The 115,343-nt window shown below is 71.1% G+C and carries 95 protein-coding genes and 1 pseudogene (2 of these 96 cut by a window edge); 42 read left to right on the forward strand and 54 right to left on the reverse strand.

Features of this window, described 5'->3' with window-relative positions; genetic code table 11:
* Positions 1–1,156: the 5' portion of an MFS transporter gene (locus LWP59_RS32845; protein WP_144637979.1), read on the reverse strand. Its footprint begins 170 nt before the window's first position; 1,156 of the gene's 1,326 nt are visible here — the first part of the coding sequence; it begins with the start codon at positions 1,154–1,156; its stop codon lies off the left edge, out of view.
* A 38-nt stretch (positions 1,157–1,194) separates the two neighbouring features.
* Positions 1,195–2,265, reverse strand: a complete 1,071-nt coding sequence (locus tag LWP59_RS32850; protein WP_144637977.1) for an isocitrate/isopropylmalate dehydrogenase family protein — start codon at positions 2,263–2,265, stop codon at positions 1,195–1,197.
* A gap of 175 nt (positions 2,266–2,440) precedes the next feature.
* On the opposite strand from LWP59_RS32850, the gene LWP59_RS32855 reads away from it, so the two are divergent.
* The gene (locus tag LWP59_RS32855) at positions 2,441–3,601 is read left to right on the forward strand and encodes a citrate/2-methylcitrate synthase (RefSeq protein WP_186383220.1); all 1,161 of its coding nucleotides are present in this window, start codon (positions 2,441–2,443) and stop codon (positions 3,599–3,601) included.
* A 41-nt stretch (positions 3,602–3,642) separates the two neighbouring features.
* On the opposite strand, the gene LWP59_RS32860 is transcribed toward LWP59_RS32855, so the two are convergent.
* A complete protein-coding gene (locus LWP59_RS32860; protein ID WP_144637973.1) occupies positions 3,643–4,617 on the reverse strand; it encodes an aldo/keto reductase in 975 nt (324 codons plus the stop codon).
* 110 nt (positions 4,618–4,727) lie between these two features.
* On the opposite strand from LWP59_RS32860, the gene LWP59_RS32865 reads away from it, so the two are divergent.
* Together LWP59_RS32865 and LWP59_RS32870 are read left to right on the forward strand one after the other, a co-directional pair.
* Entirely contained in the window at positions 4,728–5,237 is a 510-nt protein-coding gene (locus LWP59_RS32865; protein ID WP_144637971.1) for an ArsR/SmtB family transcription factor, read from the forward strand.
* The gene (locus tag LWP59_RS32870; RefSeq protein ID WP_144637969.1) at positions 5,234–6,436 is read left to right on the forward strand and encodes an MFS transporter; all 1,203 of its coding nucleotides are present in this window, start codon (positions 5,234–5,236) and stop codon (positions 6,434–6,436) included. The genes LWP59_RS32865 and LWP59_RS32870 overlap by 4 nt, the downstream gene beginning before the upstream one ends.
* On the opposite strand, the gene LWP59_RS32875 is transcribed toward LWP59_RS32870, so the two are convergent.
* From LWP59_RS32875 to LWP59_RS32885, 3 genes are read right to left on the reverse strand one after another with little or no spacing between them, the layout of a single operon-like run.
* On the reverse strand, positions 6,433–6,762 hold the full coding sequence (locus tag LWP59_RS32875) for a type II toxin-antitoxin system death-on-curing family toxin (protein WP_144637967.1): 330 nt from the start codon (positions 6,760–6,762) through the stop codon (positions 6,433–6,435). The genes LWP59_RS32870 and LWP59_RS32875 overlap by 4 nt on opposite strands.
* A gap of 13 nt (positions 6,763–6,775) precedes the next feature.
* Complete coding sequence (locus LWP59_RS32880) at positions 6,776–8,176, reverse strand: amidase (RefSeq protein WP_144637965.1); 1,401 nt, start codon at positions 8,174–8,176, stop codon at positions 6,776–6,778.
* 5 nt (positions 8,177–8,181) lie between these two features.
* Positions 8,182–9,159, reverse strand: coding sequence for a D-2-hydroxyacid dehydrogenase (locus LWP59_RS32885; protein ID WP_144637963.1), 978 nt, complete (start codon positions 9,157–9,159; stop codon positions 8,182–8,184).
* Positions 9,160–9,253: 94 nt separating this feature from the next.
* Here LWP59_RS32885 and LWP59_RS32890 point away from each other — a divergent pair, with 94 nt between their 5' ends.
* The 4 genes from LWP59_RS32890 (at position 9,254) to LWP59_RS32905 (ending at position 12,121) form a co-directional block, all read left to right on the forward strand.
* Positions 9,254–9,994 (forward strand): maleate cis-trans isomerase family protein, encoded by a 741-nt coding sequence (locus LWP59_RS32890; protein WP_144637961.1) that lies wholly within the window; start codon positions 9,254–9,256, stop codon positions 9,992–9,994.
* A 35-nt stretch (positions 9,995–10,029) separates the two neighbouring features.
* A complete protein-coding gene (locus tag LWP59_RS32895; protein ID WP_144637959.1) occupies positions 10,030–10,743 on the forward strand; it encodes a maleate cis-trans isomerase family protein in 714 nt (237 codons plus the stop codon).
* Positions 10,734–11,408 carry a GntR family transcriptional regulator gene (locus tag LWP59_RS32900; RefSeq protein WP_144637957.1) on the forward strand — a complete coding sequence of 225 codons (675 nt, stop codon included), beginning with the start codon at positions 10,734–10,736 and terminating at the stop codon, positions 11,406–11,408. Before LWP59_RS32895 ends, LWP59_RS32900 begins: the two co-directional genes overlap by 10 nt.
* A 362-nt stretch (positions 11,409–11,770) precedes the next feature.
* A complete protein-coding gene (locus tag LWP59_RS32905) occupies positions 11,771–12,121 on the forward strand; it encodes a hypothetical protein (RefSeq protein ID WP_144637955.1) in 351 nt (116 codons plus the stop codon).
* Here LWP59_RS32905 and LWP59_RS32910 read toward each other — a convergent pair.
* The 3 genes from LWP59_RS32910 to LWP59_RS32920 are packed head-to-tail and all read right to left on the reverse strand — an operon-like array spanning position 12,118 to position 18,984.
* Complete coding sequence (locus tag LWP59_RS32910; RefSeq protein WP_144637953.1) at positions 12,118–16,404, reverse strand: cation-translocating P-type ATPase; 4,287 nt, start codon at positions 16,402–16,404, stop codon at positions 12,118–12,120. The two genes, LWP59_RS32905 and LWP59_RS32910, sit on opposite strands and share 4 nt — an antisense overlap.
* Before the next feature lie 52 nt (positions 16,405–16,456).
* Positions 16,457–17,512, reverse strand: a complete 1,056-nt coding sequence (locus LWP59_RS32915) for a tartrate dehydrogenase (RefSeq protein WP_144637951.1) — start codon at positions 17,510–17,512, stop codon at positions 16,457–16,459.
* Positions 17,509–18,984 carry an NAD-dependent succinate-semialdehyde dehydrogenase gene (locus tag LWP59_RS32920; protein ID WP_144637949.1) on the reverse strand — a complete coding sequence of 492 codons (1,476 nt, stop codon included), beginning with the start codon at positions 18,982–18,984 and terminating at the stop codon, positions 17,509–17,511. The genes LWP59_RS32915 and LWP59_RS32920 overlap by 4 nt, the downstream gene beginning before the upstream one ends.
* Before the next feature lie 66 nt (positions 18,985–19,050).
* Between LWP59_RS32920 and LWP59_RS32925 the strand changes: the two genes are divergently transcribed.
* The 5 genes from LWP59_RS32925 (at position 19,051) to LWP59_RS32945 (ending at position 25,995) form a co-directional block, all read left to right on the forward strand.
* Positions 19,051–20,304: an aspartate aminotransferase family protein gene (locus LWP59_RS32925; protein WP_144637947.1), complete on the forward strand. Its 1,254-nt coding sequence runs from the start codon at positions 19,051–19,053 to the stop codon at positions 20,302–20,304.
* An 8-nt stretch (positions 20,305–20,312) separates the two neighbouring features.
* Entirely contained in the window at positions 20,313–20,813 is a 501-nt protein-coding gene (locus LWP59_RS32930) for a DUF3830 family protein (RefSeq protein ID WP_144637946.1), read from the forward strand.
* Between the two features lie 577 nt (positions 20,814–21,390).
* On the forward strand, positions 21,391–23,001 hold the full coding sequence (locus LWP59_RS32935; protein ID WP_144637944.1) for an FAD-binding dehydrogenase: 1,611 nt from the start codon (positions 21,391–21,393) through the stop codon (positions 22,999–23,001).
* Between the two features lie 59 nt (positions 23,002–23,060).
* On the forward strand, positions 23,061–24,434 hold the full coding sequence (locus tag LWP59_RS32940) for an FAD-binding oxidoreductase (protein WP_144637941.1): 1,374 nt from the start codon (positions 23,061–23,063) through the stop codon (positions 24,432–24,434).
* Positions 24,435–24,441: 7 nt separating this feature from the next.
* Positions 24,442–25,995 (forward strand): acetolactate synthase large subunit, encoded by a 1,554-nt coding sequence (locus LWP59_RS32945; RefSeq protein WP_144637939.1) that lies wholly within the window; start codon positions 24,442–24,444, stop codon positions 25,993–25,995.
* Positions 25,996–26,280: 285 nt separating this feature from the next.
* Here the strand turns inward: LWP59_RS32945 and LWP59_RS32950 are convergent, their stop codons facing one another.
* Complete coding sequence (locus LWP59_RS32950) at positions 26,281–28,446, reverse strand: 3-hydroxyacyl-CoA dehydrogenase NAD-binding domain-containing protein (RefSeq protein WP_144637936.1); 2,166 nt, start codon at positions 28,444–28,446, stop codon at positions 26,281–26,283.
* Positions 28,443–29,654 carry an acetyl-CoA C-acetyltransferase gene (locus LWP59_RS32955; RefSeq protein WP_144637935.1) on the reverse strand — a complete coding sequence of 404 codons (1,212 nt, stop codon included), beginning with the start codon at positions 29,652–29,654 and terminating at the stop codon, positions 28,443–28,445. Before LWP59_RS32955 ends, LWP59_RS32950 begins: the two co-directional genes overlap by 4 nt.
* Before the next feature lie 109 nt (positions 29,655–29,763).
* On the opposite strand from LWP59_RS32955, the gene LWP59_RS32960 reads away from it, so the two are divergent.
* From LWP59_RS32960 to LWP59_RS32970, 3 genes are all read left to right on the forward strand, one after another.
* Entirely contained in the window at positions 29,764–30,948 is a 1,185-nt protein-coding gene (locus tag LWP59_RS32960; RefSeq protein WP_144637933.1) for a TetR/AcrR family transcriptional regulator, read from the forward strand.
* 276 nt (positions 30,949–31,224) lie between these two features.
* A complete protein-coding gene (locus tag LWP59_RS32965; RefSeq protein ID WP_144638075.1) occupies positions 31,225–32,514 on the forward strand; it encodes an acyl-CoA dehydrogenase family protein in 1,290 nt (429 codons plus the stop codon).
* 30 nt (positions 32,515–32,544) lie between these two features.
* Positions 32,545–33,756, forward strand: coding sequence for an acyl-CoA dehydrogenase family protein (locus tag LWP59_RS32970; RefSeq protein WP_144637931.1), 1,212 nt, complete (start codon positions 32,545–32,547; stop codon positions 33,754–33,756).
* An 81-nt stretch (positions 33,757–33,837) separates the two neighbouring features.
* Here LWP59_RS32970 and LWP59_RS32975 read toward each other — a convergent pair whose 3' ends face one another.
* The 4 genes from LWP59_RS32975 to map form a co-directional block, all read right to left on the reverse strand.
* Positions 33,838–34,875 carry an alpha/beta fold hydrolase gene (locus LWP59_RS32975; RefSeq protein WP_373299549.1) on the reverse strand — a complete coding sequence of 346 codons (1,038 nt, stop codon included), beginning with the start codon at positions 34,873–34,875 and terminating at the stop codon, positions 33,838–33,840.
* On the reverse strand, positions 34,872–35,708 hold the full coding sequence (locus tag LWP59_RS32980) for an SDR family oxidoreductase (RefSeq protein ID WP_144637929.1): 837 nt from the start codon (positions 35,706–35,708) through the stop codon (positions 34,872–34,874). Before LWP59_RS32980 ends, LWP59_RS32975 begins: the two co-directional genes overlap by 4 nt.
* A 33-nt stretch (positions 35,709–35,741) precedes the next feature.
* The gene (locus LWP59_RS40495; RefSeq protein WP_267903762.1) at positions 35,742–35,864 is read right to left on the reverse strand and encodes a hypothetical protein; all 123 of its coding nucleotides are present in this window, start codon (positions 35,862–35,864) and stop codon (positions 35,742–35,744) included.
* A gap of 129 nt (positions 35,865–35,993) precedes the next feature.
* Complete coding sequence (gene map / locus LWP59_RS32985; protein ID WP_144637927.1) at positions 35,994–36,761, reverse strand: type I methionyl aminopeptidase; 768 nt, start codon at positions 36,759–36,761, stop codon at positions 35,994–35,996.
* A 119-nt stretch (positions 36,762–36,880) separates the two neighbouring features.
* Between map and LWP59_RS32990 the strand changes: the two genes are divergently transcribed.
* Entirely contained in the window at positions 36,881–39,733 is a 2,853-nt protein-coding gene (locus tag LWP59_RS32990) for an AfsR/SARP family transcriptional regulator (protein WP_186383218.1), read from the forward strand.
* A 150-nt stretch (positions 39,734–39,883) separates the two neighbouring features.
* Here the strand turns inward: LWP59_RS32990 and LWP59_RS32995 are convergent, their stop codons facing one another.
* From LWP59_RS32995 to LWP59_RS33010, 4 genes are all read right to left on the reverse strand, one after another.
* Entirely contained in the window at positions 39,884–41,038 is a 1,155-nt protein-coding gene (locus LWP59_RS32995) for an acyl-CoA dehydrogenase family protein (protein ID WP_144637923.1), read from the reverse strand.
* Entirely contained in the window at positions 41,035–42,984 is a 1,950-nt protein-coding gene (locus LWP59_RS33000; protein WP_144637921.1) for an acetyl/propionyl/methylcrotonyl-CoA carboxylase subunit alpha, read from the reverse strand. Before LWP59_RS33000 ends, LWP59_RS32995 begins: the two co-directional genes overlap by 4 nt.
* A 19-nt stretch (positions 42,985–43,003) precedes the next feature.
* Positions 43,004–44,587, reverse strand: coding sequence for a carboxyl transferase domain-containing protein (locus tag LWP59_RS33005; RefSeq protein WP_144637919.1), 1,584 nt, complete (start codon positions 44,585–44,587; stop codon positions 43,004–43,006).
* Positions 44,588–44,656: 69 nt separating this feature from the next.
* Positions 44,657–45,445 carry an SGNH/GDSL hydrolase family protein gene (locus tag LWP59_RS33010; RefSeq protein ID WP_144637917.1) on the reverse strand — a complete coding sequence of 263 codons (789 nt, stop codon included), beginning with the start codon at positions 45,443–45,445 and terminating at the stop codon, positions 44,657–44,659.
* 138 nt (positions 45,446–45,583) lie between these two features.
* On the opposite strand from LWP59_RS33010, the gene LWP59_RS33015 reads away from it, so the two are divergent.
* Positions 45,584–46,171 (forward strand): SACE_7040 family transcriptional regulator, encoded by a 588-nt coding sequence (locus tag LWP59_RS33015; protein ID WP_144637915.1) that lies wholly within the window; start codon positions 45,584–45,586, stop codon positions 46,169–46,171.
* Positions 46,172–46,278: 107 nt separating this feature from the next.
* The gene (locus tag LWP59_RS33020) at positions 46,279–46,710 is read left to right on the forward strand and encodes a hypothetical protein (protein WP_229857692.1); all 432 of its coding nucleotides are present in this window, start codon (positions 46,279–46,281) and stop codon (positions 46,708–46,710) included.
* Here LWP59_RS33020 and metX read toward each other — a convergent pair.
* Complete coding sequence (gene metX, locus LWP59_RS33025; protein WP_144637911.1) at positions 46,707–47,831, reverse strand: homoserine O-acetyltransferase MetX; 1,125 nt, start codon at positions 47,829–47,831, stop codon at positions 46,707–46,709. The two genes, LWP59_RS33020 and metX, sit on opposite strands and share 4 nt — an antisense overlap.
* The gene (locus tag LWP59_RS33030; RefSeq protein ID WP_144637909.1) at positions 47,828–49,132 is read right to left on the reverse strand and encodes a bifunctional o-acetylhomoserine/o-acetylserine sulfhydrylase; all 1,305 of its coding nucleotides are present in this window, start codon (positions 49,130–49,132) and stop codon (positions 47,828–47,830) included. Before LWP59_RS33030 ends, metX begins: the two co-directional genes overlap by 4 nt.
* A gap of 126 nt (positions 49,133–49,258) precedes the next feature.
* On the opposite strand from LWP59_RS33030, the gene rdmE reads away from it, so the two are divergent.
* The 3 genes from rdmE to LWP59_RS33045 are packed head-to-tail and all read left to right on the forward strand — an operon-like array spanning position 49,259 to position 53,149.
* Complete coding sequence (gene rdmE / locus LWP59_RS33035) at positions 49,259–50,836, forward strand: aklavinone 12-hydroxylase RdmE (RefSeq protein ID WP_144637907.1); 1,578 nt, start codon at positions 49,259–49,261, stop codon at positions 50,834–50,836.
* Positions 50,837–50,860: 24 nt separating this feature from the next.
* Complete coding sequence (locus tag LWP59_RS33040) at positions 50,861–52,393, forward strand: PucR family transcriptional regulator (RefSeq protein WP_144637905.1); 1,533 nt, start codon at positions 50,861–50,863, stop codon at positions 52,391–52,393.
* A 39-nt stretch (positions 52,394–52,432) separates the two neighbouring features.
* Positions 52,433–53,149, forward strand: coding sequence for an MOSC domain-containing protein (locus tag LWP59_RS33045; RefSeq protein ID WP_144637903.1), 717 nt, complete (start codon positions 52,433–52,435; stop codon positions 53,147–53,149).
* On the opposite strand, the gene LWP59_RS33050 is transcribed toward LWP59_RS33045, so the two are convergent.
* The gene (locus LWP59_RS33050) at positions 53,144–54,079 is read right to left on the reverse strand and encodes a zinc-binding dehydrogenase (protein WP_144638071.1); all 936 of its coding nucleotides are present in this window, start codon (positions 54,077–54,079) and stop codon (positions 53,144–53,146) included. The two genes, LWP59_RS33045 and LWP59_RS33050, sit on opposite strands and share 6 nt — an antisense overlap.
* Before the next feature lie 156 nt (positions 54,080–54,235).
* Between LWP59_RS33050 and ald the strand changes: the two genes are divergently transcribed.
* The 4 genes from ald to LWP59_RS33070 all read left to right on the forward strand — a co-directional run bounded on the left by ald (position 54,236) and on the right by LWP59_RS33070 (position 61,520).
* The gene (gene ald, locus LWP59_RS33055; protein WP_191334825.1) at positions 54,236–55,351 is read left to right on the forward strand and encodes an alanine dehydrogenase; all 1,116 of its coding nucleotides are present in this window, start codon (positions 54,236–54,238) and stop codon (positions 55,349–55,351) included.
* A 425-nt stretch (positions 55,352–55,776) separates the two neighbouring features.
* Positions 55,777–56,865 (forward strand): ABC transporter ATP-binding protein, encoded by a 1,089-nt coding sequence (locus tag LWP59_RS33060; protein ID WP_144643069.1) that lies wholly within the window; start codon positions 55,777–55,779, stop codon positions 56,863–56,865.
* Complete coding sequence (locus tag LWP59_RS33065) at positions 56,865–57,749, forward strand: ABC-2 transporter permease (protein ID WP_144643068.1); 885 nt, start codon at positions 56,865–56,867, stop codon at positions 57,747–57,749. Before LWP59_RS33060 ends, LWP59_RS33065 begins: the two co-directional genes overlap by 1 nt.
* Positions 57,750–57,773: 24 nt before the next feature.
* Positions 57,774–61,520, forward strand: a complete 3,747-nt coding sequence (locus LWP59_RS33070; protein ID WP_229857667.1) for an ABC transporter ATP-binding protein — start codon at positions 57,774–57,776, stop codon at positions 61,518–61,520.
* A 3-nt stretch (positions 61,521–61,523) separates the two neighbouring features.
* Here LWP59_RS33070 and LWP59_RS33075 read toward each other — a convergent pair whose 3' ends face one another.
* The gene (locus LWP59_RS33075; RefSeq protein ID WP_186383446.1) at positions 61,524–63,797 is read right to left on the reverse strand and encodes a hypothetical protein; all 2,274 of its coding nucleotides are present in this window, start codon (positions 63,795–63,797) and stop codon (positions 61,524–61,526) included.
* 64 nt (positions 63,798–63,861) lie between these two features.
* Entirely contained in the window at positions 63,862–65,232 is a 1,371-nt protein-coding gene (locus LWP59_RS33080; RefSeq protein ID WP_144643065.1) for an FAD-binding oxidoreductase, read from the reverse strand.
* Positions 65,233–65,835: 603 nt separating this feature from the next.
* On the opposite strand from LWP59_RS33080, the gene LWP59_RS33085 reads away from it, so the two are divergent.
* Positions 65,836–69,504, forward strand: coding sequence for a multifunctional oxoglutarate decarboxylase/oxoglutarate dehydrogenase thiamine pyrophosphate-binding subunit/dihydrolipoyllysine-residue succinyltransferase subunit (locus LWP59_RS33085; protein ID WP_144643064.1), 3,669 nt, complete (start codon positions 65,836–65,838; stop codon positions 69,502–69,504).
* Positions 69,505–69,873: 369 nt separating this feature from the next.
* Here the strand turns inward: LWP59_RS33085 and LWP59_RS33090 are convergent.
* The 3 genes and pseudogenes from LWP59_RS33090 to LWP59_RS33100 form a co-directional block, all read right to left on the reverse strand.
* Positions 69,874–71,064: pseudogene (locus tag LWP59_RS33090) on the reverse strand (S8 family serine peptidase); the annotation flags it as partial.
* 236 nt (positions 71,065–71,300) lie between these two features.
* On the reverse strand, positions 71,301–72,380 hold the full coding sequence (locus LWP59_RS33095) for an ABC transporter ATP-binding protein (RefSeq protein ID WP_144643062.1): 1,080 nt from the start codon (positions 72,378–72,380) through the stop codon (positions 71,301–71,303).
* Between the two features lie 72 nt (positions 72,381–72,452).
* Positions 72,453–73,628, reverse strand: a complete 1,176-nt coding sequence (locus LWP59_RS33100) for an NAD(P)-dependent malic enzyme (protein ID WP_144643061.1) — start codon at positions 73,626–73,628, stop codon at positions 72,453–72,455.
* Between the two features lie 404 nt (positions 73,629–74,032).
* Here LWP59_RS33100 and LWP59_RS33105 point away from each other — a divergent pair, with 404 nt between their 5' ends.
* Entirely contained in the window at positions 74,033–74,632 is a 600-nt protein-coding gene (locus LWP59_RS33105) for a dTDP-4-dehydrorhamnose 3,5-epimerase family protein (protein ID WP_144643060.1), read from the forward strand.
* Between the two features lie 52 nt (positions 74,633–74,684).
* Entirely contained in the window at positions 74,685–75,308 is a 624-nt protein-coding gene (locus tag LWP59_RS33110) for a hypothetical protein (protein ID WP_144643059.1), read from the forward strand.
* Here LWP59_RS33110 and LWP59_RS33115 read toward each other — a convergent pair.
* Complete coding sequence (locus LWP59_RS33115) at positions 75,302–75,772, reverse strand: hotdog fold domain-containing protein (RefSeq protein ID WP_144643058.1); 471 nt, start codon at positions 75,770–75,772, stop codon at positions 75,302–75,304. The two genes, LWP59_RS33110 and LWP59_RS33115, sit on opposite strands and share 7 nt — an antisense overlap.
* A 57-nt stretch (positions 75,773–75,829) precedes the next feature.
* Here LWP59_RS33115 and LWP59_RS33120 point away from each other — a divergent pair, with 57 nt between their 5' ends.
* The 3 genes from LWP59_RS33120 to LWP59_RS33130 are packed head-to-tail and all read left to right on the forward strand — an operon-like array spanning position 75,830 to position 78,037.
* A complete protein-coding gene (locus LWP59_RS33120) occupies positions 75,830–76,411 on the forward strand; it encodes an acid phosphatase (RefSeq protein ID WP_144643057.1) in 582 nt (193 codons plus the stop codon).
* Positions 76,412–76,422: 11 nt separating this feature from the next.
* On the forward strand, positions 76,423–76,905 hold the full coding sequence (locus LWP59_RS33125) for a GNAT family N-acetyltransferase (RefSeq protein ID WP_144643056.1): 483 nt from the start codon (positions 76,423–76,425) through the stop codon (positions 76,903–76,905).
* Positions 76,906–76,939: 34 nt separating this feature from the next.
* Positions 76,940–78,037: a DUF2332 domain-containing protein gene (locus tag LWP59_RS33130; protein ID WP_144643055.1), complete on the forward strand. Its 1,098-nt coding sequence runs from the start codon at positions 76,940–76,942 to the stop codon at positions 78,035–78,037.
* 23 nt (positions 78,038–78,060) lie between these two features.
* Here LWP59_RS33130 and LWP59_RS33135 read toward each other — a convergent pair whose 3' ends face one another.
* Complete coding sequence (locus LWP59_RS33135; protein WP_144643054.1) at positions 78,061–78,540, reverse strand: hypothetical protein; 480 nt, start codon at positions 78,538–78,540, stop codon at positions 78,061–78,063.
* Between the two features lie 263 nt (positions 78,541–78,803).
* On the opposite strand from LWP59_RS33135, the gene LWP59_RS33140 reads away from it, so the two are divergent.
* Positions 78,804–79,718: a diacylglycerol/lipid kinase family protein gene (locus tag LWP59_RS33140; protein WP_144643071.1), complete on the forward strand. Its 915-nt coding sequence runs from the start codon at positions 78,804–78,806 to the stop codon at positions 79,716–79,718.
* A 284-nt stretch (positions 79,719–80,002) separates the two neighbouring features.
* A complete protein-coding gene (locus LWP59_RS33145; protein WP_091513803.1) occupies positions 80,003–80,257 on the forward strand; it encodes a WhiB family transcriptional regulator in 255 nt (84 codons plus the stop codon).
* 249 nt (positions 80,258–80,506) lie between these two features.
* On the opposite strand, the gene LWP59_RS33150 is transcribed toward LWP59_RS33145, so the two are convergent.
* Positions 80,507–82,012: a sensor histidine kinase gene (locus LWP59_RS33150; protein WP_144643053.1), complete on the reverse strand. Its 1,506-nt coding sequence runs from the start codon at positions 82,010–82,012 to the stop codon at positions 80,507–80,509.
* A gap of 234 nt (positions 82,013–82,246) precedes the next feature.
* On the opposite strand from LWP59_RS33150, the gene LWP59_RS41260 reads away from it, so the two are divergent.
* Complete coding sequence (locus tag LWP59_RS41260) at positions 82,247–82,321, forward strand: 50S ribosomal protein bL37 (protein WP_098515123.1); 75 nt, start codon at positions 82,247–82,249, stop codon at positions 82,319–82,321.
* A gap of 57 nt (positions 82,322–82,378) precedes the next feature.
* Here the strand turns inward: LWP59_RS41260 and rsrA are convergent, their stop codons facing one another.
* Positions 82,379–82,699, reverse strand: coding sequence for a mycothiol system anti-sigma-R factor (rsrA, locus tag LWP59_RS33155; protein ID WP_144643051.1), 321 nt, complete (start codon positions 82,697–82,699; stop codon positions 82,379–82,381).
* A complete protein-coding gene (locus LWP59_RS33160) occupies positions 82,696–83,334 on the reverse strand; it encodes a sigma-70 family RNA polymerase sigma factor (RefSeq protein WP_186383448.1) in 639 nt (212 codons plus the stop codon). The genes rsrA and LWP59_RS33160 overlap by 4 nt, the downstream gene beginning before the upstream one ends.
* A 205-nt stretch (positions 83,335–83,539) precedes the next feature.
* Between LWP59_RS33160 and ybaK the strand changes: the two genes are divergently transcribed.
* The gene (ybaK, locus tag LWP59_RS33165) at positions 83,540–84,016 is read left to right on the forward strand and encodes a Cys-tRNA(Pro) deacylase (RefSeq protein ID WP_144643050.1); all 477 of its coding nucleotides are present in this window, start codon (positions 83,540–83,542) and stop codon (positions 84,014–84,016) included.
* Here ybaK and LWP59_RS33170 read toward each other — a convergent pair.
* Both LWP59_RS33170 and LWP59_RS33175 read right to left on the reverse strand, forming a co-directional pair.
* Positions 84,013–84,621 carry an alpha/beta hydrolase family protein gene (locus LWP59_RS33170; protein ID WP_144643049.1) on the reverse strand — a complete coding sequence of 203 codons (609 nt, stop codon included), beginning with the start codon at positions 84,619–84,621 and terminating at the stop codon, positions 84,013–84,015. The genes ybaK and LWP59_RS33170 overlap by 4 nt on opposite strands.
* Positions 84,618–85,373, reverse strand: coding sequence for an SOS response-associated peptidase (locus tag LWP59_RS33175; RefSeq protein ID WP_144643048.1), 756 nt, complete (start codon positions 85,371–85,373; stop codon positions 84,618–84,620). The genes LWP59_RS33170 and LWP59_RS33175 overlap by 4 nt, the downstream gene beginning before the upstream one ends.
* A gap of 94 nt (positions 85,374–85,467) precedes the next feature.
* On the opposite strand from LWP59_RS33175, the gene rsgA reads away from it, so the two are divergent.
* A complete protein-coding gene (gene rsgA / locus LWP59_RS33180) occupies positions 85,468–86,457 on the forward strand; it encodes a ribosome small subunit-dependent GTPase A (protein ID WP_144643047.1) in 990 nt (329 codons plus the stop codon).
* 299 nt (positions 86,458–86,756) lie between these two features.
* On the opposite strand, the gene pruA is transcribed toward rsgA, so the two are convergent.
* From pruA to LWP59_RS33195, 3 genes are read right to left on the reverse strand one after another with little or no spacing between them, the layout of a single operon-like run.
* The gene (pruA, locus tag LWP59_RS33185) at positions 86,757–88,385 is read right to left on the reverse strand and encodes an L-glutamate gamma-semialdehyde dehydrogenase (protein WP_144643046.1); all 1,629 of its coding nucleotides are present in this window, start codon (positions 88,383–88,385) and stop codon (positions 86,757–86,759) included.
* Positions 88,386–88,421: 36 nt separating this feature from the next.
* Positions 88,422–88,913: a DUF6912 family protein gene (locus LWP59_RS33190; RefSeq protein WP_144643045.1), complete on the reverse strand. Its 492-nt coding sequence runs from the start codon at positions 88,911–88,913 to the stop codon at positions 88,422–88,424.
* On the reverse strand, positions 88,910–90,316 hold the full coding sequence (locus LWP59_RS33195) for a WS/DGAT/MGAT family O-acyltransferase (protein ID WP_144643044.1): 1,407 nt from the start codon (positions 90,314–90,316) through the stop codon (positions 88,910–88,912). The genes LWP59_RS33190 and LWP59_RS33195 overlap by 4 nt, the downstream gene beginning before the upstream one ends.
* A gap of 35 nt (positions 90,317–90,351) precedes the next feature.
* Between LWP59_RS33195 and LWP59_RS33200 the strand changes: the two genes are divergently transcribed.
* The gene (locus tag LWP59_RS33200) at positions 90,352–91,110 is read left to right on the forward strand and encodes a TrmH family RNA methyltransferase (RefSeq protein WP_144643043.1); all 759 of its coding nucleotides are present in this window, start codon (positions 90,352–90,354) and stop codon (positions 91,108–91,110) included.
* On the opposite strand, the gene LWP59_RS33205 is transcribed toward LWP59_RS33200, so the two are convergent.
* Complete coding sequence (locus LWP59_RS33205) at positions 91,088–91,471, reverse strand: HAD-IA family hydrolase (protein WP_144643042.1); 384 nt, start codon at positions 91,469–91,471, stop codon at positions 91,088–91,090. The genes LWP59_RS33200 and LWP59_RS33205 overlap by 23 nt on opposite strands.
* Before the next feature lie 100 nt (positions 91,472–91,571).
* Here LWP59_RS33205 and LWP59_RS33210 point away from each other — a divergent pair, with 100 nt between their 5' ends.
* Entirely contained in the window at positions 91,572–92,030 is a 459-nt protein-coding gene (locus tag LWP59_RS33210; RefSeq protein ID WP_186383445.1) for an Rv3235 family protein, read from the forward strand.
* A 67-nt stretch (positions 92,031–92,097) separates the two neighbouring features.
* Here the strand turns inward: LWP59_RS33210 and secA are convergent, their stop codons facing one another.
* Together secA and hpf are read right to left on the reverse strand one after the other, a co-directional pair.
* Positions 92,098–94,941 carry a preprotein translocase subunit SecA gene (gene secA, locus LWP59_RS33215; protein ID WP_144643040.1) on the reverse strand — a complete coding sequence of 948 codons (2,844 nt, stop codon included), beginning with the start codon at positions 94,939–94,941 and terminating at the stop codon, positions 92,098–92,100.
* Between the two features lie 185 nt (positions 94,942–95,126).
* The gene (gene hpf / locus LWP59_RS33220) at positions 95,127–95,801 is read right to left on the reverse strand and encodes a ribosome hibernation-promoting factor, HPF/YfiA family (RefSeq protein ID WP_144643039.1); all 675 of its coding nucleotides are present in this window, start codon (positions 95,799–95,801) and stop codon (positions 95,127–95,129) included.
* A 544-nt stretch (positions 95,802–96,345) separates the two neighbouring features.
* Between hpf and LWP59_RS33225 the strand changes: the two genes are divergently transcribed.
* Positions 96,346–96,993: a ComF family protein gene (locus tag LWP59_RS33225; RefSeq protein WP_229857694.1), complete on the forward strand. Its 648-nt coding sequence runs from the start codon at positions 96,346–96,348 to the stop codon at positions 96,991–96,993.
* 590 nt (positions 96,994–97,583) lie between these two features.
* On the opposite strand, the gene LWP59_RS33230 is transcribed toward LWP59_RS33225, so the two are convergent.
* The 7 genes from LWP59_RS33230 to ahcY all read right to left on the reverse strand — a co-directional run bounded on the left by LWP59_RS33230 (position 97,584) and on the right by ahcY (position 104,704).
* Entirely contained in the window at positions 97,584–99,326 is a 1,743-nt protein-coding gene (locus LWP59_RS33230) for an LpqB family beta-propeller domain-containing protein (protein WP_144644331.1), read from the reverse strand.
* Complete coding sequence (mtrB, locus tag LWP59_RS33235; protein WP_144644329.1) at positions 99,323–101,017, reverse strand: MtrAB system histidine kinase MtrB; 1,695 nt, start codon at positions 101,015–101,017, stop codon at positions 99,323–99,325. Before mtrB ends, LWP59_RS33230 begins: the two co-directional genes overlap by 4 nt.
* 7 nt (positions 101,018–101,024) lie before the next feature.
* Entirely contained in the window at positions 101,025–101,702 is a 678-nt protein-coding gene (gene mtrA / locus LWP59_RS33240) for an MtrAB system response regulator MtrA (RefSeq protein WP_144644326.1), read from the reverse strand.
* 71 nt (positions 101,703–101,773) lie between these two features.
* Positions 101,774–102,421, reverse strand: a complete 648-nt coding sequence (locus tag LWP59_RS33245; RefSeq protein ID WP_144644323.1) for a dTMP kinase — start codon at positions 102,419–102,421, stop codon at positions 101,774–101,776.
* Positions 102,422–102,444: 23 nt separating this feature from the next.
* Positions 102,445–102,888, reverse strand: coding sequence for a type II toxin-antitoxin system VapC family toxin (locus tag LWP59_RS33250; RefSeq protein ID WP_229857668.1), 444 nt, complete (start codon positions 102,886–102,888; stop codon positions 102,445–102,447).
* Entirely contained in the window at positions 102,885–103,175 is a 291-nt protein-coding gene (locus LWP59_RS33255; protein ID WP_144644317.1) for a toxin-antitoxin system HicB family antitoxin, read from the reverse strand. The genes LWP59_RS33250 and LWP59_RS33255 overlap by 4 nt, the downstream gene beginning before the upstream one ends.
* Positions 103,176–103,231: 56 nt before the next feature.
* Positions 103,232–104,704: an adenosylhomocysteinase gene (gene ahcY, locus LWP59_RS33260; RefSeq protein ID WP_144644313.1), complete on the reverse strand. Its 1,473-nt coding sequence runs from the start codon at positions 104,702–104,704 to the stop codon at positions 103,232–103,234.
* 91 nt (positions 104,705–104,795) lie between these two features.
* Here ahcY and LWP59_RS33265 point away from each other — a divergent pair, with 91 nt between their 5' ends.
* Positions 104,796–107,099 carry a hypothetical protein gene (locus LWP59_RS33265; RefSeq protein ID WP_144644340.1) on the forward strand — a complete coding sequence of 768 codons (2,304 nt, stop codon included), beginning with the start codon at positions 104,796–104,798 and terminating at the stop codon, positions 107,097–107,099.
* Positions 107,100–107,113: 14 nt separating this feature from the next.
* On the forward strand, positions 107,114–107,983 hold the full coding sequence (locus LWP59_RS33270; protein WP_144644311.1) for an LLM class flavin-dependent oxidoreductase: 870 nt from the start codon (positions 107,114–107,116) through the stop codon (positions 107,981–107,983).
* On the opposite strand, the gene LWP59_RS33275 is transcribed toward LWP59_RS33270, so the two are convergent.
* From LWP59_RS33275 to LWP59_RS33305, 7 genes are all read right to left on the reverse strand, one after another.
* On the reverse strand, positions 107,963–109,468 hold the full coding sequence (locus LWP59_RS33275; RefSeq protein ID WP_144644308.1) for an amino acid permease: 1,506 nt from the start codon (positions 109,466–109,468) through the stop codon (positions 107,963–107,965). The two genes, LWP59_RS33270 and LWP59_RS33275, sit on opposite strands and share 21 nt — an antisense overlap.
* Positions 109,469–109,555: 87 nt before the next feature.
* Complete coding sequence (locus LWP59_RS33280; RefSeq protein ID WP_144644305.1) at positions 109,556–110,470, reverse strand: cation diffusion facilitator family transporter; 915 nt, start codon at positions 110,468–110,470, stop codon at positions 109,556–109,558.
* Between the two features lie 94 nt (positions 110,471–110,564).
* Positions 110,565–111,785 (reverse strand): mannose-6-phosphate isomerase, class I, encoded by a 1,221-nt coding sequence (gene manA / locus LWP59_RS33285; protein WP_144644302.1) that lies wholly within the window; start codon positions 111,783–111,785, stop codon positions 110,565–110,567.
* Between the two features lie 52 nt (positions 111,786–111,837).
* The gene (locus tag LWP59_RS33290) at positions 111,838–112,932 is read right to left on the reverse strand and encodes a hypothetical protein (RefSeq protein ID WP_144644299.1); all 1,095 of its coding nucleotides are present in this window, start codon (positions 112,930–112,932) and stop codon (positions 111,838–111,840) included.
* Positions 112,916–113,143 (reverse strand): Trm112 family protein, encoded by a 228-nt coding sequence (locus LWP59_RS33295; protein WP_144644296.1) that lies wholly within the window; start codon positions 113,141–113,143, stop codon positions 112,916–112,918. The genes LWP59_RS33290 and LWP59_RS33295 overlap by 17 nt, the downstream gene beginning before the upstream one ends.
* A gap of 28 nt (positions 113,144–113,171) precedes the next feature.
* Complete coding sequence (locus LWP59_RS33300) at positions 113,172–114,527, reverse strand: phosphomannomutase/phosphoglucomutase (RefSeq protein WP_144644294.1); 1,356 nt, start codon at positions 114,525–114,527, stop codon at positions 113,172–113,174.
* Positions 114,528–114,582: 55 nt separating this feature from the next.
* The gene (locus LWP59_RS33305) at positions 114,583–114,939 is read right to left on the reverse strand and encodes a DUF3499 domain-containing protein (RefSeq protein ID WP_144644292.1); all 357 of its coding nucleotides are present in this window, start codon (positions 114,937–114,939) and stop codon (positions 114,583–114,585) included.
* A 50-nt stretch (positions 114,940–114,989) separates the two neighbouring features.
* Here LWP59_RS33305 and LWP59_RS33310 point away from each other — a divergent pair, with 50 nt between their 5' ends.
* Positions 114,990–115,343, forward strand: the 5' portion of a protein-coding gene (locus tag LWP59_RS33310) for a metallopeptidase family protein (RefSeq protein WP_373299553.1). 138 nt of this gene lie beyond the right edge of the window; only the first 354 of its 492 coding nucleotides appear in the window; the start codon lies at positions 114,990–114,992; the stop codon falls past the right edge of the window.

Raw genomic sequence — 115,343 nt, forward strand, 5'->3', positions numbered from 1 at the left:
CGGTGCCGCCGAAGAGGGCCTGCGCGATGTTGTACGCCAGCGCACCCGCCGTGACGCGCACGGACGTCGGGAAGATCTGGCTGATCGCGAGCAGTGCGGGCAGTGCCAGCACGCCCTTGCAGGCGCCGATCAGCGCGCCGCCGGTGAAGGCGCCGAACCCGCCACCCGCCGCGAGCGCGAGCGAGGGCACCGCGAGGATCGCGACCACCAGCCCGGTCATGCTGAGTGCGCGCCGCAGGCCGAGCCGGTCGGCGACCGGCCCCATCACCAGCGTGCCGGCGATGACGAGCACGTTGCTGACGATGGTCGCGTTGTACGCCTCGTTGCTGTCGAGCTTGCCGACGCTGGTGAGGAACGTCGTGAGGTACGAGGTGATGGTGGTGCTCAGCAGTGCGTAGCTCGCGGTGCAGATGATGAACACCACGATGGGAACCCAGTGCAGGCGCAACGCGTCCCGCAGCGGCGTGGCCGTCGTCTTCGCCTTCTCGCGGGCCGCGGCCAGCTGCTCGAACTCCGGGCTCTCCTCGACCTTCGAGCGCAGGTACACCCCGAAGACGGCGAGCGGAAGCCCGACGAGGAACAGGATCCGCCAGCCGTAGGTGTTGTACTCGTCCTTCGACAGCACGCTCGAGCACACGCGGGCCAGCAGCGAACCGCACAGGATCCCGATGAACGTGGTGGCCACCAGCGAGCTGACGTTGCGAGCGCGGCGGGCGACGGGGCTGTGCTCGAACACGAAGCTGATCGCGCTCGCGTACTCGCCGCCCGCGCCCATCGACTGCGCGAGCCGGCACACCAGCAGCAGGACCGGCGCGAAGATGCCGATCTGGGCGTAGGTGGGCAGCACGCCCATCAGCGCGGTGCCCAGACAGGTGAACAGGATCGAGATGGACAGCGCGCGGCGGCGGCCGTACCGGTCGCCGATCCAGCCGAACAGGATGCCGCCGATGGGGCGCGCGATGTACCCGAGCGCGAAGACGGCGTAGGTGTTGAGCAGCGCGACGGCGGGATCGTGGCCGGGGAAGAACTTCGCCGCGATGATCGTGGCGACCACCCCGTAGACGCCCCAGTCGTACCATTCGGCGAAGTTGCCGGCCGAGGCGGCGATGATGATCCGCCTGCGGCGGGCGCCGGTGAACTCGAGCTCGGTGCTCATAGCGGGTCTTTCCGTTCTCTGCAACGAGGAAACAGGGGTCAGGCGACGCGGTCCGCGACGGCTTTCGCGACCGCACCGGGGCCGCCGGCCGCGGAGCCGTCCTGGGCGAGCCGGATTTCGCCCGCTTCGAGCGCTGCCGCGACGGCGGCGCGGACGAGCGCGGCGGTGTCCGGGTGACCGAGGTGGTCGAGCATCATCGCGGCGGCGAGGATCTGGCCGATCGGGTTGGCCAGGCCCTTGCCGGCGATCGAGGGCGCGCTGCCGTGGATGGGTTCGAAGTAGGCGCTGCTGTCGCCGATGTTGCCCGACCCGCACAGCGAAATCCCGCCGACGGTCGCGCCGCCCAGGTCGCTCAGCACGTCACCGAGGAAGTTCTCCATGACCAGCACGTCGAAGTCGCCGGGCCGCAGCACCAGCGCCTGCGCGGCGGCGTCGGCGTAGAGGGTCTCGGCCTCGATGTCCGGGAACTCCGCGGCGACCTCGAAGAAGACCTCGCGGAACAGCGCATGGCTGCGCAGCACGTTGCTCTTGTCCACGCAGGTCACCCGGTGCCTGCCGTCGCCAGGGGCACCGCGGCGGGCCGCCGCCAGCTCGAAGGCGCGGCGGCAGATCCGCAGGGTGCCTTCCCGGGTGGTCATCAGCGTGTCCGACACGGCCCATCGGTTACCCACGCCCTTGCCGCGGGACGCGTACAGGCCCTCGGTGTTCTCCCGGACGATGACGTAGTCGATGCCGCCGGGCCGGATGCCGCCGAGGGCCGAGCCGACGCCGGGCAGCAGCAGCGCCGGGCGGACGTTGGCGTAGGCGTCGAGGCCGATCCGCAGGATGCCGCCAAGCAGGCCGGCCTCGGTTCCGTCGGGGAACCGGACGTCCGGCAGCCCGACCGGGCCCTTGAGCGTCGCGGCGACGCCGGTGCGCAGGTACTCGAGGTCTTCCGGCGAGCAGGCCGTGCCGGTGCGGCGGTAGGTGTCCGCGCCGGCGTCGACCTCGGTGTAGCGGAGTTCGAACCCGCCCTTCGCGCTCGCCGCCCCCAGCACGGCGAGCGCCGCGTCCACCAGCTCGGGGCCGATCCCGTCCCCGCGGATGACTGCGATGTCATGAACCTGCACTAGCGCTCCAACCGAAAATCAATACAATCAACATTGAACATCAACATTGACCAGAATGACGCGACCGTAGCCAGGTGGCCGTTTCTTTGTCAACCCTGAATTTCCGAGTCGTAACAAGGATGCGGATCAGTAGACTCGGGCAGAATCAACATTGACGCCGGGAGGATCAACACTCGTGAGCAGCGACACGGAGGTGCTGTCGATCGCCGAGGCGGCCGACGTCCTCGGGGTCAAGCAGAGCACGGTGTACGCCTACATCAGCCGGGGCCTGCTCAAACGCCACCGGCTGCCGCGCGACCGGCGGAGCTGGCTCTCGCGCAGCGACGTCGAGGGTTTCGGGCAGCGCAAGGGCACGCGCACCTTGCTGCGCGAAGAGGAGCCGGCGACCACCGAAGTGGGCCGCATCGACGAGGACAGGCTGCTCTACCGCGAGCACGACGCGGTCGAGCTGGCCAGGACGGCGTCGTACGAGCAGGTCGCCGAACTCCTGTGGGGGCAGGCGGGCGCGGCCTTCGCACGCGAGCTCGAACCGGAGCTGGTGGCCGCGATCCACCGGCTGCAGGACACGATGCCCGCCGGCAGCCTGCCGCTCGACCGCCTGAAGGTGACCGCGACACTTCTCGGCGCGCGAGACTCGTTCCGCTACGACTTGTCCGTGCAGTCGGTGCTCTCGGCAGCGCGCACCCTGGCGCCGGCGTTCGTCGAGTCCTTGCCACGGCCGGGCGAGTCGTGCGAGCCCGACAGGTCGATCGCGGAACGGCTGTGGGGCAGGCTCACGGCGGAGCCCGCGACGCCGGATCGCATCGCGGTGCTCTCGGCCGCACTGGTGCTGCTGGCCGACCACGGGCTGGGGCCCTCGACCCGCGCGGTGCGGGAGGCCGCCGCCACGGCGGCCGACCCGTACTCGGCCGTGCTCGCCGGCATGAGTGTCGCAAGTGGACTGTTACTGGGCGGCGGCTCGTCGCTCGCCGTCCAGGCCTGGCTGGGCGACATCGGTACACCGGACGCGGTGTCCCGGGTGCTCGAACAGCGCCTGCTGCGGGGCGACCGGCTCTCCGGCTTCGGGCAGCCGCGCTACCGCAGGGCCGACCCGCGTGCCGCCACACTGCTCGAGATGCTCGCCGCGACGCCGGCGGACCCCGAGCGGCTGGCCATCGTCGAGGCGGCCACGGACCTCGTCCGCCGCCGCCGGAGCCTGGAGCCGAACGTCGAGTTCGCCCTGGGCGCCCTGTGTTTCGTGCACGGCATGACCGAGGGCGCGGGCGAAGCCGTGTTCGTGATCGCCCGGACCGCGGGCTGGGTCGCGCACGCGCTGGAGACCTACAGCGTGCAGTGACGGCGCTGGTGAGCCGCGCCGGCGGCGCGGCTCACCAGGGATCAGGCGACGCCCTCCGGGCTCGCGCCGTCGACCTGCACGCCGCGGGCGGTGATGCGCTCGATCTCGGCCAGGTCCGCCGGGGTGAGGTCGAGGTCCGCCGCACCGAGGCTGTCCTCGATGTTCTTCGCCCGCCGCGCGCCCACGATCGCCACATGCACGCCGGGCTGGTGCAGCGTCCACGCGATCGCGAGCTGACTCACGGTCGCGCCCTTCGTCGCCGCGAACTGCTTCAGTTCGTCGACCACCTCCAGGTTGCGCCGCAGGTTCTCGCCCTGGAACGCGGTGGCCCTGGACCGCCAGTCGCTGTCCTCGAAGGTCGCGTCCGGGGTCAGGGCACCGGTCAGCAGCCCGCTGCCGAGCGGGCTGTAGACCAGCACGCCGACGTTGTGCTCACGGCAGTACGGCAGCGGGTCCTGCTCGATCGCCCGCCGGAAGAGGTGGTACGGCGGCTGCAGCGTCTCCACCGGCCGGGTCCGGTCGAAGGCGGCCAGCTGCGCGGTGTCGTAGTTGGACACCCCGACGTGCCGGATCTTGCCCTCGTCCACCAGCTCCTGCAGTGCGCTCGCGGTCTCCTCGGCCGGGGTGCCGGAGTCGGGCCAGTGCACCTGGTACAGGTCGATGTGCTCCAGCTCGAGGTAGCGCAGGCTCTCCTCGACGCCCTGGCGCAGCCAGCCGCGGCGCGCGTCGCGCGGCCGGTCGCTGCCCGGGTTGATGCCGCCCTTGGTCGCGATGACCAGGTTGTCGCGGTCCCGCTTCAGCTCCTCGCGCAGGGCACGGCCCAGCAGCGCTTCCGACTTGCCGAAACCGTAGGCCTGCGCGGTGTCGAAGAAGTTCACGCCGAGCTCGCGGGCGTGCTGGATCGCCTGCACCGCCGCGTCTTCGTCGAAGGAACCCCAGTCCCCGCCGAGCTGCCAGGTACCGAAGGCAATCCGGGAGACTTCCAGTCCACTTCGGCCCAAAATCGTCGTACGCATGGTTTCAGCACAGCACAGCGTTCGCGCGGATGCATCGTGGACCAACTCCAGCCGACGACCCCCAAATAACTCTTTGAGAGTCTTCCGGCCACCCCGGCACACTGCTTCGGGTGTCCCTCGACAGCCTTCGTGTGCTCGCGCATCCCTTGCGGATGCGGATTTTGTCGCTGCTGACCGGCGCTTCGCTGAGCGCGGCGGAGGCCGCCCGCGAGCTCGGCGAGACACAGGCGAATGTGAGCTATCACCTACGCCGGCTGCACGAGGCCGGGCTGGTCGAGGTCGCCGAGGAGGTCAGCATCCGGGGCGGGAAGGCGCGGCGATACCGGCACGACCCGGACAGCGGGCGGCGTTTCACCCATCAGCGCCCGGAGGAGGAGCAACTGCTGGCGATCGCACTCGCCGAGGAACTGCGCCGCCGCACGGAACTGCGCCGGGCGGACCCGCGGTCGTCGATGACCGATGCGGAGCTGTGGGTGGACGAGGCGACCTGGGGCCGGATCGTCGAGCAGGTCCGCGAGCTGAGCGCGTTGCTGCACAAGGCCGCCGTGCCGCCGCGCACCCCCGGCACGCTTCGCGTGAGCGCCACGATCTCGCTGTTCGTCATGGACCAGGACCGGTGAACCCCTTACGCGTGCCCGACTTCCGCCGGCTGCTCATCGGTCGCACGTTCGGCGAGCTCGGCAACGCCGTCGCACCGGTGGCGCTGGCGTTCGCGGTGCTCGACCGCACCGGCTCGATCGCCGAACTGGGGATCGTCGTGGGCGCCCGGTCGGTGGCGAGCGTACTGCTGGTGTTGTTCGGCGGCATGCTCGCCGACCGGTTGCCCCGCTCGGTCATCCTGCAGGGCACGGAGGCCGCCGCCGCCCTCACCCAGGGGACCATCGCGGCGAGCGTCCTTTGTGGATTCGCATCCCTCCCGTTGCTGACGGGGTTGAGCATGGCGAACGGTGCCGTCGCGGCCATCTCGCTGCCGGCCGCGTCCTCGCTGACCCCGCAGACGGTGCCGGAAACCCAGCTGGGGCAAGCGAATGCGTACGTCCGGATCGGCGCGAACGTCGGCCGCTTCACCGGCGCCGCGCTCGGCGGCGTGCTCGTCGCGGCGGTCGGGAGCGGCTGGGCCATCGCGGCGAACGCGTCGCTGTTCCTGTGCGCCGCGCTGAGCTACCGCCGGATCCGCCGCCGGTTGCGGGCGGCCGCGACGGCGCGGCCGCTCACCGAGCTGGCCGAGGGCTGGCGGGAGTTCGCGTCGCGTACCTGGATCTGGGCCGTCGTCGTGCAGTTCTGTGTCGTCAACGCGGTCAACGCCGGGGCGATGCAGGTGCTCGGCCCCCGGGTCGCGGACGACACGATCGGCCGGTCCGCTTGGGGTTTCGTGCTGGCGGCGCAGACGATCGGCTCGCTGGCGGGTGGCGTGCTCGCGGCACGCTGGCAGCCTCGGCGGGCGTTGCTGATCGGCGTCGCGGTCACGCTGATCGACGCGGCGCCGCTGGCGTTGCTGGCCGAGGCGCCGCTGGTGGTCCCGTTGCTGGCGGCGGCCTTCGTCAACGGGGTCGCGATCGAGCTGTTCACCGTGGCGTGGGACGTGTCGCTGCAGGAGAACGTCCCGCCCGACCGGCTCGCCCGCGTCTACTCCTACGACATCCTCGGCTCGATCTTGGCCCTGCCACTCGGCGCCGTCGCGGCGGGCCCGCTGGCCAGCCACTTCGGCCTCGAAGCGACCCTCCTGTGCGGCGCGGGTTCGATCACCGCCGCGACAGTGGGAGCGTTGTGCAGCCGGGAGATCCGTGGTCTACGACGGAAGGAAGTCGTCGTGGGTTAGGCGACGAAGGCACGCAGGCCGGCTGCGAGCTCCGGCACCTCGATCTCACCCCTGGCCGCCGCGAGCACGAGCCTCTGCGCCGTGTCGACATCGAGCGGCTCACCCAGCCGCTCGCCGTTGACTTCGAGGAAGGCCCGGGCACCCGCCCATGCGGCACGCTTGTTCCCATCGACCAAGGCGTCGTTGCGCACCAGGGAATGCAGCAGCGCGGCAGCCTTGGTGAACAGATCCGGATAGCCGTCCTGCCCGAAGACCGTTGCCGAAGGCCTGGCCACCGCCTTGAGCGACTTGCCCTCACGCTCGGCGGTCGCCCGGAGATCGGCCATCTCCTCGTCGGCCCTATCCGCCCGAGGCCAGGCGGCTCACCCGGATCGGACGGATCTCCTCGACCAGTTTCGCCACCGCCAGGACCAGGTCGTCCGAGTGCCGCGGGCCCACGATCTGCAGCCCCACCGGCCTGCCGTCCGCGGTGAGGCCCGCCGGGACGCTGATCGCCGGCTGCTGGGTCATGTTGAACGGGTACGTGAACGGCGTCCACTCCGGCCAGCTCGACAGGCCGCTGCCCGGCGGCACCTCGTGCCCGGCCTCGAACGGCGGGATGCCGACGGTCGGCGTGATGAGCACGTCGAACCGGGTGTGGAACTCGCCCATCAGGATGCCCAGCGCGGCCCGCTCGGCGCTGGCGTCCAGGTAGTCCGCGGCGGAGAACGTGGTGCCCTGCTCCCAGACCCGCCGCAGCCCGGGGTCGACCTTCTCCGCCGACCCCGCCGGGAACGTGTTGAGCCACTGCGCCGCACCGGTCGACCACAGCACGTCGAACGCGTCCTTCGGGTCGCTGAAGCCCGGGTCGCTCTCCTCGATCCGCAGACCCGCGTCGCCCAGCGCGTTCACCGCCGAGCGGACGATCTGCGCGACCTCCGGATCCACCTGCGCGAAGCCCAGTGTCGGCGAGTACGCCGCGATCAGCCCGCGCACGTCACGACGCACCGCCTCGCGGTAGGCGCTGATCGGCGGCGGCATCGCGGCCGGGTCCCGGTGGTCGGGCAGGGCCAGCACGTCCAGCATCAGCGCGATGTCGTCCACCGACCGCGCCATGGGCCCCGCGTGCGACAGCGCGCCGAACGGGCTCGCCGGGTACAGCGGAATACGGCCGTGGGTCGGCTTGAGGCCGACGATGCCGCAGAACGCGGCCGGGATCCGCACCGAGCCACCGCCGTCGGTGCCGACCGACAGCTCGCCCATCCCCGCGGCGACCGCCGCCGCGCTGCCGCCGCTGGACCCGCCCGCGGTCAGCGAGGTGTCCCACGGGTTGCGCGTGACGCCGGTGAGCTTGCTGTCGGTGACGCCCTTCCACGCCAGCTCGGGCGTGGTGGTCTTGCCCAGCAGCACCAGGCCGTTCTCCCGCAGCCGCGCGGTGACCGGGCTGTCGACGTCCCACGGCTGGTTCGGGTCGATGCAGGTCGAGCCCCGCAGCGTCGGCCAGCCCTGGGTGAGGAACATGTCCTTGATCGAGGTCGGCACCCCGTCCAGCCAGCCGATCGGGTTGCCCTCGCGCCACCGGGTCTCCGACGCCTTGGCGCCCTCGAGCGCGACCTCCCTGTCGACCAGGCAGTAGGCGTTGACCTCGCCGTCCCGCTCCTCGATCGCGCGCAGGGCTGCCTCGGTGGCCTCGACCGGCGAGATCTCACCGGTCGAGTAGGCGGCGACGAGCTCACTCGCCGTCAACAGGGTGGTCATCATGCTCCTCAGTGCCCCGACGGCACGTAGCCCAACTGTTTGTCCACGACATTACGAAGCGGCCGGCCAGTGTGCCAGCGTTCGAAGTTGTCCGCGAACACCTCCACCAGCGTGTTGCGCCAGCCGACGAAGTCACCCGACATGTGCGGGGAGACCAGCACGCCGTCCAGTGTCCACAGTGGATGATCTGACGGCAGCGGCTCGGTTTCGAAGACGTCGAGCGCCGCGCCCGCGATCCGGCCCTCCCGAAGGGCGGTGACCAGGTCACTCGTCACGACCAGCTCCCCGCGCCCGACGTTGACGAACCGCGCGACCGGCTTCATCGCGGCGAAGGCGGTGGCGTCGAACATGCCCTTGGTCTGCTCGGTCAGCGGCGCGACGGCGATCACGTAGTCGAACTCGGGCAGGTGGCGGACGAGGTCGGCGGAAGGGTGCACGGTGCCGAAGTCCGGGTCGTCCTCGCGGGCCCGGCGGCCCATTCCGGACACCTTCAGCCCGGCGGCCCGCAGCAGCCGGGCGATCGCACGGCCGATCGGGCCGGTGCCGACCACCAGCGCACGGCGGCCGCCCACGCGCTCGCTCTCCCGGTGCTGCCAGCGGGACTGGCGCTGCAGGTCGAGCGAACCGGGCAGGTCCTTGGCGAACGCGATCACGACCCCGAGCACGTACTCGGCGATCGAGTCGTCGAAGACGCCACGCGAATTGGTCAGGACCACGTCGCTCGCCCGCAGCTCGGGGAACATCACCGGGTCGACCCCGGCGCTCGCGATGTGCACCCACCGGAGCTTGTCGGCGGCGTGCCACGCGGCGGGCACGGCCGTGGACAGGAAGTCGTAGACGAACAGCGCGTCGGCCCCGCGCAGGGCGTCGGCCAGCCCTTCCTCGCCGCTGTAACGAACTTCCGCCACGGACTCGATGGTCTTCATGTCCGGGGGGTGCTGATCACCGCATAGCACCGCCAGCACCGGTGTCTTCGGCCCGATCATCGTTGACACGGTATGAGGCGGTCGTATGATTGTCAACAATCCGAGGAGCCACCCCGGAGGCCTTCTTCCAGAGCGTTACCTTCGGAGCCGAGCCTTGGATTTGAACTTCCCTGCCTTCGAGGGCCCACTGGCCCAACGGGGCATCGGCGTCATCGCGCCCTTCGACCTGGCGCTGGAGCGTGAGCTCTGGCGCTGGGTGCCGATGGAGGTGTCCCTGCACCTCGCCCGCACCCCGTACGAACCGGTGCCGGTCTCGATGGAGATGGCGCAGCTGGTCAGCAACAGCGCGCACCTCGCCGCCGCGACGCGCGACGTCCTGCACGTCGAGCCCGAGGTGGTCGCCTACCTGTGCACCTCGGGCAGCTTCGTCAACGGCATCGACTACGAACGCTCGCTGACCAAGGCGATCTGCGACGCCGGCGCTCCCGACGCGGTCACCACGTCGGGCGCGCTGGCCGAGGTGCTGGACCAGCTGGACGTGCACCGCGTCTCGGTGATCACCCCCTACGACGAGGATCTGACCGGCAAGCTGCACGACTTCCTGGCCGAGATGAACGTCGAGACGCTCTCCAGCGAGCACCTCGGCCTGGGCGGGGGCATCTGGAAGGTCAGCTACCGGACCATCGCGGAGCGGATCTTCAGCGCCGACCACCCCGACGCCGAGGCGATCTTCGTCAGCTGCACGAACCTGCCGACCTACGACCTGATCGAGCCGCTGGAAGCCGCCCTCGGCAAACCGGTGCTGACCGCGAACCAGCTGACGATGTGGGCCTGCCTCAAACGCATGGAGCTGCCGATCGTCGGGCCCGGGAAGTGGCTCAAGGACGTATCGTAGGATTGTCGACAACTCTACCGGAGGTGCCGCCCACCATGCCGACCGTCGGTTTCATCTACCCGGATCACGCCGCCGAAGACGACTACCCGTTCGCCGAGCGGCTGCTGGGCTACCGGTTCTCGCTGCCGGTCGAGCACATCTACGGCACCGACCTGCACGCCGTGCCCGAGCTGCTCGACCTGGGCAGCGAGAAGCGGCTGGCCGAGGGCGCCACGCTGCTGGCGAAGCACGAGCCCGACGCGGTGGTGTGGGCCTGCACCAGCGGCAGCTTCGTCTACCGGTGGGACGGCGCGCACGAGCAGGTCGCGAAGCTGGCGGCCGCCGCGGGCAAGCCGGCGTCGAGCACGTCGTTCGCCTTCGTGCGGGCGGCGCAGAAGCTCGGGCTCGAGCGGGTCGCGGTCGCGGCGAGCTACCCGGACGACGTGGCGAAGCTGTTCGTCGAGTTCCTGGGCAACGGCGGCATCGAGATCGTCGCGATGTCGAGCGAGGGAATCGACACCGCCGCCGAGGTCGGCAGGCTCTCGCCGGAGGCCGTCGTCGAGCTCGCGGTGGGCCACGACCACCCGTACGCGGACGCGGTGCTCATCCCGGACACGGCGATGCGCACACTGGGCGTGATCAACACGATCGAGGAGCGGCTCGGCAAGCCGGTGCTGACGGCCAACCAGGTGACCATCTGGGAGGGCCTGCGGCTCGTGGGCGAACTGCCCGAGTCCGACGAACTGGGGGCGTTGTTCCGATGCCATTAGCCGAGATAGAACCGGTCAGCCGGGAGTCGACCGCCGCGATCATCGCGCGGCAGCTGCGCGAGGCGATCATGAACGGGTCGCTGCCGCCGGGCGCGCAGCTGGGCGAGACCGAGCTGGCCGGGCAGTTCCAGGTGTCACGCGGGCCGCTGCGCGAGGCGATGCAGCGGCTGGTGTCGGAGGGGTTGCTGCGCAGCGAGCGGCACCGCGGGCTGTTCGTGATCGACCTCGAGCCCGAGGACATCCACGACATCTACTCGGCACGGCTGGCCATCGAGCGCGCGGCGGTGATCCGGATCGTGCACGGCCCGTCCCGCGACGAGGCGGCGGACCTGCTGGCGAAGGCGGTGCGCGAGATGGCGGCGGCGACTTCGACCGAGGACTGGGCCGCGGTGTCGGAGGCGGACACGCGGTTCCACGAGGTGCTGGTGTCGGCGTCGGGGAGCAAGCGGCTGGTGCGGATGTCGCGGACGCTGCTGATCGAGACGCGCATGTGCCTCTCCGCCCTGCGGCTGACCTACGCGAGCGACGAGGAGCGCGTGACCGAGCACGAGCACATCACGGCCGCCCTCCGCGACGGCGACCAGGACACGGCGCTGTCGCTGCTGGAGGCCCACATGGAGGACGCCGTCCAGCGGCTGGCCCCGGGGACGAGCCTGTTCGCGTAACGCGAGGAGGGCAGTTGTCGATCTTGGATCGTGCGCGAACTGTGGTTTCTCGTGGTCGTCGGCGTGCTGGCCGGCTGTTCCGGCGCGCCTGCCGCGCAGGCTCCGGCACCCGCCCCGGCTCCCGTCACGTCGTCGGCCGCGCAGGTGACCGACCAGCAGCGGGTCCTGCAGGCGATGCTCACGTCGGACGAAGCGGACAAGTACGATCTCGACTCCGCCGGGGGCACGACCCGATCCTCAAGACCGAAACCACGTCGGTCTCGCTGGGCCGCCCATGCGAACGACACCTGGCTTCGGACGCCGCGATCTCCGCCGCCGCGCACGTCAAGTGGGACACCAGTGACCGCGATCCGTATCTGGTAGTGGACCAGGTGCTGGCCCACTACCACGGCACGACCGGAGCAGCCGTCGTGCAGGAGGCGGAGCAGGCTCTCCCCTGCCGGGACGAGGTGTACAAGGGCTCACCGCTCATGCGTTTCACCGGGCAGGTCCAGCTGCCCCAGGCACCCGGTGTCGAACGCCAGATCGCCTACTGCGAGGACGATCTCCAGCTCCGGATCCGCGACTGCTACCTCTTCGCCGGACGCGGAGAGTTCGCCATGCAGGTCGACTTCAACGTCGTCGCATCGAGCTTCGACGACGCCGCGGACCTTCTGTCCCAGCGGCTGCCCACCTTGGTGCCCGCGCTGGAGACCGTCCTGACGCGCGCCTAATCCTCCGGTGTGGTGTGGCGGTCGAACAGGGTGCCCAGCACCGTGGCCGAAGTCGCCGAGCCGAGGGCGATCGTCCAGCCCACCGGGCCCAGGGGGGTGCAGCCGAAGAACCGCGACACCCCCGGCGTCTGGATCACCAGCGCCAGTGCGGCGGCCGAACCCAGCGAAGCGGCCAGAGTGGACCGGTCGACGCCGCCCGTGACGAGGGTCTGGCCCAGCTGCGTGCCGACCAGGCTCGCCAGCGCCACGGTGCTCGCCCGCCGCCCGCGGCCGGTGAAGCGCGCCAGCGTCCACGCCGTCGTCGCGCCGAGGGTGGTCACCCCGGCGCGCACCCCGATGTCACGCTGCAATGCCTTCCCCAGCGAGCTTTCCGGCCCCTCGCTCAGCAGGTCCGCGTCACCCTCGGGTGGCCGGCGCAACGCGATCGCCAACGCCGGCGCCAGATCCGTGAGCAGGTTGACCAGCAACAGCTGCCGCGCGGTCAACGGCGAGCGCCCCGTCAGCACCGCACCCAGCACGCTGAACGCGATCTCCCCAAGGTTGCCGCCGAGCAGGATCGCCAGCGCTTCCCGCACCGACGCCCACATCGCCCGTCCCTCGACGAGCGCGGCGATGATCGTCTCCAGCCGGTCGTCGGTGACCACCAGGTCCGCGGCGGCCTTCGCGGCGGGCGTGCCGTGTTCGCCGAGCGCGATGCCGACGTCGGCGAGCCGGATCGCCGGTGCGTCGTTCGCTCCGTCCCCGGTCATCGCCACGGTGCGCCCGAGCCGCTGGTACGCCTTGATGATCCGCACCTTCTGCACCGGGCTGCACCGGGCGATCACGTCGACCGAGCGCAGTGTCTCCGCCAGCTGGTCCTCGTCCAGCTCGTCGATCTGCGCCCCGGTCACGACGTGCAGGTCGGCACCGTCCTCGGCGACCTCGCTCGCGATGGCCTCACCGGTGTCGGGGTGGTCGCCGGTGATCATCACGATCTGCACGCCCGCCGCCCGCAGCTGCGCCGCCGCGGGCGCCGCGCTGCCACGCACGGGATCCGCGATCGCGACGAAGCCACAGAACTCGAGGTCGCTCACCGCGTCCTCGTCTATTGTGGACTGATCCACGGCGCGCTCGGCCACGGCGAGCACCCGCTGTCCCGCCTGGGCCAGCTTCTTCATCCGCCCGAGCATCTTATTGCGCGCCGCCTTGTCCAGCGAGCACTTCGGCAGCACCGACTCCGGCGCTCCCTTCACGCACAGCACCACGCCGCCGTCCGACCGCCCGAGCACCGCGTGATACCCGCGCGACGGCTCGAACGGCACCGAGTCCAGCGGCTCCCACGGACCCGGGTCCGCGTGTGCGGCGCCCGCGAGCACGGCACGATCGGTCGCATGGGCCAGCTCCGCGGGGTCGTCCGCGTGCGGCGTCGCGCGGACCGCCACCGCGAGCACCTTCCGCAGCGCCGGCGTCAGCTCGTGCACGCGGCGCCGGGTGCGCCCGTTGTCGATCTCGTTGACCGTCAGCTTTCCTTCGGTGAGCGTGCCGGTCTTGTCGAAGCACAGCACGTCCACCCGGCCCAGCGCCTCGATGCTGCGCGGGTTCCGCACGAGCGCGTTGTGCTCGGCCAGCCGGCGCGCGGCCGCCAGCTGGGCCGCGTTCACCAGGAACGGCAGGCCCTCCGGCACCGAGGCGACGGCGAGGTTCACCGCCGCGGACATGCTCTCCCGCAACGGGATCCCGCGCACCAGACCCGCGCCGGCCACCGCGACCGCCGAGCCGAGCGCCGCCGGCATGCTCTTGCGGGTCAGCTCCGCGAGCCGGGTCTCCACCCCCGTCGTCGGCGCGTTCTCGCGGGCCAGGGCCATGCTGCGTCCGGCTTCGGTGTCCGACCCGGTCGCCACGACGACGGCCGTCGCCTGCCCGGCCGCGACCGTCGTGCCCTCGTAGAGCATCGACGTGCGATCGGCGACGTCCGCGGCGACCACGGGCGTCGGGGTTTTGGCCACGGGTAAGGATTCCCCGGTCAAGGACGACTCGTCCATCTCCAGTCCGTCGGCGGCGAGCAGGCGGCAGTCGGCCGGCACGACGTCACCGGAGTCGAGCACGACGACGTCGCCGCGCACCAGTTCGTCGGCGCTCAGCGTGCGTTCCTCGCCGTCCCGCAGCACGGTCGCCGTGGTCGCCGAGCGGCTGAGCAGCTCGGCCAGCTGCCGTTCGGTACGCACCTGCTGGATGCTGCCCACGAGCGCGGAAAGCGCTGTCACGCCGCCGACCAGCACGGCGTCGGACGGCGACCCGACCGACGCCGAAAGCGCCGCACCGCCCAGCAGCACCGGCGTCAGCGGGTTCGACAGCTCGGCGAGGAAAGCGCTCGCCAGGCTCGTACCGCCTTCCGCCGCAACGCCTTCCGCCCGGCTCCGAGCCTCCGAAGTGGACAGTCCCCCGTTGTCACTTGCCAACCGCTCCAGAACGACGTCCACCGGCATCAGGTGCCACGGCGCCAGCGCGGAGGTCAGGGACGGCGGGTGCAACCGCCGCGCCCGCCGGTGCGCGTTCGCCAGCGCGATCGCGGCGCCCGCGTTCACCGCCCGCAGGCTTCGCGTGGCCGGGCTGGTGCGGCCCGTCTGCAGCGCGCTCACCGCGGCCACCCCGGTGGCGCCGCCGGCGAGCCGGATGCTGTCGCGGTTGATCTCACGGGCGGCGGACACGGCCTCGATCAGCAGGCCCGCGACGGAGAGGTCCTCGCCGACGAGCAGATGCGCGCCCCACGGCGGCGCCTCGCCGGACTGGTGCACACCGACGCCGCAGTCGGCGGCACCGAGCGCGTGGCGGTCACCCGACACCAGCAGCACGACATGCCCTTCGGCCTGCAGGTCCCGCACCGACGCGACGAGCCGCGTGCCCCCGGGAACAGCGCGGTCGGCGTCGAAGGACGGCTCGTCGCCGTTCGCGCTGATCACCGGCAGGTTCGCCCGCCGGGCGGCGGCGACGAGCGTGCCGATGCCGGGCGGCGTCTCCCGTCGCAGCCCGAGGACGGCCTGCGGCTCGTCGTCACGCAGGAGGCCCAGCACGGTGCTCGCGCCCCGGCGCAGCAGTTCCTCGCTCTCCGGGATGGGCTTCTCCAGCGGGCCGAGCCGCCAGCCGTCGCCCTGCTGGACCTCGTGCGGCCGCTTGGGGTCGAACAGCCGCCACACCCGGTCCACGACCTCTTCGGAGTCGCTGCCGGACAGCGGGATCAGTTCGTTCGGCGTCATGTGACCGGTGTCCAGCGCGCCTTCGTCGACCACGACCGCGTCGATCGCGTCCAGGCGCCGCAACACAGACCGGTCCATCACGAGGGCGCCGTGGCGCGCCAGCACCCGCCCGAGGTGCGCGCCGAAGGCCGCACGCCCCGCCTCCGCCGCCTTGGGCAGCGACGCGAGCCCGATGCCCGCGGCCCGGCGCGGTCCGAACGGCAGCATCACGGCCGCCGCCGCGGCGCCCGCGGCGAGCACCTTGCGCTCGTAGCTCTCCACCGGACCGTCCGGCACCGGCCGCGGCCGCTCGACGACGACCGGGTCGGCGGCGGCGTCCGCCGGCCCCTTGATCAGCTTGTCCTCGGCCGCGCACCAGGCCTTCGAATACGCACGCGCTTCGCGCCACTGCTCGACGCGCTGAGCGGCGTCCAGCAGCGTGCCCTCGCCACCGGCCGCGAGCCCGTGGCCGAGCGCGGCCGCGATCGAGGTCGCGGAGTCCGCGCGCTCCGCGCTGCCCGCCCGCCGGGCGGCCAGTTCGCGTAGCTTCGGGTGCAGGTCGATGATGCCGGGAAGCGCTGCCAGCTCGGTCGGCAGCGGCGCCCACGGGGCGAGCCTGGTGATCGCGGACAGCCCGAGTCCGACGGCGTTCACCGCCAGGGTGGGCAGAAGCCGCGTGCCGCGCACACCGTCGGCCGGGTGGTGCAGCTCGTCCTCGGCGGCCTGTTCTTCCTCCGTGCCCGGCTCGGCCTCGGCCCGCTCGACGATGCGCACCAACTCGTCCGTGCGGGGCGCCGGATCGTCCACGCCGATGATCACCCGCGAGGACGGCGCGTTCACCCGGGCCCAGCGCACGCCCTGGTGCTTCTCGAGCTCATGCTCGATGCGGCGGGCGACGCGTTCGCCGCCCGCCCCGTGCACCCCGTGTGCTTCGATGTGCAGCCGTCCCGGGCAGGACCAGACCTGTCGCCGCTGCCGTCCCGCCAGGATCCCGGTGAGACCGCGGACGGTGCCCGCGATCGCACCGGCGGTGGACAGTGGCCCCGGCACGCGGACGCCGAGCAGCTGCATGTAGACCTCCCTCTCCGAGGGAGAAGGTGCCCACTTTCGGCCGGAAGTATGCCTACAGCGCGTCCGCGACCGCGGTGCCCAGCTCCGCCGTCGTCGCCTTGCCGCCGAGGTCGGGAGTCGCCACCTCGCCGGCGGCGAGCACGGTTTCGACCGCCGCGTACACCGCTCGCGCGGCCTCCGCCTCGCCGAGGTGCTCCAACATCATCGTGCCCGCGAGGATCTGTGCCACCGGGTTCGCGATGCCCTGGCCCGCGATGTCGGGTGCGCTGCCGTGCACCGCCTCGAACATCGACGGGTGCTCGCGCTCGGGGTTGATGTTGCCCGAGGGCGCCATGCCCAGCCCGCCGGTGACGGCCGCGGCGAGGTCGCTGAGGATGTCGCCGAACAGGTTCGACGCCACCACGACGTCGATCCGCTCCGGCTGCTGCACCATCCGGGCGGCCAGCGCGTCGATGTGGCACTGTTCACTGTGGACGGTGGGGAACCGCTCGGCGACCTCCGCGAAGATCTCGTCCCAGAACGGCATCGTGTGGATGATCCCGTTGGACTTCGTCGCCGAGACCACCCGCCCGGTGCGGGTCTGCGCCAGCTCGAAGGCGTACCGGATGATCCGCTCCACCCCGACCCGGGTGAACACCGACTCCTGCAGCGCGAACTCGCCGGGCATCCCGCGGTTCTGCCGCCCGCCCAGCTCGGAGTACTCGCCCTCGGAGTTCTCCCGGACGATCACCATCTCCAGCTCGTCGGCCGTGCGGTCGGCGAGCACCGAGGTGGTGCCCGGCAGCAGCCGCACCGGCCGCAGGTTGACGTACTGGGAGAACGCGCGGCGCACCGGGATCAGCAGACCCCACAGCGACACGTGGTCGGGCACGCCGGGGAACCCGACGGCTCCGAGCAGGATCTGGTCGAACTCCGCCAGCTGCTCGATCCCGTCGTCCGGCATCATCTTGCCGGTCTCGGCGTAGCGCTCGCAGCTCCAGTCGAACTCGGTCCAGCTCAGCCCGAAGCCGAACCGTTGGGCGGCCCTGTCGAGCACCTTGCGCGCCTCGATCTGGACGTCGACGCCGATCCCGTCGCCGGGGATGCTCGCGATCCGGTAGTCGTTCACAGGGCGACCGCCACGTACTTGACCTCCAGGAACTCGTCGATGCCCACACTGCCGCCTTCGCGGCCGAGGCCCGACTGCTTCACCCCGCCGAACGGCGCGGCCGGGTTGGAGACTATCCCCTGGTTGAGCCCGATCATCCCGGCGTCGAGGTTCTCCGACACCCGCAGGGCGCGCTTGAGGTCGTTCGTGAACACGTAGCTGACCAGGCCGTACTCGGTGTCGTTCGCCGCGGCGACCGCCTCCTCCTCGGTGTCGAACACCGAGATCGGCGCCACCGGCCCGAAGATCTCCTCGGTCGCCATCCGCGCGTCGCGCGGCACGTCGACGAGCACCGTGGCCTGGTAGAAGTTGCCCGGCCCGTCCACCGTCGCACCACCGGTGAGCACCTTCGCGCCCCGGTCGGCCGCGTCGCGCACCAGCTCGGTCACCTTGGCCACCGCGTCGGTGTCGATCAGCGGGCCGACCACGACGCCGGGCTCGGTGCCGCGGCCCATGGGCAGCGCGGACATCCGCTCGGTCAGCCGCCGGGCGAACTCGTCCGCGACGCCGCGCTGCACGTAGAAGCGGTTGGCCGCGGTGCACGCCTCGCCGATGTTGCGCATCTTCGCCTGCATCGCGCCCTCGATCGCCGCGTCGAGGTCGGCGTCGTCGAACACCAGGAACGGCGCGTTGCCGCCGAGCTCCATCGACGTCCGCAGCACCTTGTCCGCGCACTGTTCCAGCAGCTTGCGGCCGACCGCGGTGGAGCCGGTGAACGACAGCTTGCGTGCGCGACCGTCCTTGATCAGCGGTTCCATCACGCCGCCGGGGTCGGTGGTGGTGACGACGTTGAGCACCCCGGCGGGCAGCCCGGCCTCGGTGAGGATCGCGGCGAGCGCCAGCATCGAGAGCGGGGTCTGCTCGGCGGGCTTGATCACCATCGTGCAGCCGGCGGCGATCGCCGGGCCGATCTTGCGCCCGCCCATGGCCATCGGGAAGTTCCACGGCGTGATCAGCAGGGTCGGGCCGACCGGCTGCTTGGTGACCAGGAACCGGCCGGCGCCGTTGGGCGCGACCTGGTAGCCGCCGTCGATGCGCACGGCCTCCTCGGAGAACCAGCGGAAGAACTCGGCGGCGTAGGCGATCTCGCCCTTCGCCTCGGCGAGCGGCTTGCCCATCTCGAGCGTCATCAGGAGACCGAGCTCCTCGGTGCGCGCGTTGAGCAGTTCGTAGGCGCGGCGCAGGATCTCGCTGCGCTCACGTGGCGCGGTGCGGGCCCACTCGGCCTGCGCGGCGACGGCGGCGTCGAGCGCGGCCTTGCCGTCCTCGGGCGTCGCGTCGGCGACCTCGCACAGCTTCTCGCCGGTGGCCGGATCCTCGACGGCGAAGGTGCGCCCGCCGGCGGCCGGCACCCACTTGCCACCGATGAACAGCTCCTTGGCCACGGCCTCGACCACACCGGTCTCGCTCACATCCGCCTCCGTGTCTCTCATTGCACCACTTCACCGGTCATGCTATGCATATTGTCAACAATCTACAACCGCGCTAGGAGTAGCTTCATGGCCCAGCTGTCCCCCTTGCTCAAGCAAGCCACTCCCGTCGTCGTCGACCACGGCGAAGGCGCGTACCTCTACGACGTCGAGGGCAACCGCCACCTGGACTTCACCGCCGGCATCGGCGTCACCAGTACTGGACACTGCCACCCGAAGGTGGTCGCCGCCGCGCAGGAGCAGATCGGCAAGCTGATCCACGGCCAGTACACGACCGTGATGCACCAGCCGCTGCTCAAGCTCGTCGAGCGCCTCGGCGACGTGCTGCCGACCGGGCTCGACTCGCTGTTCTTCGCCAACTCCGGCAGTGAGGCCGTCGAGGCCGCGCTGCGGCTCTCGCGACAGGCCACCGGCCGCCCGAACGTGATCGTGTTCCAGGGCGGGTTCCACGGCCGGACCGTCGCGACCGCGACCATGACGACCTCGGGCACCCGGTTCAGCGCCGGCATCTCGCCGCTGATGGGCGGAGTGCACGTGGCGCCGTTCCCGTACGCCTACCGCTACGGCTGGGACGAGCAGACCGCCACGAAGTTCTGCCTGCGCGAGCTGGACTACCTGTTCGCGACCGTCAGCGCGCCCAACGAGACCGCCGCGTTCTTCGTCGAGCCGGTCCTGGGCGAGGGCGGGTACGTGCCCGCCAACGCCGAGTTCCTGCGCGGCCTGCGCGAGCGCGCCGACGAGCACGGCATCCTGCTCGTGTTCGACGAGATCCAGACCGGCTTCGGCCGCACCGGCAAGTTCTGGGGCCACGACCACTTCGGCGTCCGGCCCGACGTGGTGACCATCGCGAAGGGCCTGGCGAGCGGCTTCCCGCTGTCCGGCATCGCGGCGTCGAAGGAGCTGATGGCCAAGGCGTTCCCCGGTTCGCAGGGCGGCACCTACGGCGGCAACGCGGTCTCCTGCGCGGCGGCGCTGGCCACCCTGGACGTCATCGAGGAGGAGGGCCTCGTCGAGAACGCGGCGGCCCGCGGCCGGCAGCTGCTCGAAGGCGCCCGGCTGGTCGGCGACAAGACCCCGGAGATCGGCGATGTGCGCGGCCTCGGGCTGCTCGTCGGCTCGGAGTTCACCACCGCCGACGGCAAGCCCGACAACGCGACCGCGCAGGCGGCCCAGCAGGAGGCCGCCCGGCGCGGGCTGCTGATGTTGACCTGCGGGGCGCACATGAACGTCGTCCGGATGATCCCGCCGCTGGTGGTGACCGCCGAGCAGATCGACGAGGCGCTCGCCATCTGGAGCGAGACCGTCTCGGCCGTGACCAAGTAAGGAGAACAGTGTCCCGCTACATCACGATCAGCCTCGACAAGCGCGGGGTGTCCTGCCGGGCGGTGCTGCTGGACCGCGAAGCGCCGCGCACCTGCGAAGCGGTGTGGAACGCCCTGCCCCAAAGTGGTTCGGCATATCACGCGAAATACGCGCGGAACGAGGTGTACACACTGGTCTCGCCGTTCGCGGAACCGAAACCAGGCCGGGAGAACCCGACGATCACGCCCATTCCCGGCGATGTCGTGTATTTCGGTTTCGAGGCGTGGGAAATCGGTAATCCCGCCTACGGCTACGAGGATTCCAGCGAGGCGCACGGCGACCGGGGCGCGACCGACCTGGCCATCTTCTACGGCCGCAACAACCTGCTGATCAACGGCGACGCCGGCTGGGTGCCCGGCAACGTTTTCGCGACGATCGTCGAAGGACTGCCCGAAATGGCGGAGGCCGCACAAGACCTGTGGCTCCGCGGGGTCGAGGGCGAGACGCTCTCGTACGCCAGGGCGGAGTGACGACGACACGGGGGGTGAGGGGCGCCGGGCACCGGTGCCCCTCACCCTTTCGCGTGAACTAACCCGGATCACCGAATGTGCCACCACTTTCACCCGATCGGGAGGGCGTGGCGCCTGGATGCCGCATCAAGATCGCCATCACCCCATGTCACCATTTTGGGTTGAACCACCGGCAGTGGATCAACACGACCGGGTAGCCCCCTCGGCAAAACACGAAAGTGTTACATGTTTAAGCTGAAGGGCTACCAGCGTTCAGCGGTAGTCCTTTCCCGGCGCGCCGGGGCTCGTTGACAGCCGCTCGGCATCGGTGGAAATCTCCTCATCGCTTTCGAAAGCAAGGGCACATTCGCAAGTTTCGAATCCGTTAAGGAGCAATACCCATGCACTTCTACTACTGCCACGACATCCTGACCCACGGCGTGGCTGCGCTGGCCCACTTCCTCGGCTGGCTCGTCTGATCCGCGAATAGCCTGAAGAAATGAATGCGGGGCCGGGACGAATTGGCGCGGACCGGCCCCGCGCCTTTACCGGCGCTAGACTCCGGAACGTCGTGGAACCGACGTGAGCGGAGCATCCGATGGACGCGGACGTGATCGTGGTGGGCGCCGGGCTGGCCGGGCTCGTCGCGGCGAGCGAGCTGACCGCCGCCGGCAAGCGGGTGCTCGTCGTCGAGCAGGAACCCGAGGCTTCCCTTGGCGGGCAAGCGTTCTGGTCCTTCGGCGGGCTCTTCCTCGTGAACACCCCGGAGCAACGCCGGCTCGGTATCCGCGATTCGGTGGAACTCGCCTGGCGCGACTGGGAGACCAACGCCGCCTTCGACCGGCCCGAGGACCATTGGCCGCGGAAGTGGGCGCGCGCGTACGTCGAGTTCGCGGCCGGCGAGAAGCGGTCGTGGCTACGTTCACTCGGTCTGCGTTTCTTCCCCATCGTCAACTGGGCCGAACGCGGCGGCAACACCGTGCCGCGGTTCCACCTCACCTGGGGCACCGGGCCCGCCGTCGTCGAGCCGTTCGCCCGCAGGGCGCGTGACACGGCCGAGTTCCGGTTCCGGCACCGGGTCGACGCCCTCACCACCACCGCCGGCGTGATCGACGGCGTCAGCGGCACGATCCTCGAACCCAGTCCCGCGTCCCGTGGCCGGGCGAGTTCCCGGGTTCCCGTCGGCGAGTTCTGCCTGAAGGCGCAGGCGGTGCTCGTCTGTTCCGGCGGCATCGGCGGCAACCACGATCTCGTCCGGCAGAACTGGCCCGAGCGGCTCGGCCCGCCACCGCACACCATGCTCACCGGCGTACCGTCGCATGTGGACGGACGGATGCTCGGCATCAGCGAGGCCGCCGGCGGCCACCTCATCGGCCGCGACCGGATGTGGCACTACGTCGAGGGCGTCACCGACCACACGCCCGTGTGGCCCGGCCACGGCATCCGCATCCTGCCCGGCCCCTCGCCGCTGTGGCTGGACGCGCTCGGGCGGCGGCTGCCCGCACCGCTCTACCCGGGCTTCGACACCCTCGGCACGCTGGCCCATCTGCGCACCACCGGGCACGACCACTCGTGGTTCGTCCTCACCACGAAGACGATCGCACGCGAGTTCGCGCTCTCCGGTTCCGAGCAGAACCCCGACCTGACGGGCAAGAGCGTCCTGCGAACGCTGGGCCGCGCGTTCGGCATCCCCGGCCCGGTGAAGGCGTTCCTGGCGCACGGCGCGGACTTCGTCCAGGCACGCGAGCCGGACGAGCTGGTCAGGCGGATGAACGCGCTCACCGGCGAACCCCTGCTCGACCCCGCGGCCGTGCGCGGCGAGGTGCTGGCCCACGACGAGGCCGTGGCGCAGTGGATCTCGACCCGCGACCTGCAGGTCAACGCGGTGCGGGTGGCCCGGCGGTACCTCGGCGACCGGCTCGTCCGGGTGGCGCCCCCGCACCGCCTGCTCGACCCGAAGGCCGGTCCGCTGATCGCCGTCCGGCTCAGCGTGCTGAGCCGCAAGACCCTCGGGGGGCTCGAGACCGACCTGTCCGGGCAGGTGCTGCGGGCCGGCGGCGCAGCACTGCCCGGCCTCTACGCCGCCGGCGAGGCGGCCGGCTTCGGTGGTGGCGGCCTGCACGGCTACCGGGCGCTGGAGGGCGGTTTCCTCGGCGGCTGCCTGTTCTCGGGCCGGCAGGCGGGCCGCGCCATCGCCGCCTCGCTCTGAGCCGGGTCGTACTACGCTGCGATCAACAGCAGCGCGGTTCGGGAGGGCGGGTGCACGTCATGGCAGACGTCGCGGCACGGTTCGCCGGCATCGTCGGGGTGGGCAACCTGCTCAGCGGGAACGAGGTCGGCGAGGACTACGCGCACGACGAGTCGCTCACCTGCGAGCCGCACAAACCGGCCTACGTGGCGAAGCCGGGCTCGGCGGAGGAGGTCGCGGCGCTGCTCGTCGCCGCCGCGGAGCACGCCGTGCCCGTCACCGCCCGCGGGTCGGGCAGCGGCCTGTCCGGCGCGGCGAGGCCACGCGAGGACGGGCTGCTGATCTCGTTCGAGCGGATGAACGCCGTGCTCGAGATCGACACCGCCAACCAGGTCGCCGTCGTGCAGCCCGGGGTCACGCTCGCCCAGCTGGACGCCGAGACGGCCGTGGCGGGGCTGGCCTACACGGTCTACCCGGGCGAGCTGAGCGCGAGCGTGGGCGGCACCGTCGGCACGAACGCGGGCGGGATGCGCGCGGTGAAGTACGGCGTCACGCGCAACAACGTCGTTGGCCTGCAAGCGGTTCTGCCCACCGGCGAGATCATCCGCACCGGCGGCAGGACGTCGAAGGTGGCCACCGGCTACGACCTCACCCAGCTGATCATCGGCTCGGAGGGCACGCTGGCGCTCGCGACCGAGGTCATCGTGAAGCTGTACCCGCGGCTGCCCTACGGCGCCACGCTGCTCGCCCCGTTCGGCGACCTCGACCAGGTGATGCAGGCGGTGCCGCCGATCCTCGCGAGCGGGCTGGCGCCGAACATCCTCGAGTACGTCGACAACCTCACGATGGCCGCGATCAGCTACAACGAGAAGCTTTCCCTCGGGGTGCCGGACGAGGTCCGCGACGCGACGCAGGCGTACCTGGTGGTGGGCCTGGAGAACCGGGACAGCGACCGGCTGGACGGCGACGTCGAACGGGCCGGCGAGCTGCTGTCCGAACTCGGCGCCACCGACGTGTACGTGCTCGACGGCGGCTCGGCCCGCAAACTCATCGAGGCACGGGAAAAGGCTTTCTGGACAGCCAAGTCCGTGGGCGCGGACGACGTGATCGACGTCGTCGTGCCGCGCTCGGAGATGCCCGCCTTCCTCGCCCGCGTGCGGGAGCTCGCCACCGCCGCCGAGGCCGGCGCGCTCGGCTGCGGCCACGCCGGGGACGGCAACGTGCACCTGGGCATCTTCTGCAAGGACCCGGAGAAGAGGTACCGGCTCCTGCGCGACATCTTCGCCGACGGGATGGCTCGCGGCGGGGCGATCTCGGGCGAGCACGGCATCGGGCAGAGCAGGAAGCAGCACTTCCTCGAACTCGAGGATCCCGCGAAGGTGGCGTTGATGCGCCGCGTCAAGCAGGCCTTCGATCCCACGGACATCCTGAACCCCGGCGTCCTTTTCGGTTAGGAGCAAGATGAACGGCGCGCAGTCCCTGATCCGCACGCTCGTCGACGCGGGTGTCGACGTGTGCTTCTCCAACCCCGGCACGTCGGAGATGCACTTCGTCGCCGCGCTGGATTCGGTGCCCGAAATGCGCGGTGTGCTCGGCCTGTTCGAAGGCGTGGTCACCGGCGCGGCCGACGGGTACGCCCGGATCGCGGGCAAGCCCGCGGCGACGCTGCTGCACCTGGGTCCCGGGCTCGGCAACGGCCTGGCGAACCTGCACAACGCACGCCGCGCGCACACCCCGATCGTCAACGTGGTCGGGGATCACGCGACGTACCACAAGAAGTACGACGCCCCGCTGGAGTCGGACATCCCCGCGGTCGCCGGTTCGCTGCAGGGCTGGGTGCGGGAGTCCGACAGCACCGCGGATGTCGGCGCCGACGCGGCCGCCGCCGTGGCCGCGGCGATGGACCCGCCGGGCCGGGTGGCCACGCTGATCCTGCCCGCCGACATCTCGTGGGGCGACGGCGGTGTCGCGGTCGCCCCGATCCCGCCGCGCAGGCCGCATGCGGTGGCGGACACCGTCGTGAAGTCGGTCGCGGAGGTGTTGCGCTCCGGTGAGCCGGTCGCGCTGCTGGTCGGCGGCCCGGCCTGCCGCGAGGCCGGACTGCGCGCGGTCAGCCGGATCGCGGCGGCCACGGGCGCGAAGGCCTTCATCGAAACCTTCCCGGCACGCCTGGAGCGTGGCGCGGGCCTGCCGACGATCGAGCGGCTCGGGTACCTCGCCGAGCAGGCGTCCTACCAGCTCGGCGACACCAGGCACCTCGTCGTGGTGGGCGCGAAGTCGCCGGTGTCGTTCTTCGCCTATCCCGGCAAGCCCAGCGACCTGGTGCCCGAAGGCGCCCAGGTGCACACGCTCGCCGAGCTGGACCACGATGTGGTCGGCGCCCTCGAAGCCCTCGCCGACGAGGTCGCGGCGGGCGTCGAGCCGGTGCTGCAGGAGCCGGCGCGCCCGGCGCTGCCGAGTGGTGCGCTGACGACGCAGAACTGGGTCGAGGTGATCGGCGCGCTGCTGCCGGAGAACGCGATCATCTCCGACGAGGCCAACACTTCCGGTCTGCTCCTCCCGGCCGCCACGGCGGGCGCCCCGCGGCACGACGTGCTCACCCTGACCGGCGGGGCGATCGGCCAGGGCCTGCCGGTGGCGACGGGTGCCGCTGTCGCCGCCCCGGACCGCCCGGTGATCGCCCTGCAGTCCGACGGCAGTGCGCTGTACACGATCTCGGCGCTGTGGACGCAGGCACGGGAGAACCTGAACGTCACGACGGTGGTGCTGAACAACCGCGCGTACGCCATCCTGCGCATGGAGCTGCAGCGTGTGGGCGCGGAAGGCAACGGCCCCAAGGCGAACGACCTGCTGGACCTGTCGCGGCCGGACATGGACTTCGCGAAGATCGCCGAAGGCATGGGCGTCCCCGCGACCCGCGCCACGACGGCGGAGGAGCTGGCGGAGCAGTTCCAGCGGGCACTCGCGGAGCCGGGCCCACATCTGATCGATGCCGCGATCCCGCCGCTGCTGTGAGGCGGCGCGGGTAGGGGCTTTTCCTGGCTCATCTTTGAGCCTGCCCGTCCGGCGAGGTGGGCTGCCCCACCCCGATCTTTCATCGTTCAACGGGCGCCACACCGGGTCAAGGCGGGAAAGATGCCTTGACCCGGTGCGTCGACCGCTGAAGGACGCGGGGATCGGGGTAAGGGGGCGGCTGGGCGCGGCCAATCCCTGCTGCCGTTGCCGGGTCGCCATCGGAGGGCGGTTGGGCAAAGAAAAGTGCCCTCCCACCCGCCGGTGGAAGGGCACTTTTCCTTACCCCTACTCGAAGATCTCGCCCGACTCGGCCTTCTTCACCAGGCTCTCCGGCGGCAGGAAGTGGTCACCGTAGCGCTCGGCCAGCTCTCGGGCCCTCGCGACGAAGCCTGCGAGGCCGCCCTCGTACTGGTTGATGTACTGGATGACCCCACCGGTCCACGCCGGGAACCCGATCCCGAAGATCGAGCCGATGTTGGCGTCCTGCACTGTCGTGAGCACGCCCTCGTCGAAGCATTTCACCGTCTCCAGCGCCTCGGCGAACAGCATCCGCTCCTGCAGGTCCTTGAACGGCACCTGCGCGCTGCCCGACTTGAACGCCTCCCGCAGCCCCGGCCACAGCCCGGCCCGCTTGCCGTCCGCGTACTCGTAGAAACCCGCGCCCGACGAACGGCCCTTGCGGTCGAACTCGTCGATCATCCGGTCGATGACGGCCTCGGACGCGTGCTCCTGCCAGGTCCCGCCCGCGGCCTCGACCGCGGCGCGTGTCTCCTGGCGGATCTTGCGCGGCAGGGTCAGCGTCAGCTCGTCCATCAGCTGCAGCGGCGGCGCCGGGTACCCGGCCTGCGAACCGGCCTGCTCGATCGACGACGGCTCGACGCCCTCGCCCACCGCGGCGACCGCCTCGTTGATGAACGTGCCGATCACCCGCGAGGTGAAGAAGCCGCGGCTGTCGTTCACCACGATCGGCGTCTTCTTGATCTGCAGCGTGTAGTCGAACGCCTTGGCCAGCGTGGCGTCCGAGGTCTTCTCCCCGCGGATGATCTCCACGAGCGGCATCTTGTCCACGGGCGAGAAGAAGTGGATACCGATGAAGTCCTCCTGCCGCTGCACGCCCTGCGCCAGGCCGGTGATCGGCAGCGTCGAGGTGTTGGAGCCCAGCACCGCGTCCGGGTTCACCACGCTCTCGATCTCGCCGAACACCTTGTGCTTGAGCTCCTGGCTCTCGAACACGGCCTCGATCACGAAGTCCACGCCCGCGAAGTCCGCCGGGTCGGCCGTCGGCTTGATGCGGGCCAGCAGCTCGTCCGACTTCTCCTTCGTGGTCTTGCCACGGGAGAGCGCTTTCTCCTCCAGCTTGACCGCGTAGCCCTTGCCCTTTTCGGCGGCCTCCTGCGAGACGTCCTTGAGTACCACGTCGATCCCGGCCTTCGCCGACACGTACGCGATCGCCGCGCCCATCATCCCGGCGCCGAGCACGCCGACCTTCTTGGCCGTGTACTTCTCGAAACCGTCCGGCCGGGAGCCACCGGAGTTGATGTGCTGCAGGTCGAAGAAGAACGCCTTGGTCATGTTCTTCGCGACCTGACCGGTCACGAGGCTCACGAAGTACCGCGTCTCGATCTGCGTCGCGGTGTCGATGTCCACCTGCGCGCCCTCGACCGCGGCGCACAGGATGGCCCGCGGCGCGGGCATCGGCGCGCCCTTGATCTGCTTGCGCAGGTTCGCCGGGAACGCGGGCAGGTTCGCCGCGAGCTGCGGGCTCGCCGGGGTGCCGCCGGGCATCTTGTAGCCCTTGACGTCCCACGGCTGCGCGGCCTCCGGGTTGGCCTTGATCCACTCCTTGGCCTTCGGCAGCAGCTCGTCCACAGTAGACACGACCTCGTGCACCAGGCCGAGCTCCAGCGCCTTGGCCGGCTTGTGCCGCTGGCCCTGCACGAGCACGTTCAGCACCGCGCTCTGGATGCCCAGCAGCCGCACCGTGCGCACCACGCCGCCACCGCCGGGCAGCAGGCCCAGCGTGACCTCGGGCAGGCCGATGACGGTGCCCTTCACGTCGGCGACGATGCGGTGGTGGGTGGCCAGCGCGATCTCCAGGCCGCCACCGAGCGCGGCCCCGTTGATCGCGGCGACGACCGGCTTGCCCAGCGTCTCCAGCCGGCGCAGCTGCGCCTTCAGCTCGTTGGTGCTGGCGGTGATCTCAGCGGCGTGCTCCGGCGTCGCCTGGATCAGGTCGTTGAGGTCGCCACCGGCGAAGAACGTCTTCTTCGCGGACGTGACGACCACGCCCGTGATCAAGTCCTTTTCGGACTCGAGCCGGTCCACGATCTGCGCGAAGGACTCGCGGAAGTCGGCGTTCATCGTGTTCGCCGACTGCTTCGGGTCGTCCAGGGTCAGCACGACGATGCCGTCGGAGTCCTGGTCCCACTTGATGGTCTTGGTCATGTTCACACCCGCTCGATGATCGTGCCGATACCCATGCCGCCGCCGACGCACAGCGACAGCAGTGCGCGCCGTTCCTGGCGCCGCTCCAGCTCGTCGACCATGGTGCCCAGGATCATCGCCCCGGTCGCGCCCAGCGGGTGGCCCATCGCGATGGCGCCGCCGTTGACGTTGACCTTCTCCTCCGGCAGCTTCAGGTCCTTCATCCACTTCAGCACGACGGACGCGAACGCCTCGTTCAGTTCGAACAGGTCGATGTCGTCGGTGGTCAGGCCCGCGTTGGCCAGCACCTTCTGGGTGGCGGGTGTCGGCCCGGTGAGCATGATCGTGGGGTCGGAGCCGGTGATGGCCGCGGAGACGATGCGCGCCCGCGGGGTCAGCCCCAGGTCCTTGCCGACCTGCTCGTCGCCGATGAGCACCAGCGCTGCGCCGTCGACGATGCCCGAGGAGTTGCCGCCCGTGTGCACGTGGTCGATCTTCTCGACCCAGTGGTACTTCTGCAGCGCCACCGCGTCGAAGCCGCCGAACTCGCCGATCGTCTCGAAGGCCGGCTTGAGCTTGCCCAGGCTCTCCAGCGTGGTGCCGGGGCGGCGGTGCTCGTCGTGGTCGAGGATCGTGACGCCGTTGACGTCCTTCACCGGCACCACGGACTTGGCGAAGTAGCCGCCGGACCAGGCCGCCTCGGCCTTCTCCTGCGAGCGGACCGCGAACCGGTCGACGTCCTCGCGCGAGAAGCCCTCGATGGTGGCGATCAGGTCGGCGCCGATGCCCTGGGGGGCGAAATAGGTGTCGTAGGTGGTGGCCGGGTCGGTGAACATCGGGCCGCCGTCGGAGCCCATCGGCACCCGCGACATCGACTCGACGCCGCCGGCCAGGATCAGGCTCTCCCAGCCCGAGCGCACCCGCGCGGCCGCCTGGTTCACCGCTTCGAGTCCCGAGGAGCAGAACCGGTTGAGCTGCACCCCCGCGACCGTGTCGGGCAGGCCGGAGGCCATGGCCGCGGCCCGCGCGATGTCGGCGCCCTGGTCGCCCACCGGGGACACGACGCCCAGGACGATGTCCTCGATCTTGGCCGGGTCCAGACCGGGATGGCGCGCCTTGAGCTCGTCGACCAGACCGACCACCAGGTCGATCGGCTTGGTCCCGTGCAGGGACCCGCCCTTGTTCTTCCCACGAGGCGTGCGGATCGCCTCGTAGATGTATGCCTCGTTGCTCACCCGTGCGGCCTTTCCTCGGTTGAAGCTAATCCTCACTAACATAGTCCGCGCATTTCCCCAGGTGTCAACTGGTTGCACTGTGATCCGTTCGAGCTAGAGTGGTCTCACCATGCAGGAGCCCCGCACCCGCCGCACCGGCGACCGGAAGAACCAGCTGGCCACTATCGCGGCCGAGCTGTTCCGCGCCCGCGGCTACCACGGGGTGGGCATCAACGACATCGCCGCGGCGGCCGGCATCACCGGCCCGGCGCTGTACCGGCACTTCGCGGACAAGCAGGCCGTACTCGCGTACGTGCTGCTGTCGGGCGTACGCGACATGGAGACCGAGACCACAGCCGCGCTCAGCACGATGGGCCGGCCGAGCGGCGAGCAGGTCGACCAGCTGCTCGCCGCGATCGCGTCGGCCTCGGTCGAGCGCCGAGAGGTCGCGGCGCTGTGGCGCTGGGAGGGCAAGCACCTCTCACCGGCGGACCAGCGCGAGATCGGCAGGCGGTCCTCGGCGATCCTCACCGCCTGGGCGAAGGTGTTGCTGGAGGTGCGCCCCGAACTCGCCGCCGCCGACGCCGAGCTGCTGTGCTGGGCGGCGCTGAGCGTGTTCGGCAGCGTGTCGGTGCACCACACGACGGTCGCCAAGCGCCGCTTCGTGCAGTTGCTGAGCGCGCTCGCCAAACGTGTCCTGAGCACGGACCTGCCACCCGCCGCGGCGGCGCCGGTCCCGGCTCCCGCGGCGGGCATCGGCACGCCGTCACGACGGGAGCAGCTGCTGTCCGCCGCCACCGAGCTGTTCCGGCAGCGCGGCTTCCACGACGTCTCCATGGAGGACATCGGCGCGGCCGCGGGCATCGCGGGTCCCAGCGTCTACCGGCACTTCCCGAGCAAGACGAGCCTGATCCACGCCATCGCCCGCCGCACCGCCGACCGGCTCGCGCTCGCCGTCGAGGAGGTGCTGCGCAACAGTGCGGACGAGCTGGAAGCATTGCGGTGCCTGGTGTCCTCCTACGTCCAGGTGCTCACGGGGTCCGCCGAGCTGGCCGTGACGTTCACCATCGACGGGGTCAACCTGGCCGAGCGGGACCGGGCCGAGCTGCTGCGCATCCAGCGGGACTACGTCGCCCAGTGGGTCAGCCTGCTCTGCACCGTGCACCCCGGCCTGAACGCACGGGAAGCCAAGATCACGGTGCACGCGGCGCTGACGATCGCGAACGACCTCGCCCGCACCCGGCGGATCAACGCCCGCCCGAACCTCCCTGGCGAGCTCGAAACGTTGTTACAGGCTGTGCTGGACCTCCGCTGAGCGGCACGTGGTCACCTACTTCCAGGTGCCACGCACGGAAGCCGCGTTGCGCGGCCCACCTCGCCCACGCCCTCCGCGGAACGGTTCGGGCTCATCGTGATCGAGGCGTTCGCGTGTCCATCGCGGCGACCGGCATCGGGATCGGGCACCTGGCGGCGTCGGGTGCACAGCGCGCAGTCCTGACCCGTGGTAACCTACTCGTCAGTAGGTAGTGGTTCTGATGAGGAGTGCGACGTGGCAGCGGTCAACGGAACACCCCGGCGCAAGCGAGACGTGATGGGCGCCGGTCTCGCCGCCCTGACCAAGCTCGCCGGCAGCAGGACGCTCGAGCGGGCCGGCCTGCGCTTGCCGGTGCAGAACCTGGTCGGCGCCGCGACGCGGAACGGCTTCCGCGCGGCGGGCGCGGCCTCCCGCGTGTTCTCGGCCGGCCGCGCGTCCGGCAAACCGACGCGGCCGGCGGCCCCGCAGGACAAGGGCCTGTTCGACCTCACGCCGAGCGAAGACCAGCAGATGATCGTCGAGACGGTCGCCGACTTCGCCGCCGAGCAGCTGCGCCCGGCCGCCGCGGAGGCCGACGCGAAGCTGGCGCCCCCGGACGGCTTGCTCATGCGCGCGTCCGAGCTGGGCGTCACGCTCATCGGCATCCCCGAGGAGCTGGGCGGCGCCGGTGCGGAGCGGTCGGTCGTCACGAGCGCGCTGATCGCGGAGGCGCTGGCGCACGGCGACCTCGGCCTCGCGGTGGCGGTGCTGGCGCCCTCGGCCGTCAGCACCGCGTTGGTGCTGTGGGGCGACGCGCAGCAGCAGGCCGACTACCTGCCGGCGTTCGTCGGCGAGAACGTGCCCGCCGCCGCGCTCGCACTGCAGGAGGCACGGCCTCTGTTCGACCCGTTCAAGCCCGCCGTCCGCGCCCGGCGCACGCCGTCGGGTTACCAGCTGGACGGCGTGAAGTCGCTGGTGCCGCGGGCCGCGCAGGCGGAGTTGTTCGTCGTCTCGGCCGACCTCGAGGGGCGCGGCCCGGCACTGTTCCTGGTCGAGTCGGCCACCTCCGGGCTGACCGTCGAGGCCGAGCCCGCGATGGGGCTGCGTGGTGCGGCGACCGGGAAGCTGTTCCTGGACAAGGTGAAAGTCCCCGCGGGCGCGCTGCTCGGCTCCCCGGAGATCTTCCCCGACGTCGTGCGGTTGTCGCGGCTGGGCTGGGCGGCGCTCGCGACGGGCACCGCGAAGGCCGTACTGGACTACGTGATCCCGTACGTCAACGACCGCACGGCCTTCGGCGAGCCGATCAGCCACCGGCAGGCCGTGGCGTTCTCGGTCGCCGACATCGCGATCGAGCTGGAGGGCATGCGGCTGGTGACGCTGCGCGCGGCGGCGCGGGCCGAGCAGGGCAAGCCGTACGCACGTGAGGCCGCGCTGGCCAGGAAGCTGGCCACGGACAAGGGAATGCGGATCGGCAGCGCCGGGGTGCAGCTGCTCGGCGGGCACGGGTTCACCAAGGAGCACCCGGTGGAGCGGTGGTACCGCGACCTGCGTGTGATCGGCATCGCCGAAGGCACCGTGTTGCTCTAGCCCTCCTCCGGTCTCCAGAAAGGCTTTGCTGTGATCAACCTCGAACCTCCGAAGAAGGCCGGCGCCCTGATCAACCAGGCGTACCAGGCCGCGTCGCAGGTGCTGCGCCCGATCTCGCGCAAGTACGACCGCGCGGAGCACGCGTATCCGAAAGAGCTGGACATGTTCGCCGCGGTGCTCGACGGGCTGAACTCGTCGGGCGAAGGCGGCGCGGGCGCGGCCGGTGTCCGGCGAGAATCTTCCGCGAAAGATTCTTCCGGCAATCGCAATGGCGGAAACCTGAGCACCGTGCTCGGCACGATCGAGATGTGCTGGGGTGACGTGGCGTTGCTGCTGTCGATGCCGCGCCAGGGCCTCGGCAACGCGGCGATCGCGTCGGTCGCGAACGAGGACCAGCTGGCGCGGTTCGGCAAGCTGTGGGCGGCGATGGCGATCACCGAGCCGGACTGCGGTTCGGACTCGGCGGCCATCACGACGACGGCGGTCGAGGACGGCGACTCCTACGTGCTGAACGGTGAGAAGATCTTCGTGACTTCGGGCCAGCGCGCGGACGCCGTGGTCGTCTGGGCCACCTTGGACAAGTCGGCCGGGCGGGCCGCCATCAAGTCGTTCGTGGTGGAGAAGGGCACGCCGGGCTTCGAGGTCGTGCGCCTGGAGCACAAGCTGGGGATCCGCGCGTCGGACACGGCGGTGCTGCGGTTCGACAACTGCCGGGTGCCGAAGGAGAACCTGCTGGGCTCGCCGGAGGTGGACACCAAGAAGGGGTTCGCGGGGGTCATGCAGACCTTCGACAACACCCGTCCCCTGGTGGCCGCCATGGCGATCGGCGTGGCGCGCGCGGCACTGGAGGAGACGTCGCGGATCCTGGCGGACGCGGGTGTCGAAGTGGACTACGACAGGCCCGCGAACACCCAGCACGCCGCGGCGGCGGCCTATCTGGAGCTGGAAGCGGACTACGAAGCCGCGTACCTGCTGACGCTGCAGTCGGCCTGGATGGCGGACAACCGCAAGCCGAACTCGTTGCAGGCCTCGATGGCGAAGGCCAAGGCGGGACGGTCCGTTGTGGACATCACGCTGAAGTGCGTGGAGTTGGCGGGGGCGTTCGGTTATACGGAGGAATCCCTGCTGGAGAAGTGGGCCCGCGACTCGAAGATCCTGGACATCTTCGAGGGGACACAACAGATCCAGCAGCTGATCGTGGCCCGGCGGGTGCTCGGGAAGACCAGCGCCGAGCTGAAATAGCACGGCGCCGCAAGGAGAAACCGCCCGGCCAGTGGGGTACCCCCTGCCCCCGAAAGGCCGGGCGGTTTCGATTTCCGTCGATCAGCTCAGGAAAGCGTCGATGTGCGCCCAGGTCGTCCCGCGGGCGCGGCGACCCGTGAGCACACCCAGGTGTCCGCCCGGGGCGACTTCGAAGTCCACCGAAGGCGCGGACGGCAGCAACTGGGTCAACCGCTCGACCGCCCGGCGCGGGGCGATGGTGTCGTTCTCGCCGGCGATGACCAGCACCGGGACGCGCACGCCGGACAGCGAGATGATCCGGCCCGCAAGGTCGACCTCGCCGTCCGCGAGGTCGTTCGCCCGGAAGAACCGATGGTACAACTGCCCGAACGTCCGGCCGGGATAGGCGATCATGTTGTCCATGAAATGGTCCACGGCCTCGATCTGCGCCAGGAAGTCCCGGTCGTCGAGGTTGCGCAGGATCGCCAGCGGCTTCGTGATCTCCTTGTTGATCCCCGTCGCCCAGAAGACCCGGCCGACCACATAGGACGGTGCGCCGCCCAGCAGGCGGTAGAACGGGGTGAGCAGGTGCCCGCCGGTCGCCGCGACGAGCGGACGGAACGGGGCGATCAGCGGGATCGCCGTGAAGTCCACCGGCGACGCCACCGTGACGATCGACGAGATCGGCAGCTGCGGCCGGTCGGCCGCGGTCAGCAGCGAGAACAACCCGCCAAGGCACCACCCGACCACCTGCACGTCCTGCCCGCCCGAGTCATCGCTCACCTTCCGGACCGCCCGCGGCAGCACCTCGTCGATCCAGTGCTCGACGCCGAGCCGCCGGTCGGAGAACGCGACCGTGCCGTAGTCCACCAGATACGTCCGCCGCCCCTGCTCGACCAGGTGCTCGGCCAGGCTGCAGCCCCGCCGCAGGTCGAAGCACAGCGCCGGCGCGGCCAGTGGCGGCACCAGCAGGACCGGCGGTCCCGAGGACTCGCCGTGCAACCGGTACAGCGACCGGTTCGGCCCCTGGTCGACGAGCGTGCGCGGCATCGGCCGCAGGTCCGCCACCCCGCCCCGCACCTTGCCGACGACGTTCGCCGCCGCGGCCGCCAGGCTGACCGGGGACAACGAAACGCTCAAGACCGCCGCACCTTCGCCTCGTACTCGGCGCGCGCGCCGGAATGCGCCCGCGCGAACACCTTATCCGCTCCGACCGCCCGGATGAACCACTCCGACACCGCGCGCGGCACGAGCCGCCCGATCCGTCCCGTGAAGTCCAGCGATTTCGGCACGAACACGTCGAACTTCGGCTCCCGCAGCACTTCCACGATCGCCCGCGCGACATCCTCCGGACGCAGCGACTTGAACATCTTCGTCTCCGGCAGCCCGTCGGCGAGATGGGTGCGCACCACCGCGGGCATCACGCAGGAAATGTCCACACCGGACCCGCGCAGCTCCAGCCGCACCGCCTCGCTCAACCCGACCACGGCGTGCTTGGTCGCGCAATACGTTGCGGCACCGGGGAAACCGGCCTTGCCCGCCATCGACGCGACGTTCACGATGTGCCCGGCCGCACGCGGCCGCATGCGCTTGATCGCCTCGCGGGTGCCGTGGATCACCGCGTGCAGGTTGATCTCCAGCTGCCGCGTGGTCGCCGCGTCGTCCTCCTCCTCCAGCGGCGCGAGCAGCATGACCCCGGCGTTGTTGATCAACACGTCGATCGGCCCGAGCCTGCGTTCCACCTCGTCGAGGAACTCGGCGAACGCACGGGCGTCGGTGACGTCGAGCGGCAGTGCGATCGCGTCCCCGCCCAGCTCACCGGCGGTCTTCTCCGCCTGCGCGTGGTCGATGTCGCCGATCGCGATCCGGGCACCGAGGGGGGCCAGCGCCGCCGCCGTGGTGGCGCCGATCCCCTGCGCCCCGCCCGTGATCACGATGACCTTGCCCCGCAGCTCCGTTGCCATGGCGCTCATCCTGCCGGGCGCGGGACGGATTTTCCAGCAGTGTCACAGCCGGCGTTCGAACACCTGCACCATGGTGTCGCGCACCGGCACCTCGACGGCCGGCGTGAACCCCTGGCCGCGGTAGTACTCGACGAGCTTCCCGTCGCCGCCTGACCAGCAGCCCACCCGCACCAGCGACAGGCCCGCCGCCGTGCCTCGGCAAGCGTGAACTCGATGAGCCGCGCACCGATCCCGGCGCCCTGGGGCGCCCGGGAGGTCAGCAGCAGCACCAGGTACAGCTCCCCGGTCGGATCCTCAAAGAGCGGTGAGGATACGGGGACCGTCCTCGGTGACGGCCACCGTGTGCTCGACGTGCGCTGCGCGGCTGCCGTCGGAGGTGAGGAGCGTCCAGCCGTCGGCGGCGGTTCGGTAGTCGTCACGCCCGCCCGCGAGGAACATCGGCTCGATCGCGATGACCAGGCCGGGCCGCAGCCGCATGCCCTTGCCCGCGGGCCCCTCGTTCGGCAGGTGCGGCGCCTCGTGCATGGCCCGGCCGACGCCGTGGCCGCCGTAGTCGGCGAGCAGTCCGTAACCAGCCCGGCGCCCGATCACCCCGATGGGGTGCGAGACGTCACCCAGCCGGTTGCCCGGGCGCATCTGCTCGATGCCGGCCGCGAGAGCCCGCTCGGTGGTCGCGATGAGCTCCAGGTCCGCGGGGTCGGCCTCGCCGACGACGAAGCTGATCGCCGCGTCCCCGTGCCAGCCGTCCAGTCCCGCCCCGAAGTCGGCGCTGAGCAGGTCACCGTCGGCCAGCCGGTAGTCCGTCGGGATGCCGTGGACCACGGCGTCGTTGACGCTCGTGCACAGCACGGCCGGATACGGCGTGGTCGCGAAACCCGGTTGGTAGTGCAGGAACGGCGACTTCGCCCCGGCCGCGGACAGCATGTCCGCCGCGAGCTCGTCGAGCTCCAGCAAACTCGTGCCGACCCGCGCCTGCGCCCGGACGGCCTGCAGTACCTTCGCGACGACCCGGCCCGCCTCCCGGAGCACGGCTAGTTCGCCCTCGGTCTTCAACTCGATCACTGGCCACCTTCATTGGTATAATTATAACGGTATTTCTATCACAGAGTACCGGGGACGGCAAAGCCAGAGATCGACTTCCGTATGGTCTGCGTGAACAGCATTCAATGGAGATCACGCCCGTGTCCAAGCCAGTCGAGCCGCCCGGTCAGGCGATCTGGCGCTTCCGTCTGCTCGGCCGGTTCTCCGTCGAGAAGGACGGCGAGGCGGTGAGCATCCGGTCGCGGCTGCACCAGAGCCTGCTCGCCACCCTGCTCGCCCATCCCAACCAGGTGGTACCCGCAGACGACCTCGTCGACGCTATCTGGCAGCGCCGGCCGAAGAACGCCAGCAACAGCCTGCACGTGCTGGTCAAACGCCTGCGGGCGGCACTCGGCGACGCCGAACGCGTCCGCGCCGAGCCCGGCGGCTACCGCGTCGTGGTCGCCGAGCGCGAGCTGGACCTGCTGGAGTTCACGAGCCTGCTCACGGCGGCGAAGGGCGCCGAGGACCAGGTCGCGGAGCGTAACTACCTGTCAGCCGCGCTCACGCTGTGGAGTGACGGGCTCGCCCCGTCACCGCTGGGCGAGCGCGACCACAGCGAGCTGGAGGAGCTGCGCCTCACGGCGTTGAGCCGCCGGATCGCGCTGGACCTGGAGACCGGGCGCGAGGCCGAGGCGATCCCGGAGCTGCGGCGGCTGACCCAACGCCATCCCCTGCGGGAGGGCTTCTGGGCCCAGTTGATGCGTGCGCTGTACCAGGCCGGTTCGCAGGCGGAAGCGCTTGCGGTCTACGCCGACGCCCGCGCTGTCCTGGCCGACGAGCTGGGCGTGGAGCCGGGCGCGGAGCTGCGGGAGCTGTACGCCGCGGCGCTGTCGGCCGACGGTTCGGGGGCCTGGCAGCCGGTCTGCCAGCTGCCGTCCGGGATCGACGACTTCGTCGGCCGCGACGACATCCTGGCGCGGCTCGAACAGTTGCTGGAGCCGGGCGAGGCGACCCGGGTGGTCGTCGTGTGGGGCCAGCCCGGGGTCGGCAAGAGCACCCTCGCCGTCCAGGCGGCGCACCGGCTGCGGGAGCGTTACCCGGACGGCCAGTGGTTCGCCGCCCTGTACGACCGGCACGCCGGGCGTACCTCGGCGCACGAGCTGCTCGAACAGTTGTTGCTGGCCGGCGGACTGCCCGCCGGGCAGATCCCGGCGCAGACCGGCGCCCGCTCGGCCGCGTTGCGGGCCCGCCTCGCCGACCGCCGGGTGCTGCTCGTCCTGGACGACGCGAGCGAAGCCGCGCAGGTGGTGCCCGCGTTGCCGGGCACCGGGGGTTGCGCCGTGCTCGTCACGTCGCGCCGGTCGTTGCTCGACCTGCCGAGCGCTCGCCGCACGCGGATCGAGCCCCTGCGTGGCGACAGCGGCATCCAGCTGCTCAGCCAGATGATCGGCGCGGACCGCGTCGCGGCGGAACACGTCCACGCCGAGGAGCTGGTGCGGCTGTGCGGGGCGCTGCCGCTGGCGTTGCGCATCGCGGGTGCGCGGCTGTCGCTGCGGCCCGAGGCATTGCTGAGCTCACTGGTGCAGCGACTGCGTGACGAGCGGACGCGGCTCGACGAGCTCGCCGTGGAGGGCATGGAGGTTCGCGCGAGCCTGACGCTGACCTATCGGGGGCTCAGCCCGCCCGCGCAGCAGGCGCTTCGCCGGACGGCGGTGCTGCCGCGGACCGGCTTCCCGGCGTGGGCGCTGGGCGCGGTCGCCGACGGCGGCGACGGCGAGCGGCTGATCGAGGCGCTGACGGCGTCCGCGTTGCTGGAGCCGTGCGGGGTCGACGAGATCGGGCAGACCCGCTACCGCACCCACGACCTGGTCGCGTTGTACGCGCAGGATCTCGCCAGCGAGGAGGACCGGGTGCCGTCGTTGCGGCGGCTGCTCGACGTTCTGCTCGCCCGCGGCAAGGAGGTCTACCGCGAGGCCGCGCGCTGGACCGAGGAGCTGCAGCCGTACCAGCCTCCGGGCGCCGCACCGTCCGAAGTGGACCTCGTTCCGCTGGAATGCCCTGCGGCGTGGGCGAGGGCGGAGCGGAACCTGCTGCTGGCGGTGGTCGACCAGGCCTGCTCGGCCGGCTGGCACGCCGACGCGGCACGGCTCGCGGACCTGGTCATCCCGGCGCTGCATCTCGGCGGCGGCTTCGACCAGCTGGCCGCCACGCGGCAGCGGATCGCCGACGCGGCGCGGGCGGCAGGCGACGAGCTGGTCGCCTGGCGTGCCGACTACGGCCGCGCGGAGGCCTCGCTGGCCGAGGACGTCGCGGAGTCGGAGCGGACGTTCGTCGCCTGCGCGGCGGCCTTCGAACGGCTGGGTGCGACGACGGAACTGGCGTTCAGCCTGACCGGGGTGGCGTTCTGCCGGATGATGCGCAACCAGCCGGACCTGGAGACGGCGGAGCGCGCGGTACGGATCGCCGAGACCGGCGAGGACCGGATCGCGTACTGCACGGCCAGCCGGACGCTCGCGCAGACGTTGCAGCAGCTGGACCGCACCCGGGAAGCGGTGTCGATCCTGAAGAAGACGAGCCAGGAGGCCGCGGAACTCAACGTCGAGTCGCTGACCGCGGGGCTGTTCCGCGAGCTGGCGCGTGCGGCGTTGCTCCTGGGTGACGTCGACACCGCGGCGGCCGCCTGCGCGGACGCGGCGCCGTTGCTGACCGGCAACCCCCACGACGAGGGCTGGCTGCTGCAGCTGCGCAGCCGGGTCGAGACGGCGCAGAACCGGTTCGCCGACGCGGCCGCCACGGCCCGCCGCTCGCACGAGATCTTCACCGACCTCGGCGACCGGCGCGCGGCGGCGAGTTCGCTGATCTGGCTGGCGGACGCCCTGTGGCGCGGCGGCGACCACACCGAGGCGGCGGCGCTGGCCCGGCAGGCACGGGAGGCGCTGGCCGCGATGGGGTCGACGATCCTTGCCCCGGAAGCGGAACGCATCCTCACGCAAGCCACCCGCAGCGTCTGACCGCCGCCCGGCGTGGCCGGTCCCGCGACTTGTCAGCGACGTGTCAGCGACGTCCTGTCATCATCCTCAGCGGGGCTGGACCGCGCATGGGGGTCGGCCCAGCGACGTTGCAGTCGGGCGGCGCCAGCGTCGTCGCCGCCGGACTCAACCTCAGTGCAGGCCCAGCTCCCGTGCGATGACCATCCGCTGGATCTCGCTCGTTCCCTCGCCGATCTCCAGGATCTTCGCGTCGCGGTAGAACCGGCCGACCGCGAACTCGTTCATGAACCCGTACCCGCCGAAGATCTGCGTGGCGTCGCGGGCGTTGTCCATCGCGGCGTTCGACGAGACCAGCTTCGCGATCGAGGCCTCCCTCTTGAACGGCTCCCCACGCAGCATCTTCGCCGCGGCCTCGTAGTACGCCAGCCGCGCGGTGTGCGCCCGCATCTCCATGTCCGCGATCTTGAACTGGATCGCCTGGTAGCTCCCGATCTGCGTGCCGAACGCCTCGCGCTCCCGCGCGTACCGCAGGCATTCGTCGACGCAACCCTGCGCCAGCCCGACGCTGAGCGCGGCGATCGCGACCCGGCCCTCGTCGAGGATCGACAGGAACTGCGCGTACCCGCGCCCGCGCTCGCCGAGCAGGTTCTCCGCGGGCACCCGGCAGTCCGAAAAGGACAGCCCGTGGGTGTCCGACGCGTTCCAGCCCACCTTCGAGTACTTCGGCTCGACGGTGAACCCCGGCGTCCCCGACGGCACGATGACCGCCGAGATCTCCTTGCCACCGTCGGCCTTTCGCCCGGTCACGGCGGTGACCGTGACCAGCCGGGTGATGTCCGTGCCGGAGTTGGTGATGAACGACTTGCTGCCGTTGACGACCCACTCGTCGCCGTCGAGCTTCGCCGTCGTGCGGGTCGCGCCCGCGTCGGAGCCGCCGCCCGGCTCGGTCAGGCCGAACCCTCCCAGCGCCTCGCCCGAGCACAACGCCGGCAGCCAGCGTTCCCGCTGCTCCCGGCTGCCGAACCGGAAGATCGGCATCGCACCGAGTGACACCCCGGCTTCCAGCGTCACGGCGACCGACGAGTCGACCCGGCCCAGCTCCTCCAGCGCGAGACACAGGGCGAAGTAGTCGCCGCCCATGCCGCCGAACTCCTCCGGGAACGGCAGCCCGAACAACCCCATCCGGCCCATCTGCGCGACCAGGTCGTACGGGAACTCCCCGCGCTCGTAGAAGCCGCCGATCACCGGCGCCACCTCGTTCTGCGCGAAGTCGTGCACCGTCTTTCTCAGTGCCTCGTACTCTTCGTCTAGCCTGAAGTCGATCATTTCTCCGCCTCCGGGGTCACCACGGCCAGTGTTTCGTCCAGCGCGACCTGTTGGCCTGCCTGGACACGCAGTTCGCGCACCACACCGTCGACGGGTGCGACCACGGTGTGCTCCATCTTCATCGCCTCGACCACGGCCAGCGGCGTGCCCGCCGCGACCACCTCGCCGGGCGACACCTTCACCACCAGCACGGTGCCGGGCATCGGGCTCACGACGGGACCGCCCTCGGTCGTTTCGCCGTGTGACGCCAGCAGGTTGGGCCGCTCGCGGACGGCCACGGCATGCCCGTCGCGCGCGAGCCAGTCCCCGCTGCGCAGGTACCGGCGGAACTCGCCGTCGTAGTGCACGTCGAGCCGATTTCCCTGCCGTTGTGCGGAAACCGGCACCGGGGCGCCGTCGTCCACGGTGACCGAGGCGGCGTCGGGCAACCCCTCGACCCGTACCAGGGCCTCGGTGTCCCCCGCCTTGAGCCGCATCGTCACGCCGCCGACGGCACCGAGCCGCCAGCCGCTCGGCACCTCCCACGGATCCACCACGCCACCCTCGGGCACCAGGCCGATCAACCGGTCCAGCGCCGCGGCGACGAAGAACTCCGAAGGCACCTCGCCGGACACCAGCTCGTCCAGCCGCCGCTCCACCAGCTCGGTGTCCAACTGTCCGCTTTGCACATCCGGGTCGGCCAGCAGTGCCCGCAGGAACGAGACGTTCGTGGTCAGGCCGAGCACGGCCGTGCCGGCCAGCGCCCGGTCGAGCCGGTGCAGGGCCGCCGCGCGGTCCGGGCCCCAGGCGATCACCTTGGCCAGCATCGGGTCGTAGTCCGAGCCGACGACGGCACCGGGGCGCAGCCACGAGTCGACGCGGACCCCGGCCGGCTCGCCGAGCTCCAGCACTGTGCCGCCGGTGGGGACGAAGCCGCGCGCCGGGTCCTCCGCGTACACACGGGCCTCGACCGCGTGCCCGTTGAGCCGGATGTCCTCCTGCGCGAACGGAAGCGGCTCGCCCGCGGCGACGCGAAGCTGCCAGTCGACGAGGTCCAGACCTGTCACCAGCTCGGTCACCGGATGCTCGACCTGCAGGCGGGTGTTCATCTCCATGAAGAAGAACTCGTCCGGCGCCTTGGCCGACACGATGAACTCGACGGTGCCCGCGCCCGTGTAGCCGACCGACCGCGCGGCCTCGGCGGCCGCCGCGCCCATGCGTTCGCGAGTGGCCGCGTCGAGCAGCACCGACGGCGCCTCTTCGATGATCTTCTGGTGCCGCCGCTGCAGGCTGCATTCGCGCTCGCCCAGGTGCAGCACCGTGCCGTGCGCGTCCGCGAGCACCTGGATCTCGATGTGCCTGGGCGTCGTGACGAAGCGCTCCAGCAACAGCCTGTCGTCACCGAAGGCCGACTTCGCCTCGCGCTGCGCCGACTCGACCGCGGCGGAGAGGTCCGCCGGGTCGGTCACCAGCCGCATGCCCTTGCCGCCACCGCCCGCGGACGGCTTGAGCAGCAGCGGGTAACCGACCTCGGCGGCGGCCGCCGAAATACCGGTGGGGTCGTCCGTTCTGCCTTCCCAGGACAGACCGGGTACCACCGGTACCCCCGCGGCCGAGACAGTGGCCTTCGCGTGGATCTTGTCGCCCATCGCCTCGATGGCCTCGGCGGGCGGGCCGATGAACACCACCCCCGCGTCGGCGCAGGCACGCGCGAAGCGGGCGTTCTCCGAGAGGAAGCCGTACCCCGGATGCACCGCCTGCGCACCGGTTTCCAGCGCCGCCTCCAGGATGTCCGTGATGGACAGGTAGTTCGAGATCCGGACCGCGGTGTCGGCGTCGTGCACGTGCCGGGCGTCGGCGTCCGCGGCGGTGTACACCGCGATCGAGCGGATGCCCGTCTCCCGCAGCGTCCGCATCACCCGGACGGCGATCTCGCCCCGGTTGGCGACCAGAACAGCGTCGAACATGAGGGTCGAACCAGCCTCTCTACATCCTGAAGACGCCGTAGCCGACGGGTTCCAGTGGCGCGTTCGCCGCGACGGACAACGCCAGGCCGAGCACCGTGCGGGTGTCCGCGGGGTCGATCACGCCGTCGTCCCACAGCCGCGCGGTCGAGTAGTAGGGATTGCCCTGCTCCTCGTACTGCGCGCGGATCCGGTCCTTGAAGGCCTCCTCGCCCTCGGCGTCCCGGCGGACGGCCGAGAGCACCGACGCCGCCTGCTCGCCGCCCATCACGGAGATCCGGGCGTTGGGCCACATCCACAGGAAGCGGGGCGAATACGCACGGCCGCACATGGAGTAGTTGCCGGCGCCGAACGAACCTCCGATGATCACCGTGAACTTCGGCACCCGCGCACACGCGACGGCGGTGACCATCTTCGCGCCGTGCTTGGCGATCCCGCCCGCCTCGTACGCCTTGCCGACCATGAACCCGCTGATGTTCTGCAGGAACACCAAGGGGATCGAGCGCTTGTCGCACAGCTCGATGAAGTGCGCGCCCTTCATCGCCGACTCGGCGAACAACACGCCGTTGTTGGCGATGACGCCGACCGGGTGCCCGTGGATCCGGGCGAAGCCGGTGACCAGCGTGGTGCCGTACTCCTTCTTGAACTCCGCGAACCTGCTGCCGTCGACGACGCGCGCGATGACCTCGCGGACGTCGTAGGGGGTCCGGGAATCCGTCGGGACCACGCCGTAGAGCTGGTGCGGGTCGACCGCGGGCTCCTCCGTCGGCAACACGTCCCACGGCCGCGGCGTGCGCGGCCCGAGCGTCGACACGATCGACCGGACGATCTGCAGGGCGTGCGCGTCGTCGTTCGCGAGGTGGTCGGTGACCCCGGACTGGCGGGCGTGCACGTCGCCGCCGCCCAGCTCCTCGGCCGTGACGACCTCCCCCGTCGCCGCCTTCACCAGCGGCGGGCCACCCAGGAAGATGGTGCCCTGGTTGCGCACGATCACGGCCTCGTCGCTCATCGCCGGCACGTACGCGCCGCCCGCGGTGCACGAGCCGAGCACCGCGGCGATCTGCGGGATGCCGCGGGCGGACATGGTGGCCTGGTTGTAGAAGATGCGGCCGAAGTGCTCCCGGTCGGGGAACACGTCGTCCTGCCGGGGCAGGAACGCGCCGCCGGAGTCGACCAGGTAGACGCACGGCAGGTTGTTGTGCAGCGCGACTTCCTGTGCGCGCAGGTGCTTCTTGACGGTCATCGGGTAGTACGTGCCGCCCTTGACCGTGGCGTCGTTCGCGACGATCACGCACTCACGGCCGGACACCCGGCCGATGCCGGTGATGATCCCCGCCGCCGGGGCGTCGTCGTCGTAGAGGCCGTTCGCGGCCAGCGGGGACAGCTCGAGGAAGGGCGAACCGGCGTCGAGCAGGGCGTCCACCCGGTCGCGCGGCAGCAGCTTGCCGCGTTCCACGTGCCGGGCGCGGGACTTCTCCGGCCCGCCGAGCCGCGCGGCCGCGAGCCGTTTGCGCAGGTCCTCGACGAGCTCCGCGTGCGAGGTGGCGTTGCGCGCGTAACTCTCGCTCCGCGGGTCCGCGGTGGTGGTGAGCGTCGGTGTGTCCATGCCAGCCCAGGTTAGTCGCCGTTAACTACGCCCTCGATGTTAACGACGACTAACCGGGCTGTCCAGAGGTCAGAGCGCGGCTTTGAAGGTGGGGTAGTAACCGCTCGCCTGACCGGTCGCGGTCGGGTGATAGGACTCGTCCACCGGCCACGTCACACTGTTGAGCCACGGCGAGCCCGAGCAGATCTCGTGCCCGGTGAAGGCCGGGCGCACGTCCGCGAACGTGAAGCCGGCGTTCGCGGCCGCCTTGTTGATGACCGTGTCGAGGGCGTCCGCGCCGCCGTTGACGTACCCGCGGGACGTGTCGGACAGCCCCACCGAGCAGGAGCCGCCGATCTTGTAGAAGTGCGGGTAGCCGAGCACGACGACCTCCGCGTTCGGCGCCTTGCTCCGGATCGTGCGGTAGACGTTGTCGAGCAGGCCCGGCAGCGTCGTGTTCACGTAGTTCGTCGCGTTCGTCACCGCGGTCTTGCAGCCCGAGTCACCACCGATGATGCAGTCCTCCATCACGCTGCTGAACCCTGCGTCGTTGCCGCCGACGCTGATCGACACGAGCGTCGTCGACGAGCTCAACGCCCCGGCCTGGTTGTTGAGCACGTCCGAGGTCTTGGCGCCGGAGCAGGCCTGGAAGCTCAGCGACGCCCCGCTGGAGTTCGCGTACAGCTCCGGGTAGGCCTTGGCGCTGCGCTTGCAGCTACTGGAGTCGAGGTAGGACCCGGCACCGACGCCGGAGGAGTAGGAGTCGCCGAGGGCGACGTAGTTGACGGCCGCGGCGTCGGCGACCCCGGTCAGTCCCAGCGTTGCCAGCAAAGCGGCGACGGCGACGGTAAGCGTTCTCAAGGCTGCGGGGACGGTCATGGCAGGCCCTTCTTCGAGTGACAGACCACACATAGGTGTAGCAGGGTTGTTGCTCACAAGGACCCGCAATTAGTCGGTAAGTGGTAACGAGATGGCGAACGTTAGTCGTCGCTAACCTGCACCCGTTAGCATGACGGGATGCCGAGCCCTACCCCGCTGGTCAACGGTGAGAAGGCGAGCCGCCGCGAGCAGATCCTGACCGCGGCGGCCGAGCTGTTCGCGCGCCACGGGTTCCACGGAGTGGGCATCGACGACATCGGCGCGGCCGTCGGCATCTCCGGGCCTGCACTGTACCGCCACTTCCGCAGCAAGGACGCGATGCTCGGCGAGATGCTGAGCTCGATCAGCCACTTCCTGCTCGACGGCGGGAGCGCCCGCGCAGAGGCGACGGCGGACCCGGAGCGGGTGCTGGCGGAGCTGGTGGACTTCCACGTGAACTTCGCGCTCACCCAGCCGTCGCTGATCACGGTGCAGGAGCGCAACCTCGCCAACCTCACCGACGCCGACCGCAAGCAGGTCCGCGCGCTCCAGCGCCGCTACGTCGAGGTGTGGGTGCGGGCGATCCACGACGCGGTGCCGGGGGTGAGCGAGCGCCAGGCGCGGTCGGCGGCACACGCCGTGTTCGGCCTGATCAACTCGACCCCGTACAACCGCTATCTGGATGACAGCGAGCTGGCCGATCTGCTGCGGCGGCTGGCACTCGGTGCGTTGCGCTCGCTCGCCTGAGTCACCCGTTCTTCCTACTAGCGCAAACCCACTGTTCCTGGTGTTTGATAGGACGGGTGGGCAACGAGCAGAACCTCGTGGGGAAGGCGCAGCGCGCCCTCGTCGCGATGCGGCTCGGCCGGGACGACGAAGCACTCGGCCAGGTGACACCCTCCGCCGAGGACGAACCCGGCCGCACGGCCGAGATGCGTGAGCTGATGCTGCTGCTGTTCGGCGAGTGCAGCACGATGGTCTCGGTGCTCGGGGACGGCGGCAGCGCGCCCGTCAAGGTCCAGGTGTTCGACGAGGCCGGCGAAGAGGTGCCGATCGACGAGGCCGACCCGCCGGTGCGCACGGCCGTGCGGACGCTGCTCGCCGAGGTGCACGGCAACACCGAAGCCGCCGAGGAGCAGGTGGAGATCGCGCTCGCGAGCGCGGCGCCCGACGAGGTCGACAGTCTCCTGCTGCAGGCCCTGCGCTGGACGATCCGGCTGTCCACCGAATGCCTCGACCGCGACCTGCCCGTCACGGACTGGGTGCACGACGCGGTGGCGGACTAGTTCAGCAGCGACTTCACCAGCGCCGCGATCTGGGGCGTCTCGATCAGGAACGAGTCGTGGCCGTAGGGCGAGGAGATCACCGCGGCCTCGCCCGCACCCGGGATGCCGGCCGCCAGATCCGCTGACTGATACAGCGGATACAACCGGTCACTGTCCACGCCTGCCACGAGCGTCCTGGCCGTGACGCGCGAGAGCGCCTCGCCGACTCCGCCGCGGTCACGGCCGACGTCGTGGTCGTTCATGGACTCGGTCAGCAGCAGGTAGCTGTTGGCGTCGAACCGCCGGACCAGCTTGTCCGCGTGATGGTCCAAATAGGACTCGATCGCGTAGCGGTCGTCGCCGGGGGCCTGACGGCGGCGGTCGAACCGTTGCGACAGCTCGGGTTCGCTGCGGTAGGTGACGTGCGCGATCCGCCGGGCGACCCCCAGCCCGCGGTGCGGGCCGTCACCCGGGGCCGCGTCGTAGTAGTCGCCGCCGCGCCAGCGCAGGTCGGACCGGATGGCGTGCAGCTGCGGTGCGGCCCAGGCGATCTGCTCGGCCGAGGCGGCCGCCGGTGCCGCCAGCACGAGCAGCGACTCCACCCGGCCCGGCAGGGTCACGGCCCATTCGAGCGCACGCATACCGCCCATCGAGCCGCCGAGCACCATGGCCCACCGCTCGATGCCCAGCGCGTCGGCCAATACCGCCTCGGTGCACACCTGGTCCCGCACCGTCACCCGGGGAAACCTGCTGCCCCAAGGGGTTCCGTCCGGATCCGGCGAGGCAGGGCCGGTCGTGCCCTGGCAGCCGCCGAGGATGTTGGGCACCACGACGAACAGCTCGCCGGTGTCGAGCGCGCGGCCGGGCCCGATCAGCCCGTCCCACCAGCCGGGCGTGGGATGGCCGGGCCCGGCCTCGCCGGCCGCGTGCGAGTCGCCGGTGAGCGCGTGCTCGATCAGCACGGCGTTCGACGCGTCGGAGTTGAGTGTGCCCCAGGTCTCGTACGCGATCGTGTAGCCGGGCAGCGTGCCGCCCGCCTCCAGCCGTACCGCCCGATCCACCGGCAGCCACTGCCGGCGTCCCGGCGGATCTCCCGCCCGCCACGCGCCGGTGGCGGGCGGGAGGTCCGGTGCTGGGGTCACAGAGCCGCCTTCGCGGCGCGGAAACCGGCCTCGAGGTCGGCCTTGAGGTCCTCCAGCCCCTCGAGTCCGACGGCGAGCCGGACCAGGCCCGGGGTGACGCCGCTGCCCAGCTGCTCCTCGGGGGACAGCTGGCTGTGGGTGGTGCTGGCGGGGTGGACGATCAGGCTGCGCACGTCACCGATGTTAACCAGCTGGCTGTGCAGCTCGGTGCCGTCCACGAACTTCCGGCCCGCCTCGACGCCGCCGCGCAGGTCGAACGACAGCACCGCGCCCGCGCCCTGGGGCAGGTACTTCTGCGCCAGCGCGTGGTACGGGCTGGACGGCAGGCTGGCGTAGTAGACCTTCTCGACCTCGTCGCGCCGCTCGAGCCATTCGGCCAGCGCCTTGGCGTTCGACACGTGCCGCTCGACCCGCAGCGAGAGCGTCTCGATGCCCTGGATGATCAGGAAGCTGTTGAGCGGCGAGATGGCCCCGCCGGTGTCGCGCAGCAGCTGCACGCGGGCCTTCGCGGCGTACGCGCCGGGGCCGAGGGCCTCCCAGTACTTCAGGCCGTGGTAGCTCGGGTCGGGCTCGTTGAAGCCGGGGAAGCGCTCCGGGTACGCGCCGAAGTCGAACGTGCCGGCGTCCACCAGCACGCCGGCGACGGTGGTGCCGTGCCCGCCGAGGTACTTGGTCGCGGAGTGGATCACCACGTCCGCGCCGAACTCGATGGGACGCAGCAGGTACGGGGTGGGGATGGTGTTGTCGACGAGCAGCGGGATGCCGGCCTCGTGCGCCACGCCCGCGACCCCCTCGATGTCGAGCACGTTGCTGCCCGGGTTGGCCAGCGTCTCGCCGAAGAAGAACTTGGTGTTCGGGCGGATGGCGGCCCGCCACTGGTCCAGGTCGTCCTGGTCCTCGATGAACGTGACCTCGATGCCGAGCTTCGGCAGCGTGTAGTGGAACAGGTTGTACGTGCCGCCGTAGAGCTTGGTACTGGACACGAAGTGGTCGCCGGCGCCGGCGATGTTCAGCACCGCCGCCGTGGTGGCGGCCGAGCCGGAGGCGAAGGCGAGCCCGGCCACGCCGCCCTCGAGCGCGGCGACGCGCTGTTCGAGCACGTCCTGCGTCGGGTTCATGATCCGGGTGTAGATGTTGCCCGGCTCGGCGAGGCTGAACAGGTCCGCGCCGTGCTGGCTGTCGCGGAAGACATACGAGGTGGTCTGGTAGATCGGCGTCGCGCGGGCGCCCGTGGCGGTGTCCGGGTTCGCGCCGGAGTGGATCTGTTTGGTCTCGAAGGACCAGGCGTCGTTGCTCGTCATGGACTCCGACGCTAGTCACGTCCGCCGTTCAGCCCAACTCCTCTCACCCGATGATACCCCTTGTTTTCTAAAACTCTTAGCAACTAAGATGCTTTCTAGGGAGAACCACAGGCGAAGGGGAAGATCATGCGGGAAGAACAGGTGGACGTTCTGGTCACCGGGGCCGGGCTGGCCGGATTGACGACAGCGATGTTCCTTGCCCGGCAAGGGGTTTCGACGCTCGTCGTGGAACGGCACCCGGGCACGTCACCGCATCCGCGGGCGGCCGGGCAGTCGCCCAGGACCATGGAGCTGTACCGGTGGGCCGGCGTCGACGCGGAGGTGCTGGGGGTCAGCAAGCGCGCGTCGCAGGGGTTGCGCATCACGATCGCGTCGAGCCTCGGCGGCCAGGTGTTCCACCAGCTGCTGGAGGACATGTCGGAGATCGACCTGAGCGCCGCGGCCGGGCTGCCGTGGGGCATGGCCGGGCAGGACGTCGTCGAGCCGATCCTGCTGGCCCGCGCCGAGAAGTCCGGCGCGCAGGTCAGGTTCGCGACCAGGCTGGTGTCGTTCGAGCAGGACGAGGCCGGGGTCACCGCGGAGCTGGACGACGGCGAGCCGTACCGGGTGTGGGCGCGGTACCTGGTCGCCGCGGACGGCGGCCGCAGCGGGATCCGGGAACGGCTGGGCATCCCGGTCGACGGGATCGGCCCGATCGGCCACTCGATCGGCGTGGTCTTCGACGGCGACCTGGGCGACCGGATGACCCCCGACGTCACGGACCTCTACTACCTGCAGAACCCGCGGTTCACCGGCGCGCTGGTCAACACCGACGTGCCGGGCCGGTACGTCTTCGGCACCGACTACCACCCCGAGCGCGGGGAGGCGATCGACGACTTCACCCCCGGACGGCTGGCCGAGCTGATCCGGCTGGCGACCGACCTGCCCGGCCTTGAGCCTGAGATCCGCTGGGTCGGGGCGTGGGAGATGGCGGCGCGGGTCGCGCGGCGGTTCCGGTCAGGGCGGGTGTTCCTCGCCGGCGACGCGGCCAAGGTGACGCCGCCGACCGGCGGCATGGGCGGCAACACCGCGGTCGGCGACGGGCACGACCTGGCGTGGAAGCTCGCCGCGGTGGTGCGCGGGGAAGCCGGCCCCGGCCTGCTCGACAGCTACGAGGCCGAGCGCCGCCCGATCGCGGAGATGGTCGTGCGCACCTCGCTGCACAACGCGAAGCAGCGGATGGCACCCGAGCTGGACCTGACCGGGGTCGGCGAACCGGTGGACCAGACGGAGATCGCGCTGGGCTTCCGGTACCGCTCCGGCGCCGTGCTGATCGAGGACGACGACCCCAGCCCGACCGAGAACCCGAACCGGCCCAGCGGTCGCGCCGGTTTCCGCGCCTCGCACGTGCCGGTCGTGGTCGACGGCGTGCCGAGGCCGATGGCGGACCTGCTCGGGCACGGCTGGGTGCTGCTCGCGAACGGTCCGCAGTGGGCCGCGGCGGCGCGGGAGGTGTCCGCGGAGGCCGGGGTTCCGCTGGCCTGTTTCGAGGCCGGTGTCGACTTCGGCGATCCTGAGGAGTTGTTCGCCGCCCGGTACGGCCTCGAGCCCGGCGGGATGAGCCTCGTCCGCCCGGACGGGGTCGTCGCCTGGCGGTCGGCGGTCGCGGTCGAAGATCCCGCGGGCAGGCTTCGGGACGTGCTGGGCAACCTGCTCAGCAGGTAGCTGACCACGTCGTATGCTGCGGAAATGGTGTCCGTCCGCAGTGTGGTCGATCGCGTCGGCCCGACACTGCTGCACGCGGTGTCGGTGCCCGGCGCGTGCCCGGCGGTCGCCGACGTGGTCATCGCCGAGCCCGGGGTGAGCACGTCCGTTTCGGCGGGCGACCTCGTGCTCGGCGTGGCGACCGCGGACGTGGCGGACGCGGTGGCGCTGGTGGCGCACAGCGCGGAGCGCAAGGCGGCCGCGGTCCTGCTGAAGCCGCCGCTGGCGACGAAACCGCCGGTGCGCCGTGCCGCGAAGGCGGCGGAGATCGCCCTGGTCGAGGTCCGCGCGGCGACGGCGTGGGCGCAGCTGGTCTGGCTGCTGCGCACGGTCCTGGACGCCGACGACCCGGTGGAGGAGGGCGACCCCGGTTCGGGAGACCTGTTCCGCCTGGCCGATGTCGTGGCGTCGGTGGTCGACGCGCCGGTGACGATCGAGGACACGAACTCCCGGGTGCTCGCGTACTCCGCGCGCCAGGACCTCACCGACCCGGCGCGGGTGTCGACGATCATGGGCCGGCGCATCCCGGACGACGTGCTCGCCCGGTTCCGCTCGCGCGGGGTGTTCCGCGAGCTGTCCCGCGGCAGGCAGACGGTTTTCGTGCCCGCGCAACGGGACGGCACGCTGCCGCGGCTGATCGTGCCGATCCGGATGGGCGGTGAGCTGCTCGGCTCGATGTGGGCCGTGGTGACCGGCCCGGTGCCGGAGGAGCGGGCGGCGGCGTTCGCGGACACCGCGCCGGTGGTCGCCCTGCACCTGCTGCGGTGGCGGGCGCACGCGGACACCCGGCGGCGCGCCTCGGCCGAGCTGCTGCGCGGCCTGCTCGACGGGAAAGTGGGGCCGCGCAAGGCGATCGCGGAGCTGGAGCTGTCCGACGAGCCGCACCGGGTGGTCGTCGTCGACACCCCCGGCGGCGACAGCACCGACGGCGAGGGCCTGCGGCTGGCCCTGCTGGAGCGGATCTCGCAGGGCATCGGGCGGCGGCCGGTCGCGACCGAGCTGGGCGGGCTGCTGTACGCGGTCGTGCCCGACGGCGAGGGGCCCGGCAGCTGGTCGGAGCTGCGGACGGCACTGGCGGGGCTGACCGCGCGGGTCGGGGCGGGCAGCCCGGTGCCGATCGCGGACCTGACCCGCTCGCGCACCGAGGCCGAGGAGACGCTGGGGCTGGTGCGAGCCGGGTTGCTGGAGGGCAACGTCGGCAGCTACGACGGCGTGTGGACCGCGCTGGTCCTGCACCGCGCGGCGACGGCGGCGGCCGGGGCGCGGATCGCGGAGCTGGGCCCGCTCGAAGTACTGCGCGCCCACGACCTGGCCAACCGCACGGAGTACCTCGACACGCTGTACGAGTGGCTGCGCTTCCCCGGCGACCCCCGCGCGGCGGCCAAGGCGCTGCGCATCCACCCGAACACGTTCCGCTACCGCATCCGGCGGCTGCTGGAGCTCGTCCCGCTGGACCTGGAGGACCCGGACGTGCGGCTGGCGCTGATCACGCAGCTGGTGGCGCTGCGCTGGTCCTGAGCGCCGACTCGCGCCCGCCGTCCCGATTACGATGGGCCGATGTTCTCCGGATCCGTGGTGCAGCTGCATCGCTGGCCGGTCAAGTCGTTGCGGGGCGAGCGGGTCGAGGCCGCGCGGTTCGACGACCGGGGCATGGCGGGCGACCGCGCGCACGCGTTGATCGACCTGCGCCCGAAGCGCACCGGCAAGGTGCTCACGATCCGTCAGAACCCCGGACTCCTGTCGTGGCACAGCGCCTACCGCGGACCGGCCGAGGAGCCGCCCACCCTGCGTGCCCCGGACGGCACCGACTGGTCGTGGATCGACCCGCGGCTGCCCGCCGCCCTCAGCGAATCCCTTGGCGTGCCACTGGAACTTCGCAACGCGGACGGGATGCAGGACCGCGGCCCCACCGTCCTCGTCACCATCGAAGCCTCCCGCGCCGCGCTCGCGGACGAGCTGGGCGCGGCCGTCGACCTCGCCCGGTTCCGCCCGAACCTGCACCTGACCCTGGACGCCCCGGCCTTCGCGGAGGAGAGCTGGGGCGAGGGCACCACGCTCACCGTCGGCGACGTCATTCTCGAGGCCGTCGGCGAGGACGCCGGCCCGTGCATCCGTTGCGTGGTCCCGAGCTGGGACCCGGCGGGCCGCGACCGGTGGCCCAAGCTGCAGACCTGGCTGATCGAGCAACACGAGAACAAGTTCGGCCTGATCATGCGGGTCACCCGCCCCGGCACCGTCCGCGCCGGCGACGAGGTCTGGGCCCAGCCGCTATAGCACCAGCAGCGTTTTCCCGATCGTGGCGCGGCTTTCGGTGGCCCGGTGCGCGTCGGCGGCCCGGTCGAGCGGGAACCGCTGCCCGATCACCGGCCGCAGGTGCCCGGCGGCCCCGTCCTCCAGCGCGCTCTCGGTGAAGGCACGCAAGTCCCCCGACGTGCCCCGCCGGACCGTGACGCCACGGGCGGCCGCAGCACGGTCCGAGACAGGCGTCCACGCACCGCTCGCCAGGCCGTACACCATCATCCGGCCGCCGCGGTCGAGCAACGAGAACGCGGCCGCGCCGACCTCGCCTCCAACCCCGTCGAAGACGACGTCGACGCGTCCCGCCTCCTGCGCCCACCCCGGGGCCGAGTAGTCGACGACCCGGTCCGCGCCCAGCTCCGCGGCGAGCTCCAGCTTCCGCGCGCCCCCCGCTGCGGCGATCACCACCGCCCCGGCCTGGTGCGCCAGCTGCACGAGCAGGCTGCCGACCCCACCCGCCGCGGCCTCGACGAGCACCCGGTCCCCCGCGCCGACCCCGACCGTCGCCAGCATCGCCTTGGCTGTCCGCCCATCGGCCAGAAGTGCGACAGCGGCGTCCAGCGAGAGCCCCTCGGGTACGGCGAACGGCGCCGCGGCGGGCACCACCACCCGCTCGGCGTACCCGCCCGACCCACCGGTGCCGGTCACGACCTGACGGCCCACGAGGTCGTGGTCGACCCCCTTGCCGACGGAGATCACCACGCCGCCCACCCCGTTGCCGGGGATGACGGGCGGGCGCAGCTGGAGCGGGTTCGTCCCGCCGGCGCGGAACTGCGTCTCGACGAAGGTGATGTTGGCGAACGTCACGGCGATCAGCGCCTCACCAGGGCCGGGCGCCGGATCTGGCGCCGTCCCGGGCTGCAGCACCTCGGGCCCGCCGAACTCCTTCAACCACACCGCTCTCATGCGGATCACCGTGCATCCTCCAGTTAGGTGGAAGTCAATGGGCTGTGGTGTGAGAACCATCCGGACGCGCGAGGATTGTCGTGGGCGGACGATGACACCGCCATCCGGGTGCATCACCGTGGTCAGTACGACGCCCATGAGCGACCAGGAGGACCCGTGCGTATCGCCGTCCCGCGTGAGATCAAGAAGCACGAATACCGGGTGGCACTGACTCCGGCCGGCGTGCACGAGCTGACCCGGCACGGCCACGAGGTGTTCATCGAGTCCCAGGCCGGCACCGGTTCGGCCATCAGCGACGACGACTACAGCGCGGCCGGCGCGAAGATCCTCGCCACGGCGGCCGAGGTGTGGGCCGAGGGCGAGCTGGTGCTGAAGGTCAAGGAGCCCATCGCCGAGGAGTACCCGCGACTGCGCTCCGGGCAGGTGTTGTTCACCTACCTGCACCTGGCGGCGGACCGGGCGCTGACCCAGGCGCTGCTCGACGCGGGCACCACGGCGATCGCCTACGAGACGGTGCAGAACGCGAACGGCTCGCTCCCGCTGCTCGCGCCGATGTCCGAGGTCGCGGGCCGGCTGGCTCCGCAGGTCGGCGCCTACTCGCTGATGAAGCCGTCCGGCGGACGTGGCGTGCTGCCCGGCGGTATCCCGGGGGTGCATCCGGCGCGGGTGGTGGTGATCGGCGGCGGCGTCGCGGGGCTGAACGCGGCGCGGGTCGCGCTGGGGCTGGGGTCCGATGTGGAGATCCTGGACACCAATGTGGACCGTCTACGGCAGATCGACCAGGAGTTCGGCGGCCGGATCCGCACGGTGGCTTCGACGGCCTTCGCGATCGAGCAGGCTGTCGTGGCGGCGGATCTGGTGATCGGCGCGGTGCTGATCCCGGGTGCGAAGGCACCGAAGCTGGTGTCGAACGATCTGGTGTCGCGGATGAAGCCGGGCAGCGTGCTGGTGGACATCGCGATCGACCAGGGCGGCTGCTTCGCGGACTCGCGCCCGACGACGCATGACGACCCGACGTACCGGGTGCACGACTCGATCTTCTACTGCGTGGCGAACATGCCGGGCGCGGTGCCCACCACGTCGACGCAGGGTTTGACGAACGTCACCCTCCCGCACACGGTCGCCCTGGCCGACCACGGCTGGCAGCAGGCGCTGAAGAACAGCCCGGCGCTGGCCCACGGCTTGAACACGCACCAAGGCGCCCTGACCAACGCCCCCGTCGCCACCGCCCACACCCTCCCCCACACTCCCCCCGACACCTTCCTCCACTGACCCCCCACACGGGCTCCCTTTCCCTTACCCCCCACCGAAGCCTTCCTCACCACCCGAAGCCGACCAGCACGATGGGGGTCCAGGGGGCGAAGCCCCTTGGCGGGGGTTTGGGGGTCCGACCCCCAAAAAAGACGCGAAGTCGAGCAAAGAGGGAAGCCGGCGAAGCCCGGCAAACAGGGGCGGCCCGCTCGACCAGCCTGGGGGTCACTGGGAGCGGGCCGCCACAACCAGCTTAGGTGGTCCCATCCGAGTTCGCTGCATGGGGTTCGGGTTTTACTCGAAATACTTCTTCACCGGCCGCGATGTGACGTCGTGATTCACCGACCAAGCGGGAGTTTCCCCCTCCACGCCCCGTGCGGCCCGCGGATGAGGCAGGATGTCGGCTGCGCCGAGGTTCACCCATTCGCCGGATCTAGGGGGACGTGATGCAGAACAACGGTAGCGGCCGGATTGTCGTGCAGAATCTCAGTAAGACCTTCGGCCCGGTCTCGGCTGTGCAGAACCTGAGCTTCGTGGTGGAACCGGGGTCGGTGACGGGGTTCCTCGGCCCGAACGGCGCGGGGAAGACGACGACCCTGCGCATGATCCTCGGCCTGGTCACCCCGACGGCGGGGGTCGCGACGGTGAGCGGTTTGCCGTACGACCAGCTGGGCAACCCGGCGCGGATCGTGGGCGCGGTACTGGAGAACGAGGGCTTCCATCCGAAACGGACCGCCCGCAACCACCTGCGGGTGTACGCGTCGGCGATCGGGGTGCCGGATCAGCGCGCGGACGAGGTGCTGGGACTGGTGGGGCTTTCGGCCGCCGCGGAGCGCAAGCCGGGCGGGTTCTCGCTCGGGATGCGGCAGCGGCTGGCACTGGCGACGGCGTTGCTGGGCAACCCGCAGGTGCTGGTGCTCGACGAGCCTGCGAACGGTCTGGACCCCGAGGGGATCCTTTGGCTGCGCAACTTCTTGCGTGCCTACGCACGTGAAGGCCGCACGGTACTGGTGTCGAGCCACCTGCTGTCCGAAGTGGAGCAGACGATCGACCAGGTGGTGATCATCAGCCACGGCGTGACGCGCTACTACGGTTCGCTCGAGCAGCTGCGCGGCAGCCAGCAGTCGCGGGTGCTGGTGCAGGCGGCCGATCCGAACGCGCTGGTGAAAGCGTTGCAGGAGGGCGGCTTCGGCCAGATCGAGCCGACCCCGGACGGCCGGGTGGCGGTGCTGGGCGCGACGCGGCAGCAGATCGGCGACCTGGTCGCGAAGTCGGGCCTCGCGGTGTACGGCATCGAAGAGGACCGGGCGGACCTGGAGAAGCTGTTCTTCCAGCTGACCAACGGTCAGTACGCCGGCGCGCCGTACCAGCAGCCGCAGTACCAGCAGCAGTATCCGCCGCAGCAGGGCGGCGGCTGGGGGCCGCCACCGCCGGGCTATCCGCCACAGCAACCACCGCAGCAGCAGCCGTATCAGACACCACCGGGCGGCTACCAGCAGCCGGGCCCGCACCAGGGTTGGGGAGGACAGCGCTGATGGGCCGCTTGCTCGTCGCGGAGTTCCGCAAGACGCTCACCACGAAGAGCTGGTGGGGGCTGATGATCCCGGCCGTCGTGCTGGCCTTCGGGTTCGCGCTCGGCTGGGGCGCGTTCGCCAACGAGGTCGGCGACGTGCTCTCCAGCAGCGAGACGCAGATCATCGCGCAGGCGCTGGGCATCGAGACCGGCCACCTGCCGATGGGCCTGCTGGCCATCGGGCACGGGATCAACATCGGGCTGACGTTCCCGGTGATCTTCGGTGTGTTCGCGCTCGCCGGTGAGTACAGCAAGAAGACGATCACGACGACGTTCCTCACGGCCCCGAACCGGGTTTCCGTGCTGACCGCGAAGATGATCACCTACAGCGTCTGGGGCGCGGTCTACGGCCTCGTGGTCGCCGCCGCGGCGAGCCTGGGCATCGCGCTCACGGTCGACGGCTCGCGGCTGCCGACGGGCGGCCAGTGGCTGGCCGTCGTCGGCGCGAGCGTGCTCGCCGGGGTCCTCGCGACGCTGTTCGGCATCGGCGTCGGCGCGGTCTGGAACAGCGTCGTCGGCAGCGTGGTCACCCTGGTCATCTACCTGCTGGTGATCGAGAACGTGCTGGTCCTGATCTTCTACGGGCTGTGGCGGGTGGACTGGCTGGGCGGGGTGCTGCCCAACGGCACGATGAACGGCATCGTGGGCGCGATCGGGGCGCAGGCCTTCGGCGCGGCCGGGGTGAAGGTGCCCGGGCTGGACGCGGAGGCGCAGTGGACGCTGCAGTACGTCGCGGGCGCGCCCGGCGCGTTCTCGTGGTGGGCCTCGGCGCTGGTGTTCTTCGCCTGGACCATGGTGTTCTTCGCCGGCGGATGGGTCGCGAACCAGCGGCGCGACATCACCTGAGCCGGCGCGCATAACCTGGAGCGTGTGACCGCTGCTGCTCCCACCACAACTGAACCGAAGACCGGCTGGATCCGCAGACTGGGCGCCGCCTGCTGGCGGCATCCCTGGCTCGTCGTCCTCTCGCTCGCCGCGGCCGTCGTCAGCGTCGGCTTCCAGGCCGTCGGCCCGCTGCTGGTGAAGGTCGCGGTCGACGACGCCGTCGGCGGCCGGACCTCGCAGCTGGGGCTGCTGGCCGCCGGGCTGGTCGGGGTGCAGGTGCTGATGTTCGCCACCGCGTTCGTCCGCCGTTACGTGGGCGGCCGGCTGGCCTTGGACGTGCAGCACGACCTGCGGCGGGCGGTGTTCGGCGCGGTGTCGCGTTTGGACGGCGGCAAGCAGGACACGCTGCGCACCGGCCAGGTCGTGTCCCGGGCGATCACCGACCTGCAGCTGGTCGTCTCGCTGCTGATGGTGACACCCGTTTCGGCCGGTTCGGTCATCTTCGCCCTGTTCTCGCTCGGGGCGATGCTGTGGATGTCACCGGCGTTGACGCTGATCGCGCTGGTCGTGGTGCCCGCGGTCGCGATCGTCGCGGGCGCCTCCCGCAAGCGGTTGTTCCCGGCCACCTGGTCGGCGCAGCAGCGGGCCGCGGACGTGGCGCAGCACGTCGAGGAGACCGTGACGGGCGTGCGCGTGGTCAAGGGCTTCGGCCAGGAGGCGCGGGAGGTCTCCCGGCTGGAGAACACGGCGAAGAAGCTGTTCGCGGAGCGGCTGCGGGCGGCCCGGCTGTCGGCCGTGCCGACGGCGACGACCTCCGCGCTGCCCGCGGCCGGACAGGTCGCCGTTCTCGCCTTCGGTGGCATCCTCGCGCTTCGCGGCGAAGTGAGCCTCGGCACCTTCCTCGCCTTCGCCAGCTACGTGTCCGGCCTGATCGGCCCGGCCCGGATGCTCTCGGCGATGGTGGTGCAGGCGCAGCTGACGCGCGCGGGCGCGGACCGGGTGTACGAGCTGATCGACGCCCAGCCCGAGGTCCGCGACAAGCCGGACGCCCGCCCGCTGCCCGAGGGGCCGCTCGGCATCCGGCTCGACGACGTGAAGTTCGGCTACACGCGGTCCGAACCAGTGCTCGACAGGATGTCGGTGGAGGCCGAGCCGGGCGAGACGCTCGCACTGGTCGGCACCGCGGGCTCGGGGAAGTCGACGATTTCGTTGCTGCTGCCCCGGTTCTACGACGTGCACGCGGGCTCGGTCCGGCTCGGCGGCTGCGACGTGCGGGACGTGCGCCTCGCCGACCTGCGCAAGGCGATCGGCGTGGTGTTCGAGGAAGCGTTCCTGTTCTCCAGCTCGGTGCGCGACAACATCGCCTACGGCAGGCCGGACGCGAGCGACGAGGAGGTCCACGCGGCCGCCAAGGCCGCGGAGGCGCACGAGTTCATCATGCAGCTGCCCCTGGGCTACGACACGCTCGTCGGCGAACGGGGGCTGATGCTCTCGGGTGGTCAGCGGCAACGGCTCGGGCTGGCCAGGGCGCTGCTCACCGACCCGCGCGTGCTGATCCTCGACGACGCGACCTCGGCCGTGGACACGGTCACCGAGGCCGCGATCCATGACACCCTGCGCGCGGTCACCGCCACCCGTACGACGCTGCTCATCGCACACCGCAAGTCGACGCTGGCGCTCGCCGACCGGATCGCCGTGCTGGACGCGGGCCGGGTCGTCGACGTGGGCACGGCCAAGGAGCTCGAGGAACGCTGCGAGCTGTACCGGGAACTGGTCTCCGGTCCCGGTGAGGGCGTCGAGGAGAAGCACCGGCGCGAATGCGTGGTGCGCCCGGAAAGCGGCGTCACACCGGAGCTGTGGCCGGCGCCGGTCGACCAGGACGACGCCGGACAGCTCGCGGACGCCGCGCAGCAGCGCAGCGCCACCCCGGCCGCCGCCGGCGGCGGGATGGGCGGGATGCGCGGCGCGTTCGACGTGCCGCCGACCCCGGAGCTCATCGAGGGCGTGCGCAGGCTGCCGCCCGCCACGGACGTCCCGGCGCTGGTGCCGGAGAACGTCACCGGACCGGACCCCCGGTTCCGCCTCGGGCGGCTGCTCCGGCCGGTGCGCACCCTGCTGACGGCGGTGATCGTGCTGGTCGGGCTGGACGCGGGGGCGTCGATCGCGCTGCCCGCGCTCTACCAGCTCGGCGTGGACCACGGTGTCCGGCCCGGCGTCGAGTCGGTCGTCTGGATCACCGCCGCGATCGGCGCGGTGATCATCGCGCTGGACTGGGTGGTGATCCGCGCGCAGACCCGGATCACCGCGCGCGCCGGGGAGACGGTGCTCTACTCGCTGCGCGTGCGCAGCTACGCGCATCTGCAGCGGCTCGGCCTCGACTACTACGAGCGCGAGCTGTCCGGCAAGATCATGACGCGGATGACCACGGACGTCGACGCGCTCTCGACGTTCCTGCAGACCGGCGTCGCGCAGGCCGTGATCAGCGCGCTCACCCTCCTCGGCATCTCGGCCGCGCTGCTGATCACCGACGTCTCCCTTGCCCTGTACGCGCTTTCCGTGCTGCCGATCCTGATCGTCGCCACGGTGGTCTTCCGCAGGCTCGCCACCGCCGCCTACAACGAGGCGCGGGAACGGGTGAGCGTCGTCAACGCCGACATGCAGGAGAACGTCAGCGGCCTGCGGGTCGCGCAGGCCTACAGCCGCGAGGAGCGCTCGGCCGAGGACTTCGCATCCCGCAGCGACGCCTACCGCCGCTCCCGGCTACGCGCCCAACGCTATGTCGCGACCTACTTCCCTTTCGTCACCCTGCTTTCCGGGGTCGCCGAGGCGATCGTGCTGGTGGCGGGGTCGAGCCGGGTCGCGGGCGGCACGCTGCCGGTCGGCGTGCTGCTCGGGTTCCTGCTGTACCTGAACCTGTTCTTCTCCCCGATCCAGCAGCTGTCCTCGGTGTTCGACGGCTACCAGCAAGCGAAGGTCGGCCTGCGCCGGATCAGCGACCTGCTGCGCACGCCGACGTCGGTACCGCGGGCGGCGAACCCGCTCCCGGTGCCGGACCGGTTGTCCGGCGAGGTCACCTTCGACGCCGTCGACTTCTCCTACCCCGGCACGGATGCGCTGGCGCTGGCGGACATCTCGCTCAAGGTCGTGCCGGGCGAGACGGTCGCGCTGGTGGGCGCGACGGGCGCGGGCAAGTCGACGGCGGTGAAGCTGGTCGCCCGGTTCTACGACGCGACCGGCGGCAAGGTCGGCATCGACGGCGTGGACGTGAAGGACTACGACCTGCCCGGGCTGCGGCACCGGATGGGCGTGGTGCCGCAGGAGGCGCACCTGTTCTCGGGCACGGTCGCGGAGAACGTGCGCTACGGACGGCCGGACGCGAGCGACGCCGACGTGGAGGCCGCCGTCCGCGCCGTCGGCGCGCTCGACGGGGTGGCGGCGTTGCCCGCGGGGTTCCGGCAGCCGGTCGGCGAGCGCGGCAGGTCGCTCTCGGCCGGGCAGCGGCAGCTGATCGCGCTGGCGCGTGCCGAGCTGGTCGACCCGGACGTGCTGCTGCTCGACGAGGCGACGGCGGCGCTGGACCCGTCGACCGAGGCCGCGGTGCTGCAGGCGACCGAGAACCTGGCGCGCCGACGGACGACCTTCGTGGTCGCCCACCGGCTCGCGACGGCCGCCCGCGCGGACCGGATCGTCGTGCTCGCCCACGGTCGCGTCGTCGAGCAGGGCACGCACGCCCAGCTCCTCGCCGCGAACGGGCAGTACGCCGAGCTGTGGCGGACGGGCAACCACGAGTGAGCCTCACCGGTCGACAACGGCGAGGCCCCACGCCGCCCGGAACTGCTCGACGAGCAGCCACGCCTGCATCATGTTGTCGCCGAAGGCCTGCCGGGCCCTGGCGAGGGTTTCGAACGAGCCCGGCCCGGCGGCCGCGGAGGCCTTGACGATCTGGTCCTTCGTCAGCTCGTCGTCGAAGACCTCGCGCAGGGTCAGCGCGAAGTAGAGGAAGGTCGCCAGCTCCAGCCGCACGGCACCGGCCTGCACGGCGGCTTCGGTGGGTGTCGCGGCCAGCCTCCCCACCGTGCTGAACAGCTCGCCGGTGCCCTGCGCGGCCAGCCACGGCCCGTCGGCCAGCCGGATCAGCTCGACGGCGGCGGGGACGTGGCCCAGCGGCCGCAGCTCCCGCTGCGCCAGCCGCGCCGCCTGCTCGATCGCGGTGCCGGTCAACGCCGAGCACACCTGCGCGAGCGTCGGCGCCGGTGCCGCGTGCGCGAGGTCCATCATCGCCCTGGCGACGCGGATCAGGTCGCGCGGCAGGCCGCCGGAGAAGCTGTGACAGAAGCACACGAAGGGCTCGGCGAGCCCGATCAGCCTGCTGCTGAGCAGTTTCCGGCTCTCCGGCAGGGTCAGCTGGTCCACCCGGATGATCTCGTCGAAGGCACTGTCGAACGCGTCGCGCACCGCGAACCCGCGTCGCTCGAACGAGACCAGCGCGTCCTCCGACACCGAGAGCACGAAGTGGCAGCCGGGCACCCCGAACAACGCCTTGAGCTCGTTGACGAACCGGTGCGCGTGCTCGGGCGAGGCGATCTTGTCCAGCTCGTCGATCGCCACCACCAGCGGGGTCGTCGCGGCACTCGCGTGCACGGCGGCGAGCACTTCGGCGACCACCGCGAGGAACTCCCGCAGCTCGGTGATGATCTCGGGGTAGGTCAGCGGCTGCCGGGCCTTGGCCGTCGAGCGGGTCGCGGAGGCGTCGGCGGAGACGACCGGCAGCGTCAGCTTCCCCGACCAGCCGGTGGTGCGGGTCTGCAGGTAGCGGATGTTCTCCAGCCGGTTCGCCGCGCTCCCGACGAGCCAGAGCCAGAGCTTCTCGTCCCTGCTGCGGCGGCCGAAGATCCGCTGCTTGACCGAGCGCGAGGTGCTCTTGTACCCGATGACGGCCTGGCAGGCGGCGGCGTAGACGTGCAATGCGAAGTCGCGGCCCTCGTAACCGATCGGGGCGTCGACCCGGATCAGCAGGTGCTCGCGCCCGGCCGGCAGCAGCCGCCCTTCGCGATGCGCCTCGAGCAGGGTCGTCTTGCCGACCCCGCGGGGCCCGGCGACCCCGATCGCCCCGGCCCGCAGCCCGCCGAGCACCCGGCGGAAGCGGTCGGTGGCCACCGTCTCGACGGCCAGGTCGGTGCTGGCCATCGTGGCAAGGCCGGAGTCGTCGCGGACGGTCAGGACCACGTCGTAGGACGGCGCCGCGAGGCGGCTGATGAGCCTGCCGACCGCGGGTTCGACGGCCAACCGCGCCGCCTTGCGCCATTGGGCGAGTGCTGCCGCCGCGTCGGCCCGCAGCCGCGCCTGTACCGCCCGGACGGTGCGGGTGGTGGACTTGCTCGCGGCAGTGGCGTCGTCGGCGCACACGAACGCCGCGATGCACAGGCCGACGAAGGCGAGCACGGCGGCGGCGACCGCGCCCGGCAGGCTCACGAACCGGGCGAAGGACGGCCACACCACGACCACCACCCCGACCGCGACGACGAACGCCAGCCAGCGCGCCGCCCTGCGCGCTTTGGCGGTGCCCCACGGCCCGGGCCGGGCCGGAATCGTGCTGTTGTCGAGCACGAGCATGCCGCCGATGAGGAGTCCGAAATAGACCAGCAGCGCGCCGAACACGATGGCCGGGGTCAGCACGATCTTGACGAGCAGGGAACCGCCGCCGCCGTAGGTGTGCGCGAGCAGGGCGGCGGCGCCGAGCACGGTGGCCGGGGCGACCAGCAGCAGGACGAACTCGAACAGTGCCCTGGAGTCGCTCACCCAGGTCCGCTCGGTGCCCGGGGTGCTCGCGTCCACCGCGCCGAGCGCGCGCCCGGCGTCCCGGTAGGCGGAGATCTCGGCGTTGGTCGGGCTGAGCAGGACGTCGGGTTCGGCGAGCAGGCGGGCCCGGAGGTCGGCGGGGTCGAGCTTGAGCTCCTCGCAGGAGCGGAGGATCTTCGGCTGGGCCAGCACCTCGTCGACGATGGCCGGCAACTCGGCCGACACGAGCCGGCGCATGACACCGTCGTCCGCCGGCGCACTCTCGGCCACAGCTGTCGTCTGGTCCGTCACGCCCCTTATGACGGCTTTCCCGCGCCCCCGGTTGCTGCTCTGGTCAGGTGAAGATCTTGCCCGGGTTGAGGATGTTCAGCGGGTCGAGCGCCGTCTTGACCGCGCGGTGCAGGTCGAGCACGGCCGGGCTCACCTCGCGGCGGAGCCCGCCGCGCTTGAGCAGGCCCACGCCGTGCTCGCCGGTCACCGTGCCGCCCAGCTCGATCGCGTCCGCGATGATGTCCTCGAACGCCGCCTGCGCGCGGCGCTTCGCGTCCTCGTCGCCGATCGGGGTGATCAGCAGCGGGTGCAGGTTGCCGTCCCCGGCGTGTGCGATGTTGGCGATCAGGGTGTCGTGCGCGGCCGCGGCCTTCTCGATGCGCGCCAGCATCTCCGGCACCAGCGCCCTCGGCACGCAGACGTCCTCGGTCAGCACCGGCCCCAGCCGCTCCAGCGCGGGATAGGCCAGCCGCCGCGCGTCGAACAGCGCCTCGGCCTCCTGCTCGTCGGACGACACCGCCGCCCACGTGGCGCCCGCCTCCTCGAAGCACCGCAGGACCGTCCGGGCCTCGTCCTCCCCGGCCTGCCCGGGGGTGTCGACCCGGCCGAGCAGCACGACGTCGGCCTCGGTGGACAGGCCCATGTTCTTCCACGCGTCCACGGCCTGCAGGCAGTGCTTGTCGACCAGTTCCAGCGCGGACGGGACGACCCCGGACGCGGACACCGCGCTGACCGCCTCACCGGCGGCCACGACGGAGTCGAAGTACCCGGCGATCGTGCGCTCGGCGAGCCGCTTCGGCCGCAGCCGGACGGTGATCTCGGTGATCACGCCCAGCGTGCCCTCGGAGCCGACCATCAGGCCGCACAGGTCGTACCCCGCGACGCCCTTGGCGGTGCGCCGCCCGAGCCGGACCACGTCACCGCGCCCGGTCACGACCTCCAGCGCCAGCACGTAGTCACGCGTGACGCCGTACTTGACGCAGCACAGGCCACCCGCGTTGGTGGCGACGTTGCCGCCGATGGTCGACCAGGGCGCGCTCGCCGGGTCCGGCGGGTACCACAGGCCCTCCGCCGCGCAGGCCGCGCGCAGGTCGTCGTTCACCACGCCCGGCTGCACGACGGCGAGCCGCTCGGCGTGGTCGATCTCGAGGACCTGGTTCATCGCCTCCAACGCCAGCACGATGCAGCCTTCGACGGCGTTGGCGCCGCCGGAGAGGCCGGTGCCCGCGCCGCGCGGCACGACGGGTACGCCATGCTCGGCTGCCAGCCGGACGACCGCCTGCACCTCGGCGGTGCCGCGCGGCCGGACCACCGCGGCGGCCTGCGCGTACTCGGCCCATTCCGCGTGGTCCTGCAGATAGCCCTCGACCACGTCCGGGTCGTCGAGCACCCGTTCCGCGGGGACCACCCCACGCAGTTCGGACACCAGATCCATGGGACACCTCCGACCCTTGAGGCTACGCGGGGCAGTCCGTTCGCCGGCCCCGGCGACCGGCAGGTGAGACGCCGCTCATGGCGGGCGTCGGTACTCCGCGCGCGGCCCGGCAGCCGCCTTCGCGTCCGCACCCCATCACTGGTCTGGTCCTGACCGGCATAGGTCTGGACCGCGTGGGGCCCCGTGGCGGGAGGTTTTCCACCGCGGCGGCCACGATGTGACGGCTCGTGTCGTCGTCCTCGCCGTTTCCGAGACAATTTCCTGCATTCGCCGGGGGCACTTCGACTGCGCCTTCCGCATCGCGGTGATGAGCACAACCGACGCGGTCGAACCACGTCGGCCCAGGTCAGCCGTGGTGCGGCGCCCCTTCCCCTCCTCCGCTGACGACCGAGTGGACTGTCCGGTCCCCCTCGGTTCGGCCACGCCCGCCGCACCGCCCTGTAGCAACTCCATCGGGTCCTGCATCGATCAAGTGAGGAATCCCAAACCGACTTGCAACGGAGATGCACCACTTCGATCACATCCGAAAAGGCCGTGGGGTTAGCCTGGTAGGCGCATCAAGCGGACAACCAAGATCGAGATGGATAGAGGCGAGTCCCTGCCGTGTCCAGCAGCAGCCCTGCGTCACAGTTCGGCCCCAACGAATGGCTCGTCGAGGAGATGTACGACCAGTTCCTCGCCGACCCTTCCTCAGTAGATGCCGCCTGGCATGACTTCTTCTCCGACTTCAAGCCGACGCAGACGCCGGAGACCAAGCCGGACACCGCGGGCAGCAGCGCCCCCGCCGCGCAGACCCCGCCGCCGAAGCCGTCGACGAACGGCAAGGCCACCACGGCGAAGACCGCCGCACAGTCCGCTCCCGCCGCCAAGCCGCAGCCCGCCACCGCGAAGCCGCAGGCGGCCGCCGCGAAGCCGGCCACGGACGAGGAGACCAAGCAGCTGCGTGGCGCCGCCGCCGCGATCGCGAAGAACATGGACGCCTCGCTGAGCGTCCCGACCGCGACCAGCGTGCGTGCCGTGCCCGCCAAGCTGATGGCCGACAACCGCATCGTCATCAACAACCACCTCAAGCGCACCCGCGGCGGGAAGATCTCCTTCACCCACCTCATCGGGTACGCGATGGTCCGCGCGCTGCACGACTACCCGAACATGAACCGGCACTACCAGCTGGCGGACGGGAAGCCGTTCGCGGTCACGCCGGAGCACGTCAACCTCGGCCTCGCCATCGACATGAAGGGCAAGGACGGCAGCCGCACCCTCGTGGTCGCCTCCATCAAGAACACGGAGAACATGTCGTTCCTCCAGTTCTGGCAGGCCTACGAGGACATCGTCAAGAAGGCGCGCAACAACAAGCTCACCGCGGACGACTTCGCGGGCACCACCATCTCGCTGACCAACCCGGGCGGCATCGGCACGAACCACTCGGTGCCGCGGCTGCAGGCGGGTCAGGGCGCGATCATCGGCGTCGGTGCCATGCAGTACCCGGCGCACTTCGAGGGCACCAGCGAGAAGACGCTGATCGACCTGGGCATCAGCAAGATCATGACGCTGACCTCGACCTACGACCACCGCATCATCCAGGGCGCGGAGTCCGGCGAGTTCCTCAAGCGCATCCATGAGCTGCTGCTCGGCGAGGACGGCTTCTACGACGACATCTTCACGTCGCTGCGGCTGCCCTACGAGCCGATCCGCTGGGTCGCGGACATCCCGGCAGGGGCGGTGGACAAGACCGCCCGGGTGCTCGAGCTGATCGACGCCTACCGGATGCGCGGCCACCTGATGGCCGACACCGACCCGCTGAACTACCGCCAGCGCCGCCACGAGGACCTCGACGTCCTCTCGCACGGCCTGACGCTGTGGGACCTCGACCGCGAGTTCGCCGTCGGCGGGTTCGCCGGCCAGGAGCGGATGAAGCTGCGCGACATCCTCGGCGTCCTGCGCGACTCCTACTGCCGCACGGTCGGCATCGAGTACACCCACATCCTGGACCCGGAGGAGCGCCGCTGGATCCAGGAGCGGGTCGAGGTGCCGCACGCGAAGCCGGACCCCGCCGTGCAGAAGTACGTGCTGTCCAAGCTGAACGCGGCGGAGGCCTTCGAGACCTTCCTGCAGACCAAGTACGTCGGCCAGAAGCGGTTCTCGCTCGAAGGCGGCGAGACGGTGATCCCGCTGCTGGACACCGTGCTGGACAAGGCCGCCGAGCACGAGCTCGACGAGGTCGTCATCGGCATGCCGCACCGCGGCAGGCTCAACGTGCTGGCCAACATCGTCGGCAAGCCGATCTCGCAGATCTTCCGCGAGTTCGAGGGCAACCTCGACCCGGGCCAGGCGCACGGCTCCGGCGACGTGAAGTACCACCTGGGCGCGGAGGGCAAGTACTTCCGCATGTTCGGCGACGGCGAGACCAAGGTCTCGCTGGCGTCCAACCCGTCGCACCTGGAGACCGTCGACCCGGTGCTCGAAGGCATCGTCCGCGCCAAGCAGGACATCCTCGACAAGGGCGACCAGGACGGCCAGGGCTTCACCGTGCTGCCGGTGCTGATGCACGGCGACGCGGCGTTCGCCGGCCAGGGTGTGGTCGCCGAGACGCTGAACCTGGCGCTGCTGCGCGGGTACCGCACCGGCGGCAGCGTGCACCTCATCATCAACAACCAGGTCGGCTTCACCACCGCGCCGGAGCACGCGCGCTCCTCGCAGTACGCCACGGACGTCGCGAAGATGATCGGCGCGCCGATCTTCCACGTGAACGGTGACGACCCGGAGGCCGCGCACTGGGTGGCCAAGCTGGCGGTGGACTACCGGCAGGCGTTCAACAAGGACGTCGTGATCGACATGATCTGCTACCGCCGCCGCGGCCACAACGAGGGCGACGACCCTTCGATGACCCAGCCGGCGATGTACGACATCATCGACACGAAGCGGTCGGTCCGCAAGACCTACACCGAGGCCCTGATCGGCCGCGGCGACATCTCCGTGGACGAGGCCGAGGCCGCGCTGCGCGACTTCTCCAGCCAGCTCGAGCACGTGTTCAACGAGGTGCGCGAGCTGGAGAAGCACCCGGCGAAGGCCAGCCCCTCGGTGGAGGAGGAGCAGCAGGTGCCGGCCAAGGTGCCGACCGCGGTGGCCCGCGAGGTCATCGAACGCATCGGCGACGCGTTCCTGAACGTGCCGGAAGGCTTCAGCCCGCACCCGCGCGTCAAGCCGGTGCTGGAGCGCCGCGCGAAGATGTCGCGCGAGGGCGGGATCGACTGGGCGTTCGGCGAGCTGCTCGCGTTCGGTTCGCTGGCGATGGAAGGCCGGCTGGTCCGGCTGTCGGGCCAGGACTCGCGGCGCGGCACCTTCACCCAGCGGCACTCGGTGCTGATCGACCGCAAGTCCGGTCAGGAGTACGCGCCGCTGCAGAGCCTGACCGACGACCAGGCCCGCGTGATGATCTACGACTCGGCGCTGTCCGAGTACGCGGCCGTCGGCTTCGAGTACGGCTACTCGGTGGCCAACTCCGAGGCGCTGGTGCTGTGGGAAGCGCAGTTCGGTGACTTCGTCAACGGCGCGCAGACCGTCATCGACGAGTACATCTCGTCCGGTGAAGCGAAGTGGGGCCAGCTCTCGGACGTCGTGCTGCTGCTGCCGCACGGGCACGAGGGTCAGGGCCCGGACCACACGTCGGGCCGCATCGAGCGGTTCCTGCAGCTGTGCGCCGAGGGCTCGATGACCGTCGCGGTGCCCTCGACCCCGGCGAACTACTTCCACCTGTTGCGCCGGCACGCCCTCGACGGCATCCGGCGGCCGATGATCGTCTTCACGCCGAAGTCGATGCTGCGCAACAAGGCGGCGACCTCCGCGGTCGAGGACTTCGTGGGCCAGTCGAAGTTCATGTCGGTCATCGACGACAAGGAAGTGGACCCCGCCAAGGTACGGAAGGTGCTGCTCACCTCGGGCAAGCTGTACTGGGAGCTGGTCGCCGAGCGCACCAAGCGCGAGGCGAACGACGTTGCCATCGTCCGGATCGAGCAGTACTACCCGCTGCCGACGAAGAAGCTGCGTGCGGCGCTGGAGCGCTACACGGCTGCTTCGAAGGTCAGCTGGGTCCAGGAGGAGCCGGAGAACCAGGGCGGGTGGCCGTTCTTCGGCCTGCACCTGCCGCGCAAGCTGCCGGAGCTGCTGTCGGGCCTGGACGTCGTGTCCCGCCGCCCGATGGCCGCCCCCTCGGCGGGCTCGTCGAAGGTGCACGAGGTCGAGCAGAAGGCCCTGATCGCGAAGGCCTTCGAGTAAGCCGAAGCTGTAAGCAAGGTGCCCTTCCGCCGCAAGGCGGAAGGGCGCTTTTCTTTGGGCAACCACCCACCCGACAACTCCCAGCCACCCCCCAACGGCGAACCCGGCAACGGCAGCCGAGAGGAGCCGAGCCCGGCCGTCCCCTTGACCCCGATACCCAGCCTCTTCAGCGGTCGGCCCGCCGGCCGTTGAACGATCAAAAATCGGGGTGGGTTGGCTCAACTTACTGGCCCGCATGCCGGGCGAAGCGCGGGACCAAAGATCAAGAGGCCCTCGCCTGACGGGTCGGCTCCACCCAACTCCGCGGCACCGCAAGGCGATGCCCCCGCCCGCCGCGCGGACGAGGGCATCTGCCACCCGACCCTACGGGCCGGTGTAGAGCAGGACGTTCGGCGAGCCGCTGCCCGCGCTGGTCACCTTGCCCGTCGTGGCCGCCGTCACCAGGGCGTTGCGCACCGTCGCCGGGGAGGCGGTGGTGTGCGTCGCCAGGTAGAGCGCCGCCGCGCCGGTCACGTGTGGCGTCGCCATCGAGGTGCCGCTGATGGTGTTCGTCGCCGTGGTGCTGCCGATCCAGTCGGACTTGATGCTGCTGCCCGGCGCGAAGACGTCCAGGCAGCTGCCGTAGTTGGAGTAGCTCGCCCTGGCATCCGTCGACGTCGTCGCGCCGACCGTGATCGCCTCGGCCGTGCGGGCCGGGGACGTGCTGCAGGCGTCCGCACTGTCGTTGCCCGCCGCCACCGCGAACGTGACCCCCGCGGAGATCGCGTTCCGGACCGCGTTGTCGATCGAGCTGGACGCGCCGCCGCCGAGGCTCATGTTCGCCACGGCCGGTTTGACCGCGTTCTGCGCGACCCAGTTGATACCGGCGATGACACCGGTCAGCGAACCCGAACCCGAGCAGTCGAGCACCCGGACCGCGGTCAGCTGCACGCCCTTCGCCAGGCCGTAAGCACTACCGCCGACCGTGCCGGCCACATGCGTACCGTGGCCGTTGCAGTCGGTGGCGTTGCTGTCGTTGTCCACGTAGTCGTAACCCGACTTCGCCCGCCCGCCGAAGTCGCTGTGGGTGAGGTTGATCCCGGTGTCGATGATGTACGCGTGCACGTTCGACGCGGTCGTCGCGTACGTGTACTTGCTGTTCAGCGGCAGCGAGCGCTGGTCGACCCGGTCCAGGCCCCACGACGGCGGGTTCAGCTGGTCCGTCGCGACGTGCACGACGCGGTCCTGCTCGACGTACGCGACGGCGGGGTCCGCCGCGACGCGCCTGGCCTGGCCCTCGCTCATGGTGGCCGAGTAGCCCTTCAGCGCCGCCGAGAACTTCTGGTGCACGACACCGCCGAGCTTGCCGGCCAGCGCGTCGACGGGGGACGCGGTGTCCTTGAGCACGACCAGGTAGCTGTCCTTGATCGCATCGGCACCGCCGGTGCCGACGACGGAACTTTCCTTGGCCATCGCGGGGGCGCTGGTGGCGACCGCCGCGATCGTCGCCACGGCGGCGGCAAGACCGAGGGCGGCGAGGGATCTGCGCTTCTTTCCGGTGGGGGTGCGCACGGCAGGCATTCCTCCTTGGCAGGGCCGGTCCGGCAACGAGTCACCGGACCGCAAGGGGTGGAACGCATTCACTTCGCGAATGCATCGCTGAGCGTAAAACGGACATTCCCGGTGCCGGAAGAGTCGGCACTCGAACAGCTCCAGCCGAAAGTAGGAGCGACTTCCACCAGGTCGACGAGCAGTCACACCAGCCACAATGGACCGGCGTAGCGCGAACGGCCGAACGGCCGCGGCCGAAAGTAGCGTCAGCCCTGGTGCTCGAGGACGTCGAGGATCTGCCGCGCGGTGACCACCCCGGCCACCCGGCCGTCGTCGTCGACCACGACACCGAGGCCTGCCGGCGAGGACAGGGCGGCGTCGAGCGCACCCCGGACCGCCGTCCCCTGCTGGTACAGCGACCCGCCTGCCACGAGGTCCGCCTCCGCCAGCGCGCCGTCCACAGTGGAGTCCGGCGCGAGCCAGCCGCGGGGTTTGCGCTCGGCGTTCACCGCCAGCCGCCAGTCGCCGACCGGGCCGGCCAACGACTCGCCCAGCTCGATCGTGGCCACGTCCTTGACCTCCACCCCCGCGGAATCCACAAAGGACAGACCACGGTAACCGCGGTCACGGCCCACGAACGAGGCCACGAAGTCGTCCACCGGATGACGCAGCACGTCGGCCGGAGTGCCGTACTGCGCGAGCTTTCCGCCCACCCGCATCACGGCCACCTTGTCGCCGAGGCGCACGGCCTCGTCGATGTCGTGCGTGACGAACACGATCGTCTTGCCCAGCCGCGACTGCAGCCGCAGCAGCTCGTCCTGCAGCCCTTCCCGAACGATCGGGTCGACGGCCGAGAACGGCTCGTCCATGAGCAGCACGGGCGAGTCGCCCGCGAGGGCGCGCGCGACCCCCACACGCTGCTGCTGGCCACCGGAAAGCTGTGCGGGATACCGCTTGCCGAGCTCCGCGGGCAGGCCGACGGTCTCCAGCAGCTCGGCCGCGCGCTCGCGTGCCTTGCGCTTCCCCCAGCCCGAGAGCAGCGGCACCGTCGCGACGTTGTCCAGCACCGTGCGATGCGGGAACAGGCCCGCGTTCTGGATGACGTACCCGATTCCGCGCCGCAGCACCGGCGGGTCCGACTCGCGCACGTCCTTGCCGTCGAGCAGCACGGCACCCGACGTGGGCTCGACCATCCGGTTGATCATGCGCAGCGAGGTGGTCTTGCCGCAGCCCGAAGGGCCGACGAGCACGGTGATCGTGCCGTCCTCGACGGTCAGGTCGAGGTCGTCGACCGCGACCGTGCCACCCGGATATTGCTTGGTGACACCCCGGAACTCGATCCCCACGTGCGCCTCCTTCGACGAACGGCCGGCCTCCCGAGCGGGAGACCGGCCGTTCCGCACAGCCTGCGCGACAGCCTATCCCGTGACGCCGTCTGCCACCGCCGCCTTCGCGACCGCAGCGGCGACCTCGGGGGCGACCCGCGGGTCGAGCGGGCTCGGCACGATGCGGTCCGGGCCCAGGTCGTCCTGCGCGACGGCGACGATCGCGTCCGCCGCGGCGAGCTTCATGTTCTCCGTGATCGCCCGCGCACCCGCGTCCAGGGCACCGCGGAAGACACCCGGGAAGGCCAGCACGTTGTTGATCTGGTTCGGGAAGTCACTGCGCCCGGTCGCGACGATCGCCGCGTACTTCGCCGCGACGGCCGGGTGCACCTCCGGGTCCGGGTTGGACAGCGCGAACACGATCGACTCGTCGGCCATGCTGCCCAGCAGCGACTCGTCGATGGTCGAGCCGGACAGCCCGAGGAACACGTCGGCGCCCCGCAGCGCTTCGGCAAGGCCGCCGCGCAGCCCGGCCGCGTTCGTCGCCGCGGCGAGCTTCTCCTTGATCGGGTTCAGCCCGTCCCGCCCGGTGTGGATGATGCCCTTCGAGTCCAGCACCGTGACGTCGGCGACCCCGGCCTCCTGCAGGATCTTCGCGCACGCGACACCCGCCGCGCCGGCGCCGGAGATCACCACGCGCTGCTGCGCGATGTCCCGGCCGAGCACCAGGTTCGCCCCGCGCAGCGCGGCGAGCGTGACGATCGCCGTGCCGTGCTGGTCGTCGTGCATGACCGGGCAGTCCAGCGCCTCCTTGAGCTTGTCCTCCAGCTCGAAGCACCGCGGCGCGGCGACGTCCTCGAGGTTGACCGCGCCGAACGACGGGCGCAGCCGGACCAGCGTCTCGACGATCTCGTCGACGTCCGTGGTGTCGAGCACCAGCGGGATCGAGTCGAGCCCGCCGAACGTCTTGAACAGCACCGACTTGCCCTCCATGACCGGCAGCGACGCGCTCGCGCCGATGTCGCCGAGGCCCAGCACCGCGGTGCCGTCGCTGACCACGACGACCAGCCGGTCGGCCCAGGTGTAGCGCTGGGCGAGCGAGGCGTCCTCGGCGATGGCGCGGCTCACCTTGGCCACGCCCGGGGTGTAGGCGATCGACAGGTCGCGCAACCGCGAGATCGGCCGGGCCGCGGCGACGGACAGCTTGCCGCCCTCGTGGCCCGAGAAGATCTCGCCGTCCGTCACCGGCGACGTGTCGTTGTCCTGCATCGCGTTCCCTGTCGTCTGAGCTTGAGTCGTCGTCTGAGCTTGAGTCATTGTCGGAATCCCTCCCGGGACTGCGAGCGGGGGCGGCCACGGGCCATCCCCGATTCCCCAGTGTGAACTGGCTCCTGCTGCTCGGCAGCCCGGCGCGGTGGCGCCGCCTACCGGCCAGGCGTCCGGTTCGGCCGTCCCAGCCCTTGGTGAGGCGACGGCCGCGGACGCGGCGGTTCTCCCAGTCTGACAGGCCCACCCCGGGCAGTGGTGGGGAGGTGCGTTTCACATCACAAAAACGCTGGTCAACAGGGGTATAACAAGACGTCCGTCCGGCTTGGTACGGCATTCGCTACGGCCGGCCACTTCCCCACCACCGCCTCAACCGAAACGCTTCGCGTTGCCGCTACATTCGGGGCATGAAGGTTCGTGAGCTGGCCGTCCGGGACGCCTACGAGTTCACCCCGCAGCAGTTTCCCGACCATCGCGGCCTGTTCGTCGCGCCCTTCCAGGAAACGGCGCTGGTCGAGGCGGTCGGGCACCGGCTGCGGCTGGCCCAGACCAACCACAGCGTGTCCCGGCGCGGCACGATCCGCGGCGTGCACTTCGCCGACACCCCGCCCGGCCAGGCGAAGTACGTGTACTGCCCGAGCGGTGCGCTGCTGGACGTGATCGTCGACCTGCGCGTGGGCTCGCCCACGTTCGGCCGGTGGGACGCCGTACGGCTCGACTCGGTCGAGTTCCGCGCCGTCTACCTCGCCGAAGGCCTCGGGCACGCGTTCGTCGCGCTCGAGGAGAACACCGCGATGGCGTATCTGTGCTCCACCGGCTACAACCCGGGCGGCGAGCACGGCATCACCCCGCTCGACCCCGAGCTCGGCCTGCCGTGGCCGGCGGACCTGCCGCCCATCTTGTCCGAAAAGGACACTGCGGCGCCCACGCTGGCCCAGGCGCGCGAGGCAGGCCTCCTGCCCGGCTACGAGGCCTGCCAGGCGCACTACGCCACGCTCAGGGAATAACCAGGGGCCTTCCCGATACCGGCCGAGGGCAATCGACGAAAAGCTCGACGCCATGACGTTCCTCGCCCTCGCCACGGCCGGCCTGACCGCACTGACGCTCGCCCCGGCGCCGCCCGCCCAGTTCGACTTCAGCGACTGCCCGTCGCTGCCCGCCGCAGCCGACCCCGCCGAATGGCGGTGTGAAGTCCTTGTGTCACAGGCGAAAATCTCCTTCGGCCGGATCGGCGACCTGGACCTGGGCACGATGCGGCTCACGTTCGCCGAGGGCACGCTCGACGGCGAGTACGCACAGGCCTTCGGTGCCCTGCGCGACGAACCGACCCGCCTGCCCGGCCTTCCCGGCACCTCGGTCCGCCTGCGGTACGCGGGCTATTCGGACTTCCAGTCGAGCGATCAGCGCAAAGGCGCAATCGACCTGACCGCCGCAATCGAGGGCCCGCTGCTCCATCCCGGTTGTGCGAGCACGCCGATCCACTCCGTGCTGCAGGCCGACGGCCCCACGGAGGTCATCTCCACCGGCCCGCTCACGCTGAAGTTCAGCACGACGGACAACCAGCTCACCTTCCCCGCGACGACGGGATGCGGACCGCTGGGACCACTCCTCGACCATCGCCTCGGCCTGCCGTCGGCGGCCTCGTACGAGCAGACCAGCTACGTCCGACTCCGGTCCTACTGACCCTTCTTCCGGGTGACCCAGATGGTGATCGTCGCCGTCACCACGGGCTTCCCGTGCTTGTCGCTGACCGTGACCGGCACGGGGAGCTCGAACCCGGCGTCCCCGAACTCCGGGATCTCCGGCAGCTCCGCGACCGCCCGCAGGCTCGTCTCCGCCTTCGCCACGTACGCCACCGTCATGCCCTTCGGCAGCCAGCGGTGGGTGTCCGGCACGGTCGCCTCGGCGAGCATGCCCATGGCGATCTCGGCGAGATTGCACGCCGCGATCGCGTGAAAGGTCCCGATGTGGTTGCGCACACCCCACCATTTCGGCGCGGTCACCGCGCAGTGCCCGGGCCGCAGCTCGCGCACGGCCGGCAGCACCGTCCGGAAATAGGGCGCACGCAGCGAAACCGCGGCCGAGAACAGTCGCTTCCCGCCGGGCAGCCCGGCGAGCTTCGACCACATCGCGAGGGTCTGGGTCATCAGCACTCCTTTATTACTGGCCAGTAGCAAAGCAGAGGGGTTGCTATGTTCGCAACCGTGGATCACGAGCTCTTCCTCCTCCGGCACGGCCAGACCGAGTGGTCGGTGAACGGCCGGCACACCGGACGCACGGATATCCCGCTCACCGCGGCCGGCGAGAACCAGGCCAGGGCCGCCGGGCTGACGCTGAGCAGCCTGCGCAAAGGCCCCGCGCTGGTGGTGAGCAGTCCGCGGCAGCGCGCGGTCCGCACCGCCGAACTGGCGGGCCTCGTCGTCAACGAGACCACCGAGGACCTCGCCGAGTGGGACTACGGCGAGTACGAGGGCGTCACGACAGCGGAGATCCGCGAGACGGTGCCGGACTGGACGGTGTGGCAGGGGCCGCTCCCGGGCGGGGAAACCGCCGCACAGGTCGCCGCCAGAGCCGATAGGCTCCTCGAACGGGTGCGCGCCGCACTCGCCGACGCCGAGGTCATCCTCGTCGGGCACGGGCACTTCAGCCGGGTCCTCGTGGCCCGCTGGCTGGGCCTGCCCGCCACCGCCGGAGTCCACTTCGGACTCGACCCGGCCGGGGTCTCGGTGCTGGGCGACGAGCGGGGCGAGCCCAAGATCGAGCACCTCAACATCCCGCCGTCGTAGAGAGGGTTCCCTTGGCCGACACCCGCATCCGCCGCGTCCGTGAGTCCGATGTGGACAGCCTCGTGCAGCTCGTGCACGACCTCGCCGCCTACGAGAAGGCGCCGGCGGAGTGCCGCCTGACCGCGGAGAAGCTGCGGGTCGCGCTGTTCGGCGACTCGCCCGCGGTGTTCGGTCACGTCGCCGAGGAGGACGGGCGGATCGTGGGCTTCGCGATCTGGTTCCTCAACTTCTCCACCTGGCGCGGCGTGCACGGGATCTACCTGGAGGACCTCTACGTCCGGCCGGAGCTGCGCGGCTCGGGTCTCGGGAAGGCCCTGCTGGCGACGCTGGCGAAGGAGTGCGTCGACCAGGGCTACCAGCGACTGGAGTGGTCGGTGCTCGACTGGAACCCGGCCACGGGCTTCTACAAGTCCCTGGGCGCGCTCCCGATGGATGAGTGGACCGTCTACCGCCTCACCGACACCGCCCTCGACAAACTGGCGAAAACCGTCTAGAGACCGGTTGCGGATCGCGGCTAGGGTCGTGGGAATGCCAGGGCCGACCGCAGGAAGCGCCGCACCCGTGGGCAGGGCCCGCACGCTCGCTCAGGTGTACCGGCACTTCGGCGAGGTCGACGCCGCCGGCACGTCGCCGCTGTACGAGCGCGTCGCCGTCGCCCTGAGTGAGTCCGACGAGGCGCTGCGCGCCATCGAGGGGGCGCCGGCGCGCAAGCGGCATCCCACGGTGATCCTCGCCGCGCTGCACGACCTCGCCCTCGCCGGACGCGCCCCGGCGCTCGCCGCGGCCTACGCCGCTGCGGACGGCGACGCTGCCGCTCGCGCGGCGGTCGACACGCTGCTGCGAATGACCGACTCGGTCGTGGCCGTCGCCGTGCGCCGGCCGCCGCGGGCCAACGAGACGGGACGCGGCGCGGTGCTGTACCCGGCCATTGCCGAGGCGGCGCGCCGGGTGGACGCGAACGCCGTCGGGCTGATCGACGTGGGCTGTTCGGCCGGGCTCAACCTCAATGTCGATCGCATCGGCATCACCTACGGCAACGGACAATCGCTGGGCGACCCGTCCTCTCCGGTGCAGCTGTCGTCTTCGATCGTGGGAGACCGGCCCGTCCCGACGCGGGCGATGCCCGAGGTGGTCGCCCGGGTCGGCATCGACCTCGATCCGGTCGACGTGACCGACGCGGACGATGCCCGGTGGTTGCGCGCCTGCCTGTGCCCGGATCAGCCGGAGCGGGTCGCGAGGCTCGAAGCGGAGATGGCGTTGGCGGTGACGGCCCCTCCGCTGCTGCTGCGAGGCGACGCCGTCGAGGTGCTGCCCGACGCCTTCGCCCGGGTGCCCCCGGACGCGCTGCCTGTCGTCACCACGACGTGGGCGCTGTCGCACCTCCCACTCGAGAGGCGCCTGCGCTTCCTGCACCGCCTCGACGAAGCGGCGCTCGGCCGGGCGGTGGCGTGGGTGTCAGCGGAGGGGGTCGGAGTCGCGCCGGCGATCCCGACACTCGGCGATCGCCGCGCCTCCGGCCACAGCACCATCGGCCTGGCGGTGTTCGACGGCCCGGTCCTGCGCGCCGAGGCCATCGGCCGCTGCTGGTCGCGGGGCCGGTTGCTGGCGTGGCTGGCGGACTCCTAGTGCCCCGTCCACGACCGCGAGGGCTAGTTCCGCTCCTTCTTCTCGCGCTCGGCGGCGCGGCCCTCCAGGCCGCCCCGCTCGGCAGCCTCCTCCTCGCTCTCCCCGGGCTGCTGCCCGAGCGCCCACGCCCGTGACGGCTGCCGGAACAGCAGCACCAGGATCAGCAGCCCGAGCAAGATGGTCGGCACCCCGGGCCCCGGCAGGCCGGACGGGCCGGCGAGGTACCAGCCCACGCCCGCGGTGAGCAGCGCCGTCACCACCCCCGGCGAGCGCGCCCAGGTGTGCCCCATCGCGAGCGCGGCGGCGCAGCCGAGCACGGCCAGCGCGAACACGACGTAGAACCCCGCCTCGGCGAGGACGTTGTTGCGGGGCGCGTCGGAGTTGCCGGAGGCGGCCGGCAGCACGATGCCGAACACCAGCAGACCCAGGCCCGGCAGCGCGGTCACGGCCCCGGCGAGCCGGACCTCGCGCGGCGCCGGAGCGATCTTGTCTGCGATCGACACGGGGAAAACGCCTTCCACCTGCGGTCGGTGACCTTGTGTGAACACCGTCGATCGTATGCCACCCGGTCGGCCGTTTTCGAACCGCGGCCACTCGGGTCAAGATCTGAGTGTCGTCGGCGAGCGGGCGGTCGGCCCGGGTGCACTTGTCACGACGAGCGGCGCTGTGTGAGCGATGGGAGGTCTGCCCGGCACTCGGATCTGTTCGGCGTGACTTGGCACTCCGCACCCCGCCGGTGCAGCGGCGGGTGACCTACCCTGCGGATGTGCGCGCGATCCTCGTCGTCAACCCTCAGGCCACCTCCACCACGGCTGGTGGCCGTGACGTGCTGGCTCACGCACTGGCGAGCCAGGTGAAGCTCGAGGTGGTCGAGACCGACTACCGCGGGCACGCCCTCGCCGTGGCGCGGGGCGCGGCGCGGGAGGGCATCGACCTGGTCGTCGCGCACGGCGGCGACGGCACCGTCAACGAGGTCGTGAACGGCCTGCTCGAGGACGGTCCCGGCGATCTGCCGGCGCTCGGGGTCGTCCCCGGCGGCTCGGCGAACGTGTTCGCGCGTGCCCTGGGCATCTCTCGCGATCCGATGGAGGCCACCCACCAGCTGCTGCGCGCCATCGAAGGCGGGCAGAGCCGGTCGGTGGGGCTGGGCAGGGCCGGCGACCGCTGGTTCACCTTCAACGCGGGCCTCGGCTGGGACGCCGACGTGGTCGCGGCCGTTGCCGACCGGCGGGGCAAGCAGACGAACGCCCTGCTCTACATGCGCTCCGCGGTCACCTGCTACTTCCGCCCGCCCCGCGGGAAGGAGCCGCTGACGCTGCACGTGCCCGGCGAGAAGCCGGTCGAGGTGCGCACCGCGTTCGTCTCGAACACCGATCCCTGGAGCTACCTCGGCCCGCGCCCGGTGCACCTGAACACCGGCACGTCGTTCGACACCGGGCTGGGCCTGTTCGCGCTGCGCGGTCTCGGGCTGCCGACCGTCTACCGGCACGTGCGGCAGGCGCTGCGGGCGGAGGCGAAACAACGAGGCAGGCGGCTGGTGCGGTACGACGACCTGCCGAGCCTGCGGGTGGACGCGCCGCACCCGGTAAACTTCCAGGTGGATGGAGATCCCGTGGGCCAGCGGACGCGGGTCGAGTTCACCAGCGTCCCACATGCGCTGACCGTGCTGGTCGGCGGGTGAGCGCACGGAGGGGCTCGAAAAGTGATCGTGCGCGGCAAAGTGCAAGTTGCCGTTCATCGACGCCAACGCCCCGCTCACCGCACGGTCCTTCCCCCGGGAAGGACGTTTCGGAGAGAAACCGCAGGTCAGCGGCGTCGCCCGACCAGGTGAGCTGACTCACCGATCTCCAGAAAACCCTTGTCGAAAGCGGTGCTTCGTGAAAGCATTCACAAGCACCCAAAAACACGACCGCCATGACGACTGTGGCGCAATTACACTGCGCCCATTAGAAGGAGCTCACAGACATGGACTGGCGCCACGACGCGGCCTGCCGAGACGAGGACCCGGAGCTGTTCTTCCCGGTGGGAAACAGCGGTCCCGCTCTGCTTCAGGTCGCCGAGGCGAAGGCCGTATGCCACCGCTGCACCGTCGCTTCCGACTGCCTGGCCTGGGCTTTGGCCAGCGGGCAGGACGCCGGCGTGTGGGGCGGTATGAGCGAGGACGAGCGTCGCGCCCTCAAGCGCCGCCGCGCTCACATTGGCACGCGTAGCAACGCCTGAACCAAACGATACGGCGAGGCTTCGCGGACCCCTGCACCGGGTCCCGCAGGAAGCCCGCACCGGACTCTCGAGTCCACCACCGAACGTCTTAAGGGCCGGTACCAGCTATTTAGGTACCGGCCCTTTGACGTGTCCGGGGTTCGGTGCTTGGTAGGGGGTCACTCGAACTCGCCGTTCTGCGTGCCCCCGCCGCCGTCGACGCTGCCCGCTGCCCGGCCCGGCCACCGCGCCCGTGCAGCCCGCGTGGACCTACAGCCGGCGGCTCAGGGGGATGCGCAGGGCGGCCTCGGTGCCGCGCGTCTCGCCCTCGCGCAGGCCGCGGAGCGAGAGCGAACCGCGCAGCTCGGACTCGATGAGCGTCCGCACGATCTGCAGGCCCAGCCCGTCCGCCCGCTCCAGCGAAAAGCCCGACGGCAGCCCGCGCCCGTTGTCGCGGATCAGCACGTCCAGCCACCGCGCCGAGCGGGACACCGCGATCTCCACCTTGCCCGGCCGTCCGTCCGGGAAAGCGTGCTCCACCGCGTTCTGCACCAGCTCCGCCAGCACCATCACCAGCGGCGTCGCGATCTCGGCCACCACCACGCCGAACGACCCGGTGCGCTTGATGCTCACCCGCGACTCGGCCGTGGCGACCTCGCCGACCATCGGCAGCACCTTGTCCAGCAGCTGATCCAGGTCGACCCGCTCGTCGACCGACACCGACAGCGCCTCGTGCACCATCGCGATCGACGCGACCCGGCGCACCGACTCGGTCAGTGCCAGCCGCGCCTCCTCGCTCGCCGTGCGGCGGGACTGCAGGCGCAGCAACGCGGCCACGGTCTGCAGGTTGTTCTTCACGCGGTGGTGGATCTCGCGGATCGTCGCGTCCTTCGACAGGAGCGCCCTGTCGCGCCGCTTCACCTCGGTCACGTCCCGCACCAGCACCAGCGCCCCCGCGGGCCGGCCGTGCGGCCGCAGCGGCAGCGCGCGGAAGAGCACGACGGCCCCGCGACGCGAGTCCGCCTCCGTGCGGCTGCCCGGTTTGCCGTCCAGCGCGTCCAGGATCCGGTGCGCGACCTCGGTGGCGTCGAACGGGTCGCGGATCAGCGAGCGGGTCAGCGGGGCGAGCCTGGTGCCGACGAGATCGGCCTCGTGCCCCATCCGGTGGTACGCCGAGAGCCCGTTGGGGCTCGCGAACACGACGTTGCCGCCCGCGTCCAGCCTGATCAGGCCGTCGCCGACGCGAGGACTGGTGTGCACGTCGCTCTGCGAGTCGGGGCTGGGGAACGTCCCGTCCGCGATCATCTGGCACAGGTCACCCGCGCTGCCCAGGTACGCGACCTCCAGCGGGCTGGGCACCCGGGGCGCGGCCAGGTTCGTCTCGCGGCTGAGCACCGCGATGACGGTCCCGGCGAAGGTGACGGGCACCGCCTCCCGCCGCATCGGCAGGTCGCGGTACCAGTGCGGGTCCTCCTCGCGGCAGATGCGCACCTCGCGGATCGCGCGCGCCAGCTGCGGATGCTCCTCGACGGTGAACCGGGTGCCGACGACGTCCTCCGGATGCGCTGTCGGCGCGGTGGTCGGCCGGGCCTGCGCGACGCAGACGAAGTCACCGCCCTGCCCGGTCAGCTCCGGCGAGACGGGCACCCACAGCAGGAAGTCCGCGAACGACAGGTCCGCGAGCAGCTGCCATTCGGCCACCACTGCCTGCAGGTGGTCCGCGGCCTCACCGGACAGGCCGGTGTTCTCGGCGAGCAGGTCGGAAAGTGTGGACAAGGATCACTCCACTACGGCGAGCAGGTCGCCGGCAGCACGACCGTGTGACCGATGCAGGTCAGCGCCCTTTTTCGGGACGACCTGCAGCACCTTGGCGCCGATCTCCTCGGCCATCCCGGCGGTCCTTCCGGCGAACAGGGGTATCGCTGCCATACAACCAGAGCGGACCGGGTCGGCACAGGCCGGGCGGCGCCTGCCACACTGGAGGGAGCAAGCAATACCCGAGGAGCAGACATGTCGAAGCGTGCCCGTAAGCGTCGCGACCGGAAGAAGAACGGCGCGAACCACGGCAAGAAGCCCAACGCCTGAGCACAGGCGCGCGAAAGGCCCCGGCACCGGCCGGGGCCTTTCTCACGTTCTGTGGGGTCAGTCGCGCCGTTCGATGCTGACCTCGGTGCGCTCGACGGTCACTCCGCCGTGCACCTGCACCGTCTTGCGGATCGAGGCGCGCAGCTTCTGCTTCAGCTCCGCCGGCGCCAGGTCACCGCCGCACTTGCGGGCCAGCAGCTGCTTGAGCTGCTCGTCGATGCCGTACTCCTCGAGACACGGCGGGCAGTCGTCGATGTGCCGCCGCAGCTCCGCGTCCCGCTCCGGACTGCACTCGCGGTCCAGGAGCAGGTAGATCTCCGCCAGTGCCTCCTCGCAATGGACCTTGTCGTTGCCGGATTCGGACTCGAGCGGGTTCACTGCGCCACCTCCTGCTGAGCGCCCCGGATGAAGCCACGCTCGCGTGCGACGTCGGCCAGCAGGTTGCGCAGCTGAGCGCGGCCCCGGTGCAGCCGGGACATCACGGTGCCGATCGGAGTTTCCATGATCTCGGCGATTTCCTTGTAGGCGAATCCCTCGACGTCGGCAAGGTATACCGCCAGGCGGAACTCCTCCGGCAGCTGCTGCAGCGCCTGCTTGACGTCGCTGTCGGGCAGCCGGTCCATGGCCTCGACCTCGGCCGAGCGCAGCCCGCTCGAGGTGTGGCTCTCCGCCTGGGCGATCTGCCAGTCGGTGATCTCCTCGGTCGGCTGCTGCACCGGCTGCCGCTGGCGCTTGCGATAGCCGTTGATGTAGGTGTTGGTCAGGATGCGGTACATCCAGGCCTTGAGGTTCGTGCCCTCCTTGAAGGAAGCGAACGCACCGTACGCCTTGAGGTATGTCTCCTGCACCAGGTCCTCGGCGTCCGCCGGGTTGCGGGTCATCCGCATGGCAGCCGAGTACAGCTGGTCCAGCAGCGGCATCGCGTCCCGCTCGAAGCGCTCAGTGCGTTCGTCCGCCTGCTCCTGCTGGACAGCGTCGGACTCGGGTGTCGCGTCGTTCGGCGTGCTCGGCAAACCTTTCCCTTCCCCGTGCGCGTAGGACAGCTTCGAGGATACGCGGGCGGGTTTGGGCTGGCCGGGCACGGCGGGCTGACCGGGACGGGTGAAGTCCTGGATCCTGCCGCTGGGATGAGCAAGTTTCGTCATCACATTGGTGCTAACGAGATCACGGCGGGCGTCATTCCCCGATTCGTGAACGACCGCATAGGCTGCGACGACCATGGCAGGCAAGGGAACCCCGGCGACCGCGGTGCTGGCGAAACAGCAGGTCGCACACACGCTGCACACCTACGACCACGATCCGAAGCACGAGTCGTACGGGCTGGAGGCGGCCGAGGCGCTGGGCGTCGAGCCGGCCCGGGTGTTCAAGACCCTCGTCGCGGACGTCGACGGCAAGCTCACCGTCGGCGTGGTGCCGGTGACCGGTCAGCTCGACCTCAAGGCGCTGGCCGCCGCGGTCGGCGGGAAGCGGGCGAAGCTGGCCGAACCCGCCGCCGCGCAACGGGCCACCGGGTACGTGCTGGGCGGGATCTCCCCGATCGGGCAGCGCAGCCGGCTGCCGGTCGTGATCGACTCGTCGGCCGAGGCGTTCGGCACCGTGTTCTGCTCCGGTGGCCGCCGGGGGCTGGAGCTGGAGCTGGCGCCCGCGGACCTCATCCGCCTGACGAACGCGACGGTCGCGGCCATCGCCGGTTAAAGGTGCGGCCGCAGCACCCTGGTCAGCCACTCCGAGGTGGTCCGGGACAGCGCGTCGAGGTCCTTGTCCAGCGCGTGCGCGCCGGGGATGACCATGACCTCGTGGTGCGGGCCGGGCTTCGGGCGGCCGAACGGGTCGGTCTCGCCCTGGATCACCAGCGTCGGCACCTCGACGGCGTCCAGCTCGGCCTGTCGTGACTTCTCCGGCTTGCCCGGCGGGTGCTCGGGGAACGCCAGGCACAGCACCGCGGCGGCCTGCCCCTCGGCCGCGGTCCGGCAGGCGACGCGGGCGCCCGAGGACCGGCCGCCGAACACCTGCGGGAGCCCGTCGAACCGCTCGCCGAGTTCCTCCGCGACGGCCAGCCAGGCGGTGTCGAGCTGCTTCGCGGGCGCCGGGGCGCGACGGCCGGCGACCCGGTAGGGCTGCTCGATCAAGGCCACGTCCACGCCGACGGCCTGCGCCGCCCGCGTCGCCACCACCAGGTCCTTCGCCTCGATCCCGCCGCCGGCACCGTGCCCGAGCAGCAGCACCGCCGCGCCCTCCTCGGCGCAGTGCAGCTCCGCGCGTGCGGGCCCGTGCGGGGTCGGGATCTCGATCCGGGTCATTTCGGTAGTTCGAACAGGGCGCTGTCGAGGTCGGACTGGCCGGCCTCCACCCGGTCGAGCAGTTCGGGGCCGTTGTTGCGGACGTTGTTGACGCGCTCGGAGATCGGCCGCAGCTCGAGGGTGTCCACCAGGTCGCGCGGCGGGGTGAGCAGCTCGCCGACCTCGTCGCGGTCGGGGTCGAGCCAGGTCCCCCACTTGTCCTTCGTCATCAGCAGCGGCATCCGGTCGTGGATGTCGGTCAGCCTGCCGATCGCGCCGGTGGTGATGATCGAGAACGTGATCAGCGGACCGGCGTCGGGATCCTTCTTGTCACGCCAGCTCTCCCAGATGCCGGCGAACGCGAGGTCCTCGCCGGTCATGAAGAACGGCTCCTTCTTCCCGTCGGTCTTGCGCCACTCGTACCAGCCGTCGGCGGGCACCAGGCAGCGGCGCTTCGCGAGCGCCTTCTTGAACGCCGGCTTCTCGGTGGCCGTCTCCGCGCGGGTGTTGATCATGCGGTTGCCCACCGACGGGTCCTTCGCCCAGAACGGCACCAGCCCCCAGCGCATCACCCGCAGGCTGCGCACGGCGGGCTCCTCGTCGAGCACGAGCCCGTCGGCGTCACGGGGGTGGCGCTGCACGACGGTGACCACGTTCTTGGTGGGCGCGACGTTGTAGTCGGCGTCGCGGGCCTGCCCGTCCGTCTCGTCCACCGCGTCGAACTCACTCACCAGAGCCGCGGGATTCTTCGTCGCGGCATAGCGGCCACACATCTGGCCCACTCCTTCACGCCGGTACTGAAGCATCCATCGTGACACACATCAGGGATCATCGTGCTGAGACACATCCTCATGAGGGGAGCCCGGTTTGGCAGGCAGGGACTGGCGCAAGCTCGACGAAAGCGACGTCCGGGTGCGCCCAGGGCGCGGTTCCCGCCCCCGCAGCAAGCGCCGTCCCGAGCACGCCGACGCCGTCGCCGCCATGGTGATCGCCGTCGACCGGGGCCGCTGGACCTGCGCGGTGGGCGGCGATCCTGCCCAGGTCGTGACCGCGATGCGCGCCCGCGAGCTGGGCCGCACCCCGGTGGTCGTGGGCGACCAGGTGGGGATCGTCGGGGACGTGAGCGGCAAAGCGGACACGCTCGCCCGGATCGTGCGGGTCGAGGAGCGTTCCAGCGTGCTGCGCCGCACGGCCGACGACACCGACCCCTACGAACGGATCGTCGTCGCCAACGCCGAGCAGCTGCTCATCGTGGCCGCGCTCGCCGACCCGCCGCCGCGCACGGGGTTCATCGACCGCTGCCTGGTCGCGTGCTTCGCCGGCGGGCTGCGGCCGATCCTGTGCCTGACCAAGGCGGACCTCGCGGACCCGGACGAGCTGCTGGCCCGCTACGCCGACCTGGACGTCCCCGCGCTGGTCACCAGGCACGACGAGGACTCGCTCCCCCTCACCGACACCGTCAGCGGCCGGATCTCCGCCCTCGTCGGCCACTCCGGTGTCGGCAAGTCGACACTGGTGAACCGGCTGGTGCCCGCCGCCGCGCTGGCGACCGGCGCGGTCAGCGCGGTGGGCAAGGGCCGGCACACGTCCGTCGCGGCGGTCGCGCTGCCGCTGCCGGACGGCGGCTGGGTGATCGACACTCCCGGCGTGCGGTCCTTCGGCCTTGCCCACATCACCGCCGACGACATCGTCTCGGCGTTCCCCGAGTTCGCCGAGGCGGCCGAGGAGTGCCCGCCGGGCTGCGGCCACCTCGGGGCGCCCGAGGACCCGGACTGCATGCTCGACCAGGTGCCGGCAACGCGACGGCTGCAATCCCTGCGAAGGCTCCTCGCGTCCCGCGCCGGGCTGGAAACATGAGGCCCTGTTCGTCCGTGCCGTAGGCGAACCCGCACCTGAGGGGAGGGTGGCCGCGTGCTCGGCTGCTGGGCCTTCCCGACCCGGGAAAACAGCTGACGGGCGTCATCATGGGCGGCGCCTTCAACATGAGGAAATCCCTGCCGGCCGTCGGCGCGCTCGCGCTGGCGAGGGCCGGTTCGACGGCGCCGACACCGCCATCCGGATGTCCATGAACTCGGGTCCCCTCCAGGAGGAGGTCCTGTACGTGGACAACGCGACGTACATCCAGCTGCCCGGCTGACGTGGCACGGCGGCGTCGGCTATTCCATGTGCGGGTAGCCGATGCCGGTCGGCGCGTCGAAGGTCTCCTTGATCGACCGCGGGCTCGCCCAGCGCAGCAGGTTGAACATCGAGCCCGCCTTGTCATTGGTGCCCGACGCCCGCGAACCGCCGAACGGCTGCTGGCCCACGACCGAGCCGGTCGGCTTGTCGTTGACGTAGAAGTTGCCCGCGGTGAACCGCAGCGCGTGGTGCGCCTGCTGCACCGCGGCCCGGTCGTCGGCGAACACGGCGCCGGTCAGCGCGTACGGCGAGACGCTGTCCGCCTGCGCCAGGATCCGCTCGTAGTCGCCGTCGTCGTAGACGTGCACAGCGAGGATCGGGCCGAAGTACTCGGTCGAGAACACCTCGTGCCCCGGGTCCTCGGAGACCAGCACGGCGGGTTCGACGAAGTAGCCGATGGAGTCGTCGCAGTGCCCGCCGACGAGCGCGTGCAGTGCCGGGTCCTTGTCCACAGTGGACAGCAGCCGCTGGTGCTTCGCGAAGGCGCGGGCGTCGATCACCGCGCCGCCGAACAGCGAGAGGTCCGTGATGTCGCCGTACTTCACCGTGCGGGTCAGGTCGGCGAGCTCCTCGCGCATCCCGCCGTCCCACAGCGAGCGCGGGACGTACGCGCGCGAAGCGGCTGAGCATTTCTGGCCCTGGTACTCGAAGGCACCGCGGACCAGCGCGGCGACGAGCTTGTCCTGGCGGGCCGAGGAATGCGCGACCACGAAGTCCTTGCCGCCGGTCTCGCCCACGATCCGCGGGTAGCTGCGATAGGTGTCGAGGTTGTCGGCGATCCGCCGCCACAGCAGCTTGAAGGTCGCGGTGGAGCCGGTGAAGTGCAGCCCGGCGAACCCGGGGTCGGCCAGCGCGACCTCGCTCACCGCGCGCCCGTCGCCGGTCACCAGGTTGAGCACGCCGGGCGGCAGGCCGGCCTCCTCGAAGGCCTGCATCGTGTAGTGCGCGGCCAGCTGCTGCGTCGGCGTCGGCTTCCACACGACGGTGTTGCCCATGATCGCCGGGGCGGTCGGCAGGTTCCCCGCGATCGCGGTGAAGTTGAACGGGGTGATCGCGACGACGAACCCGTCCAGCGGCCGGTAGTCCATCCGGTTCCAGCTCCCCGGTACCGAGTTCGGCTGTTCGGCGAGGATCCGGCGGGCGTAGTGCACGTTGAACCGCAGGAAGTCGATCAGCTCGCAGGCCGCGTCGATCTCGGCCTGCTGCACCGACTTCGACTGCCCGAGCATGGTCGCCGCGTTCAGCGTGTCCCGGTACGGCCCGGCGATCAGGTCCGCGGCCCGCAGGAAGATCGCGGCCCGCTCGTCGAACGGCAGGTCCCGCCACGCCGGGGCGGCCAGCTTCGCCGCCTCGACCGCGTCGGCCACGTCCTGCGCCGTCGCCTGCGCGGACACCCCGAGCACGTGTCCGTGGTCGTGTGGCTGGACCACGTCGAACGCGTCTCCCCCGCCGAGCCGCCGCCGTCCGCCGATGGTCTGCGGCAGCTCGTGCTTCTCGGCCTCGAGCTCGGCCAGCCGCCGCTGCAGCGACTCGCGTTCCGCGGTGCCGGGGGCGTACGTGCGGACCGGTTCGTTGGCCGGCGTCGGCACGCTGGTGACGGCGTCCATGGGGCTACCTCCTGGCTCGTGGCCTGCCCCTTCAACCTAGAGCAGCTCCAGCAGGAACGGCAGCTCCTGCGGCGCGTACCAGGCCAGCTCGTGGTCCTCGGCCTCGCCGAGGGTGAACTCCGCGTCCAGGTCGCCCAGGTCGGCGGCGTCGATGACCGCCGCGGCCGCGCGCACGGCCTTCTCCGCCTCCTCGGTGTCCACGTGCACCGCGGCGACCTCGTCCAGCACGATCGGCCCGGACACCTTCACCACGGCGGCGTCCAGGTCGGGCCGGGTCGTGACGTTCTCCAGGTCGGCCGAGATGACCACCCGCCGCGGTGACTCCTTCTGGTCGTCGCCGATCAGGCGCAGCGACGCGCGCGCCGCGTCGAGCAGCGCCGCGTACTCCAGCTCCTCGGTGTCCCCGCTGACGTAGGACTCCCGCAGCGCCGGGGTGAGTGCGAACCCGGTACCGCCGAGCGGCTGCAGCTTGCCCTCCGACACGAGCTTGTGCAGCATCCCGATCGTCGCAGGCAGATAGACCCTCACCAGTGCGCCCCCTTCAGCTCCTCCAGCGAATCCTCGACCATCGTGGCCAGGTTTCCCACGTCCGACACGGCCTTGCGATCCCCGTTCAGTCCGAAGTAGACGTTCCCGTGGTAGGACGTGACCCCGATGGCCAGCGCCTGGTTGCGCGCCAGCGGGATCACCGGGTACATCCGGGTCATCCTCGCCTGCCCCGCGTACAGCGGCTGCTGCGGGCCCGGTGAGTTGGTGATCACCAGGTTGAAGATGCGCCCGGAGAAGGACCCGGCGGCCCGCGCCGCCAGCGAATGCATCGTCGCTGGCGCGAACCCGCCCACCTTCAGCATGGCACGGGCCGCGACCGAACGGCTGGAGTCGGTGTAGGCGCGCATCGCGTGGCTGATGTGCTGCAGCCGCAGCACCGGGTTCGGCTCGCCGACCAGCAGGTCCACCAGATGCGCCTCGACCTGGTTGTTCACCAGGCCGGCGGTGGAGAACTCGACGGTGTCGGCCTCGAGCACGGCCATCGGCACCAGGGCACGCAGGGTCGCGCTCGCGGGCACCCCCGCACCACGCGAGAGCAGCCACTCGCGCAGCGCGCCGGTGATCGCGGCGAGCACGATGTCGTTGACCGTGCCGCCGTGCTCGGCGCGGATCTCGCGGTAGTCCTCCAGCCGCGTGCGGACGACAGCGAACACCCGGCCGCCGCTGACGTGCGTGTTCAGCGGTCCGGCCGGGGCCGGGCGGACGAGCGTGCGCAGCGTCGAGGCGACCCCGCCGACGGTGTCGGCGAGCTTGTCGGCGGTCGCGGCGGCGTCGCCGACGAACGCGCGGACGTTCTCGACGAGCTCACCCGGCTGCTGCACGGTTTCGCTGATCGCGTCCAGCACCAGCTGGGTGGCCGAGGGCATCCGCCGCGGCGTCCAGGTGTCCTCGTACGGCTCGCACAGCTGCGGGGCGGTGTCCAGGATCAACTGTCCGAGCTCGACGGTGCCGACACCGTCCACCATGGCCTGGTGCGTCTTGGTGACCAGCGCGACCCGGTCGCCTTCGAGGCCCTCGACGAAGTAGGCCTCCCACAGTGGGCGCTCCTGGTCCATCGGCCGCGCCATCAGCCGGGCGACCAGGTCGAACAGCTGGTCGTCGCTGCCCGGGGACGGCAGCGCCGAGCGCCGCACGTGGTAGTTGAGGTCGAAGTCGGTGTCGTCCACCCACACCGGGCGAGCCAGATGCCCCGGCACGGCAAGCACGCGTTGCCGGTAGCGCGGCAGATAGCCGAGGCGCTGGCTCACCAGGCACAGCAGCTGCTCGTGGTCGAAGCCGTCGCGGGGCCGCTCGAACACCGCGACGCCGCCGACGTGCATCGGGGTCGCGGCCTCCTCCAGGTACAGGAACGAGGCGTCGAGCGCGGAGAGACGGTCGGGCATTGGGTCAATCTAGCGGCGACTGCTGTACTGGGCCTGTGCACGAAACCAACACTGTGTCCCCGAAGGACCGCTTCCTGACCGTCTACGGACGCAAACCGGTGCTCGAAGCGCTGGGCGACCGGGAGCTGCGGGTCGACAAGGTGATCCTGGCGGACACCGCGCGGGCGCCCGAGATCGAGCAGGCGGCGCGCCGGGCCGGGGTGCCGGTGCAGCGCGCGAGCGCGCACCGGGTGAAGGTGCTCGCGGGCAACGGCAAGCAGGACCAGGGCGTGCTGGCGGACGTCGTCGCGCCGCGGATGCGCCCGTTGTCGGCCGCGCTGTCCAGCGCGCCACTGCCCACGCGGGTGCTGGTGCTCGACGGGATCACCACGCCCGCCAACGTCGGGATGATCCTGCGCACCGCGACGGCGGCCGGGGTGGGCGGCGTGGTCGTGCCGCGGCGTGGGGTCGCGGCGCTCGATCCGCTGGTGGTGAAGGCTTCGGCCGGGGTCGCGTTCCGCGCGCCGGTGCTGCGTTGCGCGACGGCCGCGGAGGCGGCCGGGATGCTCTCGGACGCCGGCTATCGGCTGTACGGGCTGAGCGCGTCGGGCGGTGAGCAACTGTTCGAGGCGGAGCTGCCCGAGCGCGCGGCGTTCGTGCTGGGCGGCGAGACGGCGGGGGTGTCGGAGGAGGTCGCCGCGCTGCTCACCGGCCGGCTGTCGATCCCGATGCCCGGCACGGTCGAGTCGCTGAACGTCTCGGCCGCGGCGGCGGTGCTGTGCTTCGACCTGGTCAGGCGGGAAACAACGCGCTGAGCTCGGCGAGCGTGGTCTCGACCGAGGTGTGGTGGACGCCGGTCATGCCCGCCAGGACCGCACCGTCGACGTTCCGGCGCGAGTCGTCGACGAAGACGCAGGCGGCCGCGGGGAGGCCGAGCCGCTCGGCGGTGAGCAGGTAGACCTGCGGGGCGGGTTTCGCGAAGCCGACCTCGCCGGAGAAGACGAGCGCGTCGAACCAGCGGCTCAGCCGGGCCCTCGCGGTTCCGCCGCCGGCGGCGTTGGACAGCAGGGCGGTGCGCACGCCCCGCCCCCGCAGCCGGTCGATCGCCGCGAACAACCCGGCGGCGTCGGGGTCGGTGAGCACGCCCGCGTAGTCGACCACCAGCCCCGTCAGCACGCGACCGACGATAGTCGTCACCGCTTCGGGGCCTGTTGGCCCGAGCGGATCGGGCGACCGGCTCATACCGGGCGCACGATCCGATCTTCCTGGGGGACGCATGCTGGCGTTGACGCCGCTGAGAGAGTACGAGCCGTACCGTGACCTGCACCGTTTCATCGGCCGGGGCGGGCAGCTGACGCTGGACCTGCTGCCCGCGCGGCTGCCCCTCCAGCGGTCCGGCGACGGCCGGCCGCCGCTGTCGCTGTCGCACGTCCGGTCGGTGCTGAACGCCGTGCTGGAGGTTCGCACGGGGCGGCGGCCGTTGAGCCACGTACAGGGTTGGGTCGGGCCGCAGTTGCACGCACAGCTGAGCCTGTGGCCGCCCCTGAAGGACGTGCGGTTGGCCTTGAAGACCCTGCGGGGGTGTGTCGTGCCGCCTTCGTCCTACGAGGCCTCAGCCACCGCTGTGACGGCGACGCGGACGTACGCGCTGGTGTCCCGCTTCGACCTGCAGGACGGCGTGTGGCGCTGCACCCTCTTCGACCTGATCGCTCCGACCCGACAGCGGGGTTCGTGACCCGGAACCCCGCCAAGAGCGGAGGGGCCCTTCAGCGTGAAGGGCCCCTCCGGTCGTCACCTGCGGCTCAGCGGCCGCCCTTCTTGCCCTTCTTCGAGTCGGCGCGGGCGGCCGCGCGGCGCTCGCGGCGGCTGCCCGCCGCACCCGCGCCACCGCCCGCGGCGCCACCGGCAGCCGGCTTCGCCGTCGCGCCGCTGCGCTGGACGCCGCCCTGCTCGGCCGGGCCCGAGAAGGTCAGCCCGCCCTGCCCGTTGCCGTCGCCGCCGAGACCCCTGCCACGCAGCGCGGTCGGCACCGGCTCGCGGTCCGGCTCGGCCGGGGGCTGCGGCGGGGCCGGGTGCGCGTGCCGTCCGGGCGCGGCCTGACCGGCGCCCGGCAGGGCCGCCGCGGCCGCGGGCTCGACCGCCTGCTGCGGCTCCGCCTGCTCGACCTGCAGGTTGAACAGGAAGCCGACGGCCTCCTCCTTCAGCGAGTCCAGCATGGCGGTGAACATCTCGTAGCCCTCGCGCTGGTACTCGATCAGCGGGTCCCGCTGGGCGAGCGCCCGCATGCCGATGCCCTCCTTGAGATAGTCCATCTCGTAGAGGTGCTCACGCCACTTGCGGTCCAGCACCGACAGCAGCACCTGCCGCTCGAGCTGCCGCATCGCGCCCTCGCCGACGCGCGCGTCGATCTCGGCCTCGCGCCGGGCATAGGCGTCCTGCGCGTCCTCGAGGAGCCTGTCGAGCAGGTAGTCCGAGCTGAGGTCCTCGTCCTCCTCGACCAGCTCGTCCCAGGTGATCGACACCGGGTACAGCTGCTTCAGCGCGGTCCACAGCTTCTCGTGGTCCCAGTCCTCGGCGTAGCCACCGGCGGTCGCGCCCTGGACGTACGCGGTCACGACGTCGGAGAGCATGTGGTGCATCTGCTCGGAGAGGTCCTCGCCCTCCAGCACGCGGCGGCGCTCGGCGTAGATCACCTTGCGCTGCTCGTTCATCACCTCGTCGTACTTGAGGACGTTCTTGCGGATCTCCATGTTCTGCTGCTCGACCTGCGTCTGCGCGCTCTTGATCGCCCGAGACACCATCTTGTGGTCGATCGGCTGGTCGTCCGGCAGCCGCATGGTGGTCATGACCCGCTCGACCATCACCGCGTTGAACCGGCGCATCAGCTCGTCGCCCAGCGACAGGTAGAACCGCGACTCGCCAGGGTCGCCCTGACGGCCCGACCGGCCACGCAGCTGGTTGTCGATGCGGCGCGACTCGTGCCGCTCGGTGCCCAGCACGTACAGGCCGCCGGCCTCCTTGACCTCCTCGGCCTCGGCCTTCACCTCGGCCTTGACCTCTTCGAGGACCTTCGGCCACGCCGTCTCGTACGCCTCGGAGTGCTCGACCGGGTCGAGCCCGCGCTCACGCAGCCGCTCGTCGGCGATGATGTCCGGGTTGCCGCCGAGCACGACGTCGGTACCGCGGCCCGCCATGTTGGTGGCCACCGTGACCTGGCCCTTGCGCCCGGCGCGCGCGACGATCAGCGCCTCGCGCTCGTGGTACTTCGCGTTCAGTACCTCGTGCGGCACCCCGCGCTTGAGCAGCAGCTTCGACAGGTACTCGGACTTCTCGACGCTCGTCGTGCCGACCAGCACCGGCTGACCGGCCTCGTGCCGCTCCTGGATGTCGTCGGCCAGCGCCTCGAACTTCGCCTCTTCGGTCTTGTAGATCAGGTCGGTCTGGTCGTTGCGGACCATCGGCCGGTTCGTCGGGATCGGCACCACACCCAGCTTGTAGGTCTGGTGGAACTCCGCCGCCTCGGTCTCGGCGGTACCGGTCATGCCCGCGAGCTTCTGGTAGAGCCGGAAGTAGTTCTGCAGCGTGATCGTGGCGAGCGTCTGGTTCTCCGCCTTGATCTCGACGCCTTCCTTGGCCTCGATCGCCTGGTGCATGCCCTCGTTGTAGCGGCGGCCGTGCAGGATGCGGCCGGTGAACTCGTCGACGATGACCACTTCGCCGTTGCGGACGATGTAGTCCTTGTCGCGCTTGTAGAGCTCCTTGGCCTTCAGCGCGTTGTTCAGGTAGCCGACCAGCGGCGTGTTCGCGGCCTCGTACAGGTTGTCGATGCCGAGCTGGTCCTCGACGAACGCCACGCCCTTCTCGCTGACGCCGACGGTGCGCTTGCGCTCGTCGACCTCGTAGTGGACGTCCTTCTTCATCAGCGGCGACATGCGCGCGAACTCGACGTACCAGCGCGCCGACTGCTCGGCGGGGCCGGAGATGATCAGCGGCGTGCGCGCCTCGTCGATGAGGATCGAGTCGACCTCGTCGACGATGGCGAAGTTGTGCCCGCGCTGCACGCAGTCGTCGAGCGTCCACGCCATGTTGTCGCGCAGGTAGTCGAAGCCGAACTCGTTGTTCGTGCCGTAGGTGATGTCGGCGTTGTAGGCCTCGCGGCGCTGGTCCGGCGGCAGCTCGGACAGGATCGCGCCCACGGTCAGGCCGAGGAAGCGGTGCACGCGGCCCATCCACTCGGCATCACGTTTGGCGAGGTAGTCGTTCGTCGTGATCAGGTGCACGCCCTTGCCGGAGATGGCGTTGAGATAGGCGGGCAGCACGGACGTCAGGGTCTTGCCCTCACCGGTCTTCATCTCGGCGACCTGCCCGAGGTGCAGTGCGGCCCCGCCCATCAGCTGGACGTCGAAGTGCCGCTGGCCGAGGACCCGCCAAGCCGCTTCGCGCGCGACCGCGAACGCCTCGGGGAGCAGCTCGTCGAGCGACTCGCCGTCCTCGTGACGTTTGCGGAACTCGTCGGTCTTCGCACGCAGCTCGGCGTCGGTGAGGTCCTTCACCTCGTCTTCGAGGGTGTTGATGTGGTCGGCGATGTTGCGCAGCCGCTTGATCATCTTGCCCTCGCCCGCGCGCAGCAGGCGGTTGAGAACCATCCGGTCGACCTCACTAGCTGTCTTGGAAATGCGCCCAGGAGTCTCCCGGGCGGACCGTGCGCCTCCTCCATCGTAGGGAAGGTGTGCCCCGACGTGCACGCACGCCGCGACTTAGGTAGCAGGCGGACAGCAGAACGGCCCGCACGCGGGTGTCGCGCGCGGGCCGTCCGGGGGCGTGCGGGGGCTCAGCCCAGCCGGATCACGCCGTAGTCGAAGCCTTTCCTCCGGTACACGACGCTGGGGGTGCCGGCGTCGGCGTCGTTGAAGAGGTAGAAGTCGTGTCCGACCAGTTCCATCTGGTAGAGGGCCTGGTCGACGGTCATGGGTTCAGCGGGATGGTGCTTCTCGCGCACGACGCGGCCGGGCTGGTGTTCGGCCATGTCGTCCCAGCGCTGCATGGGCAGGTCGAGCGACTCGGCATCGAGCTCGACGGCTTCGACGGGCGCGGGCGCTTCGAGCACGGCGGTGCTCGTGGCCGGCTGGCTGCCGCTGGCGGGCGCGCCGACGGGCGTCGGTGAGGTCGCTTCGGCGACGGATTCCGGGCAACGGCGCCCGTAGTGGACACGGCGGCGGTCGGCCATCCGGCGCAGCCGGTTCTCGAGCTTGCTCACCGCGGCGTCGAGTGCGGCGTAGAAGTCGCCGGCGCATGCCTCGGCGCGGACCGCGGGGCCCTTGCCCTTGCCGGTGATCTCCACGCGCTGGCAGCTCTTGGACTGCCTGCGGTTGGGCTCGTGGAAGAGCTCCACGTCGTAGCGGAAGACCTTCTTGTCGTAGCGCTCCAGGCGCATGAGCTTGGCGCTCACGTGCGTCCGGTAGTGCTCGGGCACCTCCACGTTGCGACCTTTGACGACGATGTCCATACACGACCTCCCTGGCTCCTGGTGAATTTCGAGCTCTTCGGACTTCGATGAGGGCGCCGACGCAAATCCCGATTGGGATGTTCTTTCAGCCTCCCGTCGGCACCAGGGTCATCGGCTGTTCACCTCCCTGCCGCGGAATCGCTATAGCGGTGCACGTTAGCCCCGTAACGCGCATCACAAAACCCCCCGAGCCGGGGGATGTCACAGAGCGGGAAACAGTCACCGTGCGCGTCCGGAAGCAGGCGCATGGGGCCGCGTTCAACCCCGATCGGAGCAGTGCGGGGATGCGCTTTTCACCTTGACACGCAAAGATTTCCGAGCATTCGAGGCTCGTCGTGACAGCGTGCTGCCCGAGGCGGCCCACCCCGGCGGGCTCTTGCGCCGGCGGCGGTTCTTCGCTTGACGGCCTCATACCTGGACAACGGAACCGGCGGCGCCGCCGTTCCCCGCGAATGCACCTGTGTGGGTGAATGCTTTGGATCTTCGCTGGTGGGCGGTCCGGAGAAAATTGTCGGTGGGGCCGGGCAGGGTGCGGGGCGTGGGACTGCTCGAGTTGTTGTTGCCGGCGACGTGCGCGGGATGCGGCGCGCCGGGTGCCGCGTGCTGCCCGGACTGCGTGGCGCTGTTCAGCAGGCCGGAGCGGGTCGCGCGCGGACCGACGCGGGCCGCACCGGTCTACGCGCTGGCCCGGTACCGGGACACCGCGCGGCGGCTGGTGCTCTCGTACAAGGAGCGCGGGCGGCGCGACCTGGCTGTTCCGCTGGGTGGCGCGCTGGCCGCGGCGCTGCCGTACCTGCCGGAGGCGCAGCCGGACGCGGATGGCACGTGGTGGCTGGTGCCGGTGCCCTCGCGCCCGGTCGCGTCCAGGACCCGCGGCGGTCCCCACCTGCGGCGGCTGGCACGAACCTGCGCGGCGGCCATGGCGGTGCAGGGCCAGGCGGCGGCCGTCGCGCCTGCCCTGCTCCTCGCGACGGGTGCGAAAGACGCGGTGGGCCTGAGCCGCGACCAGCGCGCGGCGAACCTGGCTGGGCGCTTGCGCCTGGACCCGCGCGGCCTGCCACCGCCAGGCACCCCGGTCGTCCTGCTGGACGACGTGATCACCACCGGCGCGACGGCGGCCGCCTGCATCGCGACGCTGGCCGGGGCGGGGTATCGGGTGGAGGTGGTGCTGACGCTGACAGCAGCCGGCTAGGAACCGGGGTGGCTGTGGGACGCCCGGGCTGGACCACTGGCGAGGCGCGGTGCGCGGCAGGCCCACCCGCCCCAGGCGGGGCGGGGCGGGGCCGGGCAGCCACCCCGCGTCAGGCGGGACGGCGGCGGAGGCGGGGGCGGACGGCAGCCACCCCAACCACCACCAGGGACCAGCCCAGGTAGAAGGGAGACTCCTCGCACCCCAGCGAGGGCGGGCGCGGGCGCGGACGCCACACCTCGCCGACAGCCAAGGCCGTCCCCAGGCCACCCGCCCCAGGCGGAACGACGCTGTCCCCAGCCCGCCCCGCGTCAGGCGGGACGGCGGTGGGGGCGGAGGCGGACGGCAGCACCCCGCATCAGACGGAACGACGCTGTCCACAGGCCGCCCGCATCAGGCGGAACGACGCTGTCCACAGGCCGCCCGCATCAGGCGGAACGACGCTGTCCACAGGCCGCCCGCATCAGGCGGAACGACGCTGTCCCCAGGCCACCCGCCCCAGGCGGGACGGCGCCCGGGCAGGCCACCCGCGCCAGGCGGAACGGCGGCGGCCGCCGAGGTGCTTGCACACACCAGCCACCGCCACCACCGACTCAACCCGGATAGAAGGGAGACACCTTCGCACCCAGCGAGTGCGGATGCGGACGCCACACCTCGCCGACATCCGAGGCCGTCCACAGGCCGCCCGCGTCGGCGACCACGATCGGCCTGCCGGGCGCCGCCGTGATGGCGTACACCGGCGGGGTCAGGTTCGAGCTGTTGAACGTGTCCATTCGCAGCCCGTCGATGGGCACCTTCACCACCGGCTGCGACGGCATCGTCGTGGCCGCCACCAGGCTGTCCTGGCTCAGCCAGTCCACGTCGACCACCCCGGACAGCGTCCCGGTCTGCAGGATCCGCGGACTCCGCAACGTCACCGCGTCCTGCGTCCGCACCACCGACGCCACCAGCAGCTGCCCGTTCACCACCAGCGCGGCCCTGGCACCGTCCCTGGACAGCCGCAGCACGCTGATCGGCCCGACGGTCAGCACCTCCTCGGCGTTGACCGCCTGCCCGGTCCACCCGCCGTCCGAGGTGCGCAGTACCCGCACGACCGACGAGCCGTCGACCACGGTCCACACCTCGCCCGCTGTCCCGTCCGCCGTCGCCGTCGGGCGCCAGGTCGGTCTGGTCAGCGTCCCGCCGAACAGGTTCACCTGCTGCGCCGCCGAGCCGAACGCGCCGATCCGGAGCTGCTGGCGGCCGTTGGCGTTCTCCACGATCGCCAGCTGCCGCCCGTCGATGGACTGCGCCGCGCTCACCACCTGGTACACGCCCTGGCCCGCCGACCCCGGCACCGCGGAACCGTCGGCGAGCGAGCGCACCCGCCCGTTGACCACCATCAGCCCCGGCTGGTCCGCGCCCGGCGAGGCCAGCGAGGTGTACGACGGCACGTCGCTCGGCAGCCAGTCCTCGTGCCCGTCGACCAGCGCGTTGCCGTCCGAGAGCAGCCGCACCCGGTTCGTCGTCACGGCCTGCAGGGACAGCACTATCTGCGCCGCGATGAGCTTCTTGACCTCCGGGGTCTGATCACCGACCCCGGTCAGCGGCACCATCAGCGCCCCGTCGGGTGTCGTGGTCACGTTGCCCTCGATGTTCGCGTCCTCGGGCAGCGGGCTGCGCACCGCGCCGACCAGCTGGTCCGACGGCCCGGACAACAGCAGCGAGACCACCCGCGCGGGCAACCCGAGCTGCGGCTTCCCGGCCACGTACCGCAGGTCGGGCACGATCGTGTTCGAGTCCTGCGCGAAGAAGTACACCGGCACCCGCACGTAGTTCGCGGTGAAGGCGCTGTAGGGCATCACGATGTTGGCCGGCGGGTTCGTCACCCGCCACTGCCCGTCGGACTGCTTGCGCACCAGCAGCCGCAGCTCGTAGGACGTCCTCGACGGGATGAACGAGCTGTCCGCCCCGAGCATGCCTAGGTTGGTCCCGCGCACGACGACGACCACCTCGGTGGGGTTCGCCGGCAGGTCCGAGCCCACCGCGTACACGGTGTTGAACTGGTCGTCGATGACGTTCATGACCTTGCCCGGCTGCCACGCCTTCGCCGCGGCGTCGTCGAGGTAGGTCCTGGCCGCGGCGTTGTTGCTCACCGGCTGCGCGCTGGCCTGCACGAAGTCGCGCGCCACGGTCAACGGGTCGATGTCGCGGGGCGGCTGCTGCACGTCGGGGTTGGCGATCTGGCCGAGCTCCTGCTGCTGCACCGCGACCGGCTGCGACTCCTCGGGGACGGTCGCGCAGCCGACGAGCAGCAGGGCGCTCGCCAGCACCGCGAGCAACCGCGGTCTGCTCATCGGACGTCCTCCTTGCGCAGCTCCGGCACGACGATGCTGTAGTCGGCGCCGGAACCGATGCTGGCCTGTCCGTTGACGGCCTCGCCGCCCGGGGGTATCAGCGGCAGCGGGAACTCCTCGAACGGCCGGCCCTGGTGCCGCGGCAGCGTCAGCCGGAAGCACGCGCCGAACCCGGGCGCGCCCCACGCCTCGAGCAGCCCGCCGTGCAGGCGGGCGTCCTCGTGGCTGATCGCGAGCCCGAGCCCGGTGCCGCCGGTGCGCCGGTTGCGCGACGGGTCCGCCCGCCAGAACCGGTTGAACACCAGGTCGGCCTCGCCGGGCCGCAGGCCGACGCCGTAGTCCCGCACGGTGATCGACACCGCCTGCTCGTTGGCGGCGAGGGTCAGGTGCACCGGCCTGCCCTCGCTGTGGTCGACGGCGTTGGCCAGCAGGTTGCGCAGGATGCGCTCCACGCGGCGCGCGTCGATCTCGGCGGCGGTCTCGCCCTCGGGCAGCTCCAGCTCGACCGCGCTGCCCGCGTTGCCCGCGATCACGCGCACCTGCTCGACCGCCCGCCGGGCGATCGGCCCCACGTCGATCAGCTCGGCCGAGAGCTCCTCGACCCCCGCGTCGAGCCTGCTGATCTCCAGCAGGTCGCCCAGCAGGGCCTCGAACCGGTCGAGCTCGTCGACCAGCAGCTCCGTCGAGCGGGCGAGCCCGGCCGGGAACTGCTCGCGGGACGCGTGCAGCACGTCGGCCGCCATCCGGACGGTGGTCAGCGGCGTGCGCAGCTCGTGCGAGACGTCCGAGGTGAACCGGCGCTGCAGGGTGCCGAACTCCTCGAGCTGGCGGATCTGCCGCTGGATGCTCGCGGCCATCTCGTTGTACGACAGGGCGAGCCGCGACAGATCGTCCTCGCCCGTCACCGGCAGCCGTTCGTCGAGCTCGCCACCCGCGAACCGCGCGGCGGCGGCCGCGGCCGAGCGGACCGGGCGCACGACCTGCCGGGTGACGATGTTGCTGATGCCCGCGAGCAGCATCAGCAGCACCAGCCCGCCGACGAGCAGCGTGTTCTGCACGGTCTGCACCGTGTTCTGCTCCGCCGTCATCGGGAACAGCAGGTAGAGCTGGATCGGGCGACCGGTACTGGCCACCGGCGCGCCGACGACCAGGTAGGTCGTGCGCGTGCCGCCGTCCTCCACCGTGTGCGTCTGGTAGGCGACCTGGTTGGCCTCGGCGAACCGCTCCAGCCCCTCCGGCACCTTCCAGATCGGGCCAGCCGAGTCCGGCGAGCCGGTCCCGCCCGCGGTGAGCACCGGCTCGAACGCACCCGCGGCCGAAGCACCCGAGCCCTGGTCGTCCGAGGATGTGCTGGTGATCTTCTTCAGCACGTTCTGCAGCCGGTCGGGCAGCGCGTCCTGGTCGCTCAACCCGACCAGCTCGCCCTCCGCCGTCGCGACGACCTGCAGGGTCTGCGCGACCGCGGCCTCGCGCTTGGTGTCGGTGAGCCGGGTGATGATCTGGTTCTGCAGCACCATGCCCAGCACGAAGACCACCGCCGAGGACAGCGCCAGCGTCGACGCGGTCACCCGGAACTGCAGGGACCGGCGCCAGAGCACGCCCAAGGCCACCAGGCGTCCGCGGCCGTGGGCGCCGACGCGACGGGCGAGCCGCAGCACCCTGAATGCGAAGGCGATGATCTTCTGCTTCATGTCCGGTTTACGGCGGGCCGGCCTTGTAGCCCACGCCGCGCACCGTCAGCACGACCTCGGGGTGCTCCGGGTCCTTCTCGACCTTCGAGCGCAGCCGCTGGACGTGCACGTTGACCAGCCGGGTGTCGGCGGCGTGCCGGTAGCCCCAGACCTGTTCGAGCAGCACCTCGCGGGTGAACACCTGGCGCGGCTTGCGGGCCAGAGCCACGAGCAAGTCGAACTCCAGCGGGGTCAGCGGGATGGCCTTGCCCTCGCGGGTCACCTCGTGGCCGGGCACGTCGATCGCCAGGTCACCGATGGTCAGCGACTCGGCGGGCTCGGCCTCGGTGCGGCGCAGGCGGGCACGGACCCGGGCGACGAGCTCCTTCGGCTTGAACGGCTTCACGACGTAGTCGTCGGCACCGGACTCCAGGCCGAGCACTATGTCGACGGTGTCGCTCTTGGCCGTCAGCATGACGATGGGCACGCCGGACTCGGCGCGGATCGCCTTGCACACGTCGATGCCGTTCATCCCGGGCAGCATCAGGTCCAGCAGGACCAGATCCGGTTTCAGGTCTCTGAGCGCGGGCAGCGCGCGAGAGCCGTCGGCGACGACGGCGGTATCGAATCCCTCGCCACGGAGCACGATGGTGAGCATCTCTGCGAGCGCAGGGTCGTCGTCGACCACCAGGACGCGTGCCTTCATGACCACATATTCGCACTACGGACACCGTTCGTGACTCCCGACCCGGTATCCGATGGCAAGATCGATGCAGCTTAGCCCGGATGGACCAGTAACCGGGCCAGTTCGGTGGCGTCGGAACCGGCAGTGCCGTCGACCACGTGCCAGCGTGAGAGCCAGGCCCCGGCCGCGAGCTGGTCGTACACCCGTGCGCAGCGGACCTGGAGATCGTCGTCGGATTCGAAGGCGTCCTTGGCCCGGTCCGCGTCGGCCTTCGCGCGCCGCTCGGCCCGCTCCGCGGCGACCTCGGGACTGACCCGGAGCAGGATCTGCGCGTCCGGCACCGGCAGGCCGAACCGGGCGATCTCCAGCTCGCGCACCCACCGGACGAACTCGCCGTGCGCGTCCTGGTGAAGGCGGGCGGCGCCGTAGGCGGCGTTGGAGGCGACGTACCGGTCGAGCAGGACGAAGTCGGAGAGCGCCATGTCGTTCGCGATGACGTCGCGGGCGCCGCGGCGGTCGAGCGCGTAGAGCAGGCCCATGCCGTAGACGGAGTCGGCGAGGTCGCCGTGGCCGCGGTGCAGTGCCTCGCGGACCAGGTCGGCGTGCACGCTCTCGCCGTAACGGGGGAAGGCCAGTGTCGTGACGCTCCTGCCCAGGTTGCGCAGGGCCTTGGTGAGCGCCTCGGTGAGCGTGCGCTTGCCCGCGCCGTCGAGGCCCTCGATGACTACCAGTCGTCCCACGGTGGGGAGGGTAACGGGGCTGGTCAGTGCACCTCGAGGCCGTGCGCCTTGGCGGCTTCGGCCTGCCGCTGGTCGCGAGTGACCAGCGCGACCGGTTCGCCGGAGGTCAACGGTGCCGTTTCGTGCAGCGCGACGGCGAGGTGGATAGCGTCGAGCGTCCGGAGGGGATGGTTCTCGGTGACCAACCGCCGCGCCGCGGGCATGATGCGAGAAGCGACCAAGGGGATCAGTCCGAGCAGGCCGGATCGTGCGTCCTCGTCGAACTGGTCGAGGAACGCGCGTCCGTCGGGGATCCGCCCTGCCCGTTTGGCCGCAGTGACCGCGCTGGCGAACTCGACCCTCGTCAGTTCGCTCGTCAGCACCCGGTTCTTCCCGGAGAGCAGGAACTCACGGAGGGCAGCGTGCTCGGGTTCGTCGGCGAAGTACGCACTGACGACAGCGCTCGTGTCCGCGTAGACAGCGCTCACCACTCGCCTCGCGTCCAGTCCAGCGCTTCGCTCACGGACGTGCCCCAGCCCGCCGACATCCGCTCCAGCTCGTCGTGTCCGAGCGCGGCTCCGTCCGGCTCGAAGGTGACGAGCTTGCCTTCGGCCACCAGCCGCCGGTGCCACTCCCGCGGCGGCTCTGGCTGATCGACTCCGGCGCGCAACCACTCGGCCGCCAGCTCGTTGACGCTGCGCCCTTCGACCTCGGCTCTCGCCTTCAGCCGGGCGTGCAACTCCCGGTCGATGCGAAGGATCAATTGCTGCTTCACACCGCGATGCTATCACCAGCAACCGTTGTGATAGCACCGCAGTGGAACGGGCTGCCTCAGTAGCGGTAGTGCTCCGACTTGAACGGGCCTTCGACATCCACGTCGATGTACTCGGCCTGCTCCTTCGTGAGTTTGGTCAGCTCGCCGCCGAGGGCGTGCAGGTGGATGCGCGCCACCTTCTCGTCCAGTTTCTTGGGCAGGCGGTAAACCTCGTTGTCGTATTCCTCGTGTTTGGTGAACAGCTCGACCTGCGCGATGACCTGATTGGAGAAGCTGTTGGACATCACGAACGACGGGTGGCCGGTCGCGTTGCCCAGGTTCAGCAGCCTGCCCTCCGACAGCACGAGGATGCTGTGACCGTCGGGGAAGGTCCACTCGTCGACCTGCGGCTTGATGTTCGTGCGCCGGATGCCCGGGTACCGGGTCAGCCCGGCGATGTCGATCTCGTTGTCGAAGTGGCCGATGTTGCCGAGGATCGTCTGGTGCTTCATCCGCGCCATGTGCTCGGCCATCACCACGTTCTTGTTGCCGGTCGTGGTGATCACGATGTCCGCCACGGGCAGGGCGCTCTCCAGCGTCAGGACCTGGTAGCCGTCCATCGTCGCCTGCAGCGCGCAGATCGGGTCGATCTCGGTGACGATCACCCGCGCGCCCTGGCCGGACAGCGACTCCGCCGCACCCTTGCCCACGTCGCCGTACCCGCACACCACGGCGACCTTGCCGCCGATGAGCACGTCGGTGCCGCGGTTGATGCCGTCGATCAGCGAGTGCCGGATGCCGTAGCGGTTGTCGAACTTGGACTTGGTGACCGAGTCGTTGACGTTGATCGCCGGGAACAGCAGGTTGCCGGCAGCCGCCAGCTGGTACAGCCGCAGCACACCGGTGGTGGTCTCCTCGGTCACGCCGAGCACGCCCGCCCCGATCGCGGTCCACTTGCCCGGCGCCGCGGCGAGCGACTCCTTCAGCAGGCCGAGGAAGACCTTCCACTCGTCGGAGTCGTTCTCCTCCGGCGACGGGACGACGCCGGCCTTCTCGTACTCCGTGCCGCGGTGCACGAGCATCGTCGCGTCACCGCCGTCGTCGAGGATCATGTTCGGACCCTCGCCGTCCCAGGTGAGCATCCGCTCGGTGCACCACCAGTACTCCTCGAGCGACTCGCCCTTCCAGGCGAACACGGGCACGCCCTTGGGCTCCTCGGCGGTGCCGTGCGGGCCGACCACCACCGCCGCGGCGGCGTGGTCCTGCGTGGAGAAGATGTTGCACGAGGCCCAACGGACCTCCGCGCCCAGCGCGACCAGGGTCTCGATCAGCACCGCGGTCTGCACCGTCATGTGCAGCGATCCGGAGACGCGCGCCCCGCGCAGCGGGTACACCTCGGCGTACTCACGGCGCAACGCCATCAACCCCGGCATCTCGTGCTCAGCCAGCCGGATCTCCTTGCGGCCGAACTCGGCCAGCTCGAGATCGGCCACCGCGAACTCCACCCCGTTGCGGGTGTCGTGCCGCTTGGCAACGCTTTCGGGGGTCATAGGGCATTTCCTCCATGGATCGGTGACACCTGAACAGTACCGTTGTCGGTTCATTCCGTTACACCCTCGCGAAGGAGACAGCCACGTGCCGATCCCTGGCCCGGAAACCCGGATCGTCGAGCTGCGTGTACCCGGCGTCACCGGCACCACCGGGGAGGCGCTGCTGGACGCGGTGAGCACGGTCGAGGTCGCGGGTGACGGGGTGGGACGGGTGATCCGCCCGTCCGACCGGTTGCGCCGCCCGGCGCCGGGCCCGGTGCTGCAGGCGCTGGGCCGTTCGGTGCCGCGCACCCTCGAGGGCTACCTGTGGGGCTCGATGACGTCCGGCGGCGCCGCGAAGGCGACGTGGGCGTTGTTGTTCCCTTTCTCACTCTCGAATGTGGCCCATTGGATGCTGCCGCCGGTCCCGGAGGGCAGCCGCGCGGCCGCCGCGCTGGGCGTCGTGTGCCGGGGCCTGCTGCGCATCGCCGGGCTGCTGCTGACGATGCTGCTCGTCGGGCAGCTCGCGGTGATCGCGCTCGACCTGTTCGCGACGCAGTGCCTCGCGCCCGGTTCGGCCTGCCTGCCCGCGGTGCCCGAGCGCCTGCGGGAGCTGACGGTCCTGCGCACGGTCGCCGGACTGGTGCCGCTGGCGCTGGTGATCTTCGTGTTGTACCGGGTTTCCGGCACCCGCTGGAACGTGACCTGCGAGGACATCTCCGCCCGGCGCGGTTCCCTGCCCGGTGACACCGTGCGCGGCGGGACCGATTCGCCGGCACTGCGCTGCCTGCACACGGTGGGCGCGCTGGCCACGGTCGCGCTGCTGGCACTCGGCGGCCCGTTCCGGGTGCCCGGCGCGCTGCCGGAGCTGGTGGTCTGGATCTGTGCGCTCGCGCTCGTGCTGACGACGCTGCTCACCGCCGCCGCCGGGGTCCGCTCGCTGCACCGATGGGCGCGCCGGAGCGTACTGGCCTTCGCGATGCTGGTGCCGGGCGCGGCCGCCGCGTTCCGGCCCGAGCTGCCCGCCGGTTCGGACGCGACCGTGCAGGCACTCGGCGGGGTGTCGCTGGTGGTACTGGCGCTGTTCGCGCTCCTGCTCGTGCCGGCCGCGCTCCTCGCCCGGCGCACCTGGCGGGACCAGCCGAAACGGCTGCGCCCGTGGCTCGGCGGCTGGGCAGCCGCACCGGTGCTGGCGCTGTCGGTGCTGCTCGGTGGCGGGTTCGGCGCCGGGCTCGCGATCGCGCTGCGGCGCCTGGCCGGGGCGTCGGCGCTGCGGCTGCCGGACAGCTACACCCCGGTCACCGTGCTGTGGGGCGGCGGCCTGCTGCTGGCCGGGTTGCTGGCGCTGATCGGGTTCGCCGTCGCCGTGCCGCTGCGGCGGCGTCGCCGCGGAGTGCCGGAGATCGTGCGGATGCTGCAGGACAACAGCGGTGACGAGAAGGCCGCCGCGGCCGCGTGGGCGCGGTCGGCATGGGAACGACGGCACCTGCACCACCTGGCGTTCGGGGTGATCTTCGGGATGTCCGTGGCCGCGGCCGCGCTGCTCGTGGCGCAGTTCGGCTTCCACGTCAGACCGGGCTGGCTCGACCCGCTGTCCGCGCTCGGGGTGTTCACCCTGGGCGCGATGGCCGTCGGGCTGCTGCGCGTGGTCTACACCGCGGCCACGAAACCCGGGCGCAACCGGCACCTCGGCGCGCTCGCGGACCTCGTGTGCTTCTGGCCGCGCGCGGCGCATCCGGCGGTGCCGCCGTGTTACGCGCTGAAGGTCGTGCCCGAACTGGCCGCCCGCGCGAAGGAGCACCTCGCCGAGCCCAGCACGCGCGTCGTGCTCGGCGGGCACAACGTCGGCAGCCTCCTCGCGCTGATCGCCACCGCGCGGCTCGTGCACGGCCTGTCGGAGAGCGAGCGTGAACGCATCGGCCTGCTCACCGCCGGTTCGCCCTTGCAGTGGGGCTATCAGCGAGCGTTTCCGGCGGTGCTGCCGCAGGACACGCTGGCCGCGTTGTACGGCGAGCTGAACGGCCGGTGGCGTGGCCTCGCCCGCGGCACCGACATCTTCGGCGGGGGCGTCACGACGTGGCGGCACGAGGTCGTCGACGGCGAGCTGCGCGGCATCGGGTTCCTGCCCACCGGCGAGGTCGGCGAGGTGGGTCCCGCCCTGCCCGGCCCGACCGGGGCGCTCGTCCTGGGCGGGGACCACTGGCTGCCCGATCCGATCCGGAACACCCCCGGCACCCACCGCTGGGCGGCAGGCGTGCTCGGGCACGGCGACTACGAGATCGACCCGGAATGGGACCGAGCCGTGGCGATGGCCGCCGGGCTCGAGTTCTCCGACCGGCCCTCGACGCGGCCGTTCGGCGAGCAGGTGCCGTTGTTCCCGGACCTACCCCGGTTCAACCTGAACCTCGCCCGGTGATCCAGAGTGGGACCATGCGCATCGGTATCGGCATCCCGAACACCGTTCCCGGCACGACCGGCCCCCTGATCCTGGACTGGGCGCGGCGCGCGGAGGAGCGCGGCTTCGCCTTCGTCTCCACGATCGGCCGCGTCGGCTACCCGTCGTACGACTCGCTGACCGCGCTCGCCGCCGTCGCGGGCGCGACGAGCAGGATCGGCCTGGTCACCAACGCCGTGCTGGGCCCGACCTACCCCGACGCGGTGCTCGCGAAGATCACCATGACGGTCGCCCAGCTGTCCGGCGGACGGCTCACCCTCGGCCTCGGCGTGGGCGCCCGCGAGTCCGACTACCTGCCGGCGGAACGCGAGTTCGCCGGCCGCGGCGCGGCGTTCGACCGGCAGCTGGAGCTGCTGCACCGGGCGTGGCGGGGCGATCCCGTCGCGGCCGGGGACTTCCCCGGCGAGCAGCGCCCGGTCGCCCCGCCCGGCGCGGACATCCCGGTCCTGATCGGCGGGCACGGCAACCGGGCCGTGCGCCGGACCGCCCGGTGGGGCGCGGGCTGGACGGGCGCGGGCGGCGGCCCGCGGCGGGCCGAGCCGACGATCAAGGAGATCCGGCAGGCGTGGCAGGACGCGGGCCGCGAGGGCGAACCGCGCCTGCTGGGCCTCGCCTACTTCTCCACCGACGACAGCAAGGCCGACGAGTCCGACCGCTATCTGCGCTCGTACTACGCCTACGCGGGCGACCACGCGAACACGATCGCCGAGGGCGCGGTCCGCACCCCCGGCGAGATCCGTGGCATCCTGCGGGACTTCGAGGCGGTCGGCATGAACGAGCTGACCTTCACGCCGACGCTCGCCGACGTCGCCGAGGTGGACCGGCTAGCCGACCTGCTCCGCTGAGGCGCGCTTGCCCAGCAAGGAGTGCCGGCGGCCGTAGGAGAAGTAGATCACCACGCCGACGATCATCCAGGCGACGAACCGGAGCCAGGTCAGCACGGTCAGGTTCAGCATGAGCCACACGCAGGCCAGGATCGCCAGGATCGGGATCAGCGGTACCGCGGGCACCTTGAACGCGCGCGGCAGCTCCGGATGCGTCCGGCGCAGCACCAGCACACCGGCGGAGACCAGCACGAACGCGAACAACGTGCCGACGTTGACCATCTCCTCCAGCTTGTCGGCCGGGAAGAAGGTCGCCGCGGCCGCGACCAGCACGCCGACCAGGATCGTGGCGCGCGCCGGGGTGCCCTGCTCTCCGGTGCGCGCGAGCTTGCGCGGCAGCAGGCCGTCGCGCGACATCGCGAACAGCACCCGGACCTGGCCGAGCATCAGCACCATCACGACCGTGGTCAGGCCCGCGAGTGCGCCCACGGAGATCACGTTGGCGGCCCAGTCGACGCCGTTGGCGGAGAACGCGGTGGCGAGCGTCTTGTGGCTGCCGTCGCCGGCCTTCGTGGCGAGCTCGGTGTAGGGCACCATGCCGACCACGACGAGCGAGACGGCGACGTACAGCACGGTCACGATCGCCAGCGAGCCGAAGATGCCGCGGGGCACCGAGCGCTGCGGGTTCTTGGTCTCCTCCGCGGTGGTGGCGACGATGTCGAAGCCGATGAACGCGAAGAACACCAGCGAGGCACCGGCCAGCAGGCCGAACGCGCCGAACGAGCTGCTGCCCACGCCCGCGACGAGCGAGAACAGCGACTGGTTCACACCGGTCTCGCCGGAGCTGGAGTCCGCGCCAGGCGGGATGAACGGGTGGTAGTTCGCGCCCTTGATGTAGAAGATGCCGAGCACGATGACGAACAGCACGATCAGCACCTTGACCGCGGTGATCACCATCGACACGCGCGAGGACAGCTTGGTGCCGATCGCCAGCACGACGGTGAGCACGGCGACGAGCAGGAGCGCACCCCAGTCCACCTGGAGGCCGCCGAGGGAGAAGGTCGTCTTCGCGCCGTCGCCGAAGAGGTAGCCGAGCACGGTCTCCAGGTAGACCGACCAGCCCTTGGCGACCGCGGCCGCGCCGACGGCCAGCTCCAGCACCAGGTCCCAGCCGATGATCCAGGCCATGAACTCGCCGAAGGTGGCGTAGGAGAAGGTGTAAGCGCTTCCCGCGACGGGCACCGTGGAGGCGAACTCCGCGTAGCAGAGTGCGGCGAGGCCACATGCAATCGCGGCGAACACGAACGCGAGCGAGACCGACGGCCCGGCGTAGTCGCCCGCGGTGCGCGCGGTGAGGGTGAAGATCCCCGCCCCGATCACGACCGCGACCCCGAAGACGGTCAGATCCCACGCGGAGAGGCTGCGCCGCAACCTCGTTTCCGGCTCATCGGTGTCCTTAATGGACTGCTCGATGGACTTCGTCCGCCACAACCCGTTGCCTGGCAAGGTCGCTCCTCCCGGTGCCCCTGGATCTCAGGTCCGGTTGGTCACGATAACTCGACTGAGTGAAAGCGGCGAATCGGGCGGGGTGCCTCAGACGGTCTGCCGGTCGAGGTCGGGCTCCAGGTAGATCAGCCGGGCGACCGGCACCTTCGCCCGGACCCGGGCCTCGGCTTCGTCGATGGCGCGGGCCACCTGCGCCAGCTCGAGGTTCGGCGCCAGCGCGAGCTTCGCGGCGACGAGCAGCTCGTCCGGGCCGAGGTACTGGGTGCGGATGTGGATCACCCGCTCGACCTCGCCGCCGGTCAGCTCCGCGCAGATCGTCTCGAGCTGCTTGTCCGTCGCGCCCTCGCCGATCAGCAGGCTCTTCATCTCCACGATCAGGATGATCGCGATCACCCCGAGCAGGCTGCCGATCATGATCGTGCCGATGCCGTCCCACACCGGATCACCGGTCAGCTCCGAGAGCCCCACCCCGGCGAGCGCGAACACCAGGCCCAGCAGCGCACCGGTGTCCTCCAGCAGCACGATCGGCAGCTCCGGGGTCCGCGACTGCCGGATGAAGCCCCACCACGAGACGTCACCCTTGATCTTGCCGGACTCACTCATCGCGGTGCGGAAGCTGTAGCCCTCCAGCACGATCGCGACCACCAGGATGACCACCGCGACCAGCGGCGCGGTCAGCGGTTCCGGGTGCTGCACCTTGTGGATGCCCTCGTACAGCGCGAACGCCGAGCCGAGCGTGAACAGCATCAGCGCCACGACGAACGAGTAGAAGTACCGCTCCCGGCCGAACCCGAATGGGTGCTCGCGGGTGGCCCGGCGCCGGGACGAGCGCTGGCCCAGCAGCAGCAGGCCCTGGTTCGAGGTGTCGGCGAGCGAGTGCACCGACTCGGCGAGCATCGACGAGGACCCGGTGAACAGGAACCCCACGAACTTCGCCACCGCGATGCCCGCGTTGGCGCCCAGCGCCGCGAGAATCGCCTTCGTTCCCCCGCCTGCCGACACGCTGACCCCCTGGAGTCCGTCCCGATTTGTCGGGTTGAAGCCTACGGGGCCGCCGATCGACACGACGGTGGGAGGGCTTCCAGCGGCGAGGCGGCTACTTCCCGGACGTCGCCCGGAACAGCTGCGTGCGGCCGTCCCCGACGGGACGGACGTGCACCGCCGGGTCCGCGGCCGGCAGCCACAGGGACTGACCGCGCCCCAGCTCCAGCTCCGCGCCGTCGTCGCCGCGCACCTGCACCCGGCCCGCCGTGCACAGCAGGATCTGCGGCACCCCGGTCTGCACGCGCAGGTCGCCCTGCTCGCCCGCCGCCCAGTCGCAGCGCGACAGCTCGAACTCGGGTGCGTCGGTGTGGTAGACCGCGCCGCACGCGCTCGGCTCGCCGGGCAGGATCGGCATGTCGCAGCAGGTGAAGTCGACCACCCGCAGCAGCTCCGGCACGTCCACGTGCTTCGGGGTGAGCCCGCAGCGCAGGATGTTGTCGGAGTTGGCGAGGATCTCCACCGCCGTCCCGTGCAGGTACAGGTGCAGGTTGCCCGCGGGCAGGTAGATCGCCTCGCCCGCCCGGAGCGTGAGCCGGTTGAGCAGCAGCGCGGCCAGCACGCCGGCGTCCCGCGGATGCGCTTCGCCCAGCTCGAGGATCGTGCGGCATTCGGTGTCGAACTCGCCGTGGTCCTTCACGTGCAGCACGCACGCGTCGAGGACCTCGGGCAACAGCTCGTCGAGGGTCGCCTGTGGCAGCGTGATCCACGTGGTGAACAGCGCGCGCATGCCGTCGGAGTCGGGCTGCGCCGCGAGCAGCTCGGTGTACTTCGCCAGCCCGGGCGTCTCCACCGCCCGCAACAGCTTGATCGTGCGCGTGGGTTCACGGAACCCGGCCAGGGCGTGGAACTCCGTCAGCGCGCACACCAGCTCGGGCTTCGCCGTCGGGTCCGGGTAGTTGCGGTTCGGCGCGTCCCGCGGGATGCCCGCCGCCTCCTCGCGCGCGTGGCCTTCGGCGGACTGCGCCGCCGACGGGTGCGCCTGCATCGACAGGGGCTCCTCCACCGCGAGGATCTTCAGCAGGAACGGCAGCCGGTTGTGCCAGCGCTGCGAGCACTCCGGCCCCAGGTGCGCGTGCGGATCCGCCTCGATCAGCTCCAGCAGGCTGCGCTCGGCACCGTCCGCGCCGACGATCCGCGACGGGTCGCCGGGATGCGCGCCCATCCACAGCTCGGCCTCCGGATGCGGCGCCGGGACCTGGCGTCCCAGCAGCTCCGGGATCGTCGTCCTCGAACCCCACGCGTAGGGCCGCACTGCATTGCGGAGCAGCTCCACTGTGTTCTCAACTCCTTGGCACCGCCCCCGGGACGGTTCTTGTTCAGCCGGGCTACGCCGTGGCCGGCGCGTACTGACCGGCTCCCCCCATGCTTCCCGCCGCGAGCCCGAGGTAGACGGCGGCAAGCTCGAACCGTAGCGCGAGCACCCCGGCGCGAACAGGCTCGTCGCCGGAGATCTCGTCGCCGGGGGCGATGATTCCGGCCCCGGGAAGGGTATGCGAGGCCTCGTGACGTGCTGCGTCCGCGGTCGGCCCGTCGTGCACCGCGAGCAGCAGAACCCGCGGTTTCGGGCCCAGGTCGTCGAACTCGGGATCGGCGAAGATGTCCTGCTCCCCGGAGCTCGCGAGCACCGCGCGGTGCAATGCGGGACGGGCGAGCGCCTGGCGGTAGTCCGCGGCGTCGCACACCACGCCCGCGTAGGCGCCGAGCGCGAACGCGCCGTGTTCGGCGACCGCGACCGCCAGCGGGTCGAGCCCCCACAGCATGGGCACCCGGTCCGCCAGCCGCAGCGCCAGCGCCTTCGCCGGGTTCGAGAACGAGTCGCGGCCGAGATGACCGCGTTCGGCCTCCGCGTCCAGCTGGTCGGCGAGCACCTCGACGTCGGCGACCAGCAGGCCGAGCGCGTTCGCCGTGAGCAACCCGGCGGCAAGGCCGCGGGCGAAGGTCAGCTGGGGCGGCACCGGGATCCGGGGGGCGAGCAGGGAGCCCTTGCCCGCGATCGACGCCGCGACGGGCCCCTCCTGTGGCGCGGACAGCACGACGCTCGCGCCGTACCGGCTCGCCCGCTCGATGCCCGCGGCCAGCTCCCGGTCCACCGGGTCGTCGGTGTGCGCGAAGACGACGTCGAGCGCGCCGATCCAGCTCGGCACCGCGTCGGTGATCACCACCGGCACCGGGCACGTCGGCGCGAGCAACGCGGCCAGCAGCTTGGTGACGGCGCGGGCGACGCCGGGCCGGACGACCAGCACGAGCGCCCGCGGCCTGCCGACGTCCAGCCGGTCGGCGAGCTCGACGTCCGCGGCCAGTTCGGTGATCGAGCGGACCTGGGCACCCGCCATCGCCGCGGCCCGCAGCAGCCCGGCGGAGTCGGCCTCCGCCAGCCGGGCAGGGTCGTCCAGGAGCGTGTCGTCAAGCACCGCTGGCACTGGCGTCACTGGAGTCGGTGGAGCCGGGCTGGGTGGCCTCGTCGAGCAGGAGCACGGGGATGCCGTCGCGCACCGGGTAGACGCGGCCGCACGACGTGCAGGTCAGCGCGTCCGCCTCCGGGTCGCTCGGGGTGCCGGCCCGCAGTGGGGCGTGGTCCGGCGACGGGCACGCGAGGATCTCCAGCAACTGGGCATCAAGCGCGATAGCCATATGTTCTCCTTACCACGCGATCGGGTGGTCAACCACGGACGATCGCGAGTACTTCGTCGGTCAGCGCGCGCACCGCGTCCTCGGTCGGGGCTTCCACGTTCAGCCGCAGCAGCGGCTCGGTGTTCGACGGGCGCAGGTTGAACCACGAGCCGTCCGGCAGCTGCACGGTCAGCCCGTCCAGCTCGTCGGTGAGCACGCCGGCGCGGCCGGCGAACGCGTCCTTGACGGCCAACTGGCGGGCCACCTGGTCGTCCACCGTCGAGTTGACCTCGCCGGACGCGGCGTAGCGCTTGTACTCGCGGGTCAGCTCCGAGAGCGGGCCGTCCTGCTCGCCGAGCGCGGCCAGCACGTGCATCGCCGCCAGCATCCCGGTGTCGGCCCGCCAGAAGTCGCGGAAGTAGTAGTGCGCGGAGTGCTCGCCGCCGAAGATGGCGCCGGTCCGGGCCATCTCCTCCTTGATGAACGAGTGCCCGACGCGGGTGCGGACCGGCTTGCCGCCGTGCTCGGTCACGATCTCCGGCACCGCGTGCGAGGTGATCAGGTTGTGGATGATCGTCGCGCCCGGCTCCTTGGCCAGCTCGCGCGTGGCGACCAGTGCGGTGATCGCGCTGGGCGAAACCGGGTCGCCGTTCTCGTCGATGACGAAGCAGCGGTCGGCGTCGCCGTCGAAGGCCAGGCCCGCGTCCGCACCGACTTCGCGCACCTTCGCCTGCAGGTCGACGAGGTTCCGCGGGTCCAGCGGGTTGGCCTCGTGGTTGGGGAAGCTGCCGTCGAGCTCGAAGTACATCGGCACGAGGTCGATCGGCAGGCCCTCGAACACCGTCGGCACGGTGTGCCCGCCCATGCCGTTGCCCGCGTCCACGACGACCTTCAGCGGCCGGCTGCGGGAGAGGTCGACCAGCCCGCGCAGGTAGGCGGCGTAGTCGGTGAGCACGTCCCGCTCGGTGACGGTGCCCGGCTGGCCCTCGAACGCGGGGACGCCCTGCTCGACGGTGTCCCGGATCTCGGCGAGGCCGGAGTCCTGGCCGACCGGCGCGGCGCCGGGGCGGCACATCTTGATGCCGTTGTACTTGGCCGGGTTGTGGCTGGCGGTGAACTGGGCGCCGGCGAGGTTGAGCGACCCGGAGGCGAAGTAGAGCTCGTCGGTGCTGGCGAGGCCGATGTGCACGACGTCCAGCCCCTGCGAGGTGACGCCCTCGGCGAACGCCTGCGCCAGCCCCGGCGAGGACTCGCGCATGTCGTGACCGATGACGACCGCCGGGGACTCGGGCTTGATCAGCAGCGCGAACGCGGCACCGAAGTTGCGGACGAGGTCGGCGTTCAACTGCTCGCCGACCACCCCGCGGATGTCGTAGGCCTTGACGATGGCCGACAGGTCTGACACGCGCTTCTCCCCGACGTTCGACAGGTTCGGATGCCGGAAAGCGTACCGGGGGAGGCTAGGAGATCGGATCCGGCAGGACGCGCAGGTGACCGCGACGCCCGGAGGTGCCTTCCGGCTCCGGGGGCGCCGCCGGGCGGTCGGAGCGCCCGGCTTCGCGGACCGCCTCGGCGAGTGCCGTCAGCTCGTCGTCGGAGCGGTCCGGTTCGGCGAAGGAACCCTCGTGCCGCACGACCTCCCACCCCTTGGGCACGGTCAGCCGGAGCGCGTGCTCTTCGCACAGATCGTAGGAATGCGGCTCCGACGCCGTCGCGAGGGGACCGACCACCGCGGTCGAATCGCTGTAGGCGTAGGTCAGCGTGGCGACAGCGGGCTGGAGGCACCCCGTCCGCGAACACTTTCGTACGCTCGACACGAACACGGACGATACTGCCTCCCACCGACAAGTGTGCGCAGGCGCACCGGATGGGGCGCTGTAACCTTCCACCTGTGTCCACCGCGCGCAGTTCCCGGCAGCACCGGCGCGCCCGCCGCGACCGTCACGGTCGTGGCCTGCGCGGACCGCTGTACCCGGCTTCGCTGCCGGCCGCCTCGAGCCGGGCGGAGAAGTTCGACCAGCTGGTCCTGGACGCGCTCGAGCCCATCGAGGCCCGCTGGCGCGACCAGCTGACCAAGCTCGACGTCGCGGTGGACGACGTGCCCGAAGTGCGCGGGCCCAGCCACGCGCTGCAGGCCGAGGGCGTGCTCCACGACGGCTCGGTGCCGCTGTCGCGCCTGGTCCCGGCGGGGGTGGACCGCACGGGCATGCCGACCAGGGCC

Source organism: Amycolatopsis acidiphila (genome assembly GCF_021391495.1).
Classification (GTDB): Bacteria; Actinomycetota; Actinomycetes; order Mycobacteriales; family Pseudonocardiaceae; genus Amycolatopsis_E; species Amycolatopsis_E acidiphila.

Coding starts and splice junctions, on each gene's coding strand:
- LWP59_RS32860 (WP_144637973.1), bottom strand. CDS start 4,617: ATGCGTACGACGATTTTGGGCCGAAGTGGACTGGAAGTCTCCCGGATT.
- LWP59_RS32875 (WP_144637967.1), bottom strand. CDS start 6,762: ATGGCCGATCTCCGGGCGACCGCCGAGCGTGAGGGCAAGTCGCTCAAG.
- LWP59_RS32880 (WP_144637965.1), bottom strand. CDS start 8,176: ATGATGACCACCCTGTTGACGGCGAGTGAGCTCGTCGCCGCCTACTCG.
- LWP59_RS32885 (WP_144637963.1), bottom strand. CDS start 9,159: ATGATCGGGCCGAAGACACCGGTGCTGGCGGTGCTATGCGGTGATCAG.
- LWP59_RS32895 (WP_144637959.1), top strand. CDS start 10,030: ATGCCGACCGTCGGTTTCATCTACCCGGATCACGCCGCCGAAGACGAC.
- LWP59_RS32900 (WP_144637957.1), top strand. CDS start 10,734: ATGCCATTAGCCGAGATAGAACCGGTCAGCCGGGAGTCGACCGCCGCG.
- LWP59_RS32910 (WP_144637953.1), bottom strand. CDS start 16,404: ATGCAGCTGCTCGGCGTCCGCGTGCCGGGGCCACTGTCCACCGCCGGT.
- LWP59_RS32920 (WP_144637949.1), bottom strand. CDS start 18,984: ATGAGAGACACGGAGGCGGATGTGAGCGAGACCGGTGTGGTCGAGGCC.
- LWP59_RS32925 (WP_144637947.1), top strand. CDS start 19,051: ATGGCCCAGCTGTCCCCCTTGCTCAAGCAAGCCACTCCCGTCGTCGTC.
- LWP59_RS32935 (WP_144637944.1), top strand. CDS start 21,391: ATGGACGCGGACGTGATCGTGGTGGGCGCCGGGCTGGCCGGGCTCGTC.
- LWP59_RS32940 (WP_144637941.1), top strand. CDS start 23,061: ATGGCAGACGTCGCGGCACGGTTCGCCGGCATCGTCGGGGTGGGCAAC.
- LWP59_RS32945 (WP_144637939.1), top strand. CDS start 24,442: ATGAACGGCGCGCAGTCCCTGATCCGCACGCTCGTCGACGCGGGTGTC.
- LWP59_RS32960 (WP_144637933.1), top strand. CDS start 29,764: ATGCAGGAGCCCCGCACCCGCCGCACCGGCGACCGGAAGAACCAGCTG.
- LWP59_RS32965 (WP_144638075.1), top strand. CDS start 31,225: ATGGGCGCCGGTCTCGCCGCCCTGACCAAGCTCGCCGGCAGCAGGACG.
- LWP59_RS32980 (WP_144637929.1), bottom strand. CDS start 35,708: ATGAGCGCCATGGCAACGGAGCTGCGGGGCAAGGTCATCGTGATCACG.
- LWP59_RS32995 (WP_144637923.1), bottom strand. CDS start 41,038: ATGATCGACTTCAGGCTAGACGAAGAGTACGAGGCACTGAGAAAGACG.
- LWP59_RS33000 (WP_144637921.1), bottom strand. CDS start 42,984: ATGTTCGACGCTGTTCTGGTCGCCAACCGGGGCGAGATCGCCGTCCGG.
- LWP59_RS33005 (WP_144637919.1), bottom strand. CDS start 44,587: ATGGACACACCGACGCTCACCACCACCGCGGACCCGCGGAGCGAGAGT.
- LWP59_RS33010 (WP_144637917.1), bottom strand. CDS start 45,445: ATGACCGTCCCCGCAGCCTTGAGAACGCTTACCGTCGCCGTCGCCGCT.
- LWP59_RS33015 (WP_144637915.1), top strand. CDS start 45,584: ATGCCGAGCCCTACCCCGCTGGTCAACGGTGAGAAGGCGAGCCGCCGC.
- LWP59_RS33020 (WP_229857692.1), top strand. CDS start 46,279: ATGCGGCTCGGCCGGGACGACGAAGCACTCGGCCAGGTGACACCCTCC.
- LWP59_RS33030 (WP_144637909.1), bottom strand. CDS start 49,132: ATGACGAGCAACGACGCCTGGTCCTTCGAGACCAAACAGATCCACTCC.
- rdmE (WP_144637907.1), top strand. CDS start 49,259: ATGCGGGAAGAACAGGTGGACGTTCTGGTCACCGGGGCCGGGCTGGCC.
- LWP59_RS33040 (WP_144637905.1), top strand. CDS start 50,861: ATGGTGTCCGTCCGCAGTGTGGTCGATCGCGTCGGCCCGACACTGCTG.
- LWP59_RS33045 (WP_144637903.1), top strand. CDS start 52,433: ATGTTCTCCGGATCCGTGGTGCAGCTGCATCGCTGGCCGGTCAAGTCG.
- LWP59_RS33050 (WP_144638071.1), bottom strand. CDS start 54,079: ATGAGAGCGGTGTGGTTGAAGGAGTTCGGCGGGCCCGAGGTGCTGCAG.
- LWP59_RS33060 (WP_144643069.1), top strand. CDS start 55,777: ATGCAGAACAACGGTAGCGGCCGGATTGTCGTGCAGAATCTCAGTAAG.
- LWP59_RS33065 (WP_144643068.1), top strand. CDS start 56,865: ATGGGCCGCTTGCTCGTCGCGGAGTTCCGCAAGACGCTCACCACGAAG.
- LWP59_RS33080 (WP_144643065.1), bottom strand. CDS start 65,232: ATGGATCTGGTGTCCGAACTGCGTGGGGTGGTCCCCGCGGAACGGGTG.
- LWP59_RS33100 (WP_144643061.1), bottom strand. CDS start 73,628: ATGCAGGACAACGACACGTCGCCGGTGACGGACGGCGAGATCTTCTCG.
- LWP59_RS33105 (WP_144643060.1), top strand. CDS start 74,033: ATGAAGGTTCGTGAGCTGGCCGTCCGGGACGCCTACGAGTTCACCCCG.
- LWP59_RS33110 (WP_144643059.1), top strand. CDS start 74,685: ATGACGTTCCTCGCCCTCGCCACGGCCGGCCTGACCGCACTGACGCTC.
- LWP59_RS33115 (WP_144643058.1), bottom strand. CDS start 75,772: ATGACCCAGACCCTCGCGATGTGGTCGAAGCTCGCCGGGCTGCCCGGC.
- LWP59_RS33130 (WP_144643055.1), top strand. CDS start 76,940: ATGCCAGGGCCGACCGCAGGAAGCGCCGCACCCGTGGGCAGGGCCCGC.
- LWP59_RS33145 (WP_091513803.1), top strand. CDS start 80,003: ATGGACTGGCGCCACGACGCGGCCTGCCGAGACGAGGACCCGGAGCTG.
- ybaK (WP_144643050.1), top strand. CDS start 83,540: ATGGCAGGCAAGGGAACCCCGGCGACCGCGGTGCTGGCGAAACAGCAG.
- LWP59_RS33170 (WP_144643049.1), bottom strand. CDS start 84,621: ATGACCCGGATCGAGATCCCGACCCCGCACGGGCCCGCACGCGCGGAG.
- LWP59_RS33175 (WP_144643048.1), bottom strand. CDS start 85,373: ATGTGTGGCCGCTATGCCGCGACGAAGAATCCCGCGGCTCTGGTGAGT.
- pruA (WP_144643046.1), bottom strand. CDS start 88,385: ATGGACGCCGTCACCAGCGTGCCGACGCCGGCCAACGAACCGGTCCGC.
- LWP59_RS33195 (WP_144643044.1), bottom strand. CDS start 90,316: ATGCCCGACCGTCTCTCCGCGCTCGACGCCTCGTTCCTGTACCTGGAG.
- LWP59_RS33210 (WP_186383445.1), top strand. CDS start 91,572: ATGCTGGCGTTGACGCCGCTGAGAGAGTACGAGCCGTACCGTGACCTG.
- secA (WP_144643040.1), bottom strand. CDS start 94,941: ATGGTTCTCAACCGCCTGCTGCGCGCGGGCGAGGGCAAGATGATCAAG.
- hpf (WP_144643039.1), bottom strand. CDS start 95,801: ATGGACATCGTCGTCAAAGGTCGCAACGTGGAGGTGCCCGAGCACTAC.
- LWP59_RS33230 (WP_144644331.1), bottom strand. CDS start 99,326: ATGAGCAGACCGCGGTTGCTCGCGGTGCTGGCGAGCGCCCTGCTGCTC.
- mtrB (WP_144644329.1), bottom strand. CDS start 101,017: ATGAAGCAGAAGATCATCGCCTTCGCATTCAGGGTGCTGCGGCTCGCC.
- mtrA (WP_144644326.1), bottom strand. CDS start 101,702: ATGAAGGCACGCGTCCTGGTGGTCGACGACGACCCTGCGCTCGCAGAG.
- ahcY (WP_144644313.1), bottom strand. CDS start 104,704: ATGACCCCCGAAAGCGTTGCCAAGCGGCACGACACCCGCAACGGGGTG.
- LWP59_RS33270 (WP_144644311.1), top strand. CDS start 107,114: ATGCGCATCGGTATCGGCATCCCGAACACCGTTCCCGGCACGACCGGC.
- LWP59_RS33295 (WP_144644296.1), bottom strand. CDS start 113,143: ATGGCTATCGCGCTTGATGCCCAGTTGCTGGAGATCCTCGCGTGCCCG.